Origin of the sequence: Roseomonas populi (assembly GCF_024594815.1) — a bacterium.
GTDB lineage: Bacteria > Pseudomonadota > Alphaproteobacteria > Acetobacterales > Acetobacteraceae > Roseomonas > Roseomonas populi.
The window spans coordinates 55658-165271 of sequence record NZ_JANJOU010000013.1; the positions used below are offsets into that span (position 1 = coordinate 55658).

Annotated in this window: 95 protein-coding genes and 1 tRNA gene (1 of these 96 running past the window's edge); 46 read left to right on the forward strand and 50 right to left on the reverse strand. The window is 71.5% G+C overall.

Annotated features, from left to right (window positions below; all coding sequences use genetic code 11):
• The 3 genes from NRP21_RS15785 to NRP21_RS15795 form a co-directional block, all read left to right on the forward strand.
• Positions 1 to 15 carry the final stretch of a gamma-glutamyl-gamma-aminobutyrate hydrolase family protein gene (locus NRP21_RS15785; RefSeq protein WP_257717183.1) on the forward strand. The gene continues 792 nt to the left of window position 1, outside the view, so 15 of the gene's 807 nt are visible here — the last part of the coding sequence; its start codon lies beyond the left edge, outside the window; its stop codon occupies positions 13 to 15.
• A 460-nt stretch (positions 16 to 475) separates the two neighbouring features.
• The gene (locus tag NRP21_RS15790) at positions 476 to 1159 is read left to right on the forward strand and encodes a fumarylacetoacetate hydrolase family protein (RefSeq protein ID WP_257717184.1); all 684 of its coding nucleotides are present in this window, start codon (positions 476 to 478) and stop codon (positions 1157 to 1159) included.
• 7 nt (positions 1160 to 1166) lie between these two features.
• The gene (locus NRP21_RS15795) at positions 1167 to 1997 is read left to right on the forward strand and encodes an exodeoxyribonuclease III (protein ID WP_257717185.1); all 831 of its coding nucleotides are present in this window, start codon (positions 1167 to 1169) and stop codon (positions 1995 to 1997) included.
• A 49-nt stretch (positions 1998 to 2046) separates the two neighbouring features.
• Here the strand turns inward: NRP21_RS15795 and NRP21_RS15800 are convergent, their stop codons facing one another.
• Positions 2047 to 2529, reverse strand: coding sequence for a hypothetical protein (locus NRP21_RS15800; RefSeq protein WP_257717186.1), 483 nt, complete (start codon positions 2527 to 2529; stop codon positions 2047 to 2049).
• A 242-nt stretch (positions 2530 to 2771) separates the two neighbouring features.
• Here NRP21_RS15800 and tcuC point away from each other — a divergent pair, with 242 nt between their 5' ends.
• Positions 2772 to 4082 carry an MFS transporter gene (tcuC, locus tag NRP21_RS15805; RefSeq protein ID WP_308219903.1) on the forward strand — a complete coding sequence of 437 codons (1311 nt, stop codon included), beginning with the start codon at positions 2772 to 2774 and terminating at the stop codon, positions 4080 to 4082.
• Positions 4083 to 4140: 58 nt separating this feature from the next.
• Here tcuC and ppdK read toward each other — a convergent pair whose 3' ends face one another.
• From ppdK to NRP21_RS15820, 3 genes are read right to left on the reverse strand one after another with little or no spacing between them, the layout of a single operon-like run.
• Positions 4141 to 6819, reverse strand: a complete 2679-nt coding sequence (gene ppdK / locus NRP21_RS15810; RefSeq protein WP_257717187.1) for a pyruvate, phosphate dikinase — start codon at positions 6817 to 6819, stop codon at positions 4141 to 4143.
• A 10-nt stretch (positions 6820 to 6829) separates the two neighbouring features.
• A complete protein-coding gene (glyS, locus tag NRP21_RS15815) occupies positions 6830 to 9067 on the reverse strand; it encodes a glycine--tRNA ligase subunit beta (RefSeq protein ID WP_257717188.1) in 2238 nt (745 codons plus the stop codon).
• A complete protein-coding gene (locus NRP21_RS15820) occupies positions 9067 to 9930 on the reverse strand; it encodes a glycine--tRNA ligase subunit alpha (protein ID WP_257717189.1) in 864 nt (287 codons plus the stop codon). The genes glyS and NRP21_RS15820 overlap by 1 nt, the downstream gene beginning before the upstream one ends.
• A 150-nt stretch (positions 9931 to 10080) precedes the next feature.
• Between NRP21_RS15820 and ubiM the strand changes: the two genes are divergently transcribed.
• Positions 10081 to 11274 carry a 5-demethoxyubiquinol-8 5-hydroxylase UbiM gene (gene ubiM / locus NRP21_RS15825; RefSeq protein ID WP_257717190.1) on the forward strand — a complete coding sequence of 398 codons (1194 nt, stop codon included), beginning with the start codon at positions 10081 to 10083 and terminating at the stop codon, positions 11272 to 11274.
• Here the strand turns inward: ubiM and panC are convergent.
• Positions 11216 to 12142, reverse strand: a complete 927-nt coding sequence (gene panC / locus NRP21_RS15830; protein ID WP_257717191.1) for a pantoate--beta-alanine ligase — start codon at positions 12140 to 12142, stop codon at positions 11216 to 11218. The genes ubiM and panC overlap by 59 nt on opposite strands.
• A 116-nt stretch (positions 12143 to 12258) precedes the next feature.
• Between panC and NRP21_RS15835 the strand changes: the two genes are divergently transcribed.
• Both NRP21_RS15835 and NRP21_RS15840 read left to right on the forward strand, forming a co-directional pair.
• Positions 12259 to 12642 carry a hypothetical protein gene (locus tag NRP21_RS15835; protein ID WP_257717192.1) on the forward strand — a complete coding sequence of 128 codons (384 nt, stop codon included), beginning with the start codon at positions 12259 to 12261 and terminating at the stop codon, positions 12640 to 12642.
• 59 nt (positions 12643 to 12701) lie between these two features.
• On the forward strand, positions 12702 to 12965 hold the full coding sequence (locus NRP21_RS15840; protein WP_257717193.1) for a DUF167 domain-containing protein: 264 nt from the start codon (positions 12702 to 12704) through the stop codon (positions 12963 to 12965).
• 103 nt (positions 12966 to 13068) lie between these two features.
• Here NRP21_RS15840 and NRP21_RS15845 read toward each other — a convergent pair whose 3' ends face one another.
• Positions 13069 to 13572: a YciE/YciF ferroxidase family protein gene (locus NRP21_RS15845; RefSeq protein ID WP_257717194.1), complete on the reverse strand. Its 504-nt coding sequence runs from the start codon at positions 13570 to 13572 to the stop codon at positions 13069 to 13071.
• A 209-nt stretch (positions 13573 to 13781) separates the two neighbouring features.
• On the opposite strand from NRP21_RS15845, the gene NRP21_RS15850 reads away from it, so the two are divergent.
• A complete protein-coding gene (locus tag NRP21_RS15850; RefSeq protein WP_257717195.1) occupies positions 13782 to 14012 on the forward strand; it encodes a hypothetical protein in 231 nt (76 codons plus the stop codon).
• Between the two features lie 13 nt (positions 14013 to 14025).
• Here NRP21_RS15850 and NRP21_RS15855 read toward each other — a convergent pair whose 3' ends face one another.
• The 3 genes from NRP21_RS15855 to NRP21_RS15865 form a co-directional block, all read right to left on the reverse strand.
• On the reverse strand, positions 14026 to 14400 hold the full coding sequence (locus NRP21_RS15855; protein ID WP_257717196.1) for a hypothetical protein: 375 nt from the start codon (positions 14398 to 14400) through the stop codon (positions 14026 to 14028).
• Positions 14401 to 14468: 68 nt separating this feature from the next.
• A complete protein-coding gene (locus NRP21_RS15860) occupies positions 14469 to 16097 on the reverse strand; it encodes a glycoside hydrolase family 17 protein (protein ID WP_257717197.1) in 1629 nt (542 codons plus the stop codon).
• 124 nt (positions 16098 to 16221) lie between these two features.
• Positions 16222 to 16863, reverse strand: coding sequence for a calcium-binding protein (locus tag NRP21_RS15865; RefSeq protein WP_257717198.1), 642 nt, complete (start codon positions 16861 to 16863; stop codon positions 16222 to 16224).
• A gap of 188 nt (positions 16864 to 17051) precedes the next feature.
• On the opposite strand from NRP21_RS15865, the gene NRP21_RS15870 reads away from it, so the two are divergent.
• The 5 genes from NRP21_RS15870 to NRP21_RS15890 all read left to right on the forward strand — a co-directional run bounded on the left by NRP21_RS15870 (position 17052) and on the right by NRP21_RS15890 (position 21415).
• Positions 17052 to 17498, forward strand: coding sequence for a CoA-binding protein (locus tag NRP21_RS15870; RefSeq protein ID WP_257717199.1), 447 nt, complete (start codon positions 17052 to 17054; stop codon positions 17496 to 17498).
• 94 nt (positions 17499 to 17592) lie between these two features.
• Positions 17593 to 18414, forward strand: a complete 822-nt coding sequence (locus NRP21_RS15875; RefSeq protein WP_257717200.1) for a DUF2076 domain-containing protein — start codon at positions 17593 to 17595, stop codon at positions 18412 to 18414.
• A 100-nt stretch (positions 18415 to 18514) separates the two neighbouring features.
• Complete coding sequence (locus tag NRP21_RS15880) at positions 18515 to 19381, forward strand: LysR family transcriptional regulator (RefSeq protein ID WP_257717201.1); 867 nt, start codon at positions 18515 to 18517, stop codon at positions 19379 to 19381.
• Positions 19382 to 19458: 77 nt separating this feature from the next.
• Positions 19459 to 20709, forward strand: coding sequence for an MFS transporter (locus NRP21_RS15885; protein ID WP_257717202.1), 1251 nt, complete (start codon positions 19459 to 19461; stop codon positions 20707 to 20709).
• 7 nt (positions 20710 to 20716) lie between these two features.
• Complete coding sequence (locus NRP21_RS15890) at positions 20717 to 21415, forward strand: trimeric intracellular cation channel family protein (protein ID WP_257717203.1); 699 nt, start codon at positions 20717 to 20719, stop codon at positions 21413 to 21415.
• Positions 21416 to 21497: 82 nt separating this feature from the next.
• Here the strand turns inward: NRP21_RS15890 and dctA are convergent, their stop codons facing one another.
• A complete protein-coding gene (gene dctA, locus NRP21_RS15895) occupies positions 21498 to 22823 on the reverse strand; it encodes a C4-dicarboxylate transporter DctA (protein WP_257717204.1) in 1326 nt (441 codons plus the stop codon).
• Between the two features lie 337 nt (positions 22824 to 23160).
• On the opposite strand from dctA, the gene NRP21_RS15900 reads away from it, so the two are divergent.
• Entirely contained in the window at positions 23161 to 23976 is an 816-nt protein-coding gene (locus tag NRP21_RS15900) for an N-acetylmuramidase domain-containing protein (RefSeq protein WP_257717205.1), read from the forward strand.
• A 90-nt stretch (positions 23977 to 24066) separates the two neighbouring features.
• On the opposite strand, the gene NRP21_RS15905 is transcribed toward NRP21_RS15900, so the two are convergent.
• A complete protein-coding gene (locus NRP21_RS15905) occupies positions 24067 to 25200 on the reverse strand; it encodes a threonine synthase (RefSeq protein WP_257717206.1) in 1134 nt (377 codons plus the stop codon).
• Between the two features lie 68 nt (positions 25201 to 25268).
• Between NRP21_RS15905 and NRP21_RS15910 the strand changes: the two genes are divergently transcribed.
• On the forward strand, positions 25269 to 26384 hold the full coding sequence (locus NRP21_RS15910; protein WP_257717207.1) for a M20 family metallopeptidase: 1116 nt from the start codon (positions 25269 to 25271) through the stop codon (positions 26382 to 26384).
• Positions 26385 to 26744: 360 nt separating this feature from the next.
• Entirely contained in the window at positions 26745 to 27251 is a 507-nt protein-coding gene (locus NRP21_RS15915; protein WP_257717208.1) for a DUF4142 domain-containing protein, read from the forward strand.
• Between the two features lies 1 nt (position 27252).
• Here the strand turns inward: NRP21_RS15915 and NRP21_RS15920 are convergent, their stop codons facing one another.
• Genes NRP21_RS15920 through NRP21_RS15940 form a run of 5 tightly spaced genes read right to left on the reverse strand, consistent with a single transcriptional unit; the run spans position 27253 to position 34219 of the window.
• Complete coding sequence (locus NRP21_RS15920) at positions 27253 to 27846, reverse strand: cob(I)yrinic acid a,c-diamide adenosyltransferase (RefSeq protein WP_257717209.1); 594 nt, start codon at positions 27844 to 27846, stop codon at positions 27253 to 27255.
• An 8-nt stretch (positions 27847 to 27854) separates the two neighbouring features.
• Positions 27855 to 28859 (reverse strand): energy transducer TonB, encoded by a 1005-nt coding sequence (locus NRP21_RS15925; RefSeq protein ID WP_257717210.1) that lies wholly within the window; start codon positions 28857 to 28859, stop codon positions 27855 to 27857.
• A gap of 4 nt (positions 28860 to 28863) precedes the next feature.
• Complete coding sequence (locus NRP21_RS15930) at positions 28864 to 29751, reverse strand: cation diffusion facilitator family transporter (protein WP_257717211.1); 888 nt, start codon at positions 29749 to 29751, stop codon at positions 28864 to 28866.
• A 24-nt stretch (positions 29752 to 29775) separates the two neighbouring features.
• Positions 29776 to 33276, reverse strand: a complete 3501-nt coding sequence (gene metH / locus NRP21_RS15935) for a methionine synthase (protein ID WP_257717212.1) — start codon at positions 33274 to 33276, stop codon at positions 29776 to 29778.
• Positions 33277 to 33286: 10 nt separating this feature from the next.
• Entirely contained in the window at positions 33287 to 34219 is a 933-nt protein-coding gene (locus NRP21_RS15940) for an ArsR/SmtB family transcription factor (protein WP_257717213.1), read from the reverse strand.
• Positions 34220 to 34276: 57 nt separating this feature from the next.
• Between NRP21_RS15940 and NRP21_RS15945 the strand changes: the two genes are divergently transcribed.
• Entirely contained in the window at positions 34277 to 34645 is a 369-nt protein-coding gene (locus tag NRP21_RS15945; RefSeq protein ID WP_257717214.1) for a hypothetical protein, read from the forward strand.
• A gap of 9 nt (positions 34646 to 34654) precedes the next feature.
• Here NRP21_RS15945 and NRP21_RS15950 read toward each other — a convergent pair whose 3' ends face one another.
• The 6 genes from NRP21_RS15950 to NRP21_RS15975 form a co-directional block, all read right to left on the reverse strand.
• Positions 34655 to 35173, reverse strand: a complete 519-nt coding sequence (locus NRP21_RS15950; protein ID WP_257717215.1) for a GNAT family N-acetyltransferase — start codon at positions 35171 to 35173, stop codon at positions 34655 to 34657.
• Positions 35174 to 35237: 64 nt separating this feature from the next.
• The gene (locus NRP21_RS15955) at positions 35238 to 36428 is read right to left on the reverse strand and encodes an amidase (RefSeq protein WP_257717216.1); all 1191 of its coding nucleotides are present in this window, start codon (positions 36426 to 36428) and stop codon (positions 35238 to 35240) included.
• A gap of 94 nt (positions 36429 to 36522) precedes the next feature.
• Positions 36523 to 37890 (reverse strand): esterase-like activity of phytase family protein, encoded by a 1368-nt coding sequence (locus NRP21_RS15960; protein WP_257717217.1) that lies wholly within the window; start codon positions 37888 to 37890, stop codon positions 36523 to 36525.
• A 103-nt stretch (positions 37891 to 37993) separates the two neighbouring features.
• A complete protein-coding gene (locus NRP21_RS15965) occupies positions 37994 to 38434 on the reverse strand; it encodes a DUF3429 domain-containing protein (RefSeq protein WP_257717218.1) in 441 nt (146 codons plus the stop codon).
• A 50-nt stretch (positions 38435 to 38484) separates the two neighbouring features.
• A complete protein-coding gene (locus tag NRP21_RS15970; RefSeq protein ID WP_257717219.1) occupies positions 38485 to 38847 on the reverse strand; it encodes a hypothetical protein in 363 nt (120 codons plus the stop codon).
• 86 nt (positions 38848 to 38933) lie between these two features.
• Complete coding sequence (locus NRP21_RS15975) at positions 38934 to 39644, reverse strand: GNAT family N-acetyltransferase (protein ID WP_257717220.1); 711 nt, start codon at positions 39642 to 39644, stop codon at positions 38934 to 38936.
• 154 nt (positions 39645 to 39798) lie between these two features.
• Between NRP21_RS15975 and NRP21_RS15980 the strand changes: the two genes are divergently transcribed.
• The 8 genes from NRP21_RS15980 to NRP21_RS16015 all read left to right on the forward strand — a co-directional run bounded on the left by NRP21_RS15980 (position 39799) and on the right by NRP21_RS16015 (position 49107).
• Positions 39799 to 40572 (forward strand): ferredoxin--NADP reductase, encoded by a 774-nt coding sequence (locus NRP21_RS15980; RefSeq protein WP_257717277.1) that lies wholly within the window; start codon positions 39799 to 39801, stop codon positions 40570 to 40572.
• Positions 40573 to 40710: 138 nt separating this feature from the next.
• On the forward strand, positions 40711 to 41847 hold the full coding sequence (locus tag NRP21_RS15985) for a TRAP transporter substrate-binding protein (protein ID WP_257717221.1): 1137 nt from the start codon (positions 40711 to 40713) through the stop codon (positions 41845 to 41847).
• Positions 41848 to 41870: 23 nt separating this feature from the next.
• Positions 41871 to 42539 carry a TRAP transporter small permease subunit gene (locus NRP21_RS15990; RefSeq protein WP_257717222.1) on the forward strand — a complete coding sequence of 223 codons (669 nt, stop codon included), beginning with the start codon at positions 41871 to 41873 and terminating at the stop codon, positions 42537 to 42539.
• A gap of 28 nt (positions 42540 to 42567) precedes the next feature.
• Positions 42568 to 43968: a TRAP transporter large permease gene (locus NRP21_RS15995; RefSeq protein WP_257717223.1), complete on the forward strand. Its 1401-nt coding sequence runs from the start codon at positions 42568 to 42570 to the stop codon at positions 43966 to 43968.
• On the forward strand, positions 43965 to 44615 hold the full coding sequence (locus NRP21_RS16000; protein ID WP_257717224.1) for a hypothetical protein: 651 nt from the start codon (positions 43965 to 43967) through the stop codon (positions 44613 to 44615). The genes NRP21_RS15995 and NRP21_RS16000 overlap by 4 nt, the downstream gene beginning before the upstream one ends.
• A 206-nt stretch (positions 44616 to 44821) precedes the next feature.
• Positions 44822 to 46531 (forward strand): MFS transporter, encoded by a 1710-nt coding sequence (locus NRP21_RS16005; protein WP_257717225.1) that lies wholly within the window; start codon positions 44822 to 44824, stop codon positions 46529 to 46531.
• Positions 46532 to 46651: 120 nt separating this feature from the next.
• Positions 46652 to 47467, forward strand: coding sequence for an enoyl-CoA hydratase (locus NRP21_RS16010; protein WP_257717226.1), 816 nt, complete (start codon positions 46652 to 46654; stop codon positions 47465 to 47467).
• Positions 47467 to 49107, forward strand: coding sequence for an AMP-binding protein (locus tag NRP21_RS16015; protein WP_257717227.1), 1641 nt, complete (start codon positions 47467 to 47469; stop codon positions 49105 to 49107). Before NRP21_RS16010 ends, NRP21_RS16015 begins: the two co-directional genes overlap by 1 nt.
• Positions 49108 to 49117: 10 nt before the next feature.
• On the opposite strand, the gene NRP21_RS16020 is transcribed toward NRP21_RS16015, so the two are convergent.
• A complete protein-coding gene (locus NRP21_RS16020; protein ID WP_257717228.1) occupies positions 49118 to 49381 on the reverse strand; it encodes a Nif11-like leader peptide family natural product precursor in 264 nt (87 codons plus the stop codon).
• A gap of 107 nt (positions 49382 to 49488) precedes the next feature.
• Between NRP21_RS16020 and NRP21_RS16025 the strand changes: the two genes are divergently transcribed.
• From NRP21_RS16025 to bla, 3 genes are all read left to right on the forward strand, one after another.
• Positions 49489 to 50019 (forward strand): GNAT family N-acetyltransferase, encoded by a 531-nt coding sequence (locus NRP21_RS16025; protein ID WP_257717229.1) that lies wholly within the window; start codon positions 49489 to 49491, stop codon positions 50017 to 50019.
• A 74-nt stretch (positions 50020 to 50093) separates the two neighbouring features.
• Positions 50094 to 51152: an ROK family protein gene (locus tag NRP21_RS16030; protein WP_257717230.1), complete on the forward strand. Its 1059-nt coding sequence runs from the start codon at positions 50094 to 50096 to the stop codon at positions 51150 to 51152.
• A gap of 32 nt (positions 51153 to 51184) precedes the next feature.
• Positions 51185 to 52072: a class A beta-lactamase gene (gene bla / locus NRP21_RS16035; RefSeq protein WP_257717231.1), complete on the forward strand. Its 888-nt coding sequence runs from the start codon at positions 51185 to 51187 to the stop codon at positions 52070 to 52072.
• Positions 52073 to 52075: 3 nt separating this feature from the next.
• Here the strand turns inward: bla and NRP21_RS16040 are convergent, their stop codons facing one another.
• The 5 genes from NRP21_RS16040 to NRP21_RS27910 all read right to left on the reverse strand — a co-directional run bounded on the left by NRP21_RS16040 (position 52076) and on the right by NRP21_RS27910 (position 58996).
• Positions 52076 to 53047 (reverse strand): Bug family tripartite tricarboxylate transporter substrate binding protein, encoded by a 972-nt coding sequence (locus NRP21_RS16040; protein WP_257717232.1) that lies wholly within the window; start codon positions 53045 to 53047, stop codon positions 52076 to 52078.
• An 85-nt stretch (positions 53048 to 53132) separates the two neighbouring features.
• Entirely contained in the window at positions 53133 to 53711 is a 579-nt protein-coding gene (locus NRP21_RS16045) for a DUF1643 domain-containing protein (protein WP_257717233.1), read from the reverse strand.
• 1 nt (position 53712) lies between these two features.
• On the reverse strand, positions 53713 to 54843 hold the full coding sequence (prfB, locus tag NRP21_RS16050) for a peptide chain release factor 2 (protein WP_257717234.1): 1131 nt from the start codon (positions 54841 to 54843) through the stop codon (positions 53713 to 53715).
• A 112-nt stretch (positions 54844 to 54955) separates the two neighbouring features.
• The gene (locus NRP21_RS16055; RefSeq protein WP_257717235.1) at positions 54956 to 57508 is read right to left on the reverse strand and encodes a penicillin-binding protein 1A; all 2553 of its coding nucleotides are present in this window, start codon (positions 57506 to 57508) and stop codon (positions 54956 to 54958) included.
• A 366-nt stretch (positions 57509 to 57874) separates the two neighbouring features.
• Positions 57875 to 58996, reverse strand: coding sequence for an N-acetylmuramoyl-L-alanine amidase family protein (locus NRP21_RS27910; RefSeq protein ID WP_308219904.1), 1122 nt, complete (start codon positions 58994 to 58996; stop codon positions 57875 to 57877).
• A 651-nt stretch (positions 58997 to 59647) separates the two neighbouring features.
• On the opposite strand from NRP21_RS27910, the gene NRP21_RS16065 reads away from it, so the two are divergent.
• The 4 genes from NRP21_RS16065 (at position 59648) to NRP21_RS16085 (ending at position 64955) form a co-directional block, all read left to right on the forward strand.
• Positions 59648 to 62638 (forward strand): ribonuclease E/G, encoded by a 2991-nt coding sequence (locus tag NRP21_RS16065; RefSeq protein WP_257717236.1) that lies wholly within the window; start codon positions 59648 to 59650, stop codon positions 62636 to 62638.
• A gap of 32 nt (positions 62639 to 62670) precedes the next feature.
• Positions 62671 to 63678 (forward strand): bifunctional GNAT family N-acetyltransferase/(deoxy)nucleoside triphosphate pyrophosphohydrolase, encoded by a 1008-nt coding sequence (locus NRP21_RS27915; protein WP_308219905.1) that lies wholly within the window; start codon positions 62671 to 62673, stop codon positions 63676 to 63678.
• Positions 63679 to 63714: 36 nt separating this feature from the next.
• The gene (locus NRP21_RS16080) at positions 63715 to 64119 is read left to right on the forward strand and encodes a hypothetical protein (protein WP_257717237.1); all 405 of its coding nucleotides are present in this window, start codon (positions 63715 to 63717) and stop codon (positions 64117 to 64119) included.
• A gap of 65 nt (positions 64120 to 64184) precedes the next feature.
• On the forward strand, positions 64185 to 64955 hold the full coding sequence (locus NRP21_RS16085) for a competence/damage-inducible protein A (RefSeq protein ID WP_257717238.1): 771 nt from the start codon (positions 64185 to 64187) through the stop codon (positions 64953 to 64955).
• 10 nt (positions 64956 to 64965) lie between these two features.
• Here NRP21_RS16085 and NRP21_RS16090 read toward each other — a convergent pair whose 3' ends face one another.
• The gene (locus tag NRP21_RS16090; RefSeq protein ID WP_257717239.1) at positions 64966 to 66534 is read right to left on the reverse strand and encodes a hypothetical protein; all 1569 of its coding nucleotides are present in this window, start codon (positions 66532 to 66534) and stop codon (positions 64966 to 64968) included.
• A 70-nt stretch (positions 66535 to 66604) separates the two neighbouring features.
• Positions 66605 to 67546, reverse strand: a complete 942-nt coding sequence (locus NRP21_RS16095) for a M14 family metallopeptidase (protein ID WP_257717240.1) — start codon at positions 67544 to 67546, stop codon at positions 66605 to 66607.
• 133 nt (positions 67547 to 67679) lie between these two features.
• Between NRP21_RS16095 and NRP21_RS16100 the strand changes: the two genes are divergently transcribed.
• Positions 67680 to 68843 carry an aminotransferase class V-fold PLP-dependent enzyme gene (locus NRP21_RS16100; protein WP_257717241.1) on the forward strand — a complete coding sequence of 388 codons (1164 nt, stop codon included), beginning with the start codon at positions 67680 to 67682 and terminating at the stop codon, positions 68841 to 68843.
• A 330-nt stretch (positions 68844 to 69173) separates the two neighbouring features.
• Here NRP21_RS16100 and NRP21_RS16105 read toward each other — a convergent pair whose 3' ends face one another.
• Positions 69174 to 69716, reverse strand: a complete 543-nt coding sequence (locus NRP21_RS16105; RefSeq protein WP_257717242.1) for a DUF421 domain-containing protein — start codon at positions 69714 to 69716, stop codon at positions 69174 to 69176.
• Between the two features lie 426 nt (positions 69717 to 70142).
• Here NRP21_RS16105 and NRP21_RS16110 point away from each other — a divergent pair, with 426 nt between their 5' ends.
• The gene (locus NRP21_RS16110; protein WP_257717243.1) at positions 70143 to 70982 is read left to right on the forward strand and encodes a class I SAM-dependent DNA methyltransferase; all 840 of its coding nucleotides are present in this window, start codon (positions 70143 to 70145) and stop codon (positions 70980 to 70982) included.
• Positions 70983 to 71149: 167 nt separating this feature from the next.
• Here the strand turns inward: NRP21_RS16110 and kynA are convergent, their stop codons facing one another.
• Together kynA and NRP21_RS16120 are read right to left on the reverse strand one after the other, a co-directional pair.
• Entirely contained in the window at positions 71150 to 72064 is a 915-nt protein-coding gene (gene kynA / locus NRP21_RS16115; protein ID WP_257717244.1) for a tryptophan 2,3-dioxygenase, read from the reverse strand.
• Complete coding sequence (locus NRP21_RS16120; RefSeq protein WP_257717245.1) at positions 72057 to 72866, reverse strand: DsbA family protein; 810 nt, start codon at positions 72864 to 72866, stop codon at positions 72057 to 72059. The genes kynA and NRP21_RS16120 overlap by 8 nt, the downstream gene beginning before the upstream one ends.
• Before the next feature lie 168 nt (positions 72867 to 73034).
• On the opposite strand from NRP21_RS16120, the gene NRP21_RS16125 reads away from it, so the two are divergent.
• The 4 genes from NRP21_RS16125 (at position 73035) to NRP21_RS16140 (ending at position 78720) form a co-directional block, all read left to right on the forward strand.
• Positions 73035 to 74450: a gamma-glutamyltransferase family protein gene (locus NRP21_RS16125; protein WP_257717246.1), complete on the forward strand. Its 1416-nt coding sequence runs from the start codon at positions 73035 to 73037 to the stop codon at positions 74448 to 74450.
• Between the two features lie 52 nt (positions 74451 to 74502).
• Positions 74503 to 75621, forward strand: a complete 1119-nt coding sequence (locus NRP21_RS16130; RefSeq protein WP_257717279.1) for a pyridoxal phosphate-dependent aminotransferase — start codon at positions 74503 to 74505, stop codon at positions 75619 to 75621.
• 177 nt (positions 75622 to 75798) lie between these two features.
• Entirely contained in the window at positions 75799 to 77652 is a 1854-nt protein-coding gene (locus NRP21_RS16135) for a hypothetical protein (RefSeq protein WP_257717247.1), read from the forward strand.
• Between the two features lie 108 nt (positions 77653 to 77760).
• Positions 77761 to 78720 carry a Bug family tripartite tricarboxylate transporter substrate binding protein gene (locus tag NRP21_RS16140; RefSeq protein WP_257717248.1) on the forward strand — a complete coding sequence of 320 codons (960 nt, stop codon included), beginning with the start codon at positions 77761 to 77763 and terminating at the stop codon, positions 78718 to 78720.
• Between the two features lie 27 nt (positions 78721 to 78747).
• Here the strand turns inward: NRP21_RS16140 and NRP21_RS16145 are convergent, their stop codons facing one another.
• The 8 genes from NRP21_RS16145 to NRP21_RS16180 all read right to left on the reverse strand — a co-directional run bounded on the left by NRP21_RS16145 (position 78748) and on the right by NRP21_RS16180 (position 88041).
• Positions 78748 to 79743, reverse strand: coding sequence for a Bug family tripartite tricarboxylate transporter substrate binding protein (locus NRP21_RS16145; RefSeq protein WP_257717249.1), 996 nt, complete (start codon positions 79741 to 79743; stop codon positions 78748 to 78750).
• A gap of 93 nt (positions 79744 to 79836) precedes the next feature.
• Positions 79837 to 80691, reverse strand: a complete 855-nt coding sequence (locus NRP21_RS16150; protein ID WP_257717250.1) for a shikimate dehydrogenase — start codon at positions 80689 to 80691, stop codon at positions 79837 to 79839.
• A gap of 169 nt (positions 80692 to 80860) precedes the next feature.
• Positions 80861 to 82459, reverse strand: a complete 1599-nt coding sequence (locus NRP21_RS16155; protein ID WP_257717251.1) for an alpha-amylase family glycosyl hydrolase — start codon at positions 82457 to 82459, stop codon at positions 80861 to 80863.
• Between the two features lie 116 nt (positions 82460 to 82575).
• The gene (locus tag NRP21_RS16160; protein ID WP_257717252.1) at positions 82576 to 84183 is read right to left on the reverse strand and encodes an alpha-amylase family glycosyl hydrolase; all 1608 of its coding nucleotides are present in this window, start codon (positions 84181 to 84183) and stop codon (positions 82576 to 82578) included.
• 211 nt (positions 84184 to 84394) lie between these two features.
• Positions 84395 to 84922, reverse strand: a complete 528-nt coding sequence (locus NRP21_RS16165; protein WP_257717253.1) for a chromate transporter — start codon at positions 84920 to 84922, stop codon at positions 84395 to 84397.
• Positions 84923 to 85513 (reverse strand): chromate transporter, encoded by a 591-nt coding sequence (locus NRP21_RS16170; RefSeq protein ID WP_257717254.1) that lies wholly within the window; start codon positions 85511 to 85513, stop codon positions 84923 to 84925.
• Positions 85514 to 85583: 70 nt separating this feature from the next.
• Complete coding sequence (locus NRP21_RS16175; RefSeq protein ID WP_257717255.1) at positions 85584 to 86423, reverse strand: creatininase family protein; 840 nt, start codon at positions 86421 to 86423, stop codon at positions 85584 to 85586.
• 28 nt (positions 86424 to 86451) lie between these two features.
• Positions 86452 to 88041 carry an ABC transporter substrate-binding protein gene (locus NRP21_RS16180; protein WP_257717256.1) on the reverse strand — a complete coding sequence of 530 codons (1590 nt, stop codon included), beginning with the start codon at positions 88039 to 88041 and terminating at the stop codon, positions 86452 to 86454.
• A gap of 231 nt (positions 88042 to 88272) precedes the next feature.
• On the opposite strand from NRP21_RS16180, the gene NRP21_RS16185 reads away from it, so the two are divergent.
• From NRP21_RS16185 to NRP21_RS16215, 7 genes are all read left to right on the forward strand, one after another.
• Positions 88273 to 88743 carry a (2Fe-2S)-binding protein gene (locus tag NRP21_RS16185; RefSeq protein WP_257717257.1) on the forward strand — a complete coding sequence of 157 codons (471 nt, stop codon included), beginning with the start codon at positions 88273 to 88275 and terminating at the stop codon, positions 88741 to 88743.
• 1 nt (position 88744) lies between these two features.
• Positions 88745 to 89773 carry an FAD binding domain-containing protein gene (locus NRP21_RS16190; RefSeq protein ID WP_257717258.1) on the forward strand — a complete coding sequence of 343 codons (1029 nt, stop codon included), beginning with the start codon at positions 88745 to 88747 and terminating at the stop codon, positions 89771 to 89773.
• Positions 89774 to 89777: 4 nt separating this feature from the next.
• Complete coding sequence (locus tag NRP21_RS16195) at positions 89778 to 92039, forward strand: xanthine dehydrogenase family protein molybdopterin-binding subunit (protein WP_257717259.1); 2262 nt, start codon at positions 89778 to 89780, stop codon at positions 92037 to 92039.
• Between the two features lie 246 nt (positions 92040 to 92285).
• Positions 92286 to 94121 carry a molecular chaperone HtpG gene (htpG, locus tag NRP21_RS16200; RefSeq protein WP_257717260.1) on the forward strand — a complete coding sequence of 612 codons (1836 nt, stop codon included), beginning with the start codon at positions 92286 to 92288 and terminating at the stop codon, positions 94119 to 94121.
• A gap of 170 nt (positions 94122 to 94291) precedes the next feature.
• Positions 94292 to 95140 (forward strand): endonuclease/exonuclease/phosphatase family protein, encoded by an 849-nt coding sequence (locus tag NRP21_RS16205; RefSeq protein WP_257717261.1) that lies wholly within the window; start codon positions 94292 to 94294, stop codon positions 95138 to 95140.
• Positions 95141 to 95190: 50 nt separating this feature from the next.
• A complete protein-coding gene (locus tag NRP21_RS16210; protein WP_257717262.1) occupies positions 95191 to 96594 on the forward strand; it encodes a phospholipase D family protein in 1404 nt (467 codons plus the stop codon).
• 73 nt (positions 96595 to 96667) lie between these two features.
• Positions 96668 to 99013, forward strand: a complete 2346-nt coding sequence (locus NRP21_RS16215; RefSeq protein WP_257717263.1) for a type IA DNA topoisomerase — start codon at positions 96668 to 96670, stop codon at positions 99011 to 99013.
• A gap of 24 nt (positions 99014 to 99037) precedes the next feature.
• On the opposite strand, the gene NRP21_RS16220 is transcribed toward NRP21_RS16215, so the two are convergent.
• The 7 genes from NRP21_RS16220 to NRP21_RS16250 all read right to left on the reverse strand — a co-directional run bounded on the left by NRP21_RS16220 (position 99038) and on the right by NRP21_RS16250 (position 106241).
• Entirely contained in the window at positions 99038 to 99418 is a 381-nt protein-coding gene (locus tag NRP21_RS16220) for a hypothetical protein (RefSeq protein WP_257717264.1), read from the reverse strand.
• A gap of 184 nt (positions 99419 to 99602) precedes the next feature.
• Entirely contained in the window at positions 99603 to 100595 is a 993-nt protein-coding gene (locus NRP21_RS16225; protein ID WP_257717265.1) for a substrate-binding domain-containing protein, read from the reverse strand.
• Between the two features lie 5 nt (positions 100596 to 100600).
• The gene (locus NRP21_RS16230; RefSeq protein WP_257717266.1) at positions 100601 to 102745 is read right to left on the reverse strand and encodes a molybdopterin cofactor-binding domain-containing protein; all 2145 of its coding nucleotides are present in this window, start codon (positions 102743 to 102745) and stop codon (positions 100601 to 100603) included.
• The gene (locus NRP21_RS16235; protein WP_257717267.1) at positions 102742 to 103209 is read right to left on the reverse strand and encodes a (2Fe-2S)-binding protein; all 468 of its coding nucleotides are present in this window, start codon (positions 103207 to 103209) and stop codon (positions 102742 to 102744) included. The genes NRP21_RS16230 and NRP21_RS16235 overlap by 4 nt, the downstream gene beginning before the upstream one ends.
• Positions 103209 to 104186, reverse strand: coding sequence for a tripartite tricarboxylate transporter substrate binding protein (locus NRP21_RS16240; RefSeq protein ID WP_257717268.1), 978 nt, complete (start codon positions 104184 to 104186; stop codon positions 103209 to 103211). The genes NRP21_RS16235 and NRP21_RS16240 overlap by 1 nt, the downstream gene beginning before the upstream one ends.
• A gap of 24 nt (positions 104187 to 104210) precedes the next feature.
• A complete protein-coding gene (locus NRP21_RS16245) occupies positions 104211 to 105209 on the reverse strand; it encodes a tripartite tricarboxylate transporter substrate binding protein (RefSeq protein WP_257717269.1) in 999 nt (332 codons plus the stop codon).
• Between the two features lie 117 nt (positions 105210 to 105326).
• On the reverse strand, positions 105327 to 106241 hold the full coding sequence (locus NRP21_RS16250; protein WP_257717270.1) for a fumarylacetoacetate hydrolase family protein: 915 nt from the start codon (positions 106239 to 106241) through the stop codon (positions 105327 to 105329).
• A gap of 93 nt (positions 106242 to 106334) precedes the next feature.
• Here NRP21_RS16250 and NRP21_RS16255 point away from each other — a divergent pair, with 93 nt between their 5' ends.
• Positions 106335 to 107009 carry a FadR/GntR family transcriptional regulator gene (locus NRP21_RS16255; RefSeq protein ID WP_257717271.1) on the forward strand — a complete coding sequence of 225 codons (675 nt, stop codon included), beginning with the start codon at positions 106335 to 106337 and terminating at the stop codon, positions 107007 to 107009.
• A gap of 120 nt (positions 107010 to 107129) precedes the next feature.
• On the opposite strand, the gene rpoD is transcribed toward NRP21_RS16255, so the two are convergent.
• Positions 107130 to 109043, reverse strand: coding sequence for an RNA polymerase sigma factor RpoD (rpoD, locus tag NRP21_RS16260; protein WP_257717272.1), 1914 nt, complete (start codon positions 109041 to 109043; stop codon positions 107130 to 107132).
• A 446-nt stretch (positions 109044 to 109489) separates the two neighbouring features.
• A tRNA-Met gene (locus NRP21_RS16265) sits at positions 109490 to 109566 on the reverse strand.
• Positions 109567 to 109614 lie beyond the last annotated feature (48 nt).

Below are 109614 nucleotides of genomic sequence, written 5' to 3' on the forward strand. Positions count from 1 at the left end.
GTGGCGGCGGAGTAAGGGGCCGACGGAAACGCCTCTTTACAGCCCAGGAATTCCAGCCTTCCTCACGGTTCTGTGATCACGGAAATGCTTCCGCGCTTTGCATTCCCCCTGTGGATATGAGTAATGTTCCTTCGCCGGCTTAAAGCCGGTGGTGCTCCGGTATCCCCTGCCGGCTCACCCGACCAAAGAGAACTCCGATCGGAAGTAGCGTATCCGGCGCCCGGTGACCCCCCTCACCGGGCGCCACTTCTTTTTGCGGATCCTTTACGCCCGCCACCCCCGCCCTGGTGAGGCTCCGCCGCGATCGTAAAATCTGCGGTCATGGGAAACTAACCGGGAGCCACCAGCAGCGGTTGCATTCCCACTCAGCCTTCCCTGGGAACCGTTGCCGCCGGGGCACAGGCACCGGGGTATCCGCGCCGCGCACAGCCCCTTATACCCTTGCGCCGTTCCAGGAACCGGATCGGATCGTCCAATGGCCGACTACGTCATCGCCCCGCCCGCGGTCGCCGCACTGCCCGTGCGCGGCGGCGGCCTCTTCCCCGTGCGCCGGATCTTCTGCGTGGGCCGCAACTACGCCGAGCACGCGCGCGAGATGGGCAGCGATCCCGACCGTGAGCCGCCCTTCTACTTCACCAAGCCGGCCGACGCGGTGGTGATCAACGGCGCCGACATGCCCTACCCCACCATGACGAAGGACCTACACCACGAGATGGAGCTGGTGGTCGCGATCGGCGTGGGCGGCAGCGACATCGCCGAGGCGGACGCGATGAATCACGTGTGGGGCTACTGCGCCGGCCTGGATATGACGCGCCGCGACCTGCAGGCCGAGGCCAAGAAGGGCGGCCGCCCCTGGGACATGGGCAAGGGCTTCGATCAGTCCGCCCCGATGGGCGAGCTGGTGCCGGCCGCCGGGATTGACGTGAGCAAGGGCAAGATCGAGCTGAAGGTGAATGGCCAGGTTCGCCAGACCTCTGATCTCTCGAAGCTGATCTGGTCCGTGCCGGAGGTGATCGCGAACCTCTCCCGCCTCGTGAAGCTCGCCCCCGGCGACCTGATCATGACGGGCACGCCTGAGAACGTGGCCGCCGTGCAGAAGGGCGACCTGCTGGAGGGCGTGGTCGAGGGCGTCGGCACCGTCACCACCCGGATCGCCTGATCCGCCCGTGACCGCACCGGCCGCGGTGGCCACGCCCCTGCGCGTGGCCACCTGGAACATCAACTCCGTCCGCCTGCGCGCGCCCCTGCTGCGGCAGGTGATGGACGAGCTCAACCCGGATGTCCTGTGCCTGCAGGAGACGAAAACCCCGGACGAGCACTTCCCGCACGAGGCGGCGGAAGCGCTGGGCTTCACCCATCGAATCATCACGGGGATGAAGGGCTACAACGGCGTCGCCGTCCTCTCCCGCCTGCCGCTCACGCGCATGCCGGATTGGCAGGACTGGTGCGGCAAGGGCGATTGCCGGCACCTCGGCGTGTCCGTCGATCTGCCGGGCGGGCCGATGGAGGTGCACAACTTCTACGTTCCCGCCGGCGGCGACGTGCCGGACCGGGGGGCGAACCCGAAATTCGCCCACAAGCTGGACTTCCTGGCGGAAGTGACGGCCTGGACCGCCGCGCGCGGCCCGGCGCGCCGTTCCGTTCTGGTCGGGGACCTGAACATCGCGCCGATGGAGCACGATGTCTGGAGCCACAAGCAGATGCTCGGCGTCGTTTCCCACACCCCGGTGGAGGTGGAGGCGATGGGCCGCTGGATCGCGGCCGGGGGTTGGTACGACGCCCTTCGCCATTTCGTGCCGGCGGACCAGAAGCTCTACACATGGTGGTCCTACCGCGCGAAGGACTGGCGCGCGGCGGATCGCGGCCGGCGCCTGGACCATGTCTGGGTCAGCCAGGATCTGGCGGGCGGGCTGCGGCGGCACGCGGTGCTGAAGGACGCGCGCGACTGGCCGCAGACGAGCGATCACGTGCCGGTGCTGATGGAGATCGTCGTCTAGGGCGGATCGCCCGGAGGAGGCTTGCACCTCCGGGCCCGAGAGCGGGCGTTCAGCCGCGGGGGGAGCCGGACGCGCCCGCCGCGGCCACCTTCGCCTGCAACGCCTCGATCGCCGAGATGATTTCTTCTGCCGGCTTGTTCAGATCGGCGGGCTCGTGCTGCCCCTGGACGCGCTGGGTGATGGTGCGGACCCTGCGCTCCGTCTCCTCGAACTCCGGCTGGTTGCGGTAGTCGGCGGGCGCGGCGCGGACGACACCCACCGCCTCCTGCATGGTGCGTAGCAGGTCCAGCCGGCCCGCCCGCTCCGAGTGCCCGCCCTCGGTGGCGGATTTCGTATCCGGGCGCTCGGCGGCGCTGCGAAGCTTCTCCACGACGGCCTGCAACTGTCTTCCATAGGTGGGCAGGTCCGGCGCCGGGGTGGAGTCGCCGGCCGGTGTGCCGCTGACCGGGCCGGCCTGCCCCACTGTCTGCGCCGGAAGCGCGGCCGGAACGCCCGCAAGGGCCAGGGCCACCATCACCGCCAAGCCGCGCATCGCCGCCACTCCTCAATCCCCAGGCGCGTGGGGAACGAGCGGCCTCTGGGCGGGGTTGCGAGGTCACGGCCGCCGTCGCCATCAGCGGCGCGCCGCGAAGGGCAACCGGCGATAGGTGTGCGTCATGCCCGGCTCAGGGCGCATCCCTGCTCTGCGGCGCGCCTATCCAAGACTTTCGGCTGCGGCAGTACCAAGCGGGCATCAGCCGGCCGGAAGGCCGCTTCCGGAGCGGAGATCCTCGGGTGGACACCAGCGAAATGACGCGCGGGGAGAAGGTGAAGGCCGTCTTCCGCGTCGCCTCGGGGAACTTCCTCGAGATGTATGATTTCATCGTCTACGGCTACTATGCGGCTGCGATCGGTGCGGCCTTCTTCCCCAGCCACAGCGAGTTCGCCACCCTGATGGCCTCCTTCGCCACCTTCGGCGTGGGCTTCCTGATGCGCCCGCTCGGCGGGCTGATCCTCGGCGCCTATATCGACCGCCACGGCCGCCGGGCCGGGCTGCTGATGACGCTGCTGCTGATGGGCCTGGGCACCCTCACCCTCGCCATCACCCCGGGCTACGCCACGATCGGCGTGCTGGCGCCGGTGATCGTGCTGCTCGGGCGCCTGCTGCAGGGCTTCTCGGCCGGCGCCGAGCTCGGCGGCGTCTCCGTCTACCTCGCGGAGATGGCCACGCCCGGGCACAAGGGCTTCTACGTCTCCTGGCAGTCCGGCAGCCAGCAGGTGGCGGTGATCTTCACCGCGCTGCTGGGCGTCGTGCTCGGCAGCCTCATCACCCCGGCGCAGATGGCGGACTGGGGCTGGCGCATCCCGCTGCTGATCGGGTGCTTCATCGTGCCGCTGCTGTTCTGGGTGCGCCGCTCCCTCGGCGAGACGGAGGAGTTCGCCCAGCGCGCCGCGCGGCAGGCGCGCCCGACGGCGGGGGCCATCTTCCGCTCCCTCGCGCAGAACTGGGGGCTGGTGGTGCTGGGAATGATGCTGGTCACGATGACCACCGTCTCCTTCTACCTCATCACCGCCTATACCCCGACCTACGGCAAGCAGGTGCTGCACCTGGCCGGCAACGACGCGCTGGTCGTCACCCTCCTCGTCGGCGTCTCCAACCTGTTCTGGCTGCCGGTGGGCGGGGCGATCTCGGACCGGTTCGGGCGCTTTCCCGTGCTGGTCGGGTGCTGCGTGCTGGCGCTGCTGACCGCCTACCCCGCCATCTCCTGGCTGGTCGGCGCGCCTTCCTTCACCCGGCTGCTGGTCTCGCTGCTGTGGCTGTCCTTCATCTACGGCCTCTACAACGGCGCCATGGTCGTCTACCTGACGGAAATCATGCCCGTGGAGGTCCGCACGGCCGGCTTCTCCCTGGCCTACAGCCTGGCCACTGCCATCTTCGGCGGCTTCACCCCGTTGATCTGCACCTGGCTGATCCATGTCACGGAGAACCGCGCCGTTCCCGGGCTGTGGCTGTCCTTCGCCGCGCTGCTGGGGCTGATCGCCACGCTCGCCGTGCGCCGCCGCGCGAGCGCGGCGGAACGGGCCGAGGGCGTGGTCGTCACCTGATGCCGGCGGGCGCGGGCGGCCTCCCCTTCGCGGGGGAGGCCGCCCCGTCGCTACGTCCTCAGGCCGTGCGGTCGGCCATGCTGGGCGCGGCGTTGGCGAGGGCGGCCTGGGCCGCGGCCAGCCGCGCCACCGGCACGCGGTAGGGCGAGCAGGAGACGTAATCGAGCCCGATCCCCTCGCAGAAGTTGATCGAGGCCGGGTCGCCGCCGTGCTCGCCGCAGATGCCGAGCTTCAGGCCGGGCTTGGTGGCCCGCCCCTTCTGCGCCGCGATCTCCACCAGAGCGCCCACCCCGTCCACGTCGATGGAGACGAAGGGGTCCTTCGGCAGGATGCCCTTCTCCACGTAGTGCGGCAGGAACTTGCCGGCGTCGTCGCGGGAGAGGCCGAAGGTGGTCTGGGTCAGGTCGTTCGTGCCGAAGGAGAAGAAGTCCGCCGTCTCGGCGATCTTGTCCGCCGTCAGCGCCGCGCGCGGCAGCTCGATCATGGTGCCGACGAAGTAGTCGATGGTCATGCCGGCCTCGGTGAAGACCTCGCGCGCCACCTTGTCGATCTGCGCGTGGCTGATCTCCAGCTCCTTCTTGGTCGCCACGAGCGGGACCATGATCTCCGGCACGGGAGCCTCGGCCTCCTTGGCCACGATGACCGCCGCCTCGAAGATGGCGCGGGCCTGCATCTCCGCGATCTCCGGGTAGGTCATCGCCAGGCGGCAGCCGCGATGGCCGAGCATGGGGTTGGCCTCGGACAGGTCGGCCGCGCGGCGCTTCATGGTGGCGAGGTCGGCGCCCAGGCTCTCCGCCACCTCGGCCAGCTCCTCCTCCTTGTGGGGCAGGAACTCGTGCAGCGGCGGGTCCAGCAGGCGGATGGTCACCGGCAGCCCCGCCATGATGCGGAACAGCTCCACGAAGTCGTCGCGCTGGAAGGGCAGCAGCTTGGCCAGCGCGTCGCGGCGGCCCGCCTCCGTCTCGCTCATGATCATCTGCCGCACGGCGGAGATGCGCTGCGGGTCGAAGAACATGTGCTCGGTGCGGCAGAGGCCGATGCCCTCCGCGCCGAACTTGCGCGCGGTTTCCGCGTCCAGCGGCGTCTCGGCGTTGGCGCGCACCTTCAGGCGGCGCACCTCGTCCGCCCAGCTCATCAGCGTCTCGAAGTCGCCCGAGAGCTTGGGCTCCACCATGGCGACGGTGCCGGCGAAGACCTCGCCCGTGCCGCCATCCAGCGTGATCGTCTCGCCGGCCTGCACCACCACGCCGCCAGCCGAGAGCGCCTGGGCGGCGTAGTCCACCACCACGCCGCCGGCGCCGGCCACGCAGGGCCGGCCCATGCCGCGCGCCACCACCGCCGCGTGGCTGGTCATGCCGCCGCGGGTGGTGAGGATGCCGCGGGCGGCGTGCATGCCGTGGATGTCCTCGGGGCTCGTCTCGACGCGGACGAGAATGACGGATTCACCCTTCTGCGCGCGCGCCTCCGCCTCATCCGCGCTGAACACCACCACGCCGCTCGCGGCACCCGGGGAGGCGGGCAGGCCGCGCGTCAGCATGTTGCGCTTGGCGTTCGGATCCAGCGTGGGGTGCAGCAGCTGGTCCAGCGAGCCGGGGTTCACGCGGCGCACGGCCTCGGCATGGTCGATGAGGCCCTCATTCGCCATGTCCACGGCGATCTTGAGGGAGGCCGCCGCCGTGCGCTTCCCGTTGCGGGTCTGCAGCATGTAGAGCTTGTTGCGCTGGACCGTGAACTCGATGTCCTGCATGTCCGCGTAGTGCTTCTCGAGGGTCGCGCGCACCGCCACCAGCTCGGCATAGGCGGCGGGCATGGCCGCCTCCATGCTGCGCTCGCCGGGCTTGGCGCGGGCCTCGGACATGGGCTGGGGCGTGCGGATGCCCGCCACCACGTCCTCGCCCTGCGCGTTGATCAGGTACTCGCCGTAGAAGATGTTCTCGCCGGTGCTCGGGTCGCGCGTGAAGCACACGCCCGTCGCGCAGTCGTCGCCCATGTTGCCGAAGACCATGGCCTGGACGTTCACCGCCGTGCCCCAGTCCGCGGGGATGTCGTGCAGGCGGCGGTAGGTGATGGCGCGGGCATTCATCCAGCTGCCGAACACGGCGCCGATCGCGCCCCAGAGCTGCGCCCAGGGGTCGAGCGGGAAGTCCGCGCCCGTCACCTCGCGCACCATCTCCTTGTAGCCGGCGGCCACCTGCTGCCAGTCCGCGGCGGTGAGCTGCGTGTCCTCGTGGACGCCCTTGGCGAGCTTGGCGTCCTCGATGATCTCCTCGAAGCGGTGATGGTCCACGCCGAGCACGACGGAGCCGTACATCTGGATGAAGCGGCGGTAGCTGTCCCAGGCGAAGCGGGCATCGCCGGAAGCCGCCTCCAGGCCCTTCACCGTCTCGTCGTTCAGGCCGAGGTTCAGGACCGTGTCCATCATCCCCGGCATGGAGACGCGGGCCCCCGACCGCACGGAGACGAGAAGCGGGTTCGCCGCGTCGCCGAACCTTGCCCCGACAGCTTCCTCCACCCGCGCGAGCGCCGCCTTCACCTGCCCGTCCAGGTCGGCCGGATAGGCGCCCTTGTTCCCGGTGAAGTAGGTGCAGACCTCGGTGGTGATGGTGAAGCCCGGCGGCACGGGCAGGCCGATGGAGGCCATCTCCGCCAGATTCGCGCCCTTGCCGCCCAGCAGGTTCCGCATCTCCGCCCGCCCGTCGTTGCGACCGGCGCCGAAGCCATACACCCAGCTCGTCATGACCTGTTCCTCAGCCTTCGATGCGGGCGATATCCGCCACTTCGTCCATCGCCGCACGGAGTAGCGCCAGCAAGCCTAGCCGGTTCCCGCGCAGCGAGCGATCCGGGTCGTTCACCGTCACCCGGTCGAAGAAGGCATCCACCGGGGCGCGGAGCGGTGCCAGCGCCGCCATGGCGCCCGCGAAATCCTCCCGCGACAGGGCGGCGCCCACTTCCGGGCGCGCGGCCTCTAGCGCCGCGGCCAGGGCCTTCTCCTCCGCCGCGCCGAGCAGGCCGGGGTCGATGGCGGGGGCATAGGCCCGGCCATCCTTCTTCTCCTCGATCCGCAGGATGTTGGCGGCGCGGCGATAGGCGGCCAGCAGGTCCGTCCCCGCCTCGGAGGACAGGAAGTCGCGCAGCGCGTCGGCGCGCGCCAGCAGCCGGTTCAGGTCGTCGTCGCCGGAGGTGCCGAAGGCCGCGGCCACGAGGTCATGGCGCAGACCCTCCGCCCGCATCTGCACCCGCAGGCGCTCCGCGAGGAACTCGATCACGCCCTGGGCGAAGGCGGCGACCATCGGCGGGTGGGCCGAAGCGGCGGGCGGCGTCCAGCCGGCATTCATCCGCTCCGCCGCGACCGTCATGCCGAATTCCGGCGTGGCGGTGCTGCCCTGGGCCATGGGATAGCCGAAGAAGGCCTCGGCCAACGCGTCGGCCAGCGGCAGGCGCAGCCCGTTCTCGCGGATGATGCGGATCACGCCCAGCGCCGCGCGGCGCAGCGCGTAGGGATCGCCGGAACCGGTCGGGCGCTCATCCGCCGCGAAGAAGCCGGCCAACTGGTCCAGCTTGTCCGCCAGCGCCACGGCGACGGCGGTGGGCTCCGCGGGCACGGCATCTCCCGGGCCGAGCGGGCGGTAATGCGCGCCGACCGCCTCCGCCACGCGCGGGTCCTCGCCGGCGTGAAGCGCGTAGTAGCGGCCCATCACGCCCTGCAGCTCCGGGAACTCGCCCACCATGCCGGAGGCGAGGTCCGCCTTCGCCAGCCTCGCACCGCGGGCGGCCAGATCGGGATCGGCGCCCACCATCGGCGCGATGTGGCGGGCCAGGCGCTCCAGCCGACGCACGCGGTCGCCCTGCGTGCCGAGCTTGGCGTGGAACACCACCGAATCGAGCTTGGGAAGGAACGATTCCAGGCTCTGCTTGCGGTCCAGGTCCCAGAAGAAGCGGGCGTCGGAAAGGCGGGCGCGCAGCACGCGCTCGTTCCCGCCCACGATGGCCGCGCCGCCATCCCTGGAGTCGATGTTCGCCACCAGCGCGAAGCGGGCAGCAGCCTCCCCGTTCGGGCGGCGCAGCGCGAAGTAGCGCTGGTTCACCCGCATGGTGGTCCGCATCAGCTCCGGCGGCAGGTCCATGAAGGCATCGTCGATCCGGCCCAGCAGGGGCACGGGCCATTCCACCAGCCCCGCCACCTCGGCCAGAAGGCCGCGGTCGGGCACCACCTCCAGCCCTTCGGCGGCGGCAAGGGCAGCGATGCCCTCCTCGATCATCCGCTCGCGCTCGGCGGCATCGGGGATCACGGAGCGCTCGCGCAGCCCGGCTTCGTACTCGGCGGCGGAGGCCACGGCGAAGGCGCCGGGCGACTGGATGCGGTGCCCTTCCGTGATGTCGGCGGAGTGCAGGCCGTGCGCGTCGTCCGTACCATCGGCGAGCCGGAACGGCACCACCTCGCCGTCCAGCAGGCAGAGGATGCGCTGCATCGGCCGCACCCAGATCAGGTCCGAGGTGCCCCAGCGCATGGACTTCGGCCAGGGGAAGCGACGGATCAGGGCGGGGATGGCATCCGCCAGCACGTCGGCGCTGGAACGCGCGGGGTTGGCGAGGCGCAGCAGGAAGGAGGCGCCGGACTTCTCGGCGCGGGCGAGGATCGTCAGCCCCTCTCCCTCATAGACCGGGGTGTCGGAGGCGCCCGTGGCCGCCTTCATCGCCGCCACCGCCGCGTCCGGCAGGGAGAACTTGCGGGCGAAGCCGCCCAGCGCCTGCTCCGGCGCGCCCAGGCGGGGGCCCTTCTCCTCGCGCTCGGTGGCCGGCGTTGCGGCCGGCATCTCCGCGATCAGGGCGATGCGGCGCGGGCCGTAGAGGGTGCGGGCGCCTTGCAGCGCCAGCCCGGCGGGCTTCAGCGCCTCGGCCATCAGCCGCGCCAGGTCCTCCGCGGCACGGGCCTGCATGCGGGCGGGGATTTCCTCGGAGAGGATCTCGAGAAGGAGCTCGGCCATCACACCGTCTCCCCGGCCAGCCAGCCCTCGCAACACCGCTTCGCCAGGGCGCGGACGCGGCCGATATAGGAGGCGCGCTCCGTCACGCTGATCGCGCCGCGGGCATCCAGCAGATTGAAGGTGTGGCTGGCCTTGATGCACTGGTCATAGGCAGGCAGCGGCAGCTCCGCGTCGCAGAGCGCGTTGCACTCCTCCTCCGCCTCCGCGAAGTGGCGGAACAGCACGGGCACGTTCGCGTGCTCGAAGGAATAGGCGGAGAATTCCCGCTCGTTCCGCAGGAACACGTCGCCATAGGTCAGGCCGGCCGCGTTGAACTTCAGGTCGTACACGTTCTCCACGCCCTGGATGTACATGGCCAGGCGCTCCAGCCCGTAGGTCAGCTCGCAGGAGGGGACGGCGCAGGGAATGCCGCCGACCTGCTGGAAGTAGGTGAACTGCGTCACCTCCATCCCGTCGCACCACACCTCCCAGCCCAGGCCCCAGGCGCCGAGCGTCGGGCTCTCCCAGTCATCCTCCACGAAGCGGATGTCGTGCAGCATCGGGTCGATGCCGATGGCGCGGTAGCTCTCGATCAGCAGGGATTGCGGGTCGGGCGGGCTCGGCTTCAGGATCACCTGATACTGGTAGTAGGCGCCCAGCCGGTTCGGGTTGTTGCCGTAGCGGCCATCCGTCGGGCGGCGGCTGGGCTGGACATAGGCCGCCCGCCAGGGCTTCGGCCCCAGGGCCCGCAGGGTCGTGGCGGGATGGAAGGTGCCCGCGCCCATCTCCAGGTCATAGGGCTGCAGGATGGCGCAGCCCTGCTTCGACCAGAAGGCGTGGAGCGCCAGGATCATGTCCTGGAACGGTAGGGGCGTGGTGCTCATGGCGCGGCCGGTATAGGGCCCGCCCCGGAAGGGCCGCAAGGAAGCCCCCCGGGCCGGGCCCCACGAGGCAGGCGGATTGCCCCCTGGCGGCTCCACCCCAAATTGCGGGACCAGCCCCGGTGGCGGGCAGGCGTGAAGGAGCGGCCCTCGTTGCACGACGTGGTGATCATCGGTGCGGGACCGGTCGGGCTGGCCCTGGCGGTCCTTCTCGCGCGGGAGGGGCTCTCCCCCGTGCTGGTGGAGCGCCAGCCCGAGGCGGCACTGGCCGATCCCGCCTTCGACGGGCGCGAGATCGCGCTCACCCACCACTCCCGCGCCCTGCTGGAGCGGATCGGCGCCTGGGACCTGATCCCCGCCGAAGCCATTTCGCCGCTGCGCCAGGCGCGGGTCCTGAACGGCGCCGACCCCTTCGCGCTGACCTTCGACACAGGCGGCGCCGGCCGCGGCACGGAGGCGCTGGGCTTCCTCGTCGCCAACCACCTGATCCGGCGCGCCCTGTACGGCGTGGCCCGGTCCGTACCCGCCATCGACCTGCGCGCCGGCACCGCGGTGGAGCGCGTGGCGACGGGTCCGGCCGCCGCCGAGCTGCACCTGGCCGGGGGAGAGGTCCTGCAGGCGCCGCTGACCGTGGCGGCGGACACCCGCTTCTCCCAGGCGCGAAAGCAGATGGGCATCGCCGCTTCCGTGCGGGATTTCAGGCGCTCCATGCTCGTCTGCCGGGTGGAGCACACGGCGCCGCACGGGCATGTTGCGACGGAGTGGTTCGACTACGGCCAGACGGTCGCGCTGCTGCCGCTGAACGGGGGCGCCTCCTCGCTGGTGCTCACCCGCGCCCCGGGGGAGATCGCGCGGCTGATGGAACTGCCGCCTCTGGCATTCGAGGCGGAGATGACGCGCGCCCTGCGCCGGCGCGGCCTTGGCCCGGTCCGGCTGGCCAGCACGCGGCACAGCTATCCTCTGGCCGCCACCTATGCCCGGCATTTCGCCTCGCCCCGCTTCGCCCTGGCGGGGGACGCCGCGGTGGGGATGCTCCCCATCACCGCGCACGGCTTCAACCTCGGCCTGCGAGGGGCGGAGACGCTGGCGGACGCGGTGGCGGAGGCGCGGCGGCGGGGCGGCGACATCGGCGCTCCCGCCGTGCTCCGGCGCTTCGAGGCGGCGCACCGGCTGGCCACCGGGCCGCTCTACGCCGCGACCAACGCCATCGCGGCCCTCTACTCGCGGGAGGACCTGCCGGCGCGGCTGGCGCGCCACGCGGTGCTGCGAGTGGGCGGCGCGCTCTCTCCTATCCGGCAGGCGGTCTCGGCGATGCTGATGGACCGGGGGGCGACGCCAGGGCGCTAGATTCCGGCGCTGAGGTCCGGCCCTCAGGCAGGCGGGCCGGCATGTTGTCCAGCAGGCGCACGTCGCCCAGCCGCGCGGCCGCGAGCAGCCGGGCCTCGCCCGGAGCGCCCTCCCGCCAAGAGCGCATGGTTTCCGGCTCCACCAGCGCCAGGTAGTCCGGCACGAAGCCAACCCCGCGCAGCCGGGCCCGCGCCGCGTCCAGCGCGGGTTCCGGCGCCGCGCCGCCTTCCATCGCGGAGATCGCCTCCCGCATCTCCCGCGCGAGGAGCGGCGCCAGCGCCCGCTCCTCAGGGGAGAGGCGGGCGTTGCGGGAGGAGAAGGCGAGGCCGTCCTCCTCCCGGATCGTGGGATGGCCGACGATGCGGATCGGCATGTCCAGGTCTGCCACCAGGCGCCGCACCACCTGCAGCTGCTGCCAGTCCTTCTCCCCGAACACCGCCGCATCGGCGCCGGTCTGCTGGAACAGCTTGGTGCAGACGGTCGCCACGCCGCGGAAATGGCCGGGACGGGCGGCGCCCTCGAAGCCCTCCGAGGGGCCGCCCACCTCGATCACGGTCGCGGCGCCCGGCGGGTACATCACCTCCACGGTCGGCATCCAGACCAGGTCGCAGCCGGCGCCGCGCAGCTTCTCCAGGTCGCCGGCCTCGTCGCGCGGGTAGCGCGCCAGGTCCTCGTTCGGGCCGAACTGCAGCGGGTTGACGAAGATGGAGGTGGCAACCGCGCCCGCGTGCCGCCGCGCCTCCGCCACCAGGGAGAGGTGGCCCCGGTGCAGCGCGCCCATGGTGGGAACCAGGGCCAGGCGGTGCCCATTGGCCCGTAGCCCGGCGGTGGCGGCCCGCAGCGCGGCCAGATCGCGGATGACCTGCAAGGTCCCTTCCCCCTTCAATGGCCGCGCAGCCATGGGCTGGGGATGGAACCCCGGTCAAGCCGCCTGCCACGATGTTGCCGCTTGCACGCCGGGTCCGATCGCGCGATTCCCGGGGCATGCGCGTCACGAAGCACGACCTGATCGCCGTCCTCGCCGTGGCCGCGGCCATCGGGCTGATGGTGCTATACCGGCATCTTCAGGTGGAGCCGCGCCAGATGGGTGCGCTCTGCCTGGATCTCTCCACCGCGCCCTTCGCCTGCAAGCCGCGCGCGGTGCTGCTCTGGCTGCAGCACTGGCAGCTCTGGGGCGCGGGGGCCATGGCGCTGGGGGTCTGGGCCTTCATCGGCGCGCCCTTCGCGGTGCGCGCGGCCGCCGTGGCGCTGGGCGTCATCGCCGTGCTGAACTTCAACGCCACCTGGGGAATGGTCGGCGCCGCGCTGGGCGGCTGGGCCTGGGTGGAGGCCGCGGCCCGCGGCCCGGTGGCGCCCCGCCGCGCCTGATGCCCCCTGCCCCGCGCGGTTCCGCGTGGTGCGCCGTCGAGGGCGGGCTGGAGTTGCGCGTGAAGGCGCATCCCCGCGCCCGCCGGCCGGGGCTGCAAGGCTTGGTGGAGAGCGCGGACGGCCCGCGCATCAAGGTAGCCGTGAACGAAGCCCCGGAGGATGGCCGCGCGAACCGGGCCGTCTGCGCGCTGCTGGCCGAAGCCCTCGGCATCCCGAACTCCCGCGTCACCGTGGCGCAGGGCACCACATCCCGGGAGAAGACGGTGCTGGCGGAAGGAGAGGCGGAAGCCCTGGCGGCACGGATCGCGGCCGCGCTGGACTGACCACCCGGGACGGACGCGGAAGCGCCGGCCCGCATCCCGAATCGGGATGGCGTTCCGGCGCCCCTTGCCCCTGGTGGATCGGTAGAGGCCTGAGCTTAACGACTCACGCCGCCATCCGGTTCACCTTGCTCTCGGCGAGTTGGGTGAGCTTCTTGTCCGTCGCCTTCTCCTCGGCGAGGTTCTCCTCCAGCACGGAGGCGCAGTCGTTCCGGCCGAGCTGGCGGGCGAAAGCGATCAGCGTGCCGTAGCGGGTGATCTCGTAATGCTCCACGGCCTGGGCGGCGGAGAGCATGGCGGCGTCCAGCACCTCCTTGTCGCCCACCTCGCCCATGATCTCCTCGGCCTCGGCGAGGATGCCGTCCATGGCGGCGCAGGTGACGCCCTTCACCGGTTCCCCGTGCATCTGGAATACCTTCTCCAGGCGGGTGATCTGGTTCTTCGTCTCCTGCAGGTGCAGTTCGAAGCCCTGCTTCAGCTGCGGGTCCGTTGCCTTGTCGATCATCTTCGGCAGCGCCTTCGTGATCCGGTTCTCGGCGTAGTAGATGTCCTGCAGCGTGTGGACGAAGAGGTCGTTCAGCGTGTTGATCGGCTTCGAGAAAAGGCCCATGGCGGTTCGCCTTCCTGCTGTGTGTCGCGTGTCGGGGATCGGCCGGCCGATTTGCCGCCGCCCCTGAAACGCCCCGGCCCGGAAGGATGTTGCACGCGGCACGGCGGGCGTAACCTGTGGCAAGGCCGCATCACGCTTCCCGGCGGCGCCCCGGATTGCGCTGGCGGGGTACCATGGATTGCAGTGTCATTCCGGTGGAGGAGCCGGACATGAACGCGATCACCGAACCGTTGGTTCTCGATCTCGTAGAATGGGTGGCGCGGGCGCCGCGCACCTATACGGAGTGCATGGACGCCTGGCGCACTTCCTGCCCCCGGCTCGGCGTGTGGGAGGAGGCCGTGGATCGTGGCCTGGTGCGGCGAGGCGAGGCGGTCCGGGCAACGCCGCTCGGGCTTCGCCTTCTTTCGGAGCACGGCCGGGCGGTGGCGCCGCCCGGCTGAGCGGAGGCCGGTTCTACTCCGTCACGGCACGCGTGGTGCCGGCCTGCCGGTTCCAGAACAGGGTAATCTTCGAGACGCTGCAAAGGTTCACCTTGGACCACTCGGTCTCGTCGCCGTCCGTGTAGACGACCTTGATGTCCCACTGGCAGCCGCGGGCGCCCGGGTTGAACCGGACGTCGGTATGGTTGCCGTTGACCAGCGTGTCCTGCCCCAGGATGTCCGAGCCCCAGTTGGAAGAGGCGGAGGAGGACACATAGACCTCGTTGATCTCGTAGCCGGTGCGGTTCACCAGCGTGAAGTCCAGGCGGCTCTGCGCCGCTGCCGGTGCGGGGAGCGATGCGAGGGCGAGCGGCGCCAGCAGGGCGGTCAGGATGAGGCGGCGGTTCATGTTGGCTTTCCCAGGCCGGCGAAGGCCGACCACTGCGCCAATATCTCCTCGCGCCGGATACGAAACGCTTAACGCGCCCGGGCGAAGGGCCCCACCCGCAGCAGAGGCGCGAGGGAGAGGCCGATCGCGCAGGCGCTCCATCCCAGGGCCTGAATGTTGTGCACCCCCTCGTTGATCGCGCTTGCGATGGCGCAGAGGAGCAGCACCCCACCCGCCAGCCATTCCGCCCAGCCGCCGCCCCGGCGCGGCAGGTCGCCCAGCAGGGCGCGCGCGACCACCGCAACCAGCGGCACCGCGAAGGTGGCAAGGGGGAAGTCGCGGTAGCGCGGGTCGAAGAGCAGCATCATCTGCAGGACGGCGGCCGTGAAGACAAAGAGGAAGAGCAGGTCCTCAAAGGCGAAGCCGCGCCAGTCCCGCCAGCGGAACCGGCCACGGAAGATGGAGCGGATGTTGGCGCTGGCCTGGGCACCGTTGCGGGCGGGCTCCACGAAATCGCCCGAGAGGCGCTGGCCGGCGCGGCGCAGCAGCAGCGCCGCCAGCAGCGCCTGCCCGGCGAAGTTCACGGCGAAGGCCAGCTTCAGGTGCTCGTCGAAGGCGTAGGGCCAGCCACCGCAGAAGGCATAGGCCAGCGCGTTGCCCAGCGCGGCGGAGAGAAGCGCCAGCTTCCACCCCGCGGCGCGCGGCCAGGCACGCCCGGCCAGCAGGAACATGATGCCGCCGGAGATCAGGGCCGCGCCCGCGTACCAGAACCACCAGGGGTTCTCCCGCACGGGGCCGGAGAGCTCGAACTTCGGCGTCCGGTCGGCCGTCCACAACCCCCATTCGGCGCCCACCGTGCCCTCGTTCCGGTACTTCCAGACCTGGTCGAAAGCCTCGATGAAGTTGTAGTCGAAGCCCTCTTCCTTCGAGAGCTGGATGAAGCGGCGCATGAACACCGCCTGCTCCACGCGGGAGGGAATGGCGCCTTCCCGCCAGCGGCCGGCACTGGGCCAGCCGATCTCGCCGATGGCGATGGGCTTGCCGGGGAACATCGCCTTGATCTTCCGCACCACCTCCCGCGCGTGCTCCATGGAGCGGTCCACGCCGAGCGGCTCGTCCTCCCAGTAGGGCAGGATGTGGATGGTGATGATGTCCACGTGGTTCGCCAGTTCGGGGAACTGCGCCCAGAACTCCCAGACATCGGCATAGGTCACGGGCTGGCGCACAGCGGCCTTCACCCGGTCGATCTGGCGGGCCAGCTCCTCCACCGGCAGGTCGCGGCGCAGCAGCACCTCGTTGCCCACCACCACGCGCTCCACCGTGTCCGGGTAGGTGTTGGCGGCGTGGATGAGGGCGGCGATCTCGCGGTCGTTCTGGCGGAGGTCGCGGCCCAGCCAGGCGCCCTTCCACATCTTCACCCCGTGGCGCTGGGCGATGGCGGCCGTCTCGTACTGCCCCTCGATGCTGGCGTAGCTGCGGATGGCGCGCACGCGCGGCGCGATGAGGGCGATGTCCTCCTCCACCTCCGCCGCGGTGGGGAAAATGTCGCGCAGCGGGCTCTGCCCCTCTCGGAAAGGGGCGAAGGAGACGGAGTTGAAGCGGTCCGCCAGCATCGGGACGTCCGCCGCCTGCTCCCGATTCGGGACCCACCAGATCAGGATCGTCACGAGCGCGGCGAGGAGCAGCGCGGGGGCGGTCAGGGAACGGGTGGGGGCCATGGGCTGCCGGTGTAGCCGTGCCTTACGGCTCACGAAAGGCGGCGCGGTCCCGGAATGGCCGCAATCACGGCCGCGATCTGTGCCCCACTGGCACCGCGCGAGAGTGCCCGTGGGGCGGGTCGGGTCAGACCAGCTGGATCTTCTCGATCTCGGAGAAGCGCAGGGTCTCGCCGCCGATGGTGATGGAACCCTGGACGGTGGCCGGGATGCCGGCCGCGTCGGTGAAGGTCACCGTCGGCCCCTGGGGGCCGCTGGCCACGTGCATCTGCAGGTTCGTGTTGCCCTCCAGCGCCAGCGAGGACTGCAGCTGGTGCAGGCTCACATTGTCCAGCTGCAGCGTGTCGGTGCCCGCGCCGCCCTGGAACTGGTCGTTGCCGTCGCCGGGCGCCCAGATGAAGCTGTCGTTGCCCGCGCCGCCGAAGGCCAGGTCCGCTGCACCGTCGCCCACGCCGCCGTCCAGGCTGTCATTGCCTTCGCCGCCCTGGAGCTGGTCCTGGCCGGCGCCGCCGTTCAGCGTGTCATGGCCCTCGCCGCCGAAGAGCAGGTCGGTACCGGCGCCGCCACTGAGGACATCGTTCCCTGCCTCGCCGTAAAGCTGGTCGTTGCCGGCACCGCCGCTGGCGGTGTCGTTGCCGGCACCGGTGAAGATGACGTCAGCGTCGCCGGTGCCGCTCACGACGTCATTGCCGCCGCCGGTCTGCTGAAAGGCGCCTCCCACGACCTTGTCGAGTTCGCTGACATTCAGGGGCTTCTTGGCGATGGACATATGGGCTTTCCGTAAAATTATTTGACACCCGAAACCTAGCAGCACCCCACGAGTCTGGTTAGGCGTTTGTGTAACTCGCCGCGATAGGCCGCAACGATGATGCCGGCCGCCCCTTCCGGCATCTGCCGGCCATTGGCGCAGGAGCACAGGCCTCCCCATGTGCGAGGCCTTCGAGCGAGGGACACGCCATGCCGCTGGACGGCCTGACCGACGACGAGGTCCGCACCATCCTTCTGAATACCCGCCGAATCGCGGTGGTCGGGGCCTCGGACAAGCCGAGCCGCCCCTCCTACGGTGTTTTCGGCTTCCTGCTGGGCCGCGGCTACAGCGCCATACCCGTGAACCCGGCGCTGGACGGGCGGGCGGTGCACGGGATGGCCGCCGTCCCTTCGCTGGAGGAGGCGGGGCCGCTGGACATGGTGGACGTGTTCCGCCGGAGCGAGGACACTGGCCCGGTGGTGGACGAAGCCATCCGCCTGGGCGCCAAGTCCATCTGGCTCCAGCTCGGCATCTGGAACGAGGAGGCGGCCGGGCGGGCCCGGGAAGCCGGCATCCCGATCGTGATGGACCGCTGCCCGGTGATCGAGTGGGGCCGCCTGCGCCTGCCCTCGCGGATCCCCGCGGGAGTAGCCTAAGACATCCTCACATTAAAATCTTGAAAGATTCCACCCGCCGGGCCATCTCGGGCCCGTCGCGGGCATCCGCCCGCAACATGGAGCTTTGAGGGACATGACTGAGGAAGAACGCCGCATCATCACCGGCTACGTGGAGCGCGTCGCAGGCGCCGCCCAGCAGCCGGTGGCGACGTCATCCGGCCCCTGGGGCGGCCGCAGCGTGCCCAGCACGCAGCCCGCGCCCAACCTGCCGCCCGTGGACCCGGAGGCCGACCGGCTGATCTCCGACCTGTTCTCCCGTTACCCGGAGGCGCGGTACCGCATCACCCAGACCGCCTTCGTGCAGGAAGCGGCGCTGGTGCAGGCGCAGAACCGCATCCAGGAACTGGAGTGGCAGCTGGAGAACACGCAGCGGCAGGCGCAGGCCAACGCGCAGCCGCAGGGCGGTGGCGGGCTGTTCGGCGGCCTCTTCGGCGGCGGCAACCGCCAGCAGCAGCAGGTGCCCTTCACCCCGCGCCCGCAGCCCATCCAGCCGCCGCCGGGTGCGATGAACCCGGCGATGATGCAGCAGCAGGGCGGCCGCGGCTCGGGCTTTCTCGGCACCGCGCTGACCACGGCGGCGGGCGTCGCCGGTGGCATGGTGCTGGGCAATGCGCTGATGGGGATGTTCTCCGGCGGCGCGGCGCACGCGGCGACCGGCGCGGCCACCGCGGCGTCCGATGCCGCCTCCGGTGCCACCGGTGCCTTCGGCGAGCAGGCGGTAAACACCCCGACCTCCTCTCCCTGGACCGATCCGGCCGGTACGGGCAATGACGCGACGCCCGTCTCGGACCAGGGCGGCTGGGGCGGCAACGACGCCGCGGGCTACAACGATGCCCGGGGCTATGACGACGCGGCCGGCTATGACGACGCCGGCGGCTACGACGAGGACATCTGAGCCATCAGCACGGCTCATTGATCCCCGGGCTGACCGCCCGGATTGTCATTGACCGATCGGGGGTCGGGGGCCAGGGTTGTTTCCTGGAACCGGGCCCCCGATGCGCATTCCCGACCTCGATCTCGACCTGCTCCGCTGCTTCGTGCAGGTGGCCGAGCGTGGCGGCTTCACCGCGGCGGGCCCGGCGCTCGGCCTGACGCAGTCCGCCATATCCCTGAAGATTCGCCGCCTGGAGGAGCTGCTGGGCCAGCGCGTGCTGGAGCGCACCAGCCGCACCGTGGCGCTGACCCCGCAGGGGGAGACGCTGCTCGCCTATGCGCGCCGCATGCTGGCGCTGAACGAGGAAGCGGTGCTCCGCCTCGTCGCCCCGCCCGTGACCGGCCGGCTGCGGCTCGGGGTCGCGGACCACTTCGTGCCGCGCAACCTCGCGCCCCTCCTCGCCCGCTTCGCCCGCACCCATCCCGGCGTGCGACTGGAGGTGGAGGTCGGCCGATCCCACGAGCTGCGCCGCGCCATGGAGGCCGGATCGCTCGACCTCGTCCTCGGCAAGCGGCGGGACGGCGAGAGCGAGGGCACCCTGCTCTGGACCGAGCCGGTGATCTGGGCCGCCTGCCCGGGCTGGGCGCCGCCGCCGGATCGCCCCCTGCCCCTGGCCATGCTGCCCGCCGGCTGCATGTTCCGGGACCGGGCGCTGGCCGCCCTGGCCCGCGCCGGGCTGGACTTCGAGATCACCTATACCTCCGCCAGCCTGCTCGGCGTGGCGGCGGCGGCGCAGGCCGGGCTGGGCGCCACCGTGATCGGCGCCTCCGGCCTGCCGGACGGGCTGGCCCCCCTTTCCGGCCTGCCGCCGCTGGGCGCGGCGGAGATGGCGGTCTTCGGCGACCTGGCGGGGCTGGCACCCCTGGCCGCGCCGCTGGTGGAGGCCATCCGGGACACGGTGGGCTCCCCCGCGCCGCTGGCGGCCTGACGCCTCCGCTTTCCGTGTGCCCGCCCTGCGAAGGGCGCGATTGACCGGCGCGCGGGCCGGGGCGCAGTTTCCGGCCCATGCAGAACGAGAACGTCCCGGCGGCCGTGGCCGCGAAGCCCCAGCCGGACCGGGACTGGCGGATCATCGGCCTGATCGGGACGGGCCACTTCCTCTCCCACTTCTACATGCTCTGCCTCGCCCCGCTCTTTCCGCTGTGGAAGGAGGAGTTCGGCGTCTCCTACGCCGTGCTCGGCCTCTCGGTCGCGCTGATGAGCGCGGTGACGGCGCTGCTGCAAACCCCGGTTGGCTTCCTGGTGGACCGCCATGGTGCGCGGCCCTTCCTGGTCGGGGGCACGCTGCTGATGGCGCTCTCGATCTCCGCCATGGCGCTGGCGCCGAACTACTGGGTGATCCTCGGCCTCGCCATCCTCTCGGGTATCGGCAACTCGGTCATCCACCCGGCGGACTACGCCATCCTCGGCAGCAGCATCGGGGAGAAGCGGATGGGCCGCGCCTTCGCCATGCACACCTTCACCGGCAATCTCGGCTTCGCCGCGGCGCCGCTGGCGCTGGGGCTGATGACCCAGACCCTCGGCCTGGGCTGGCGCCCAACCTTGCTGGCGCTGGGGCTGCTCGGGGTGCCGGTGGTGCTGGCCATCCTGCTCCAGTCCCGCATCCTGCAGGACCAGGCGCGGCCGAAAAAGGGCAAGGCGCCGGTGGGGCGGGAGGTGCTGCTCTCCCGCACCATGCTGATGTTCTTCGCCTTCTTCCTGCTCTCCTCCATGGCCGGGGCCGGCATCCAGTCCTTCCTGATCGCCACGCTGGACCAGCTCTGGGGCACGCCGCTCACCGTCGCCTCCCTCGCCCTCACGGGCTACGTGACGGGGGCGACCAGCGGCGTGCTGCTCGGCGGCTGGTACGCGGACCGGCACACCCGGCACTTCACCTTCGTCACGGGGCTGACGGCGCTCTCCGTGGCGCTGTTCCTGGCGATGGGGCTGGTGCCGCTGCCGGAGGCGGTCCTGCCTTTCGTGGCCTTCATCGCGGGCGGGGCGCTCGGGGCCTCCCGCACGCCGCGGGATGTCATGGTGAAGAACGCCGCTCCTCCGGGGCAGATGGGCAAGGTGTTCGGCTTCATCTCCTCCGGCCTGCCCTTGGGCAGCGCCATCACGCCCGTGCCCTTCGGGATGATGCTGGACCGCGGCATGGCCTGGATGGTGCTGCCCACCGTGGCGGCGCTGCTCGTCGCCTCCCTCTTCTGCGCGGGCACCGCGCGGGGCGAGGCGCTGCGCGCGGCCCGGCCCCCTGCCCCCCTGCCGGCCGAATAGCCGGGGGATGGCGGCGCCCTTCGACCTGGCGCTGGAGGCGCTGGGCTGGATCGGTACCGCCGCCTTCGCCACGGCCGGCGCGCTGACGGCCGCGCGCAAGCGAATGGATCCCGTGGGCTTCCTGCTGGTGGCGGGGGTCACGGCCTTCGGGGGCGGCGCGCTGCGCGACCTGTTGCTGGGCCTGCCCGTGGCCTGGCTGTCCCGCCCCGACCTCGCCCTGCTCGCGGCCATCTGCGCCCTGGCCGTGTTCTTCGCCGCACCGAGGGTGGAGCGCCGCGTGGCGCTGCTGCTCTGGGCCGATGCGGCGGGGATGGCGGTCTTCGCAGTGCTGGGGGCGGAGGCGGCCGCCCGTGCCGGCGCCGCGACCTGGGTCTGCGTGCTGATGGGGGTGATGACCGCCAGCTTCGGCGGGCTGATCCGGGACGTGATCTGCGGCGAGATCCCGCTGATCCTGCGGCGGGAGATCTACGCCACCGCCGCCGCGGCCGGGGCGGGGCTGTTCCTGGCATTGCACGCGATGGGCGCGGACCGGACGATCGCGGTCGGGGCCGGCGGGCTGGCTGCCTTCCTGATCCGGGCCGCGGCATTGGGCGGGGGCTGGTCCCTGCCAGCCTATGGCGGCAAGGCGGCGAGCGGCGCGGCCGATCCGGTCCCGGGAAGTACGGAGAGGACGGAAGCCGCGCGCCGCGCCTCATCAGCACCCTGAGCCTTGCGCCAGGGCGGCCATGCGGGGGCTGCCCCCCTAAGCGAAACGCCCCGGCCTTGCGGCCGGGGCGTCCCCGTGAACCTCAGTTGCCCGCGCGCGGCTCGGGCAGTGGCACCACCGGCCCGGGCTGCGGCCCGGCCCCGGCGATGGGGGGAGTGCCGGAGAGCGCCTGGCGCAGCTGGGCCGGGTTCAGCTCGCCTTCCCAGCGGGAGATGGCGATGCAGGCCACGCCGTTGCCGATGAGGTTTGTCAGGGCACGGCACTCGCTCATGAACTTGTCGATGCCGATCAGCACGGCGAGCGAGGCGAGCGGGATATCCGGGATCACCGAGAGGGTGGCGGCGAGGGTGATGAAGCCCGCGCCCGTGACGCCGGAGGCGCCCTTGGAGGTGAGCATGGCCACCAGCAGGATCGTCAGCTCCTGCCCCCAGGTGATGTGGGTGTTCGTGGCATAGGCCAGGAACATGGTGGACAGCGTCATGTAGATGTTCGTGCCGTCCAGGTTGAAGGAGTAGCCGAGCGGCACGGTGATGCCGACCACCTTCGGGGAGGCGCCGAGGCCCTCCATCTTGCGCATGATCTGCGCCAGCACCGATTCGGAGGAGGAGGTGCCTAGGACGATCAGCAGCTCCTCCCGGATGTAGTTGACGAAGCGGAAGATGGAGAAGCCGCAGAAGCGCGCAATGGCGCCGAGAACCACCACCACGAAGAAGATCGCGGTCAGGTAGAAGGTGGCCACCAGCTCCGCCAGCCGCGCGAGCGAGCCGAAGCCGTAGGCGCCGATGGTGAAGGCCATGGCGCCGAAGGCGCCGACGGGCGCGGCCTTCACGACGATGGAGACGATGCCGAAGAACACCGCGCCGGCGGCATCGATGGCGTGGGAGATGGGCTCGCGCAGCTTGTCCGGCAGGGCGTTGATGGCGAAGCCCGTCAGCACGGCCAGCAGCAGCACCTGCAGCAGGTCGCCGCCCGCGAAGGCGCTGACGAAGGTATCGGGGATGATGCCCAGAAGGTGGGCCGTCACGCTGTCATTCGCCGCCTTCTGCGCGAAGCCCTGGATGGCGTTCGCGTTCATCTGGCTGGCATCGATGTTGAAGCCCTCTCCCGTGCGGAAGATCTTCGCGACGCCAAGGCCGATGATGAGGGCGAAGGTGGAGACCACCTCGAAATAGACCAGCGCCTTGATGCCGACGCGGCCGACGCTCTTCGCATCCCGCACGGAGGCGATGCCGTGGACGATGGTGAAGAACACCACCGGGGCGATCACCATTCGGATGAGCTTTACGAAGCCATCGCCGAGCGGGCGCATCGCCGCCCCGGTCTCAGGCCAGATCACGCCCACGGCGACACCGAGGACGATAGCGATGAGGACCTGCACGTAGAGCAGGGAAAGGGCGCGTCTGATCATGAATATTCCGTGCCGTGGGCGGCCGGAACGCGTGGCCCTGCCCTGTTCAGGGCATGGCTTATGACAGACGACTTATAGAGGACAACAGGAACGCGCCGTGGATTGCTCCGCGTTCACGTCATGGCTCCCGAATACATCCCCCCTACATTAAACGGTCGTCATGTATCTGCCGGGATACTTTCCTCCTTCCTTGCCGCCGGGCCGAAGCGTTGTCGTGACGTCGGTCGCCCGGCTGTCGCACCCGCCAAGCACGGAGCCGGCCCAAAGCGGGCGAACCTTCTATGTTGCGATAAAGGAACGTTGCCGGCACGCTGCACGGGCCATGGCGTGGGAGGGGATGGTGGAAAATCTGCGCGGGCGTGGGCGTCCGTTCACGGGCCTCGGCCTTCAGGCGGCCGTGACCGCCATGGGGCTGGATCCGGCCAGCGACCTTCCCCGCCTATGGGCCGTCCTGACCGTGGAGAGCCGCGGCTTCGGCTTCCAGCCGGACCGCCGGCCCAAGCTGCTCTTCGAGCGCCACGTCTTTTCGCGCGAAACGGACCGGCGCTTCGACAAACGGGCGCCCGACCTGTCGAACAGCGAGGCGGGCGGCTATATCGGCGGCGCCGCGGAGTATGAGCGGCTCGACCGGGCCGTCGCCCTGCTCGCCGATGCCGGGCAGGCGCCGGAAGCCGCCCTCCGCAGCGCCTCCTGGGGACTAGGCCAGGTGATGGGCTTCAACCACGAGACCGCCGGATTCCCCTCGGCCGCCGCCATGGTTGCGGCGATCCTCGACGAGGAGGACGAGCACCTGATGGCAATGGCGGGCTTCGTGAGGGCTCACAAGCTGGGTCCGAAGCTGAAGGCCGGCGATTGGGAAGCGGTCGCCAAGACCTACAACGGCAAGAACTTCGCGGAGCACGGCTACCACATCAAGCTCCGGCAGGCCTTCGAGAAGTTCAGTTCCGGGGTCTCGCGGGACTTGCCGATCCGGCGGGCCCAGGCCGCTCTCCTCTACCTGGGCTTCGGGAAGACCATGGGCGATGTGGACGGCGTGCTGGGAGACAACACGCGCCGCGCCATCCGGGCCTGGCGCCTCCATGCGGGGCTGCCGGACAGCGACCGGCTGGATGGCGGTGACTTCGACCTCCTGATGGCCGCAGCGGGGCTATGAGCCGCCCCGGACGGGCGGGCCGAACTCTCCCGGGGCCAGGCGCGTCCGATCCCTTCCCGCCGCACGCCCGGCCGCCCTGGCCGGGGCAAGCTATGCGCCCGCGAGCCCCAGCATCTCCGCGTAGCGCGGCGTCGCCTTCAGCCCCGTGCCGGTGAGGACCACCACCACCCGCTCCCCGGGCCGGATCTGGCCATCCGCCGCCAACCGGCCGAGCGCCGCGGCGGCCTGGGCGCAGGTCGGTTCCACGTAGAGGCCCTGGCGGGCGAGGCCGAGGGCGGCGGCAGCGATCTCCTCCTCCTCCAGCAGCACCGCGCCGCCGGCGCTGCGGCGGAGCGCGCCCAGCACCTCGGCGGGGCGGATCGGCTGGGCAATGGCGGTGCCCTCGGCGATGGTCGGGCGGGGCGGTTCCGGCGGCAGGCCGAGGAACTCGCGGGCCATGGGGCCGCAATTAGCGGGCTGGGCGGCGTAGAGGCGTGGCAGGCGCGATATGGCGCCGGCACGCAGAAGCTCCCCGAAGCCGATGTCGCAGCCCAGCACGTTCGAGCCCGCGCCGCAGGGGATCACCACCGCGTCCGGCGCCTCGAAGCCCAGGTCCTCCCACAGCTCGTAGGCCAGGGTCTTGGTGCCCTGGAGGAAGAAGGGATGCCAGTTGTGGCTGGCGTAGAAGAAGCCGGAGGACGGGTCGTTCCCCTGCCGCAGCGCCTCGTCCGCGCAGTCCTGCCGGGTGCCGGGGGTGAGCTGGATCTCGGCACCCACGGCGCGGGACTGCACGGTCTTCGCCGGCGAGGTGCTGTCCGGCACCAGGATGCGCGCCCCCATCCCGCCGGCGGCGGCGTAGGTGGCGATCGCCGCGCCGCCATTGCCGGAGGAGTCCTCCAGCACCGCCGTGATTCCCTGGTCCCGCAACAGGGAGAGCATCACGGCGGCGCCACGGTCCTTGAAGGAGCCGGTGGGCATCAGCCACTCGCACTTGAACAGCGCTTCGAACCCTTTCCAGGCGCGGGGGACGAGCGGGGTGCGGCCCTCCCCCATCGTGATCGGCGCGCGGGGGCGGAAGGGCAGCGCGGCGGCGTAGCGCCACAGGCCCGCGGCTGCGGGGTTGATCGCGTCCCGCCCGATTCCCGGCAGGTCCGTCAGCAACAGCGGCTGCCCGTCCTCCCCGCGCCAGCGCGGGACCTCCAGCGGCCAGGTCTGTCCGGTGCGCGGGTCGAGATAGGCGGTCATGGGCGCTCCTTCCGGCAAGGCGGCGCACCCTGTCTTGCGGCGGCGGGGCCCGCAAGGGATACACCGGCATGACCGACTACACCGATGCCGAGGCCGTTCGCGCCCTGGCCGCCGACCTCGTCCGGATCGACAGCCGCTCCTTCGTCTCCAACCTTCCTGTCGCGGAGCGGGTGGAAGCGGAGTTGAAGGGGTTCGAGGTTGAGCGCCTGGACTACGAGGACGCGAACGGCGTTCCCAAGCGCGCCATCGTCGCCCATCGCGGCGGGCCGGGCGGGCTGGCGCTTTCCGGCCACCTGGACACGGTGCCCGACACGGGCTGGCAGGAGGACCCCTTCTCCGCCCGCGTGGACGAGGCAGGGCTGATGCACGGGCTGGGCACCGCCGACATGAAGGGGCCGGTGGCCGCCTGCATCGTGGCCGCGCAGGGCCTGCCCGCGGACGTCCCGGTGACACTGCTGATCACCACGGACGAGGAGACGACGAAGGCCGGCGCCCAGATCGTCGCGGAGCGATCGGAGCTGGCGCGCCGCGCGGCGCTGCGCGGCATCATCGTGGCGGAGCCGACGCGGCTGGCGCCCATCCGCGGCCATCGCGGCACGGTCAATTTCGAGGCGGTGGCGAGCGGCAGCCAGGCCCACTCCTCCACCGGGATCGGGGTGAACGCCAACCTCGCGCTGATTCCCTTCCTGGCCGAGATGAAGGCCCTGCACGACCGGCTGCGAACCGAGCCGGCCTGGCGCGTGGCGGATTACGAGCCGCCCTTCCCCGACTTCAACATCGTGCTCGACAACCACGGCACCGCGATCAACGTGACCGTGGCGCGCGCCACGGCACGGATGAAGTTCCGCTACTCCCGCGCGCTGGACCCCGCCCCGGTGATCGAGGCGGTTCGGGAAGCGGCCGGGCGCCACGGATTGGGCCTGAACTTCGTGGTGGACGGCTCCCCGCCCGAGCTGCCGGCGGGGCACTCCCTGGTACAGCTGGCGGAAGCGGCGACGGGTCAGGCGGCGCGCACCGTGCCCTTCGGCACGGACGCGACGCGGCTGAACGCGCTGGCGCCTTGCGTGGTGCTAGGCCCCGGCGACATCGGCGTTGCCCACTCCCCTGGAGAGTACGTGCCCGTGGCGGAGCTGGCGGCGGCCGTTCCGCTGTTCCGCGGCCTGCTGCATACGGCGGCGCAGTAATCAAATAAGCCGATTAACTCAGGATATAAAACATAGGTTAGTATCTACACCCGATCCGTAGTATATTTCCGACTATTCGCGTCAACTAATGCGCGCCAGCCCGCGTTCATCCGTCCGGTACCGCAAGTACTGAGGCAGAGGATCGGGGAGGCGCGCCGAGATGGCCGGACCGCATGACGATACGGCAGGTCGGCTGGAGCGCACCTATCCGGACATGGCTCAGGCAGGCCGGGAGGCAGGGCGGCAGGCCCGGCTTTCTCCGGCGCGAGACGGCGCGCTCCCGGGTTCACGGGGCGTGACGGCAGGGCGCAGAGCGCCCGGAAACCAGCCCTCCCCCATGCTCCATGGAGTTCCAGTCCGATGATCGAACGTCGCTCCCTCGCCCTCGTCATGGCCGGCGCCACTCTGGCCGGCTGCGCTGCCACTGCCCAGCCCGGGATGACCGGCGGCGCCCCCTCCGCCATGCGGATGCGCGCGGCCCAGGGCGGCGTGTTCCTGATGCAGACCGCCCAGCTCGGCACCCAGAAGGCCGCACGGCCGGAGCTGCGCCGCTTCGCGCCCTTCGAAGTGAGCGAGCAGCAGGGGCTGATGGACGCCATGGCCCAGGTGCACGGCGCCATGGCGATGCCGCCCATGCCGGACGACAAGGCGGCGATGCTGCGCCAGCTCCAGTCCGCCAGCGGGCCGGAGTTCGACCGGCTCTTCGTGACGGCACAGGTCCAGGGCCACCAGGAGGCGCTGCAGCTCTACACCACCATGTCGCAGGACGCGTCCACCCCCGCGCCGGACCGCGCCATCGCCCTGCTGGCCGCCGATCGGATCCGCGAGCACCTGGCCTTCCTGCAGGCCGTCGCGCCGCGCGCCTAGTTCAGCGAGTCGCCCCGGGTTCCCAGAGCAGGTCCTGGCCCATGTTCAGCGTGCGGGCCAGGACGAAGAGATGATCCGAGAGGCGGTTCAGATAGCGGACCGCCTCTGGATTCACCGCTTCCGCCGCGCCGAGCGCCACCACGGCGCGCTCGGCGCGGCGGGCCAGGGTGCGGGCTAGGTGGGCGTGCGCCGCTGCCGGGGTGCCACCGGGCAGGATGAAAGAGCGGAGCGGCGGCAGCTCCGCGTTCATGCCGGCCAGCTCCCGTTCCAGCCGCAGGCACTGCGCATCGGTCACGCGCAGCCTCTCCTTCCCGCCATCCCCTTCTCCCGGCCCATCCCCTGCCCCCGGCCCATCCCCTGCCCCCGGCACGGACAGGTCGGCGCCGAGGTCGAAAAGATCGTTCTGGATGCGGGCGAGCATCGCGTCCTCCTCCTGCGCGGTGTGCAGGCGCAGCAGGCCGATGGCGGCGTTGGCCTCGTCCACCGCGCCCAGCGCCTCCACGCGGGGCGCGTGCTTCGGCAGGCGGGTGCCGTCGCCGAGCGAGGTCTGGCCGCCGTCGCCGCCGCGGGTGGTGATGACGTCGAGCTTGACCATGCGGCCCCTCAGTTCAGCTGGAAGACGACACGGTAGTCCCGGCTGCCCCAGACGGGCACCCCATCCCGCAGCGCCGGAATGAAGCGGCAACGGCGGATGCCGCGCTGCGCCGCCTCGTCCAGCCCCGCATAGCCGCTGGATTCGGCGATCCGCGCCTCCACCACCCGGCCATCGTCCGAGACGCGCAGGCGCAGGCCCACCGCGCCGGTGACCCCGCGCTGCCGCTCGGAGGCGGGGTAGCCGATCACGTCCTGGCAGCCCGGCTGGGGGGCGCCGACCGCGCGGCTCTCGCCCGGGGAACCGGCCGTGCCCGCGCCCAGCCGCACCGCGCCGGGGGCCACTGGCACCTCGACCGTCCGCATCGGCGCGCCGGCGGCCGGCGGTGCGGCCTGGACGGTTGGCGCGGATGGCGCCGGGGCGGGCGCCGGAGGTGTGGGCCGGGCGGGTGCCGGGGGTGCGGGCGGCGGCGGCAGGGGCAGCGGGGCGGCCTCCGCCGCCCGGGGCGGGGTTGGCTGGGGCGCGGGGGATGGCGGGGCCGCGGCGGGCGGAGCGTTCGGCGCGGGGGACGGCGCCGGGGGTGGCGCAACCGCCGCCGGTGGGGGCGGCAGGGGCGGCGCGGGACTGGGTTCGGGCATGGCCGCCGCCTCGGACGGCGCGGGCTGCTGCGGCACGGGCGGGCTCGGCTCGGGTGGCGGCGGCGTCTCCACCGGCGGCGCGGGCGGCGGCGGTGCGGCGGATGGCGGGGCAGGCGCGGGTGGCGGGGCGGGAAGGCTGGGGGAGAGCTCCGGCGCCCCCTCCCCTGCCCCGATCGGGCCTTCCCAGACCAGCGGCGTCCCTTCCACGACCTTCGGTTCCGCCATCTCGCGCGGGCCCAGGTCCATCAGGATCGCGGCCAGCACCGCCGCGTGCAGGGCGGCGGCGGCCCAAAGGGTCCAGCGGACCGGCCGTTCCCAGGGCGCGCGCGGGCGCCAGGCCGGCGCGGCGGTGGGCGCGAGGATCAGGGCGCCGCTCAAGACCTCAGAGCACCAGCACTCCGCTGTGCTTCGCCTTGCCCTCGGGCTCCACGTGGATGGTGATCACGGCGTTGCCGAGCCGGTCCTTCAGGGCTGTCTCGACACGGTCGCAGATGTCGTGCGCCTCGGAAACCGGCATGGCGCCGGGGACGACGAGGTGGAATTCCACGAAGGTGATCCGCCCGGCATGGCGGGTCCGCAGGTCGTGCGCCTCGATCGCGCCTTCCGCCGCGGAGGAAACGATGTTCCGGATGGCGGCCAGGTCCTCCGCCCCCACCGCCTCGTCCATCAGCCCGCCCACGCTCTCCCGCAGCAGCCGCGCGCCGGAGACGAGGATCATCACGGCGGTGACGCCCGCCATGAGGGGGTCCAGCCAGAGGAGGCCGGTTGCGGCAACGAGGCCTACGCCGGCGATCACCCCGGCGGAGGTGATCACGTCCGACATCAGGTACTTGGAATCCGCCACCAGCGCGGGCGAGCCCAGGCGCCGGCCCCGCCGCCTCAGGATGGTGGCCCAGCTGCCGTTGATGATGGTGGCCACCGCCGAGAGCGCGATGCCGACCAGCGGCTGGTCCGGGGCGCGGGGGTTGAAGATGGCCCCGTACACCTCCTGCAGGATCATGGAGGCGGCGACGAGGATCAGCGTCCCCTCCAGCACCGCGGAGAAGTACTCCACCTTGGCGTGGCCATAGGGGTGGTTCTCGTCCGCCGGCATGGCGGAGTAGCGCACGGCGGCCAGGGCCGCGGAGGCGGCGGCGACGTTCACCACCGTCTCCAGCATGTCCGCGAAAAGGGCCGTGCTGCCCGTCAGCCACCACGCGGCCCCTTTGAGGGAGAGCACGAGGAGGCCGACGCCGAGGCTGGTCCAGGCAGTGCGTTCGGTCGGGGACATGGGCGGGAGATACCCCGCCGCCCCCTAGACCGAGAAGTACTTAGCGCGCGGGTGGTGCAGCACGATCGCGGAGGTGGATTGCTCGGGATGCAGTTGCCATTCGTCGGAGATCGTGACCCCGATCCGGTCCGCCTTCAGCAGGCGCAGCAGCGGCTCCTGGTCCTCCAGCTTCGGGCAGGCGGGGTAGCCGAAGGAGTAGCGGCCGCCCCGGTAGCCCTGGGACAGCATCTTCTCCATGTCCCGCTCATCCTCGCCGGCATAGCCCCACTCCGCCCGGATGCGCTTATGAACGTACTCCGCCATGCCCTCCGCCATCTCCACCGAGAGGCCGTGGAGGTAGAGGTAGTCCTGGTAGCGGTTGCCCTCGAACCATTCCCGCGCCAGGTCGCTCGCCTTCTGGCCGACGGTGACGACCTGCAGGCCGATCACGTCGCGGTTCTCCGGCCCGTCATCCACGTCGCGCACGAAGTCGGCGATGCAGTCGCCATCGTCCTTCGGCTGGCGCGGCAGGTTGAAGCGGGTGGCTTCCGTCACCCCGTCCTCCTCGAAGAGGATGAGGTCGTTCCCCTGCCCCGCGCACTTCCAGTAGCCGTAGATGGCCTGGGGCTTGAGGATCTCCTGCTCCTCCGTGATCTGGAGCATCCGGCGCAGCACCGGGCGCAGCTCCTGCTTCGCCCAGCCCAGGAAGTCGTCCAGGCTGCGGCCCTGCTTCCGGAAGCCCCACTGGAACTGGTACAGGCTGCGCTCATTGATGAAGGGCACGATCGCCCTGGGCGGGGCCTCCACCACGCGGGCGCCCCAGAAGGGCGGGGCGGGCACTTGCTCCCCGGCCGTCACGCGCTGGCGCCGCGCCTTGGCGTAGGCCACGTCCACCGGCGCGAAGCCGCGCGCATCGGCCGTGCCGAGGGTGCGCCGCTCGTTCCGGCTCTTGCCCACGCGCTTGGCCTGCAGGGCGGCCAGATAGTCGTCGAAGCCGTTGCCCATCACCTTGTCCATCAGGTGCAGGCCGTCGAAGGCATCCCGTGCATAGGCCACGCGTCCGCAGGCATAGGACTTGACGCAGTCCTCCTCCACGTAGTTCCGCGTCAGCGCGGCGCCGCCCAGCAGCACGGGCACTTCCACGCCCTGGCGCGACATCTCCTCGAGGTTCTCGCGCATCACCACGGTGGACTTCACCAGCAGGCCGGACATGCCGATGGCGTGCGCCTTGTGCTCCTTCGCGGCGTTGACGATGTCCTGCAGCGGCACCTTAATCCCGAGGTTCACCACCTTGTAGCCGTTGTTGGTGAGGATGATGTCGACAAGGTTCTTGCCGATGTCATGCACGTCGCCCTTCACCGTGCCGAGGACGATGGTGCCCTTCTCCTGCCCCTCGATCCGCTCCATGTGCGGCTCCAGATAGGCGACGGCGGACTTCATCGTCTCCGCGGATTGCAGCACGAAGGGGAGCTGCATCTTGCCCGCGCCGAAGAGCTCGCCCACCACCTTCATCCCGTCCAGCAGGATGTCGTTGATGATGGAGAGCGGCGTGATGCCCTTGGCCAGCGCGTCGGCCAGCTCGTCGTCGAGCCCCTTGCGGTCGCCGTCCACGATGCGGTCCTTCAGGCGGCCCTCCACCGTCTCCGCCTTCGCGCGCTTGGCGGAATCGGCGGCCTTCCGGCCGGCGAAGATCTCCAGCAGCTTCTGAAGGGGGTCGTAGCCCTCCTCACGCCGGTCGAAGATCAGGTCCTCGCAGACCTTGACCTCCTCGGGCGGGATCAGGTGCAGCGGCTTGATCTTGGAGACGTGGACGATCGCCCCCGTCATGCCCGCGCGCACCGCGTGGTCCAGGAACACCGAGTTCAGCGCGTGGCGCGCCGCCGGGTTCAGCCCGAAGGAGATGTTGGAGAGGCCGAGCATGATCTGGATGTCCGGGAAGGCCTCCCGGATCATGCGGATGCCGTCCAGCGTCCAGAGGCCGAGCTTGCGGTCGTCCTCGTTGCCCGTCGCGATGGTGAAGGTCAGCGGGTCGATCATCAGGTCGGACTGGGGCAGCCCGTACCGGTCGCAGGCGAACTCCACCAGGCGGCGCGCGATCCGCAGCTTGTCCTCGGCCGTCTTCGCCATGCCCACCTCGTCGATGGTGAGCGCGATCACGGCGGCGCCGAACTTCTTGGCCAGCTTCATGCGGTCGTGGGCGTGGCCCTCGCCGTCCTCGAAGTTGATGGAGTTGATGATGGGCTTGCCGCCGTGCAGCTTCAGCGCCGCTTCGATCACTGGCGTCTCGGTGGAATCGATCACCAGCGGGGCGTTCACGCTGCTGGTGAAGCGCGTGATCACCTCGTTCATCTCGGCCATCTCGTCGCGGCCGACGAAGGCGGTGCAGATGTCCAGGGAGTTGGACCCCTCCCCCACCTGCTCGCGGCCCATGGCGACGCAGCCGTCCCAGTCATGCGCGGCCTGCCGCTCGCGCCAGGCCTTGGAGCCGTTGGCGTTGCAGCGCTCGCCGATGGAGAAGTAGGCGTTCTCCTGCCGCAGCGCCGTGGCGCCGTAGAGGGAGGCGACGGAGGGCACCCAGACCGGCTTGCGCGCGACCGGCGCGGGGCGGTGCCCGCTGCCGGCCAGCTTCCGCAGCATCGCGTCCTGCGCCTGGATATGCGGGATGGAGGTGCCGCAGCAGCCGCCGATGAGGTTCAGCCCGTCCTCGGTGACGAAGCGCTCCATCCAGCTCGCCATCTCCTCGGCGCCCAGCGGATAGTGCGTCTTCCCGTCCACCAGTTCCGGCAGGCCGGCATTGGGCTGCACGGAGATCAGCCCGCGCCAGTTCTGGGACAGGTAGCGGACGTGCTCCGCCATCTCCTGCGGGCCGGTGGCGCAGTTCAGGCCGATCAGCGGCACGTCCAGCGCGTCGATCACCGTCGCAGCCGCCGCGATGTCCGGGCCCACCAGCAGCGTGCCGGTGGTCTCCACCGTCACCTGCACAAAGATGGGGATGTTGCTTCCGGCATCGGCGATGGCGCGCTTGGCGGCGTTCACCGCCGCCTTGATGAAGAGCGTGTCCTGGTTCGTCTCGGTCAGCAGCGCGTCGGCGCCGCCCGCGATCAGGCCGCGGCACTGCTCGTGCAGCGCGGCCTCCAGCCGATCGTACTCGATGTGGCCGAGGCTCGGCAGCTTCGTGCCCGGGCCGATGTCGCCGATCACCCAGCGGTGGCGGCCGTCCGCGAAGGTTTCGGCGGCTTCCCGCGCCAGCTCCACGGAGAGCTTGTTGATCTCGAAGGCGCGGTCGCCCAGCTCGAACTCGTCCAGCGTGATCGGGGAACCGCCGAAGCTGTTGGTCAACACCGCGTCCGACCCGACCTCGTAGTAGCCGCGATGGATCTCGCGCACGAGGTCGGGGCGGGAGAGGTTCAGGACCTCCGTGCAGTTCTCCTTGTTCCAGTAGTCCTTCTCGACATCCAGGGTCAGGGCCTGCACGCGGCTGCCCATGCCGCCGTCGCAGAGCAGCACGCGGTCGCGCAGGGCGTCGAGCAGATGCGGTCGGGACATGATGGTTCTCTCAGGCAGGCTGCACGGCGGTGGCGCGATGCGCGCACCACAGGCGGACTTGGAGCGGGCCGGGGATCTCCACCGGCGGAAGAAGGGCGCAGCCGGCATCGCCGAGCCAGCCGGCCAGTTGCGCGTCGTCGAAGCCCGGCCAGCGATGGGCTTGGCGCTCGATGAGGTCGGCGCGGTCATGGGCGGCAAGGTCCACCACCAGCAGCACGCCGTCCGGCGCCAGCACGCGCGCGGCCTCGGCCAGGGCCGCCGCCGGGTCCTCGGCGTAGTGCAGCACCATCTGCAGCGTCACCGCGTCGAAGGAATCATCCGGGAAGGGCAGCCGGTACATGTCGGCCTGCCGCACGGCGCAGCGCGGGGCGAGGCCGCGCTCCGCCAGGCGGCCGCGAGCCAGGGCCAGCATGTCGCGGCTTGCATCCACGCCCAGCGCCGCATCGCAGCGATCCGCCACCAGCTCCAGCAGCTGGCCGGTGCCGGCGCCGATATCCAGCAGGCGGCCGACATGCCCCGGCAGGGCGGCGAGCAGGGCGCGCTCGATCTCGGCGGCGGGCAGGCCAAGGGCACGCATCTCGTCCCAGTCGGCGCCGGCGCTGCGGAAGGCCTCGCTCGCGGCGCGTACCCGCTCCGCGCCCAGCCGGGCGGCGAGGCGACGGTCGGCGGCCAGGAGCGGGTCGTCCTCCGGCAGGCGGGCCAGGATCGCGCGGGCCAGGTCCGCGCGCGGCGCCAGGGAGAAGTAGACGTTGGAGCCCTCCGGCATCCGCTCCAGCAACCCCGCCTCCACCAGCAATTTCAGGTGGCGGGAAAGGCGCGGCTGGGATTGGCCGAGGGCGGCGCAGAGGTCGGTGACGCAGAGCGCCCCGCGGGCGCAGAGCGCGAGCAGCCGCAGCCGCGTGGGCTCGGCGGCGGCGCGGAGCTGGGCCAGGGTCTCTTCCATGGGCTTGCATATGACATAACGATATCTTTATGTCTATCGGAAAGGAGGCCCCGCCCCATGCCCGTCTTTGCCGATGGCCGGATCCCCGTCTCGATCGTGGCGGATGAGGCCGCGCTGGCCACCAGCCTCGCGGGTGGAGGGAAGGCCGCCCTGCTGGCCGAGGGACCGCCCGCGAGCCTGCCGCCCGGCATCGTCGCCAGCGCCGGTTTCGAGCCGGCCGGCACCCATCCCGCGGCGTGCACCTGCTGCGCCGGGCGCGTGCCAATGGCCCAGGCGCTGGACGCGCTGTTCCTGGACCGGGTCAAAGGCCGGGCGCCCTGGTTCGACCGCGTGGTCGCCCTGCTCCCCTCCCCGGACCGGCGGGCGGAACTGGACGTGATCCTTCACATGGACGGCGTGGTCTCGGCCCGCTACCGGCCGGCCTAGATGAGAATGCTAGGCGGGGGTGCTGCGGTCGCCCTCGCCCAGCGCCTTCTGCATGTAGACCACGTCCACCCAGTTCCCGAACTTCAGCCCCACCGCCTTGAGGACCCCGGCCTGCCGGAAGCCGAGGGAGAGGTGCAGGCCGATCGAGCCCACATTCTCTGAATCACCGATCACGGCGACCATCTGACGGAACCCCTCCGCCTCCGCGCGCTTCAGAAGCTCCGCCACCAGGGCCTTGCCCACGCCCTGGCCGCGCACGTCGTCCCGCACGTAGATCGAGTCCTCCGCCGTGTGCCTGTAGGCGGAGCGGGCATGGAAATTGGCATAGTAGCCGTAGCCGAGGACGCGGCCTTCCTCCTCCACCACAAGCCAGGCATGGCCGGCGCCCTGCACCCTGGCGATGCGGGCGCCCAGCTCCTCGGCCGGCGGGGGCGATTCCTCGAAGGTGCCGGTGCCGTGCAGCACGTGGTGGGCGTAGATCTCCGCGATGGCGGGGGCGTCGTCGGGGGTCGCGTCGCGGATCGGCATGACCGATGCCTAGAGCAGAACGCGGCCCTGGGGGAACACCCTCTTACGTTAAAATCATACTCCGTCAGACCGGCAGGCCGAGCCGTTCCGCCACACGCTCCGCCAACGCCAGCAGCGCCCGGTCCCGCCCCGGCGCTGCCACGAGGGAGAAGCCGACCGGCGCGCCCTCCACCTTGCCCGCGGGGATGGAGACCTCGGGCAAGCCGCCCAGCCCGGCAATGGCGGTGACGCCGATCGTCACCTCCCGCGCCCAGAGCTGCTCCTCGGCCGAGGCGCCGAGCTTCGGCGCCGGTATGGGCGAGGTGGGATAGACCAGCACCGCCCCGCCCCCCAGCAACCCGAGCAGGCGCTGGCGGAAGGCCCGGCGGTAGGCGCGGCCGGCGGCCGCCTTCTCCGGCGCCATGGCGCGCGCGATGGCGAAGCGCTCGCCCACGCCGGGGCCGAAGGCCGGCTCCGCCGCGGCCACCCAGTCGCCGAGCGTCGCCCAGGCCTCCTCGGCCTGCATGCAGCGGAAGTGCTCGTAGACCACCGCCAGCGTCTCCGTGAACAGGGAGACCTGCAGGCACCCGTCCATCACGGAGCCGACCGCCTCCATCGCGGGCGTCAGGGCGTTGGCCACGGCGGGCTGCGCGTTCATCCAGGCCTCCTGCACGCGCAGGAGGGGCCCCAGCGGCCCTTCCCCACCCAGGGGCAGCAGGACCTCTCCCGTACGGCGCAGGACGGAGGCGCGGCCGGCGAACCAGCCCGCCGTGTCGAAGGAAGGCGCGAGGCCCCGCGTGCCGGTCAGCGGCACCGCGCCCCAGCTGGGCCGGATGCCATAGACACCGCAATAGGAGGCGGGAATGCGGACCGATCCGCCCGTGTCGGAGCCGAGGGCGATATCCGCCTCGCCGGAGGCAACGACGGAGGCGCTGCCGCAGGAGGAGCCGCCGGGGAAGCGGTCCGGCGCGGCAGGGTTCAGGGGCGTGCCGTACCAGACATTCTCGCCCGTCAGCCCGTAGGCGAGCTCCATGGTCTTCGTCTTTCCGACGAAGCGCGCCCCTGCCTCGGCCAGCATCAGCACGGCGGGGGCGGTGGAGGGGGGCACGGGCTGGGTGCGGGCCCAGTCGGGGTTGCCGTAGGTGGTGGGGGAGCCGGCGACGTCGTAGAGATCCTTGGCCGCGAAGGTCAGGCCGGCGAGCGGACCGTCTGGTGCGTGCACCAGCGGCGCCCGCTCCCCCGGCATGAAGCCGCTGCCATCGATCCCATCAGGCATATCGTTTCGAATCCCCTGGTATACAGGTCCGGATGCTGCGGCAGGGTCACGGACCTGTCCATCCGTGCCGCGCCGCAACATTGCACCCGCCGTATCAGCGCGCGCGGAGCAGTTCCGCCACGCGCAGCAGGATCAGCTCGTTGTCGTCGGCGCGGGTCAGGTGGCGGCCCGCGCTGAAGGGCAGGTTGTTGTCGTTGCCGACGATGATGTGGTCCTCATCCACCCGCGCCACGTTCTCGATGGTGAAGAAGGGGAAGGAAAAACGGTCGCGCGGGACGTCCGCGTCCAGGTCGCCGCGCTGGCGCGCCACGCCCTCGGGGTCCCGGATCGCCATCAGGTCGATGTAGCCGATCTTCTTCACGTAGCCCTGCGCGTCGGTCTCGCCGAGGTCGATCAGGGACACGCGCTTCACCTTCGCCGGCGCGTGGAAGCAGGCGGGCGGGGTCTGCCCTGCGGCGCAGGCGCGGGAGGGATCGCCCTCGCCGTCGTCGCGCTCAATCACCAGGGCACGGCGGTCGTCGATCATGTTGAAGTCACCGATGGAGGTCGCGCCCTCCGCGAAGCGGAAGCGCATCGTGCGGCCCGTCCAGTTCCCGTTCGCCGTGTCCAGCTCCAGGATGCGGAGGGTGTTGTCCTCCGGCTTGCCGTCCGCGCCGAACAGGGGCTTCTCCAGCAGGGCGTAGAGGCGGGTGCCGTCCGGGCTCAGCGCCATGCCCTCATAGCCGCCGCTGCGCTGCGACTGCACGGCGACCGTCGCGGCGGGGGTGGCGGGGGAGACGAGGTCCGGGTGGTCCGGGCTGCGGATCGCGCGGGAGTCCAGCGCCGTTTCCACCACGCGGCGCACGCGCCCCTGGGCGTCGATCTGGATCAGGAAGGGGCCGAACTCCTCGCCGATCCAGAAGCCGTCGGCGACGGGCTGCAGGCTCTCCGGGTCGAAGTCCGCGCCGGTCAGGTAGCGGCGCTCCGTGCCCTCGTTCACGATGCGGAAGGGCACGCGGCGCTCGGGGTCGGAGAGGAAGATCGTCTGCAGCACCTGAACCTGGCCGGTGCGGAAGTCAGGGCGGATCTTGTGGAACATCAGCAGCGCGTCGGCGGAGTTGCGCTTGTTGCCGAAGCCGTTGTCCGTCAGCACCCAGTAGGCGCCGGGCTCGCCCACCACGGGCTTGATGCCGGAAAAGCCCTGCACGGCCTGGCCGTTGAACGGCAGGGAAAGCCCGGTGGGGCGGCCGTTCGGCGCGGGGCCCGTCGTGCCGGGCAGGCTGCCGTCCATGCGGCGGTTGTTGGGGCCGGTGTACTTGCCGGCCTGCCGCGCATCCGCCGGTGCGTCCGACGGCGCGGGGATGATCGTGTTCGCCGGCAGGACCGCATGGCCCTCGAGCACGGCCTCGAATCGTCGTTCCTGGGCATTGACGGCAACAGAGAGGGTCAGGAGGGCGGCTGTGGCCAGGAGAAGGGCACGCATGGAATCGGCTGGTCCCGGATAGGTCGGAGCCGGGAGTTAGGCAGGCCGGATTTCGGCCGTTTGACAGCCAGATGACGAAACCATGTCGGTCCCCTCGGCGTGGTCAGGCGGCGGCGCCGAGCAGCAAACAGGCGGCGGCGCCGAGGCTCAGTCCCCAGCGCAGCCGAAGATAGGGCGCGGGGACCAGGCCGCGCCGGGCAGCCAGGGTTTCGACGAGGGCGGTTGCGACCAGGATGACAGCAAGCGTGATCAGGCCGGGCCGGAAGCCGGGCATCAGAAGCGCGATCCAGGCGGCCAGGGCGGGCAGGACGCCCAGGCCCATCCGGCCCCAGGCTGCCCCCTCCTCCCCCGGCGCGGGATGCAGCGCGAGGCCCCAATGGACCGCGCCGAGGAAGGAGGCGATGGCTGCCCCGTAGGCGATCAGCCCGCGCAGCGCGTCCGGGCGCCATTCCGGCGAGGCCAACGCCAGCAGGGCCATCCCGGCGAAGGGGATCAGCCCGGCCGGGCCGAGGATACGGGCAGGGGTGGGGAGAGCTTCGCGCATGGGTCGCATCTCGGGGCGGGAGGCGGTAGCGCAAGCCTCGCCGCGGCACCTCAGAGCGTAGGGGCCGATCCCCGTCCCGCCAGGGCGCGGCTCGGCGCCGCCAGCGCCCACCGCACCCAGCGGAACAGCAGGAACCCGATCGCGAGCATAAGCGCGCCCATCAGCACGAAGCCGCCCGGTGCGGCGCGAGTGGGGAAGACGGCGTCGGTCAGCACCGCTGCCAGGATCACGGCCCCCATGAAGCCCGCCACCTGCACCACGAAGTGGACCGCGTAGCGCCGCACGAAACGGTCCCGTTCCTCCCGCGAGACCGGGATGGGCGGCCCCTTCGCGTTCTCACGGTAGATGTAGCCATGGCCCGAGGGCTTGAACTGGGCGGCCATGCCGAGGCCAAGCAGTTCGCTGAGGCTCATTCCGCCCTCCGTGGCTCCCGTGCCGAGCAGCGCGCGAGGAGTATAGGCGCGCGCTGCGGCCGATCCATACGCCGCGCGCCGCCCCCTCAGGCCGCCACCCAAGGCAGGGGCGGGTGGTCTGCCCGGGCCATCGGGGCCTTCGGGCGGCCTTCCGCGTCCCAGTTGGAAGCGTCCAGCCAGGCCGCGATGGCATCCCGCCGCGCCGGCCACTCATCCGCCAGGATGGAGAACTGCGCCGTGTCCCGAAGCCGCCCCTTGACCACCTTGATGGCCCGCAGCGTGCCCTCGTACCGGAAGCCCAGGCGGGCGGCGGCGTTGCGGGAAGGCCCGTTCAGGGCATGGCACTTCCAGACCAGGCGGCGGTAGCCGAGGTCGTCCATGGCGTGCCGCATCAGCAGGAACATGGCCTCCGTCGCTGCCCGCGTGCGCTGCAGGCGGGGGGAGAACCAGATGTGCCCGATCTCGATCGCGGAATCGGCGGGGAAGATCTCCATCAGGGTCAGCCAGCCATCGGCGGTGCCGGTGCGGTGGGGCCGCACGGCCCAGGCAATGGGATCGTGCTGGGCCGCGAAGGCGGCCACGTGGCGGCGCATGGCCGCCTCGTCCGCGAAGGGGCCGTAGCCGAGATAGGCCCAGCCGGGTTCCGCCCCGGGCGCCTGGGCCGCTGCCCAAAGCTCCGGGGCGTGCCGGGTGTGCAGCGGCTCCAGCTCCACGCTGGCGCCCCGATGGAGGGTGCGGGCCGGCAGGGGCCGGGGAGTGGGATCGACTTCGGGACCTAGGGGCGGGGATTCGGACATGGAGGGGATGCTGCGCCGGGCCAGTCCGCCCCTCAAGCCACCCCTGTTCCGTGACTGCCGCATTGCACAAGCGGCGGGGCCATCCCATACCGTGCCCGCCATGCTGAACGACGCCTCCCCCTCCAAGACCGGCCCGGACCCCAAGCGGCCGGCCATGTCCGCCTTCCACGAGGCCGAGGTGCTGGAGGTCCGCCACTGGACCGACCGGCTCTTCTCCTTCCGCTGCACGCGGGAACCGGGCTTCCGCTTTCTGGCCGGGCAGTTCGCCATGATTGGGCTGATCGTGGACGGCAAGCCGCTGATGCGGGCCTATTCCGTCGCCTCCCCGCCTTGGGAGGAGACGCTGGAGTTCCTCTCCATCAAGGTGCAGGACGGCCCCCTCACCTCCCGCCTGCAGAACATCAAGCCCGGCGACACGGTGCTGATCAACCGCAAGCCCGTGGGCACGCTGCTGCTGGACAACCTGCTGCCCGGGAAGAACCTGTGGTTCCTCTCCACCGGCACCGGCCTGGCCCCCTTCATGTCCCTGATCCGGGAACCCGAGGCCTATGACCGGTTCGAGAAGGTGATCGTGACGCACACCGTGCGCGACGTGGAGGAGCTGGCCTACCGCGAGTACATCACCCAGGACCTGATGCAGCACGAGTTCCTGGGCGAGATGGTCCGGGAAAAGCTCGTCTATTATCCCAGCGTGACGCGCCAGGACTTCCCGACGCGCGGGCGCATCACGGAGCTGATGGACAGCGGCCGCATCTACGCCGATCTCGGCCTGCCGCCTCTCTCGCCGGAGAATGACCGCGTCATGCTCTGCGGCTCGCCGGAGATGCTGGCGGACACCAAGGCGCGGCTGGAGGCGCTGGGCATGAAGGAAGGCAGCGCGCACGAGCCGGCCCACTTCGTGGTGGAGCGCGCGTTCGTCGACAAGTAGGGCGTCGACAAGTAGGGCGTCGACAGGCAAGGCGTCGCTAAATCGGGACAGATGAAGATTAAGTTGCGGCCCCGTTAGAATCGAGGCAGGCTTTCGCATGAGCGCGCCCGTCAGATGGTGCGCCACGAGGGAAGCTTCATGTCCGAGAAGAATGGGGCGGGCCGCCGCGGCCTGCTGCGGGCGGCTGCCGTCGGCGCGACCGGCGCCGCCGTCCTCGCCACGCCGAGCGTCAGCCGCGCGCAGACCGTCACGCTCCGTTTCCAATCCACCTGGCCGCAGCGCGACATCTTCCACGAATTCGCCCAGGACTACGTGGAACGGGTGAACCGCATGGCCGGCGGGCGGCTGCGGGTGGAGCTGCTGGCGGCCGGTGCCGTCGTCGGCGCCTTCCAGGTGCTGGATGCCGTCCATGCCGGCACGCTGGATGGCGGCCACGGGGTGGTCGCCTACTGGTACGGCAAGAACAAGGCCTTCAGCCTGTTCGGCACCGCCCCGCCCTGGTTCGGCGACGCCAACCAGATGCTCGGTTGGTTCTATCACGGCGGCGGGGAGGCGCTGTACCGGGAGCTCCTGCAGGACGTCCTGAAGGTCAACGTCGTCGGCTTCCTCTCCGGCCCCATGCCGACCCAGCCCTTCGGCTGGTTCAAACAGCCGATCGAACGGGTGGATCAGATCCGCGGGCTGAAATACCGCACCGTGGGCCTGGCCGCGGAGCTGATGGCGGAGATGGGCGCGGCCGTCGTCTCGTTGCCCGGCGGCGAGATCGTGCCGGCGCTGGAGCGCGGGGTGATCGACGGGGCGGAGTTCAACAACCCCTCCTCCGACCGCGTCCTCGGCTTTCCCGACGTGGCCAAGGCCTACATGATCCAGAGCTACCACCAGCGGGTGGAGAGCTTCGAGATGCTGTTCAACAAGACGAAGTACGAGAGCCTGCCGGTGGAGATCCAGGCCATCATCCGCCACGGCGCGGAGGCGGCATCGGCCGACATGTCCTGGAAGCTGCAGGACCGCTACTCCAAGGACCTGCTGGAGATGACCCAGCGCCAGGGCGTGCAGGCGCGCCCCCTTCCCCGCCCGGTCCTGGAGGCGCAGCTGGCCGCCTGGAACAAGGTGATCGAGCGGCTGGAGAACGACAACTCCAACCCGAACAACGGACCCTTCTTCAAGAAGGTCTGCGACAGCCAGAGGGAGTGGTGCCGGCGCGTGGGCAACTTCTTCCTGCGCTACGAGGCGAGCCAAGTGGCCGCCTACAACCACTTCTTCGCCGCGCGCTGAGGGGCACGGGACAGGGCGGCGCCATGCAGCGGGTCCTCCTCGGGATCGACCGGCTCTCGACCCTGGTCGGGCAGGCTTTCGCCTGGTGCATCGTCGGCCTCACCTTCGTCGTCACCTACGAGGTGGTGGCGCGATACGCCTTCCGCGCGCCGACCACCTGGGCCTACGACGCCACCTACATGCTCTACGGCGCGCTGTTCATGATGGCCGGCGCATACGCGCTCTCGCGCAACGGGCATGTGCGCGGCGACTTCCTGTACCGCATGATGCCGCCGCGCCGGCAGGCCACGCTCGACCTCGTGCTCTACATCCTGTTCTTCTTTCCCGCGATCTTCGCCTTCATGGTCGCCGGCTGGCACTTCTTCGAGGAGAGCTGGCGGCAGAACGAGCGGTCCATGTTCTCCCCGACCGGCCCGGTGATCTGGCCCTTCAAGTTCCTCATCCCGCTGGTGGGACTCCTGCTGCTTCTGCAGGGGATGGTTGAGGTGGTGCGTTGCATCCGCTGCATCCGGGAAGGCACCTGGCCGCCCCGCCTGTCGGACGTGGAGGAGATGGACCAGCTCATCCTCGCCCAGGCCGAGGAGCGCGGGGCGGAGGCGCTGGCCGCGGACGTCGCGCGCGGGGCGGAGATCACGCCTCCGGCGGAAGCGGCGCGGCGCGAGCGCGCCGCCGACCAGCAGGACGGCCGGTGACAGCACCCGAACAGGATCATGCGCCCCGATGAGCGACCCCGCCCTCGGCCTGACCATGCTCGGGCTGTTCCTGTTCTTCATCCTGCTGGGCTTCCCCATCGCCTTCACGCTGATGGCCATGGGGCTGTTCTTCGGCTACCTCGGCATGGGCGACCGCATCTTCGACCTGCTCGTGCAGCGCACCTACGCGGTGATGGCGAACGACGTGCTCATCTCCGTCCCGCTCTTCGTCTTCATGGGCTACGTGATCGAGCGGGCGAACATCCTGGACCGGCTGTTCCGATCCTTGCAGATGGCCTCCGGCAACATCCCCGGCAGCCTGGCGGTGGCCACCATGGCCACATGCGCGCTCTTCGCCACCGCCACGGGCATCGTGGGCGCGGTGGTCACGCTGATGGGGCTGCTCGCCTTCCCCGCCATGCTGAAGGCCGGCTACGACGTGCGGCTGGCAGCGGGCGTTACCTGCGCGGGCGGGTGCCTGGGCATCCTCATCCCGCCCTCCATCATGCTGATCCTCTACGGGGCCACGGCGGGGGTCTCGGTGGTGCAGCTCTACGCCGCGGCCTTCATCCCCGGCGTGACGCTGGCGGTCTGCTATATCCTCTACATCATCATTCTCGCCATGCTGAAGCCGCGTATGGCGCCGCCCTTGCCGCCGGAGGAGCGGAACATTCCCTTCGGCCGGGTGGTCTGGGCGCTGGTCAGTTCCTTCGTGCCGCTGGCCCTGCTGATCGCCTCCGTGCTCGGCGCCATCCTCATGGGGCTGGCGACGCCCAGCGAGGCGGCGGCCATGGGCAGCCTCGGCTCCATCGTGCTCGCGATCGCCTACCGCGCCTTCACCTGGGCGAAGCTGAGGGAGAGCGTGTTCCTGACGGCCCGCACCTCCGCCATGGTGTGCTGGCTTTTCGTCGGCTCCTACGTCTTCTCCTCCGTCTTCGGCTATCTCGGCGGGCAGTCCGTGGTGGAGGAGTTCGTCAAGTCGCTGCCGCTGAACAGCTTCACCTTCATGATCCTGGCGCAGGCCATCATCTTCGTGCTCGGCTGGCCGCTGGAATGGACGGAGATCATCGTGATCTTCGTGCCGATCTTCCTGCCGCTGCTGGACGACTTCGGCGTCTCGCCCCTCTTCTTCGGGGTGATGATCGCCCTCAACCTGCAGACCTCCTTCCTCTCCCCGCCGGTCGCGATGGCGACCTTCTACCTCAAGGGCGTGGCGCCGAAGCACGTGCGGCTGGAGGACATCTTCGCCGGCGTGATGCCCTTCATCTACATCGTCGTCGCGACCATGGTGGTGATGTACTTCGCGCCGGGGCTGGTGACCTGGCTGCCGGAGACTCTCTACGGCGGCGACGCGCCCGCCGATCCCGGCCTGTCCATGGAAGCCCCGCCGAGCGGCGGCTTCACCGAGGAGGAGGTGCTGCGCGAGTGACCCGTGCCGCCCGCGCCGCATCCTGGCTCGCCGAGGCCCTCTCCACCGGCCGGCCGCTCGCCGCCCTGCCGCCCGACGTGGCTCCGCGCGGCCGCGCGGAGGGCGAGCGGGTGGCCCTGGCCGTGCTGGACGCGCTGGGCATCGTGCCCTGCGGCCTGCGGATGCTGCACGGCACCATCGGCCCCATGATCGAAACCCGCCTGCTGCCGAGCGGCGCAACCGCCGCCCCGCTGCGGCACCCCGTCGCCACCGGCGCGCTCGTCGGCGTGCTGGCCGAGGTGTTGCGGCCCGATGAGGATTCGCGGCCGCGCCTGGCGGCGCTGCACGCCGCGATCGACATCTCGGACCACCGCTTCACCCACGCGCCGGAAGCGCGTGGCGCGCGCGTGGCGGACCTCAACGGCCTCGGCTTCGTCGTCGCCGGCCCGCCGATGGACGACCCGCCGGAGCAGATCGCGCTTGAGGGACGCACGCTGCGCGTGCGCGACGTCCTCGCCCCCGTGGCGGCGGAGGCGCGGCGCCTCGGCGGGCTACCGGCCGGCGCCCTGCTGGTCGCCGCGGGCCTCACCGGCCCGCTCCCGGCCGATGACGGTGCGGTGGCGGCGGATTTTGGGCCGGCGGGCAGGATCTCAGCACGGATCGCCTGAGCGCCCGGCAGATCTTCCGCAGATCATTCGGCGCCGCGTTCACTTCCCCGAGAATTGGCTCTGGCGACACGACCCGGCATCGTTTTACGCTTCCCCCGATGGGTCTGCGCGACGGCCCATCCCCGTGGTGGCCGGAAGCGGCCGCCCGAGGCAACCGAGGTCCGGGCAGCGTCGCGCCCCGGGGGGATTCAGGACCAAGTCCAATCATGAGCACCGTGTATTCATCAACCGTCGCGGCGGAGCGGAACCGCCCGATGACGAAGGAGGAGAGGAAGGTCATCCTCGGCTCCTCCCTCGGCACCGTCTTCGAGTGGTACGACTTCTATCTCTACGGCAGCCTGGCCGGGCTGATCGGCACGCACTTCTTCAGCCAGTACCCCGAGGGCACGCGCAACATCTTCGCGCTGCTGACCTTCGCGGCGGGCTTCCTGGTGCGGCCCTTCGGCGCCATCGTCTTCGGGCGCATCGGCGACCTGGTGGGGCGGAAGTATACCTTCCTCGTCACCATCCTCATCATGGGCGCCTCCACCTTCATCGTCGGCCTCCTCCCCGGCTCGGACACCATCGGCATCCTCGCGCCGATCCTGCTCATCGTGCTGCGCTGCCTCCAGGGCCTCGCGCTCGGCGGAGAGTACGGCGGCGCCGCCACCTACGTGGCCGAGCACGCGCCGAACGGCCGGCGCGGCTTCTACACCTCCTTCATCCAGATCACGGCGACGGCGGGGCTGTTCCTCTCGCTGCTGGTCATCCTGGGCGTCCGCACCTGGATCGGCGAGGCGGCCTTCGCCGAGTGGGGCTGGCGCGTTCCCTTCCTGCTCTCCGTCGTGCTGCTGGGCATCTCCGTCTGGATCCGCTCCACGCTGAACGAGAGCCCGGCCTTCAAGAAGATGAAGGAGGAGGGCACCGGCTCCAAGGCGCCGCTGTCCGAGGCCTTCGGCCAGTGGAAGAACGCCAAGTGGGCGCTGCTCGCGCTGCTCGGCCTCACCATGGGCCAGGCGGTGGTCTGGTACACCGGGCAGTTCTACGCGCTGTTCTTCCTCGGCTCGATCCTGAAGGTGGACGGCCCGACGACGAACCTGCTCATCGCCTGGGCGCTGCTCCTGGGCTCCGGCGGCTTCGTCCTCTTCGGCTGGCTGTCGGACAAGATCGGCCGCAAGCCGATCATCCTCGGTGGCTGCCTGCTGGCCGCGCTGACCTACTTCCCGCTGTTCAAGCTGCTGACGGCGGAGGCCAACCCGGCGCTGCACCAGGCGCAGCAGACCATCCCCGTGCAGGTGCTGACCAATCCGGCGACCTGCTCCTTCCAGTTCAACCCCGTCGGCACAGCGCGCTTCACCCAGCCCTGCGACATCGCCAAGGCCGCCCTCTCGCGCGCCTCGGTGCAGTACTCGGTCGAGGCGCTGCCGGCGAACACGGCGGATGCGGAGACCGCGATCCGCATCAACAACGGCGCGCCCATCCGCGCCACGGACCCCACCTTCGCCCAGCAGCTCTCCGCGGGGCTGACGGCGGCGGGCTACCCGGCCGCGTCCAACCCGTCCGTCGTCAAGATGGCCGGCCCCTTCGACGTGTTCCGCGAGCAGACGGCCGTCATCATCGGCGTCCTCACCATCCTCGTGATCTACGTGACCATGGTGTACGGCCCGATCGCGGCGGCGCTGGTGGAGCTCTTCCCCACGCGCATCCGCTACACCTCCATGTCGCTGCCCTACCATATCGGCAACGGCTGGTTCGGCGGGCTGCTGCCGGCCACCTCGCTGGCGATGGTCGCGCAGACCGGCGACATCTACTACGGCCTCTGGTACCCGATCGTCATCGCGGTCGCGACCGTGATCATCGGTGCCATCTTCATCCCGGAAACCAAGGACCGCGATATCTTCGCGGCCGAGGAATCGGGGAACAACGCGCGGGCCTGAAGATCCGCGCATCAAACTGGGGCGCCGGGAGAGATCCCGGCGCCCTTTCCTTTTCCGGGCCTTGCACGCGCCCGCCACCCCACCCCAAGCTGAAGGCAACGAAGAGCGGGAGGAGGCGGCATGCCGGACGGCGCTTCAGGGAGTCCCTTCCCCGTCCTCCTGCGCGAGGACCGGGGCGCGGTGGCCACCCTTGCCCTGAACCGGCCGGCGGCGCGGAACGGCCTCTCCCTCTCTCTCCTGGATGCGCTGCACTCGGAGCTGGAGGGGATTGCGGCGGACAGCACGGTCCGCTGCGTGGTGATCCGGGCGGAAGGCCCCGTCTTCTGCGCGGGCCACGACCTGAAGGAGATCACCGCGCATTTCGGCGATCCCGATGGCGGCCACGCCTTCTTCTCCGATTCCATGGCGCGTTGCGCGCGGGTGATGCAGGCTATCCCCGCCCTGCCCCAGCCGGTCATCGCTACCGTGCAGGGCCTGGCCACCGCCGCCGGATGCCAGTTGGTGGCTGCCTGCGACCTCGTGATCGCCGCGGAGGAGGCGCGCTTCTGCACGCCGGGCGTGGAGATCGGCCTGTTCTGCTCCACCCCCGCCGTCCCCCTCTCCCGCGCCGTGCCGCGCAAGGCGGCGATGGAGATGCTGCTGACCGGCGAGCCGATCGGGGCGGAGGAGGCGCGGCGCATCGGGCTGGTGAACCGGATCGTGCCGCGCGACGTGCTGGACGAGGCGGCGGCGGAGCTGGCCGCGGGAATCGCCGGCCGTTCGGCCTTCGCGGTGCAGCTGGGCAAGCGGACCTTCCACCGCCAGGCCGGGCTGCCGCTGGAGGAGGCCTACGCGTTGGCCGCGGCCGCGATGGTGGAGAACCTGCTGGCCGAGGACGCGGCCGAAGGGATCGGCGCCCTGCTTGAGAAGCGCGCGCCGGAGTGGAGGCACCGCTGATGGACACAAACCCGCCGCCTTCCGCGAAGCAGGCTTATGACGCCCTGCCCCGCACCGGCGCCAACCACCGCGCCCTGACGCCCCTGCTGTTCGTGGAGCGCGCGGCGGCGACCTTCCCGGACCGCATCGCCGTCATCCACGGCGACCTGCGCCTGACATGGCGGCAGCACCGGGACCGCTGCGTGCGCCTCGCCTCCGCGCTGGCCGCGCGCGGCATCGGGCGTGGGGACACGGTGGCGGCGCTGCTGCCGAATATCCCCGCCATGATCGAGTGCCACAACGGCGTGCCGATGACCGGCGCGGTGCTGAACACCATCAACACGCGGCTGGATGCCGACACCATCGCCTACATCCTGGACCACGGCGAGGCGCGCGCCATCGTGGTGGACAGCGAGCTGGTGCCGCTGCTCGGCCGCGCGCTGGAGATGGTGGCGAACAAGCCCTTCGTGATCGAGGTGAAGGACCCCGTCGCGCCTTTCGACCACACGCTGGGCGGCGAGGATTATGATGCCTTCCTGGCGGGCGGCGACCCGGCCTTCGACTGGCAGCCGCCGGCGGACGAGTGGGACGCGATCGCGCTGAACTACACCTCCGGCACCACGGGGCGGCCGAAGGGCGTGGTGTACCACCATCGCGGCGCCTATCTCGGCGCCATCGGCGACATCCTGGCCTGCGGCATCCCGCCCGCGCCCGTCTATCTCTGGACGCTGCCGATGTTCCACTGCAACGGCTGGTGCTTCCCCTGGGCGGTGGCGGCCGCTTCCGGCACGCATGTCTGCCTGCGCGCCGTGCGCGGGCCGGCGATGTGGGACCTGATCCGCGCACATGGCGTGACGCATATGTGCGGCGCGCCCATCGTGCTGCAGACCCTGGTAAACGACCCCGACCGCGTTCCCGGCACGGGGCTGGTCTTCGGCACCGCCGGTGCATCACCGCCGGAGGCCGTGCTGGCCGCCGCCGACGCGGCGGGCGTGACGGTGCGCCACATCTACGGGCTGACGGAGTGCTACGGCCCTTCCGTGGTGAACGAGTGGCACCCCGAGCACGACGCCCTGCCCGCGCCGGAGCGCGCGGCGCTGATGGCGCGCCAGGGCGTGCGCTACGTGACGCTGGAGGCCTTCGACGTGCTGGACGCGAACGACAACCCCGTACCCGCCGATGCAAAGACGATGGGCGAGGTGGTGATGCGCGGCAACACGGTGATGAAGGGATACCTGAAGGACGCGGCGGCCACCGAGAAGGCCTTCGCGCGCGGCTGGTTCCGCACCGGCGACCTCGGCGTGAAGCACCCGGACGGGTACGTGCAGCTGAAGGACCGCGCGAAGGACATCATCATCTCCGGCGGGGAGAACATCTCCTCTATCGAGGTGGAGGACGCGCTCTACAAGCACCCCGCCGTGGCAGTGGCCGCCGTGGTGGCCGCGCCGGACGAGAAATGGGGCGAGGTGCCCTGGGCCTTCGTGGAGCTGAAGCCCGATGCCGAGGCCACCGAGGCCGCCCTCATCGCCCATGCGCGGGAGAGGCTGGCGAGCTTCAAGGTACCCAAGCGCGTGATCTTCCAGGAGGTGCCGAAGACCTCCACCGGCAAGCTGCAGAAGGTGCCGCTGCGCCAGGCCGTGCGGGCGTGCGAGGTCGGCTGAGGGCTGTCCGTCAGAGCGGCTCGTCGAAGGGGTTGGTGGGGTTCTTGAGCGTCATCCGCCCCCCGGCGACCTGGTCCAGGTCCGCATGGTTCAGCCGGCGTGGGCCCTGCGCGGACAGCGGCAGCTCGCCCGGCGCGATGCCGTATCCGGCGGCGCGCAACAGGGCAGAGGCCGCTTCCGGGTCGGCGGAAGCATCCAGCGCCGGCGCCAGGCGCGCCCGCAGCGCGGGATCGGCCTCCAGGTCCTGCTTCAGGCGCTGCATCTCGGTCGGCACGGGGACTCTCCTCTTTCCTGGTGCCCAGGATAGCCCGGGCGGCGGGATCGGACAGGTGCAACGGCTGTCGCCTTGCGGCCCCCCTGTCCCTGCAGCATGACTCCCACATGACAGAGATCCGCGACAGCCGGCCGGAGGACATCGCGGCGATCGCCCGCATCTATCGCCATTGGGTGGAGACCGGCCGCGCCTCCTTCGAGCTGACCGCGCCGACCGAGGCGGAGATGGCCGCGCGGCGGGATACCATCCTGGCCGGTGGCCACCCCCACCTTGTGGCGACTGACGAGGACGGCGCGGTGCTGGGCTATGCCTATGCCTCCGCCTATCGTCCCCGCCCGGCCTACCGCCACACGGTGGAGAACTCCGTTTACGTTGCGCCCGGCGGCACGAAGGCGGGCACGGGCCGGGCACTTCTCGCCGCCCTGATCGCGCGCTGCGAGGCGGCGGATTTCCGGCTGATGGTCGCCGTGATCGGGGATTCGGCAAATACCCCTTCCATAAGGCTGCATGAGGCGCTGGGCTTCCACCACGTCGGCGTGCTGCCCTCCATCGGGCACAAGCACGGGGTCTGGCTGGACACGGTGCTGATGGCCCGTGCCCTCGGCCCCGGGGATACGGCACCGCCCACCCGGCCCTGAACCGGAAATAACCTCTGTTGAACCGCGGCGGGGCGGGCGCGTTGTCCCCGGGCAATCCGGGAACAAAGAGGACCATGCCCGACACCTCCGCGCCGCCTGTTGCCGGCCACGGCGCCGCGCGGCTCACCAGCGTGGTGCTGGACGCCTACAACGCCGAGCTCCGCGACAAGGAAGGCTTCATCGGCGATCGCGCCAGCAAGCGCGCCTTCCGCGCCATGCTGGAGGAGTGGCGGGACCGCCTGCGCAAGCTGGGGCAGGAGGACCCGCTAGGCGACGAGCCGAGCGACGACATCTCCTGGCGCCGCCTGGAGCGGCTGCTGAAGGACGAGCGCCATGAGGCCGCCGCGCTGGTCCACACCGCGATGGAGGAATTCTCCCAGGAACTGGCCGCCGTCACCCGCCGCTTCCTGAAGCTGAAAGGCTGGAAGGATACGCAGCGCATCGTTGTGGGCGGGGGCATGAGCGGAAGCCGGATCGGCCATCTCTGCATCGGGCGCGCCTCCCTGCTGCTGAAGGCCGATGGCCAGGGGCTGGAACTGCGCCCCATCACCCACGATCCGGACGAGGCCGCCCTGATCGGCGCCGCCCACCTGGCGCCAAGCTGGATCTTCGCGGGGCATGATAGCCTCCTCGCCGTGGACATCGGCGGTACCAGCATCCGCGTCGGGCTGGTGGAGCTGAACCTGCGGAAGATGAAGGACCTCTCCGCCGCCCGGGTCGTCGGGCTGGAGGTCTGGCGCCACCGCGACGACAAGCCGACGCGGGAGGAGGCGGTGAAGCGCATCGCCGCCATGCTGAACGGGATGGTGGCGCTGGCGGAGGCGAAGAAGCGGGCGCTGGCCCCCTTCATCGGCATCGGCTGCCCGGGCATCATCGAGGAGGACGGCTCCATCGACCGCGGCGGCCAGAACCTGCCGGGCAATTGGGAGAGCAGCCGTTTCAACCTGCCGCAGGAGATCGCGGAGGCCATCCCGGAGATTGGCGGCCACGCCACCACTGTGCTGATGCACAATGACGCGGTGTGCCAAGGGCTGAGCGAGGTGCCGAACATGCAGGACGTGGAGCGCTGGGGCATCCTGACGATCGGCACGGGGCTGGGGAATGCCCGCTTCACCAACCGCCGCACGGATTGACACTTCGGACGGCCGATGATCCCTGCCCCGCCATGGCAGGGATCATCGGCATGGCTGGCAGGCGGGGCCTTCTCGGGTTGGTGCTCGGCGCGACCGCCGCGGTGCCCGCCCGGGCCGGGGAGACGTTCGGCGGGATCCCCTTCGCCGCCGCCATCCGGGCCGCCGAGGCCATGGGCGGCGGCCGGCTCGGGGTGAGCGTGCTCGACACTGGCAGCGGCCGCCGCTGCGCGTGGCGCGGCGGGCAGCGCTTCCCCGTCACCAGCACCTTCAAGATGCTCCTGGCCGCCGCGATCCTGGCGGAGGCGGATGCCGGGCGGGAGCGACTGGACCGCCACATCCGCATCACGCCCGCGGACATTCTGGAGTATGCGCCCGTCACCGGCCGGCATGTCAGCCAGGAGGGGATGAGCCTGGGCGAGCTCTGCGAGGCCGCCGTAGTCTGGAGTGACAACACGGCGGGGAACCTCCTCCTCTCCATCCTCGGCGGCCCGGCCGGCCTGACCGGCTTCGTCCGCAGGCTGGAGGACGAGGCATTCCGCCTGGACCGGACGGAGCCGACGCTGAACGAGGCCAGCCCCGGCGACCCGCGCGACACCACCACGCCCGACGCCATGCTCGGCACGATGCAGCGCCTGCTGCTCGGCCCCGCGCTCTCGCCCGAATCCCGCGCAAGGCTGACGGAATGGCTGCTCGGCTGCCGCACGGGCGACGAGAAGATCCGCGCCGGCCTGCCGGCGGGATGGCGCTGCGGCGACAAGACGGGCGGCGGCGGCCACGGCACGAACAACGACGTCGCCATCCTCTGGCCTCCGGGCCGCGCGCCGATCCTCGTCACGGCCTATCTGACGGAGAGCGCGGCGCCGCTGGCGGCCCGCAACGCCGCCCTGGCGGCGGTGGGGCGCGCCGTCGCTGCCGCGTAGCGCCTATTCCAGCCGGATCGCGGCTTCCTGCACCAGCCGCCCCAGGCGCTCGGCGTCCCGCCGCACGAGGCCGGCCGCGTCCGCGGCCGTACCGCCGCCGGGGATGTAGCCCGCCTCCACGAGGCGGCGATTGATGGTGGGGTCCGCAAGGCTGCGGCCATAGGCCGCCTCCAGTTTCCGCAGCACCTCCGGCGGCAGTCCGGCCGGGCCCAGCACCATGTACCAGACGGACATGTCGTAGCCGGCGAAGCCCTGCTCCTGCACCGTCGGGGTATCCGGCAGCGCTGTGGCGCGCTGAGGCAGGGTGGTGGCCAGCGCCCGCATCCGGCCCTCCCGGATATAGGGCAGGTAGGTGGCCAGCGTGTCGATGTTCACGTCCACGTCGCCCGCCAGCAGCGCGTTCACGGACTGGCCGGTGCCGCGGAACGGAATGTGGGTCATTTTCATGCCGGTGCGGCGGGCGATGAGCTCGCTGGCCAAGTGCTGCTGGCTGGCGACGCCGGAGGTGCCGTAGTTCAGCCCGTCCGGCCGCGTCCCGGCGTAGCGGATCAGCCCGGCGATGTCCCGCGCCGGGTTCTCGGCGCGCACCACCATCACCAGCGGCAGCGTGCCTACCAGCATGATCGGCGTGAAATCGCGAAGCTGGTCGTAGGGCGGCGGACGCATCAGCGGCGCGACGGTGCATTGCGTGCTGACCGTCCCGGTGAGCAGCGTGTAGCCGTCCGGCCTGGCCCGGGCAACGACGCCCGCCGCCAGGGTTCCGCTGGCGCCGGGGCGGTTTTCGACGGTGATCGGCTGGCCCAGCTCCTCCTGCAGGCGCGGGCCGAGCATGCGGGAGACGATGTCCGTGCCCCCGCCTGGCGCGAAGCCGACCATCATCGTGATCGGGCGGCTCGGATAAGTCTCCTGTGCTCCGGCGGCCGCCGGCAGCGCCGCCGCGCCCAGGCCCGCGAGAAGATCGCGCCTGCGGATCATGGATTCCTCCCGTTCTTATGGAGGAAGCCTGGACCAGCCCGCGGCGCCGCGTCCAGTCACGGCTCGGCGGTGCGGTTCCCGCCCGTCACGGCCAGGGCGCCGGCTCCGTGCTGCCGGCAATGTAGAGGGGATGGCCGGGCTGGCCGTCCGCCGTCACCTTCAGCGCGAGAGGTTTCGCCCCCGCCTTCGCCAGCAGCCCGGCCAGCTGCGCCGCCCGCCAGCGCAGCGGCTTGGGCGGCAACCCCCAGGCAACGATCAGCCTCTCCGCCCGCGCCGCCCAGTCCGCGATGGCCTCGTCGTTTCCCGGCCCCACCGGGTCCTCCGCCTCCAGCAGCATCGTCGGCTTCGTCGCGCGCAGGGCGAAGGCGTTCAGCACCACCATGGCGCCGTAACCCCAGCGCCGCGTGAAGTCCCGCGCCCGGCGCACGGTGGGGTCGTCCACCGTCTCGTCCGCTGTGCTGGGGTTCATCATGATCCAGGCGCAGACGCCGGGGCTGCCGAAGGGCAGCCCGTCCCAGCGCCGCTCCAGCACCGTGCGGTAGCGGCCATCGGCGGAGAACTCCGCGCGGCTGACCACCTCCGCCCCGATCTTCAGGCGCACCTTCCCGCCGGGATCGTGCAGGTCCTGCGGACGCCCGGCTTCGGGGAAGAGGTCGCCGCCCATCCTAGCGCGCGCTGGCGCTCGCCTCGGACCGCGTGGCGCCCACGCGGGTGGCCAGGGCCGCGGCCATGAACTCGTCCAGGTCGCCGTCCAGCACGGCGGCCGGGTTGCCCTTCTCCACCCCCGTCCGGAGGTCCTTCACCATCTGATAGGGCTGCAGGACATAGGACCGGATCTGGTGGCCCCAGCCGATATCGGTCTTCCCCGCCTCGGTGGCGGCGGAAACCGCCTCCCGCTTCTGCAGCTCCAGCTCGTAGAGGCGGGCGCGCAGCATATCCATGGCAATGGCGCGGTTGCGGTGCTGGGAGCGGTCCTGGGTGGAGGCCACCACGATCCCCGTGGGGATATGGGTGAAGCGCACGCCCGATTCCGTCTTGTTCACGTGCTGCCCGCCGGCACCCGACGCCCGGAACGTGTCGGTCCGCAAGTCGGCGGGGTTGATGTCCACCTGAATCTTGTCGTCGATCACCGGGTAGACATAGACGGAGGCGAAGCTCGTCTGCCGCTTGTCGTTGCCGCCGAAGGGCGAGATGCGGACGAGCCGGTGCACGCCCATCTCGGTCTTCAGCCAGCCATAGGCGTTGGGGCCGCTGACCTGGATCGTGGCGGACTTGATCCCGGCCTCGTCGCCCTCGCTCTGCTCGGTCAGCGAGACCTTGTAGCCGTGTGCCTCCGCCCAGCGCGTGTACATGCGGAGCATCATCTCCGCCCAGTCCTGCGCGTCCGTGCCGCCGGCGCCGGAGTTCACCTCCACATAGGCGTCGTTGGCGTCCGCCTCGCCGGAGAGGAGGCTCTCGATCTCCCGGCGCTTCGCCTCGGCCGCGAGGCGGTGCAGGTCGGCCACGGCGGCGTCGGCGGTGCCGGAATCATCCTCCGCCTCGGCCAGCTCGATCAGGTCCAGCGCGTCCTGCACGTCCTGCTCGAGCTTCTTCACCCCATCGATCTGGTCGGAGAGGCGGGTGCGCTCGCGCATCAGCTTCTGCGCCTCGGCGGCGTCGTTCCAGAGGGAGGGGTCCTCGGCGCGGGCGTTCAGCTCGTGCAGCCGCACGGTGGCCGCATCCCAGTTCAGGTGGCGGCGCAGCAGGGCGACGCTGTCGGCGATCTGGGCCTTCAGGCCCTCGGCATCGGCACGCATGGTTCGGCAGGTCCAGTCGGATCGCGTGAACCGCCGATCCGATCTCCTCGAAAGTGAAAGGGGCGCCCCACCGGAGATGGGACGCCCCCGAGATAGGGTATCCTGGCCCGACCTAGTAGAGCCCGCCCAGGCTGCTGTCCACGGCCGAGGCCGTGGCCCCGCCCGAACCGCCGCCGCCGCCATAGCCACCGCCGCCTTCCCCGCCACCGGAGCCGACATTGCCGCCCATCGGCGGGCGGGCCGCGTTCTCCGTGCCGGGCTTGAAGGGCTCCAGGATGGACTGGCCGTTGCTCGTCTGCACCCGCACCAGGGCCACGCCCGGGGGGGCGCGGAAGGGAACGGGCGGGCTGTCCTGCAGGGCCGCCGAGACCACCTCGTTGAAGATCGGGGCCGCGTTGCCGCCGCCCGTCTCGCCCTCGCCGAGGCTGTGCGGGTCGTCGAAGCCCACCCAGACCGCCACCACGATGTCCGGGGTGAAGCCGACGAACCAGTTGTCGAAGTAGTCGTTCGTCGTGCCGGTCTTGCCGGCCACGGGGCGGTTCAGCCCCTTGGCGGCGGCAATGCCGGTGCCGCGCGTGGTCACGCCCTGGAGGATGGAGACCATCTGATAGGCCGCGATGGGGTCCACCACCTGCTGGCGCTGGTCCTCCAGCACGGGCGGGCCGGCGGAGACGTCGCGGTTGCAGCCCACGCAGCGCCGGGCGTCGTTGCGCCACACCACGTGGCCGAAGCGGTCCTGCACGCTGTCGATCAGGCTCGGCTCCACCTTCTTGCCGCCATTGGCGAAGGAGGCGTAGCCGGCAGCCATCCGCATCACCGTCGTCTCGCCCGCGCCCAGCGCCATGGAGAGGACGCGCGGCATGTTCGGGATCACCCCGAAGCGCCGGGCGGTATCGGCCACCTTGTCGATGCCGACCTCCTGCGCCAGCCGGATGGTGACGAGGTTGAGGGACTTCTCCACGGCGGTGCGCATCGTCACCCAGCCGTTGGAGGTGCGGTCCCCGTAGTTGCCCGGCCGCCAGATGCCCTGGGGCGTCGCCAACTCGAAGGGCGCATCCAGGAGCTGCTGGTTCGGCGGGATGCCCTGCTCCAGCGCCGTGACATAGACGAAGGGCTTGAAGGAGGAGCCGGGCTGCCGCATCGCCTGGGTGGCGCGGTTGAACCAGGACTTGTCAAAGTTGAAGCCGCCGGACATGGCGAGCACCCGGCCCGTGGAGGGGTCGAGCGCGACCACCGCGCCCTCCACCTGCGGGATCTGGCGCAGCGCCAGCCGCTCCCGCGCCGGGGCGCGGGCATCGCCGCGGGCGGGGGCGGAAACCGTCTCCACCATCACCACGTCGCCGGGCGTCACGAGGTCGGCCATGCGGCGGGCGCCGACGGCGCGGCTGCCCTCGCGCTGCACGCGGCTCCAGGCCACGTCCTCCATGGCCAGCCGGCCCTCGCGCGGCTGGGCGGGCGTGCGGGGGCCGCCGGGGCGCTCGGCCCAGCCCAGCCGGGCCTCGCGCGCGCCCACCTCCAGTACCACGGCCAGCCGCCACTCCGGCAGCATGCCGGACACGCGCTGCACGCCCTCCAGCGCCGGCATCCAGTCGGCGGCGGCGGCGGAAACCTTCGTCACCGCGCCGCGCCAGGCGCCGCGCCGGCGGTCATAGGCCATCAAGTGGTCGCGCAGCGCCTTCTCCGTCGCCGCCTGCAGCTTCGGGTCCATGGAGGTGCGGACCACGAGGCCGCCCATGGTCGTCTGCTCCGGCCCGAAGCGGGCGTTCAGGTCGCGCCGCACCTCCTCCGTGAAGTACTGGCCCACGGCCACCATGTCCGGCCGGGCGCGGCCGCGGTACTGGATCGGCTCCTGCTTGGCGGCATCGGCCTCCTGCCGGGTGACGGCGCCGTCCTCCACCATGCGGTCCAGCACCCAGTCGCGCCGGGCCTTCGCGGCCTCGGGGAAGCGGGCGGGGTTGTAGTTGTTCGGGGCCTTGGGCAGCACCGCCAGGAAGGCGGTCTCGCCGAGCGTCAGCTCGTCCAGCCCCTTGTTGAAGTAGTTCTGCGCGGCGGCGGCAACGCCATAGGCCTGGGCGCCCAGGAAGATCTCGTTCAGGTAGATCTCGAGGATGCGCTCCTTGCTCATCGCCTGCTCCAGGCGGTTCGCCAGGATCGCCTCACGCACCTTGCGCATGATGGTGCGGTCCGCGCCCACCAGCATGTTCTTCGCCACCTGCTGCGTGATGGTCGAGGCGCCGACGCTGCGCCGCCCCGTGCCCATCTGCTCCAGGTTGGTGAAGACCGCGCGGGCGATGGCGAAGGGATCCACGCCGTGGTGAGACCAGAAGTTCTGGTCCTCGGCGGAGACGAAGGCCTGCTGCACGCGCCTGGGGATGGCCGCGATCGGCACGAAGACGCGCCGCTCCAGCGCCATCTCCGCCATCAGGCGGCTGTCGGCGGCATAGATGCGCGACATCTGCGGGGGCTGGTAGTCGGCCAGCCAGGCGTGGTCCGGCAGGTCCGCGGTGGCCGTGCGCCACACGCCATAGGCGGCGATGGAGCCGATGATCACGCCGATGAGGGCGACGGAGAACACGAATCCCACGGTCCGGCGCAGCCAGATCGCCCGCCGCGGGCGGGTGCGCTCCTTCTGTGGCCGCGGCGGCGGCACCGGCGGGATATCCATCTGGTCGTGCGGATCCCCATGGTGATCTGCGGGAGCGGAGCCGTCCCGGGGGCGGCGCTCACCCACCAGGGGCCGTTCGGCGCGGAGATCTCTGGAAGCCATTCCGTTCCTCATGGCCGCCATTGGTCCGGGCGGCCTCACAATCATTTAGCAACTGGCGTGGCGCGGGGGCGAATGACAGGCCCGTGCCCCTCTGCACAGAATTCTTACCACTAAGAGCCGGATCGGCGCCCCTGCCGGTGCGTCGTCCCACCCCCGCGCGGGGGTCGGGGCCTTAACCGGCCCCCGGCCCCCGGGTTGTGGCCGCGCCGCGGTTCCCCCGGCCCTGTGGCCCCGGCGCCATGGTGCGGCGCCCTGTCCCCCCGCTCATCCCACGGATGTCACGCCCAGGCCCGGGCGCTCCAGGTAGTCCTCCACCGCCCCGGCCAGGGCGGTGGCCACGACCGCCCGGTGCTCGGGCCGCTTGAGCTGCGCCTCGTCCCGCCGGTCCGAGAGGAAGCCGATCTCGACGAGCATCGAGGGCACGTCGGGCGACTTCAGCACGGCGAAGGCGGCCTGCCGGTGCGTGTTCGGCAGCAGGGGCACGCGCGGGCGCAGCGCGGAGACGGCCATGCCCGCCAGCCGGGCCGATCCCTGCCGCGTCTCCTGCCGCACGAGGCTGAGGAGGATGCGCTGCACGTCCGCCGGCACGGGGGGCAGGTTCAGCCCGCCCGCCGAATCCGCCGCGTTCTCTCGCCGGGCGAGCGCGGCCGAGAGGGCGTCCGAGGCCGTCTCGGACAGGGTATAGACGCTGGCCCCCCGCGCGCCGGGCGCGGAATCCGCGTGGATGGAGACGAAGAGGACGGCGCGGTTGCGGCGGGCGAAATCCACCCGGCCAGCCAGCGGCACGAAGGTGTCGCGGCTGCGGGTGAGGAGCACGCGGCACCGCCCGCCCGCCTCCAGCCGCCGCTTCATCTCCTGGGCGGCGGCCAGGACGATCCGCTTCTCATAGGTGCCGGTGGCGCCGATGGTGCCAGGGTCCTTGCCCCCATGGCCGGGGTCCAGCACCACCACCGGCCGCGGCGCCGCCTGCCCCTGGGCGATCGGGCGGCCCGGCCCGGCCATGCGGGCGAAGCCGACGGCGGGCCCGGGACGGATGGAGAGGACGAGCGCGCCGCCCTCTTTCGAGACGTCCGGCATCGCTACGGGGCCGGAGAGGTCGATCACCAGCCGCCGGGCGCGAGCGTCCCAGCGGGCCGCGCGCACGGGGCCGGACCCGGCCAGGGCGCGCGGCCCGTCCCAGTCGTGGCGCGGCAGGCTGAGGATCAGGCGCGCCGGCCGGGCATCGGCGGTCAGGCGCCAGGCCTGGCCGGCCGCGCCGGGCAGCACCAGCCGCGCCGCCCCGCCATCCGCCCCCAGGCTCGCCGATTCGGCCCTGGCCAGGCCCGGTGCCGCCAGCGCGGCGAGCGCGGCCGCCAGCAGGCCGCGGCGCGGAAGAGTCGGTCCCATCCCCCTCAAGCCCCCCATGATGATCCCCAGCGCATCCCCCGATGCGCCATATCCGGCCACATCGTAGCACCGGGATTGCGGTTGAAGCGTGACGGAGGGAAACGGGCCGCTTCGGCGGCCGGTGTGTCCTGCCGCACACAGCGCCTTGCCCCCCGCCCACCCCCTGCGTATGGTGCCTTGCCCCGGCGGCACGCCGCCGGTGGAGGGTTCCGGGCGCGGCCGATACAGGGCCGCCGGTCCATTCCGATGGGACGCCCGCCCCCTTATCGCCCCGGAAGGGGCCGCCGCCAGAGCCGGTTCCCGGCCCCCGCGTCGGCCCACGGGGGCGCGGGGAGAACCACCCTCTCCGGCGCGCGCCATGCGGCGCGGCAGGGCCGAGCGCCACCGACGGATATCCCGAGCGCGGGAAATCCAGGTGGCCATGGACCGCAACGCGCCAGTCGCCGGCCCGCCCGCGCGCCTTATGGGCTGCGCCTAAGGGGTCGCGCACGGCACGCCGAAACCATTGGGGCATCCCCGGATGCCCGACACGGGAGAAAGGACGGATGACGGCGATGCTTCGCACAGCCCCGCGCCCCGCCTCTCCCGCTCCGCCAACCCTCACCGCCGCCGGCAGCCCAGGGCCCCGCGCGGCGCGGAGTGACGCCTTCCATGACCAAGCGCATGCTGATCGATGCATCCCACCCCGAAGAGACGCGGGTGGTGGTGCTGGACGGCAACCGTCTTGAGGACTTCGACCTCGAGACCCAGAACCGCCGCCCGCTGAAGGGCAACATCTACCTCGCCAAAATCGTCCGCGTGGAGCCGAGCCTCCAGGCCGCCTTCGTGGAGTACGGCGGCAACCGCCACGGCTTCCTCGCCTTCGGCGAGATCCACCCGGACTACTACCAGATCCCCGTCGCCGACCGTCAGCGCCTGCTGGAGATGCAGGCCCAGGAAGATGAGGACGAGGATCCCGAGGACGAGATCGAAACCGCCGCCGAGCGGCTGGCACCGGCCGACGACGCCGACCTGATCGGCCGCGAGGAGGCCGCCGCCGAGGCTCCGGCCGAGACCACGGCCTCCGGGGAGCCTCGGTCCGGCGCCACCGGTGCCGAGCCCCCGGCCGGGAGCGAGACGCTGGATGAGACCGGCGCCACCGCCGCCACGCTCGAGGACGCGTCCGCGCCCGAGGCTGCGGGTGAAGCCGCCAACGAAGCTGTCCCTGGGGCCTCCACGGCCGAGACGGCGGGCGAGGACGGCGCGCCGCTCGACCCCTCCCCCACGCTCCGCGCGCAGCCCATGACGATGCATGTGGACCGCGTGAGCGAGGGCGACCCCGTCGCCGAGCCCACCGCTACGGAAGCTTCCTCCGACGAGGAGGATGACGAGGTGGAGACGGTGGCCGAGGACGCCACCCCGCCAGAGACGGTGGGCGGCGGTTCCCGCGAGACGGATGAGGGCGGGGACGAGGAGCGCCGCGAGCGCCGCATCCCCTCCCGCTTCCTACGCCACTACAAGATCCAGGAGGTGATCCGCCGCCGGCAGATCATCCTCGTCCAGGTCGTGAAGGAGGAGCGCGGCAACAAGGGCGCGGCGCTGACCACCTACATCTCCCTGCCCGGCCGCTTCTCGGTCCTGATGCCGAACTCGCCCAAGGGCGGCGGCGTCTCCCGCAAGATCTCCTCCGCCTCCGACCGCAAGCGCCTGCGCGAGGTGATCGACGAGGTGGGGCTGCCCAAGGGCATGGGCATTATCGTCCGCACCGCCGGCGCCCAGCGCCCGAAGCCGGAGATCCGGCGCGACTGCGAGTACCTGCTGGGCCTGTGGGACAGCATCCGCGAGCGCACGCTGAAGTCCATGGCGCCCGCGCTGGTCTATGAGGAGGCCGACCTCCTCAAGCGCTCGCTGCGCGACAACTTCTCGAAGGACATCGAGGAGATCCAGATCGAGGGCGAGGACGCGTTCCGCCAGGCGCGCGAGTTCACCCGCGCGCTGATGCCGCAGAACGAGCGGAAGATTAAGCTGTACCGCGAGCCGGGCATGCCGCTGTTTGCCCGCACGGGCGTGGAGCAGCAGCTCGACGCGATGATGCAGCCGACCGTGCAGCTCCGCTCCGGCGGCTACATCGTGATCAACCAGACCGAGGCGCTGGTCTCCATCGACGTGAACTCCGGCCGCGCCACGCGCGACCGGCACATCGAGGACACGGCGCTGCGCACGAACCTGGAGGCCGCGGACGAGATCGCGCGCCAGCTTCGCCTGCGCGACCTGGCCGGCCTCATCGTGATCGACTTCATCGACATGGAGAGCAGCCGCCACGACGCGATGGTGGAGCGGCGCATCAAGGAGGCGCTGCAGCAGGACCGCGCGCGCATCCAGGTCGGCCGCATCAGCCACTTCGGCCTGCTGGAGATGTCCCGCCAGCGGCTGCGGCCGAGCCTGACGGAGCACTCCTTCGTCACCTGCCCGCACTGCCAGGGCCTGGGTATCGTCCGCTCGGATGAGAGCTCCGCCCTGCACGTGCTGCGCGCCATCGAGGAGGAGGGCGCCAAGCGCCGCGCCGCCGAGATCGTGGTGCACTGCTCCCCGGCGGTGGCGATGCACATCCTCAACCGCAAGCGCGAGCGCCTGGCCGCCACCGAGGCGCGCTACGCCATGTGCGTGGTGTTCGAGCCCGACGCGGAGATGGCCGCGGCCGCCCACCGGATCGACCGCACCCGCCCGCAGACGCAGCAGCCGCCCACCAGCGCCGCCATGCCCGCGCTGCGGATGGACTACGCGCCGGAGCCGGTCTTCCTCCCCAGCGTCGAGGATGAGGAGGACGAGGTCGGCACCGCGAACGACGTCGCCGAGGGAACGACCGAGGCCTCCGAGGGCAATGGTGGTGAGGGCAACGGGGAGCGCGGCCGCCGCCGCCGCCGCCGCCGCCGGGGTGGCCGCCGCGAGGAGGGCGCGCCCTCCGACGGCACTGGGTCCGAGGACGAGTCCGAATCCAGCCCCGTCTCCGACGAGGGCGCCGAGGACGTTGTCGAGGCTGTGGGCGAGGCCGCTCCTGCCGAGGCCGATGCGGGAGCAGCGCCCGCGCAGGCTCCCTCGGAGGATCGGCCGGAGGGGGATGCCCGCCGTCGCCGCGGCCGGCGCGGCGGCAGCCGCTTCCGCAAGGAGGGTGAGGCGGCTCGCTATGCTGGCCCCACCCCCGCCGATCCCTTCGCCGGGATCGACGACGCGCTGATGGACGCGATGGACGCGGTCGAGGAGGCCTCCGCCGCCGAGCCGGCACCGCGCAGCGTGCGGGAGATCCCGATCGTCGAGGCCCCCCTGCCCGCCGAGGCGCCGGCCGACGCCGGTGCTGAGGAAGCCGCCATCCAGGGAGTTGCCCTCGATCAGCCGGTCGCCGACGAGGCTACCCGCGACGAAGTCCCGGCCGAGGTCACGCCGCCCGTGGCCGAGATCGCGCCCGAGGTGACGCCCGGGGCCGCACCGGCGGCCGATGAGCCCGCCCCGGTGGCCGAAACTGCGCCCGCGGCGCAGCCGGCGGAGGCCGTGCCGGCCGATGCCGCACCGGCCGAGCCCGTGGTGGGTGCCGCCGTGCAGCCCGTCCTGCTCGGCGCCGAGGACGCCCCGGCTGCCCCGGCGAAGAAGGGGTGGTGGCGCCGCTGATCCCGGCGGCGCGCCCAGGGGAAAGGCTTGACGTGCCCGACGCGATCTTCGCGCCGCTCCAGGCCGGGCAGCTCGTTCTCCGCGCCCTGCGCGCGGGGGACGCGCCCCAGCTTCATCGCCTGGTGAACGACTGGGAGGTGGCGCGCATGCTGGCGCGCGTCCCCTTCCCTTACCCGCGCGAGCTGGCGGATGAGTGGATCGCATCCACCCGCGCCCAGATCGAGGCGGGGACGGCCTGGCACCTGGCGGTGGAGCGGGACGGCGCGCTGGTGGGCTGCGTCGGCCTGACCACCACTCGGGACGCGCCACGCCACGCGGAGATCGGCTACTGGGTCGGCCGCCGCCACTGGGGCCAGGGCATCGGGCCGGAAGCCGCCGGGCGGCTGGCCCGCTGGGCGCTGGCGAATCTCGACCTCGACGTGATCCACGCCTCGGTGCTGGAGGAGAACAAGCGCTCCGCCGCCGTTCTGGCGCGGATCGGCTTCCTTGAGGACGGGATGGCGGAGCAGGACTTCACCGCCCGCAACGCCCGCCTTCCCGTGCGCCGCTTCCGCGCCGGCCGGGCGGAGCTCTCCGCCGCCCCGGAGACGCCGCCGCAGCCCGAGGCGCCCGCCGACGCGGCGCCGGCCGCCGCGCCGGGGGCCAAGCTGCTGCTGGTGGCCGCCTGCGCGCTGATCGATTCGGACGGCCGCGTGCTGCTGGCCCGCCGGCCGGAGGGCAAGCCGATGGCCGGGCTCTGGGAGTTCCCCGGCGGGAAGCTCGCCCCCGGCGAGACGCCGGAGGACGCGCTGATCCGGGAGCTGCACGAGGAGCTGGGGATCGACGTCTCCGCCGCCTGCCTCGCCCCCTTCGCCTTCGCCTCCCATCCGCTGGACGGGAAGCACCTGCTGATGCCGCTCTACCTCTGCCGCCGCTGGAACGGCACGGTGGAGGGGCGCGAGGGCCAGGCGCTCGCCTGGGTGCGGCCGAACAAGCTGGCCGATTATGCCATGCCGCCGGCGGACAAGCCGCTGGTGGCGCTGCTGCGGGATTTTCTTTGAAGCGGATGGCGGCCCCGACGGCAGGGCCGCCATGGAGTGACCATCACGACCTACCTCGACGCTTGGTTCGGAACGCCTGAAGACGCAGGCCTTTCCGACGCGCTCGCACCCCATGAGATCCCCTGGGATGGCACGCACCCTCCAGGTGGCATTCCCCGCATGCTGCCGGAGGAGAGGCTTCTCTTTGATTGGGTGCGGCGCCGGATCGCGCAGGGCGACATCCGCTGGCGCCATGTCGATGAGTTGCGCTGCGCCGTCCTGCTGACCCATTCGGAGATCATGGCCCTCACCGAGGAGCTGTACGGAGAGCCGGGACGCTATGAGGCTCAGTTTGATGGCCAGGCCCTGTCCCACCTCGCCGACCGGATGCGCGCCTTCCGCACCTTCCTGGGCGGCCTGCCCCGGGACCGGCTCTTCGCTCTGAACGCCAGCGAGTTCTGACACCTCCCTGGGCTTGACGCCGCGCCGCAACGCGCGACCTTCGCTCCGCCCTCAGAGGAATGTCCATGACCCAGCCCAATGCCGCCCTGATCATCATCGGCAACGAGGTGCTCTCCGGGCGCACCCAGGACGCGAACCTGAAGTACATCGCAACAAGGCTGGGGGAGTTGGGCATCCCGCTCCGCGAGGTGCGGGTGATCCCGGACGTGCCGGAGACGATCATCAACACGGTGAACGAGATCCGCGCCGCCTTCACCTATGTCTTCACCACTGGCGGCATCGGCCCGACGCATGACGACATCACCAGCGAGTGCGTGGCCCGCGCCTTCGGCGTGCCCTGGGAGGTGCACGAGCCCTCCCGCGCGATCATGGAGGCCGACTACGCGCGCCGCGACCCGCCCGTGAGCATGAACGCGGCGCGACTGCGTATGGCGACCCTGCCGCGGGGGGCGGAGCCCATCCTGTGTTCCGAGACTTCGGCACCGGGCTTCCGGATGGAGAACGTCCACGTCATGGCCGGCGTGCCGCGCATCATGCGCAGCATGTTCGAGGTGATCGCGCCCACGCTCCAGGGCGGCACGCCCGTTCGCTCCCGCGCCGTGCACGCGAACGGTCTGCTGGAGGGGCAGATTGCCGAGGGGCTGACGGCGATCCAGAACCGCTTCCCGGCCCTCGATATCGGCTCCTACCCCTATTATCGCGCGGGCGGGAACGGCGTGGCCCTGGTGGCCAAGGGCACGGACGAGGCGGCGCTGGAGGCCGCGGCGGCCGAGATCGCGGCCCTGATCCGCGCCGACGGGAAAGAGCCGGTGGAGGGCGAGCCGCCGACGGCCTGATCTCCGCGGGTCAGGGGCCACCGCCCGTCCAGCAGGGCGGGGCCTCGCTCGTGCGGTCCACGGGGCGCGGAGGTGGAGCCTTCATCCAGGGCGAGATCTGGGGCTCGGGCCAGGGCGCGAGATAGTGCGCCCATTCCGTCGTGTGGGCGTAGACGGATTGCCGCGCCGCCTCCAGCAGGTCGCAGCTCTCGCTGGCCTTCCAGGCCGGCTTGAGGAGAAGGCTCGCCTCCATCGCCGCGCCAAACAGCGCCAGGGCGCCGCAGGCCAGCAGCGCGCGGCGCGCGATCCGCCCCGTCCGCTCCGCCGCCGGCGCCAGCAGGGCGGCGGCCACCATGACGGCTATCACGGCCAGCGGTGCCATGCCCCCGCGCGCCGTCATCTCGTTGCCCGGCCCGAAGACATAGAGGGGCAGCAGGCAGAGCAGGACGACGGAGACGGCGAAGGCCCAGCCGCGAACCAGCAGCGCGGCCGGGACCGCCCAGCAGAGCACCTCGACCACCAGGAAGAGCAGCCAGACAAGGAAGCCCTTCAGCGGCGGATGCATCAGGAAGAGCGGCCCGTGCGGCACCGCCGCCGAGCCGACCACGAGGTAGATGCAGATCGGCAGGGCGAAGATCACGGCCAGGATGTTCGCGGGCGTCACCGCGCGCCGGATGCCGCCCAGTCCCTCCCGCAGCAGCACGGCGACCGCGAGCAGGACGGCGCCGGCGCTCGCCAGCGGGCTCCAGAAGGCGCCGGCCGCGAAGGGCATGGCGAGGCCGCGGGCGAAGTCCGGGTGGCGCCCGTACCGCAGCAACAGGAGCGCCAGCAGCCAGGCCGGCATGGCGTGGTTCGGCGCCCAGAGGATCGCCGTGACATGGCCGGAATACTGGAAGAGCCGCGGCCACCACTCGCCACCACGCCCCCAGCTGGCCAGTGGCCCGGTGCCGAAGTTCCAGTCCAGCCAGATGTTCGGCAGGATATCGAGGCCGTGGAACAGGACGAAGACGCCCGCCATGACGGCGAAGGCGCGCCCCGGCCGGGTGGGCGCCACGGCGCGCCCCAGCAGCGCGAGCAGCATCAGCACGAGCGCGAAGCCCAGCCCCGTCCAGGCCCAGAGCAGCGCCTGCGCGGCCGGGAAGCCCAGGAAGCGGCCCAGCAGCCCCGGCACCATGTAGAAGCCCAGCGGCGCGCGGAGCAGCCAGTCCACGCCGCGATCCGCATCGGGGTAGGCCACCGGCCAGGCCTCGGCAGTCAGGTCGTGCAGGACCGCGTCCCGGATCTGCCAATCGGCGGAGCTGTAGACGAGGTGATGGGATCCGGTAGCACCCGCCCAGAGCAGGCCCAGCAGCAGGCAGGCCAGCGTCATCCCCGGCGAGAGGGGCCAGGCACGGCGCCATCCGGGCGCGAGCAGGAGTGCGCCCAGCCCCGCCAACCCGGCCACCGCCGCGGCCCAGGGCTGGGCCCAGCCGGCGAGGAAGATCAGCCCGGGTAGGGTAAGGTAGCCCAGCAGCAGCACCGCCAGCCGGTCCGGGGGTGCGCTGCCGAGAAGGCGGTCGAGGTCGAGAGGCGGAGACCGGCCCTCTGTGGAGGGCATCATCCCGGAAGCAGTGGCGATGCTGTCATACGGCCCGCTACCACGGGCGGCCCGTGCGGGACAGCAACCGACGTTATCCCCGCGCCCCCACCCGCCGCCCCAGCCGCACCGCCACGTGCCCGCGCATCACGCGGGGGCTGGGCATCACCAGCATGCAGTCGTCGTGCGGGGTGCGGATCTCCGCCTCCCCGTCCCGCGCGATCAGCGTGCCCGCGCGGGGGATCACCACGCCGCCGCGGAAGGGCTGGGTGAAGGCGAAATGGCGGGAAGCGGCGGTGACGCAGCGCGACACGGCCCAAACCTCTGGCTGCACATCCGGCGCGCCGGCGGCGGGATGCAGCATCCCCAGGGCCCGCAGCAGCCCGGCGGCGCAGGCCTCGGACACGGCCTCGGTTTCCGGCTCCCAGTGCGGCCCCGCCTCGGCCAGAAAGGTCAGGCGCGGCGGGCCGGACCCGGCGGAACCGGCGTGGTCGATCAGGCGGGGCCCCTCGGGCCTCTCACCATCCAGCACGACCACGGGAGGGGCGCCGACGCGGCGGGCCAGATCCAGCGCGTCCGGGGCGCGGCCCACGAGCATCAGCGGGTCCGAGGGCCAGAGCATCGAGTGCAGGTCCAGCAGGACCTCCGCCGCCTCCAGCGCGGGGCGCAGGGCGCGGGCGCGGCGCAGCTCCAGGCTGTCCCGCCCACCATCCAGCAGCGCGGGGCACCAGACGCGGTTCAGGTCCTCGTCCACGTAGCGCGACAGGGTGGGGTCTGCCGGATCGAAGCGCGCGAAAGCGTCCAGGTTAGCGAAGACGAGGGTGAGGCTGCCGCGTGCCGGGCGCAGCCCCGCCCGCAGCCAGCGCGCCAGCACCGCCGCCCCCTGGAACTCGTTGCCGTGGACGAGGGAAACGATCGCGGCGCGCGGGCCGGGCAGCCCGGAATCCAGGCTCCATACGCCGGGGATGCCGGTATTGCCCGCCGTCAGGTCCCGCAGGTCCGGCACGGGCACGCGGACGGGGAAGCTGTCATCCATGCCGGGGGGCCACCCTTCCGGCGCCGGCCGGGGCGGTTCGGTCGGCGCCCACTGGCACAAGGCCCATCGCCATTCCCGGTCTCCCGCCGCCACTCTATACGCCTGCCCCACGGCGACAATCCGGAGTCCTCCCTTGGACCTGCGCGCGCACTTCTCCCGTTTCCTCTCCGCCCAGCCGGGGCGGCTGCACTTCGCCGCGCACAGCCACCATCCATGGCCCGACGTGACGCGTGAAGCGCAGATCCGCGCCTGGGACGAGGCGGCGCGCCTGCAGGACGACAAGTGGGAGGCGGTGCTGGGGCCGCTGATGGCGGCCTGCCGCGCCCATGTGGCGGGGCATCTGAACCTGCCCGATCCCGGCACGCTGGCCTTCGCGCCCAATACGCACGACTTCGTCCGCCGCATCCTCTCCTGCATGCCTGCTGGCCGAGCCACGCGGGTCCTGACCACGGATGGCGAGTTCCACTCCTTCGCCCGCCAGGCGGCGCGGCTGGAGGAGGAGGGGCTGATCGCCGTCACGCGCGTTGCCTCGGAACCGGGCGGGGATTGCGTGGCGCGGCTGGTGGAAGCGGCGCGCCGGGGTTCTGATGGGCGCGGCTTCGACCTGATCTGGGTCAGCGAGGTGTTCTTCCACTCCGGCTACGCGCTGACGGGGCTCGAGGCGCTTGCGGAGGCCGCTGGCGAGGCCGTGCTGGTGATCGACGGCTACCACGCCTTCATGGCGCGGCCGGTGGACCTCTCGCGCATCGCGCACCGCGCCTTCTACACGGCGGGCGGCTACAAATACGCCATGGCCGGCGAGGGCTGCTGCTTCCTGCACTGCCCGCCGGACCTGCTGCCACGCCCGCGCGACACGGGCTGGTACGCGGCCTTCGGGGCGCTTGCCGCGAGCGACGGAGGGGTTGGCTACGCCGAGGGCGGCAACCGGTTCCTCGGCGCGACCTTCGACCCCTCCGGCCTCTACCGGCTGGACGCGGTGATGCGCTGGTTCGCGGAGCAGGGGCTCACGGCGGCGGCAGTCCACGACCACGCGGTGGCCCTGCAGGAACGCTTCTGCGCGGGGCTTGTGGGCACGGGACTGGATCCCGCGCGGCTGGCCATGCCGCTCTCCGAGCCGAACCGCGGCAACTTCCTCGCCTTCGACCTGGACGACGCGGAAGCCTGGCAGGCCCGACTGCACGCGGCCGGGATCGTGACCGACCGGCGGGGGCGGCGGCTGCGCTTCGGCTTCGGCCCCTACCAGACCGGGGAGGAGGTGGACGCGGCGCTGGACCGCATCCGCCGCCTCTCCAGTTGATGCGCCGGTCCTGAAAGGTGGCTACGGGACCGACGAAAGCTTGTGGGCGCTTTGGGAATCTTTCGCTGCTGCGGGCAGGAGAGCGAACCTAGCCAAGGCCCGATTCCTGGTTCCACTTCTTCCCCGGACACGGCGGCGTTGAGCGTGCGCCGCGGATCGAGGGCGGACACGGCTGGGCAGGATGCCAGCTTGCCGCGGCAACACTTGCAGATCGAAAGCCATCCGTGAATACGCGCCCATTTCGGTCGTAGGCTTCGTCGGAGCGCTACACAGCACCTGCGCGGAACTTGGCACCATGACCGGGTGCCTCGCATGAGGCGAGACGCTCGTTCAAGGCCGTGGATCAACCCTCGCCTGCCCTGCAACAACAGACTGCACGAGGCCGCCCATCTCCCGGCGCGCGTTGGCGCGGCGTATGATGGAGAGCTGACCGCGCGCCTCAAGGATTGCGAACCGAACCTCACTGAGGTCCTCGACGCCCTGCCGGCGCAGAAGGGCATAGAGATCGGCGCGCGTCAGCCCGCATCGAGCGAGGTCGCGCTCAAGCACCGTGGCGTCCACGACGAGGAGCCTGGGTGCGGGATCGAGGAGATGCCCGACGGATGGGGAGGCGTGCAGCCGGGTAACGCACCAATGGCCGGCGAGCACGGCCCCGAGTGTCGCGATGCCCGTGAGATAGCTTGCATCATGTGCATTCGGGATGCGGCCGACAATCGCGCCGACCGCGACGGCGGCCACGAAGTCGAAGGGCGACAGATCGGCAAGAGTGCGGCGCGAGCCGAAACGCAGCCCTATGACAGCGGTGAGATAGAGCAGCAGCGCCTTGAGGCCGATCCAGCCCACCTCGCCCGCCCCACCCAGCAGGTGTTCCATCGCAGTCCTCCGTGATACCTGCCGGCACTCGGCTGAAGCCTGGAGCAGCGCTGGCGACTTGACCATCCTATCGTGGCCTCAGTCCGCGTTCGAAGGAGCCAGGGATCCCGCTGCACGTCGCCCTGACGCTTCCCGGGAGACACCGCCCGATCCACCTTCCCATTCACGATCCCACGCGATGGGAACGAGGGCGCCGCCGCCGCACACCGTCCGAATGCCTCATCAACGGGCATCACCGCTCCAGCAAGATGCCGATCACGCATGGGATCAAGGGCCGGCTGAGCGATGCCAGTCAGCTCGGTGTCACTCCAAGGGTGTTGGCCCGATCACTCACAGCCCCGCTGCTCCGTCCAGTGCGAGAGAACATTCCAGGAGGAGCTCTCGATAGGATTTGAACGTGCTCTGCTTTGATGACACGAGGCGGATATGCAGATACCGCCGCACTATTGTTTCGCTGAGCCCGCATCCGACATGGAGCCGGGCTCTCGCAGGGGAACCGCAGCGCCCGACGCCCACCCTGATCGAGGCCTACCGTCGCTGTACGACTATGCCGAACTGTACGACGCCATCGTGCAGCCAGGACCTTGCGAGGCATTCTACCGCGAAGAGGCGCGGCATCAGGGCGGGCCAGTGCTGGAAATGGCGTGTGGAACCGGACGCCTGACCCTGCCGATCGCGGCGGATGGGCACGAGGTAACCGGGCTCGACGCATCCCGTGCCATGCTGGCCGCCGCTGCGCGCAAGGCAGCGGAGCGACGGCTCCCGGCGCGCTTTGTCCTCGGCGACATTCGTGACTTCGACCTCGCCCAGCGCTTCGGGATGGTGATCATCTCCTGCAATTCGCTTGCCCACCTGACGGAGCCGGAGGACCTGCGCGCCTGCCTGGCGGCGGTTCGGCGACACTTGGCTCCTGCAGGCCTGCTCGCCTTCGACGTCGTCAGCCCGGACCTCGGCATGCTTAGCCCGCCCGGGCGCGAAGCCCGGCGGCTGGATCTTGGCCCGAACCCGTCGTCAGCGGTCGAAGCGGAGGAGATCGCGAGCTACGATCCGATCACGCAGCTGCGGACAGCGCAGTGGCGCATCCGGCGAGCCGAGGGCGAAATGCAGCCCATGGCTCCCCTGGTCCTCCGCCAGTTCTTTCCCCAGGAGGTGCCCTGGCTGCTTGAAGCCTGCGGCTTCACGCTCGTCGACCGCTACGGTGACTTCTCGCGCAACCCGCTGGAGCCGGGGAGCCTGAACCAGGTCTGTCTGGCCCGCGCGGCCTGACGTTCGCGATCCTCCGACCGGTGAACGGAAGTGCAAGTCAGGAATGGCCTTCCGTTCGCGAGGCATGGTCTCACGATGGGGGTTGGTGGAAGGCGAGAGCGAGTCCAGTTCGGGGGGATCCGGCGTTCAGCCGGACCGAATCTGCCGCTTGGCGGGATGCGCCGCCTCTACAGCCGCCCTCGCACCGTCCACAGCTCCGGGAAGAAGCGCCGCTCCAGCGCCCGGCGCAGATAGGCCACGCCGGCCGATCCGCCCGTGCCCATGCGCATCCCGATCACCCGCTCCACCGTGGTGACGTGGCGGAAGCGCCACTGCTGGAAGGCGTCCTCCAGGTCCACCAGCTCCTCCGCCAGCTCGTAGAGGTCGAAGTGCTGCGCGCTGTTGCGGTAGATGATCTCCCAGGCCCGCACCACGCCCTCATCCTCGGCGTGCGGCGTGGCGGGATCGCGGTTCAGCACCGCATCCGGCACGGGGATGCCGCGCCGGGCCAGCAGGCGAAGGGCTTCCTGGTAGAGAGAGGGGGAATCGAAAGCCTGGCGCAGCCGGGCCGTCAGCGCGGCATCGTGCGCGTGCGGCTTCAGCATGAACTCGTCCCGCGCGCCCAGCAGGATCTCCATCAGCCGGTACTGCCAGGACTGGAAGCCCGAGGACTGGCCGAGCACGTCCCGGAAGGAGAGGTAATCCGCCGGCGTCATGGTGGAGAGCACGTCCCAGGCCTCCACCAGCTGCCGCTGAATGCGCGAGACGCGCGCCATGCCCTTGAAGGCCGGGCGCAGGTCGTCCGCGCGCACGCAGGCCGTCGCCACCTCCAGCTCCCGGATGATGAGCTTCATCCAGAGTTCCTGGACGTGGTGGATGACGATGAAGAGCAGCTCGTCGTGCTTGTCCGAGAGCGGGTTCTGCGCGGAGAGAAGGGTGTCCAGCTGCAGGTAGCCGCCGTAGGACATGGTGCGGGAGAAGTCGGTCGCGAGGCCGCGCCCCTCCTCCCGCGCGTGGTCCGGCGCGTCCGCGCCGGATCCCCCTCCCCCGAGGACCGTGGTCTCTGCCGCGCCGCCAGAGGCCCCCTCCGGCACGTCAGCCACGGCGGCGCGCCTCGGCCACCAGCCGCTCCAGCTCGGAGAGCTCCACGGCGCCGGGGACGAGGGTGTCGCCGATCACCAGGGCGGGGGTGCCCTCCAGTTGCAGCCGCTGGGCCAGCGCCATGTTGGCCTGGATGCGCTGCATGATCGCCGGGTCGTCCATGTCCCGCCGCAGCCGGGCCCAGTCCAGGCCCGCGCGCTGCGCCTCGGCCTGGATTACCTGCTCGGTCGGCTCCGTCCGCAGCTTCAGCAGCGCGTCGTAGAGCGGCTCGTACTTGCCCTGCTTTTGGGCGGCCAGCAGGGCGCGGCTGGCAACGACGCTGTTCGGCCCGAGGATGGGCAGGTCCTTCATCACCACGCGGACGTTGCGGTCCCGCTGCAGCAGGGCCTGCATGTTCGGGTGCAGCGCCTTGCAGTAGCCGCAGCGCGGGTCGAAGAATTCCACGATCGTCACGTCGCCGCGCGGGTTGCCCTTGATGGGGTCGCGCGCGTCGTTGAACAGCGCGTCGCGGCTGGCGGCCAGGGCGGCGCGCTGGGCGTCCGCCTGCTCCCGCCGCTGTGCATCCTGCATGGCGCCGACGGCGTCCCGCAGGATGGAGGGGTCGGTTCTCAGCGCCTCGCGCAGGATGGAGACGATCTCCTCCCGCTGCTGCGGCGAGAAGGACGGGGAGGCGGAGGCTGGCGCCGGGGCCTCGCCCGGCGGCACCGGGGCTTGGGGCGCAGAACTCTGGGGCGCGAGCCCCTGCGCCAGGGCCATGCCGCCGCCCAGCGCCAGCGCGGCGCCCGCCATCAGGATCTTCTTCATCGGTTTCTGTTCCTCTGCCCGGGGGAAACCCGCCCCGGGCACGGGCCTCGAGACAGCAGCCTATCATGGACCGCACCGCCCCGCATTCCAGCCCCGCGCCGGGCAAAGGCAGGCTTCGCGGCCCGCCCCCCTTGCGCCCCGGCGCTCCCCAATGCCAGGAACGCGGCCATGACGACCACGGCGGGGATGGCCCAGGACAGCATGGCGAACCGTGAGAGCCTCATCGCGCCCCGCCCTCCCGCTCACCGAGGAGCCGCGCGCCGGGCGAAGATCCTGGCCCTGCCTCTCGCCCTGGCGGCGCTCGCGGGCTGCTCCACCATCGACCGGGTGAGCAACGCCATCACGGGCGGCCCCTCCCTCCAGCCGGGCCAGGCCGGCTACGTGCAGGGCTTCCTCGGCAACGTGGCGGCGGAGGAGCCGCGGGCCGCGCTGGTGGCGCGGGACGTCCTCTCGGCCGGCGGCTCGGCGGCGGATGCGGCCGCGGCGGCGGGCTTCGCGCTCACGGTCACCCTGCCCTCCCGCGCCGGGCTCGGCGGCGGCGGCGCCTGCCTCGGCTACGATCCCCGGCGCAACGAGATCGAGGCCTTCCTGTTCCAGCCCGGGGCGCGCGAGGGTGTGCCGCGCGGGGCGGACCGCCCCGCCGCCATCCCAATGATGGCGCGCGGCCTCTTCGCGCTGCACGCCCGCCAGGGCCGCCTGCCCTTCGAGCGCACCATTGCCCCCGCGGAGGGGATGGCCCGCTTCGGCACCCCCGTGTCCCGCGCGCTGTCCACGGACCTGGCGGCGGTGGCCGGGCCGCTCCTGGCCGATCCCGTCAGCCGCGCCGTCTTCGCCCCCGGCGGCAACCCGGTCGCCGAGGGCGCGGCGCTGACCCAGACGGAGCTGGCCACCACCCTCTCCGGCATCCGCACGGCGGGCGTGGGCGACTTCCACCAGGGCGGCCTGGCCCGCCGGGTGGAGGAGGGCAGCGCGGCGGCCGGCGGCTTCCTGACCGTGGCCGAGATGCGGAGCGCCGTGCCCCAGGCCGTGCCGGCGGCGCAGGAGAGGGTCGGGTCGGACGTGCTGGGCACCCTGCCCGCCTCCGTGGATGGCGGCGCGACGCTCGCGGCCTTCCGCGCGGCGGCCTCGGGCGGCTCTCCTTCCGTCGTGGCCGGGAACTTCGGCGCCAGCACTTCCGTGGTGGTGCAGGACCGGGAGGGCGGGGCGGTGGCCTGCGCCTTCACCATGAACAACCTCTTCGGCACGGGGCGGATGGTGCCGGGCATGGGCTTCCTGCTGGCGCCCGCGCCGGGGATGGGGGGCGTGCAGGCGCCCCCGCTGGGCGCGGTCCTGCTGGCCAACCTCAACGTGAAGACCATGCGCTACGTCGGCGCCGGATCGGGCCAGGGCGCGGCGCCGGCCGCCGCCGGGGGCCCCGCGGGGCTGCATCTCGGCCGGCGGGTGCCGCTGGGCCAGGCCATCGCCTCCGGCGCGCCGGAGCCCGGGCGGGGCGTCGCCGTTTCCTGCCAGGGCAGCGTCCGCGCCTCCAACTGTGGCGCCGTGGCGGATGCGCGGGGCTTCGGCGTTTCGACCGGGAACGACTGAGTTGGGCGGGCTCAAGGTCGGGCGGGGCGCCAGCGCGCCGCCCTTCCTCGTCATGGACGTGATCGCGGCCGCCAATGCGCGGGCGGCCGCCATCCCGCCCGGGCAGCCGGGCATCCTGCGGATGGAGGTGGGGCAGCCCGGCACCGGCGCCCCGCGCGGCGCCGCCGAGGCCGCCGCCCGCGCCCTGCGGGACGGGCACCCCATGGGCTACACGGAGGCCTTCGGCCTTCCCTCGCTCCGCGCCCGCATCGCGGAACGCTACGCCGGGCACTACGGCGCCGCCGTGCCGATGGAGCGGATCGCAGTGACGGTAGGAGCATCGGGCGCCTTCCCCCTCGCCTTCCTCGCGGCCTTCGACGCGGGGGACCGGGTGGCAATGGCCGCGCCCTACTATCCGCCCTATGCCAACATCCTCACGGCGCTCGGCATGGTGCCGCAGCTCCTACCCTGCGACGCCTCAACCCGCTTCCAGCCGACGGTGGCGATGCTGGAGGCGCTGGACCCGCGCCCGGCCGGGCTGATCGTCGCCAGCCCCTGCAACCCCGCCGGCACGATGCTGACGCCGGAGGAGTTGGGCGGCATCGCCCGCTGGTGCCACGCCAACGGGGTGCGGCTGATCTCGGACGAGATCTACCACGGCCTGTCCTACGGGATGGAGGAGGCCACGGCCGCCGCCCTCTCGCCCAGCGCGATCGTGGTGAACAGCTTCTCCAAATATTTCAGCATGACCGGCTGGCGGGTGGGCTGGACCGTCCTGCCGGAGGATCTGGTGCGGCCGGTGGAGCGCCTGGCGCAGAACATGTTCATCTCCGCCCCGCACGTCGCCCAGGTGGCGGCGGAGGCGGCCTTCGATTGCACGGAGGAGCTGGAGGCGAACCGGGCCGCTTACCGCCGCTCCCGCGACCTTCTCCTGGCCGGACTGCCCGGGGCGGGGTTCGACCGGATCGCGGCGGCGGACGGCGCCTTCTACATCTGGGCGGATGTCGGCCAGCTGACGAATGACAGCCCGGAGTTCTGCCGGCGCATGCTGGAGGAGGCGGGAATCGCCGCCACGCCTGGGGTGGATTTCGACCCGGATCGCGGAGCCCGCTTTCTGCGCTTCAGCTATTGCGGGCCGGAAGCCGACATGGCCGAGGCGCCGGCGCGGCTGCAGCGCTGGCTTCGGGGCTGAAGGGCGGTTCGCCCGGCGGTGACCCGGCGCAGAACGCGACAATGCGAAAACGAGGCATTCGCGGGTCTCAAAATGTAAAAAGATGTCTAGAACCCCTCGCGTCGTGAGACGATTCGAGAGGACGGGCCGCTGTTCGCGTACAAGGCTGACGAGCGCCCGACGCTCTCCCTCCCCGCCGTGGCGGCTGCCGCGCCGGGGGCGTCCTGGCGCGGCTGGCCCGGCAAGGCCCTGCCCGATGCGGCGCTGCTCCTCCTCGCGCTGCTCCAGCTCTGGCCCTTCCTCTCGGCCTTTCACCAGTCCGCGGACGACAATTTCTGGCACTTCGCCGTGCTCAGCACGCTCGACCGGCCCTCCGTCCTGTTCGACGAGGTTCGCAAGCTGGCGGAGGCGCAGGGGCGGGTGGGCATCTTCCCGGCCATGCCGCTCGTCATGGCCGGCGCCGCGATGGCGGAGTACGCCTGGGGGCGGCTGCTGGCCGTCGGCATCTTCGGCGCGCTGCTCCTCGCCTTCTGCCACCTGGCGGCCCGGCGCTTCCGCCTTCCGCTGACACGGCCGGCGCTGCTCCTCACGCTCTGCCTCACGCCGATGGTGGGGCACCACATGCCGCCCAACGCCTTCCCGCTGCTCATCACCCTGCCCCTGCTCGGGCTCTTCGGGCTGCACCTCTCCCTGGCTGGGCCGGCGGGGCTGCGGCCCGCGGGCTGGGTGGCCGCCGTGCTGGCCCTGGCGGCCGCGATGCTCGTACTGGAATACGCCCTGGTTGCGGGCTTCGCCCTCGCGATCCTGGCCGTGGTCACGGCGCGGCCGGCGGAGCGGTTCCGGGCGGCGCGGCTGCACGGCACCGCCCTCGCCCTCTCGGCGGGCCTCTACCTGGGCTACCGGCTCGCCTTCCCCAGCCACTATGCCGGCAACGAGCTAGGCCATCCCTCGCTGCTCGACGTGGTCCGGCTGCAGGCACAGCACGTCGCCAACGGCACGGTGCTGCCCTACCTGCCGCGCCTCTCCCTCGGCCGGGTGGACCTCGCGGCGGCGGCGTTGGCCGGGCTTCTCGGCGCCGCTCTGGGCGCGCGGCTGCTGCCGGGCCTGGCCCTCGCGCTGCGGCCTCGCCCGGCGCTCGGCATCCTCGCCTGCTGCGCGGGCTGGGCCTTCGTCAACACGCTGCCTCACGCGCTGACGCCGAAGTACCAGGCCTGGTGCCGCGCGGGGGACTGCGCCTACGTGGATTCCCGCGTGGCGGCGCTGGCCGCCGGGCTCGCGGCGGCGGTGGCGCTGGCGGCCCTGATCCATCTGGCCGCGCGGCAGGTCTTGGCGGCGCGGGCCTGCACCCTGGCCGTGGCCGGGCTGGTTGGCGTCTCCGCGGCCCTCGCCCTGCTCCACAACAGGGCCTCAGCCCGAGACATGGCGGAGCGGGAGCGCGCCTTCGCCGTGCTGCGCGAGGCCGCCTGCGAGCCCGACACCTCCTGGGTCACGAACCCTGCCGTGCTGCAGAGCCTGGGGCAGACCATCCGCTGGCACCTGCCACCGGCCGAGGTGCCGCCGGCGCAGGCCTATCTGCGGACCTATGCGGAAGGGCTGGGCCGGCTGGGCCTGGCCTGCCGGCCCCTGCCCTTCGCGCCGCGCCCCTGGCCGCTGGAGTTCCCGGGCTGGTCGCCGCCGGAGAGGATCGGCCGCTGGTCGCTCGGCGGGGCCGCGGTCCTGCGCCTGGCCGGGGGGGCGGGAGCGGCGGGCATGGTGCTGTCCCTGGCCGCCTATGTGCCGCCTGGACGGGAGGCGCAGCGGGTGGTGGCGCGGACGGGCCCAGGCCCGGGCTGCACCTTTGAGCTGAGCAAGGCGCCGCGGGAGGTCTTCGTGCCCCTTCGCGCGACCGGCACGACGACGCTGGTGTTGGAGACGCCGGAGGCGGTGAGCCCCAGCGCCGCCGGGGACAGCGAGGACCCGCGGAGGCTCGGCGTGTTCTTCGCGGCCGCGCGGACTCCCTACGCGGGGGAGGCCCCGGGCGGCGCGATCGACCTCCGCCGCTGCAGGGGCTGAGGCGCCAATGCCCGCCCCGAGGCCTGCTTCTTGCGTTCCTACCCTCGCGGGCCGTAGGGCGACACGGCCGAAGCGGCCGCGACCTGACCTTTCTCCCTGGATATGCCGATGAACCGCCGTTCCCTTCTCGCCCTGCCGGCGCTGGCAGCGATGGCGCGCCCCGCCATCGCCCAGCAGCGCCCGACGCGGCTGATCGTGCCCTTCCCCGCTGGCGGGGCCACCGATGCTGTTTCCCGCCTCTACGCGCCGCTCCTCGGGCAGCGGCTGGGCACCACGGTGGTGATTGAGAACCGCCCCGGCGCAGGCGGCGTTCCGGCGGCGGAACTGGTGGTGCGGGCGCCGGCCGACGGGCTGACGCTGCTGCTCGCCACATCCTCCATCCACTCCACCGCGCCCGCCACCGGCGCGAACCTGCCCTACGACGTGGAGAAGGACTTCACGCCGCTGGCCCTGATCGGCGCGGCGCCCTCCCTCGTGCTGGTGTCGAGGACCGTGCCGGTGAACGACCTGCGCGGCTTCATCGCCTGGGCGAAGGCGCGGCGTGGGCAGGTGAACTACGGCTCTTCCGGTGTCGCCACCACGCCGCACCTGAACGGGGCACTGCTGGACAGCCTGGCCGATCTCGGCATGGTCCACGTGCCCTATCGCGGCACGGGCGCGGTCTATGCCGAGCTGCTGCGGGGCGACGTGCACGTGCTGCTGGACGTGCCGGCGACGGCCGCCACCCACATCCAGGCCGGCACGGTAAAGGCGCTTGCCGTCACCTCGGCGCAGGAGACGCCGCTGGCGCCGGGCATCCCCACGGGCGAGGCGGCGGGGCTGCCCGGCCTCGTCTCCGAGACCTGGTTCGGCATCTTCGGGCCGGCGAACATGCCGCCCGCCCTGGCCGCGCGCCTGACCGAGGCCTCGCAGGCCGCGATGGCGGATGCCGACCTTCGCACCCGGCTGCTGGGGCTGGGCGTCGATCCCCGCGCGGGCGACGGCGCGGCGCTGGCGGGCGCGGCGCGGGTGGAGCGGGAGCGCTGGACCGAGCTGGTGCGCCGGCTGAACATCCGCGCGACCGACTAGGCCCCTCCCCCGCTCGCCGGGGAAGGATCAGTCCGGCTTGATGTTCCGCGCCCGGATGATGCCGCCCCACTTCTCCATCTCGCGCTTCTGGTAGGCCGGGAAGTCCTCGGGCTTCCCGCCGACGGGGCGGATGGCCATGGTCGCCAGCTTCTCCCGCACCTCGGCACTGTCCAGCGCCTTGGCGAAGGCCTGCTGGATGCGGGATTGCAGCGCGGCCGGGACGCCGGGCGGAGCGAAGAGCGCGAAGTCGGTGGAGCACTCGAAGCCCGGGACGGTCGCGGCGATGGGCTTCACGTCCGGTGCCGCCGGATCAGCCTCCTTCGAGGAGACGGCAATGGCACGCACGGCGTTGGCGCGCATCGGCTGAAGCGCGGAAACGGCGTCCACGGCGGAGAGCTGCACCTCGTTCGCGATCAGCGCCTGCAGGGCGGGCGCGCCGCCGCGATAGGGCACGTGCAGCACGTCGATCCCGGCCTCCACCGCCAGCAGTTCCACGGCGAGGTGCGCGGAGGAGCCGGCGCCAGATGAGGAGTAGCTCAGCTTGCCCGGCTGGGCCTTCGCCAGGGCGATGAACTCCGCGATGTTGTTCGCGCGCAGCGAGGGGTGGACGCAGAAGAACTGCGCGTTGGTCGCCAGCAGCCCGATCGGGGAAAAGCCCTTGTCGTTGTCGTAGGGCAGGCTGTTCAGCAGGAAGGGCGCCATGGCGTAGGTGGAGTTGGTGCCCAGCAGCAGCGTGTAGCCGTCGGGCTGCGCGCGGGAGACGCTGGCGTGCCCGACCGTGCCGGAGGCGCCGGGCCGGTTGTCCACCACCACGGGCCGGCCGAGATCGGCCGAGACGCGCTGGGCCAGCACCCGCGCCAGCGTGTCCGTGGAGCCGCCGGGCGCCCAGGGAACGACGAGCGTGACCTGGCGCTGCGGCCATTCCGCGCCTGCTGCCTGGCCTTGGGCGCGCGCCCTTCCGGCCGCCATGGAGGCCGTCGCCGCGCCCAGGGCCGCCAGACCAAGATTCCGCCTGGTGATCATCGCTTCGTTTCCCATCCCCGCGCCGTGATCCTGGCGCCTGCCATGGCGATAGGCGTTTCCCCGCATCGCAGGCAAGCGGAACGGTGCGGAAGCTTACCGGGCGCTGACGTGGCGGTCGAAGGCGTCCCCGATCACGCCCGGCGGGGCAGTGCGCCCGGTGAAGAGGGCGAAGCCGTCCCCCGCCTGCCCCACCGACATGGCGCGGCCGGGCATGATGGCGCAGCCCAGCGCCGTCGCGGCCGCCAGCAGGGGCGTGACGGGCGGGTGGTACACCGCGTCCGCCACCCACATCCCCGCGCGCAGCAGCGCCGAGTCCACGGGGGAGGAAGTGTCCGGCAGCATCCCGGCGGGGGAGGCGTTCACTAGGCCTGCCGCGCCCTGCACCGCCTCGGCCACGCCGGGGGCCGGCAGGAAGCGCCCGCCGCCCCAGCCCGAGGCTTCCTCCGCCAGAGCGGCGGCGCGGGCGGGATCCTGGTCCACGACGCGCACCTCCGGCACGCCGCCCCTGGCGAGGGACCAGGCGATGGCGCGGCCGGCGCCACCCGCGCCGATCAGCACGGCGGGGCCGGCCTTCGCCGCATCCCCCACCGTGGCGCGCAGGCCGGAAAGGAAGCCGGTGGCATCCGTGTTGTGGCCGGTGAGCCTGCCGTCCCGCACGGTGACGAGGTTCACCGCACCCACCTGCGCGGCGCCGGGATCAAGGGCGTCCAGGAAGGGGATCACCGCCTGCTTGTAGGGGAAGGTGACGTTGATGCCGGCGAAGCCGATCAGCCGCACGCCGTCGAGGATGCGGCGGATCACGTCCGGCTCGGCACCCGCCACGTCGATCAGGTGGTAGCGGATGTCGAGCCCGACGGCGGCCCCCGCCGCCTCCATCATCGCCGGGGCAGCGGAATGGGAGATGGGGTGGCCGAGCAGGCCGAGGAGAACACGGTTGGAGGCTGCCACGGCGTCAGGCCCGGACGGCGCGGGCGCGCCCTGCCAGGGGAACGGTGCACGTCCTGCCACGATATCTCGGTCGCCTCGTCATGCGCGGTCCTCCCGGGGATGCAGCCTAGCAGGCCGGGGCAGCAGCGGCAGCCCCCGGGGCGGGCCCTTGCGCGTGGCGTTGCAGCGGTCAGCCGGGGCGAAGGGCCAGCACCACGCCTTCCTCGGGGCCGAGCTGCAGCTCGGCCGGCACGGGCGCGGCCTCCCGGCCGGGATGGGTGGAGAGGAGGAGTTCGGCACCCGGCGCGTCCTGCGGCAGCGGCAGGCGCGCGGGCGCCTGGCCGAAGTTGAGCGCGACGAGGAGCCGGGCGCCGGCCTGCCGCCGCTCGAAGGCCAGAACCTCTCCTTCCACCTCGACGCCGACGTAGTCGCCCGTGCTCAGCGCGGCGTGGTCCCGTCGCAGGGCGATCAGGCGGCGATAGAGATGCAGCAGGGAGGCCGGATCGGCGGACAGGGCGGCGACGTTCCGCGCGGCGTGGTCGTCGTTCAGCGGCAGCCAGGGCTCGCCGGTGGTGAAGCCGCCATTCCTCCCGGCATTCCAGGGCATCGGCGTGCGGGCCGGGTCCCGACCGAGGCCGAGGCCCGGCTCGTTCCGCTCCCACGGGTCCTGCGCGCGGTCGGGCGGGATGGTCACGTTCTCCAGCCCCAGCTCGTCGCCGTAGTAGAGGGTGGGCGTGCCGCGCAGTGTCAGCAGCAGCATCGCGGCCAGCCGGGCCCCGCCCGGGCCGACGCGGGACGCGATGCGCTTCTGGTCGTGGTTGCCCAGCACCCAATTCGGCCAGCCGCCCGGCGGCAGCGCGGCCTCGTACTCCGCGACGATGCGGGCGATCTGCACGGCGTTCCAGGCGGCGAAGATGAGCTGGAAGTTGAAGGGCAGGTGCGCGCCCTTCATGTCCCGGCCGTAATAGGCCATCAGCCGTTCCAGCGGCAGGTAGATCTCGCCGATCAGCACGCGGCCGTCATACTCGTCGAGGACGGCGCGCATCTCCTCCACAACTTCCAGCGTCTCCGGCCGGTCGGCGGAATAGACCTGCAGGAGCTGGTTGATGCTCGCGTGGTGCGGCTCCCAGGCGGGGTTGGGCGGGTTGTCCCGGAATTCCTCGTCCTTCACCAGCAGCCAGATGACATCCACGCGGAAGCCGTCCACGCCGCGGTCCAGCCAGAAGCGCAGCGCGTCGTACATGGCCTGGCGCACCGCGGGGTTGCGCCAGTTCAGGTCGGGCTGCTCCTTCAGGAAACTGTGGAAGTAGTACTGGCCGGTGGCCTCGTCGTACTCCCAGCCGCTGCCGCCGAAATTCGCCAGCCAGTTGTTCGGCGGGCCGCCGCCCGGTCCCGGATCACGCCAGATGTACCAGTCGCGGTAGGCGCTGTCGCGCGAGGCGCGGCTCTCGAGGAACCAGGGGTGCCGGTCCGAGGTGTGGTTCGGCACGAAGTCCAGGATCACCTTCAGGCCGCGCGCATGCGCCTCCGCCAGCAGGCGGTCGAAGTCGTCGATCGTGCCGAAGATCGGGTCCACGCCGCAGTAGTCGGCGATGTCGTAGCCGAAGTCGGCCATGGGGGACGGGAAAATGGGCGAGATCCACACCGCGTCCACGCCCAGCCAGACCAGGTGGTCCAGCCGCCGCCGGATTCCCTCGAGATCGCCGATGCCGTCCCCGTTGCTGTCCTGAAAGGAGCGCGGATAGATCTGGTAGACGATACCGTGCTGCCACCAGAGGGTGTCGGACATGCGGGACCTCCGATGGGCCACGCGGGTCCCCCCGGCGCCGCCCGCGTGACGAGGTGCCGGGGACTCCCCGGCCCGCGGAAGAACCCACGGGCGTTGAGGGGGTTTCGGGCGGCGGATCAGCCGAGCGCGAGCACCAGCCCTTCGTCGGGGCGGAGCTGAAGCGCGCCGGAGCACGCCTCGCCCGCGCGGTCCAGATGCGTCGAGAGCAGGACGCGGCCGCGATCTCCCAGAGAAAACGACGCGGCCTCCGCGCCGAGGTTCAGCGCGACGAGCACGCCCTGCCCGCCCGCACGGCGCCGGAAGGCCAGCACGTCGCCTTCGCTCCGCAGCGGCTCGCAGCCGTTCCCACGAAGGGCCGTGCGCTCCCGCCGCAGCGCGATCAGAGCGCGATAGAGCGCGAGGATGGAGCGGGGGTCGTCGCGCTGGGTGGCGACATTCACCGTCTCCACGTCCGGCCCGATGGGCAGCCAGGGCTCGCCGGTGGTGAAGCCGGCTTTCGGGCCGGAATCCCAGCGCATGGGCGTCCGCTCCGGGTCGCGGCTCAGGTCGTAGCCGGGCACGAGCTTCTCGAAGGGGTCCTGCCCCCGGTCCGCCGGGATCTCCACGTTCGGCATCCCGATCTCGTCGCCCGCATAGAAGATCGCCGTGCCGGGCAGGGTCATGTGCAGCATCGCCGCCACCCGGGCCTGGGCGGGGCCGACGCAGCCGGCGATCCGCCGCTTGTCGTGGCCGCCGAGGGCCCAGCAGGGCCAGCCATGGGGCGGGACGATGTTCAGGTACTCGTCGATCGCGGCCGCGAGGCTCCTCGCGTCCCAGGGCGTGTCCAGCAAGCGGAAGTTCAGCGGGAAGTGCAGCGCGGGGCGGTCGCGGCCGCCGTAGAAGCGCGTCGCGCGGTCGGTGGAGACGTCGGCCTCGCCCATCAGCAAGCGTTCCGGGAATTCATCCAGCGCCTCCCGCAGCCCGACGATGCAGTCGATCGCCTCGGGCCGGGAATCGGTGAAGACGCGCTTCTGCCGCTCCGGCGGCGGCGTGGAATCGCCGGCATCGGGCTTCGGCGGGTCGTCTCGCAGCAGCGCGTCCTCGATCAGGACGCCGGTGGCGTCCAGGCGGAAGCCGTCCGCGCCGCGGCGAAGCCAGAAGCGTAGCACCTCCGCCATCGCCTCCCGCACGGCGGGGTTGCGCCAGTTCAGGTCGGGCTGCGCCTCGTGGAAGGCGTGGTAGTAGTACTGGCCCGTGCCCTCATCGAGTTTCCAGGCGCTGCCGCCGAAGCGGCTGAGCCAATTGTTCGGCGGGCCGCCATCCCTCGCCGGATCGGCCCAGACGTACCAGTCGCGCCGAGGATTGCCGCGGGAGGCGCGGCTTTCAGCGAACCAGGGATGCCGGTCCGAGCTATGATTGGGCACGCAGTCGAGGATCAGCCGGATCCCTGCCTCGCGCATCGCGGAGAGCAGCCGGTCGAAGTCCTCCATCGTGCCGAAGCGGGGATCGATGCCCGTGTAGTCGGAGACGTCGTAGCCGCCATCGACCATCGGCGAGGGATAGACCGGCGAGAGCCAGACGGCCCCGACGCCGAGCCAGGAGAGATGGCCCAGGCGGGACAGGATCCCCGGCAGGTCGCCCATGCCGTCCCCGTCCGTATCCTGGTAGGACTGCGGGTAGACCTGGCAGATGACGGCGTGGCGCCACCACTCGGGCCCGCCCTCGTAGCGGTATCCGCTGCTCAACGCGCGCCCCCGGGATGCTGGAGCGCCGGATTTGCGGAGGCTCCGCCGGTGCGCCACCCCGGAAGCGGGATGGCTATGTTGCCGGGAAAGGTTCGGTCGTTCCCCACCATGTCCCCCAGTTCGCGCGCGACTCGGATTGCATCCGCGGCAGCCGCGCATGGGGGAGGCCGAAGCTTCCGGCAACAACATAGGGCACGCGGCAAGACCGCGTTCAGGACCAGAACAGCAGGAATACGGCCGCGCCGATGCCCAGCGGCAGGAAGGGGCTGACGCGGGTGAAGAGGAGCAGCGCGGTAGAGCCGGCGGCGACCGCCCAGGCGAGCCACTCGCCCTCCGCCGCGCGCAGCACTGTGGCGGAGGCGGCGAGGATCATGCCGGCCGCGACCGGCGCCAGCCCCGTCTCCACCACGCGTTGCCACGCCGCGCCGCGGTGCCGCGCCCATACCCGCGCGAGGCTGTAGACCAGCAGCGAGGAGGGCAGGAAAATTCCCACGGAGGCGAGCAGCGCCCCTGCCCATCCCGCCGCCTGCCAGCCGACGAGGGTGGCGAGCAACGAGCCCGGCCCGGGCGTGAGGCGTGACAGGGCGAAGAGGTCCAGGAACTGCGCGTCCGTCATCCAGCCCTGCACCGCCACGGCCTGGCGGTGCACGTCGGCGATGATGCTCTGCCCGCCGCCGATGGTGAGGAAGGAGAGCGGGACGAAGACCTTGAGGATCTGCCAGAGACGGTAGAGCAGCACCTAGCGCCCCCCTCCGCCCGCACCGCGCAGGCGATACCAGGTGGCCGCCAGGCTGACCGGCGCCATCACCAGCACCACCGCCAGCAGCGGCAGGCGCAGGAAGAACAGGGCACAGAAGGTGGCCAGCAGGATCAGCGCCGGCACGGGCGAGACGGCGGCCCGCCGCGCCGCGCGGACGCCCATCTGGAGCGAGAGCCCGACCGCCGCGGCCGCGATGCCGCTGAGGATGACGTGGGTGAGGTGGTAGTGCGCGACCTCCGCGAAGAGGGCGGCGGCCAGGATGGCGACGAACATGGCCGGCACCACCATGCCGAGCGCGCTGACCAGCGCGCCCGCGCTCCCGCCCAGGCGGTAGCCGATCCAGATGGAGAGGTTGACCACGTTCACGCCGGGAAAGGCCTGGGCCAGCGACAGGCCGGCAAGGAACTCGCCTTCCTCCACCCAACGGCGGCGCTGGACGAACTCCCGCATCATCCAGCCGCTGAGGCCGCCGCCGAAGCTCGTCAGGCCGATCTTGGTGAAGGCGAGGAAGAGCTGCATCAGGCCCGGGGAGGCCGGGGCGCCGGTCACGCCGGCGGATTCTTGGGCCATGTCCGCTCTGCCGCAGATGCCATGGCCCAAGCCTTAGGCCCTTGCCGGGCTTCCCACAATGCGGGCCGCCTCAGGCGGCCGCGCGGATGGTCCGCTCGATCGCCTCCGCCACCGAGGCGGCGTTCTGGCGCAGGAACTCGCGCCCCTTCTCCGCCGTGGCGGCCGCCGGATCGCCAAAATACCCCATGGGCGTGACCTTCAGCGCGTGCTTGCCGCCCTTCCGCCAGACCTTCAGGTCCTCCATCCCCAGGTTGGTGGGCTTGAGGCCCGGGATCAGCCCGCAGCGGCAGGCCTCCATGCACTCGTGCAGCAGGACTGAGGTCTCCGATTCCCCGGCATGGATGTCGAGGTTATCAGGGGTGCCGCTGGATGCCTTGCCGTAGGTGACGAGGCGCGGATCGGCCGGGTCCAGTTCCAGCCGGTCCCGCATCACGGGGGCGAGGACGAAGTGCCCCTCGATCGTCTCCGGGCCGCAGCCCGCCACGATGCCGTCGTAGATCGTGCGGTTGTGCTGCGCGTCGCCGTGGCCGGAGAGGCAGAAGATGCGGCGGAAGCCGTCGCCGCCCAGGGACGCGAAGACATCCTTCATCAGCTCGATCATCACGGGCGCGCGCACCTTGATGCTGCCGGGGAAGCTGCTGCTGACGGCGTTGATGCCCCAGTAGAAGGGCGGGGCGATGATGCTCTCGATCCCCCGCTCCGCCAGCAGCGCCTTCGCCTGCCGCAGCACGGCCATCGGCACGTAGACATCGGTGGCGAGCGGCAGGTGTGGGCCGTGCTGCTCGATCACGCCCAGCGCCCAGAGGACGACGGCGCCGCGCTCCGCCGCCTCCGCCACCTCCGGATAGGTCATATCGGCCATGGTGTCGGTGAAGACGGAGTAGCCCGCGCCGTTCCGATCCGCGCTCATGCGTTCCTGCACCCTTCGATCGCGGGGATCACGCCCGCTTCATGTTCCAGAAGAGCGGCATGCCCGGCACGCGCCCTTCCAGGTTCCGCTTCATCACCGTGTTGGAGCGGAAGGCGCCGAGGGGCACGAAGAGCACCTCCTCCAGCGCCACGGTCTGCATCCGCCCGGCCACCGCCTTTCGCGCCTCTTCGTCCGGCGCGCGGAACCACTCGTCGCGCAGGGCTTCCAGCTTCGCCGAAGTGGGCCACCCATTCGCGCCGGCCAGGCCGTTGCCGCGCAGCACGGCGTTGGCGCCGGGGTCGAACAGGTCCAGGCCGGGGAAGAAGGTGGCGTAGCTGGACCAGCCGCCCTTCTCCAGCGGCTCCCGGTTCGTGGTGCGCTGGAGGATGCTGCCCCAGTCCGTCGAAACAAAATCGAGGTTCAGGCCGATGCCCCGGAACAGCTCCCCCGCCACCTGGCCCAGCGCGGCCTGGGCACCGACATCCATGGCCACCAGCAGGCGCGCCGGCTCGTTGTTGTAGCCGCCCTCCTTCAGCAGGGCCTTGGCGCGATCGGTGCTGCGCGGCGCCAGGATCGGTTCCAGCCCCACCCGCGTGGCATAGGGCGAGCCGGGTGTGACGATGCCGGCATCGCTGACGTAGCGCTGCGGGTCGGGCCCGATCACCGCCGACATGAAGGAGGCCTGGTCCACCGCGGCCAGCAGCGCCTGTCGTACCTTCACGTTGTTGAAGGGTGGGTGCGGGTGGTTCAGCCGCAGGTAGGCCGGGCGCATGATCAGTTCCAGCGGCTCGATCCGCAGGGCGTTGCTGCGCGCCAGCATCCGTTCCAGGTCCGGCTCCGGCGCCTCCAGCCAGTCCTGTTCCCCGGACTGGATGGCGGCGGCGCCGGTGGATGCGTCGGGGATCACCGTCCACTCCACGCGGTCGAACCAGACCTGCTTCGGGCCGGCCACGAGGCTCGGCGTGCCGGTCGGCGTGGGCTTGTAGCCGGCAAAGCGCTCATAGGCGAAGAAGCTGCCGGGGTTCATCTCGTCCGCCTTGAAGCGGAAGGGGCCGGAGCCCACGACCTCGCGCACCTGCTGGAAGGCGTCCGTCCTCGCCAGGCGCTCCGGCATGATGAAGGGGATCGGCGCGCCGACATGCCCCAGCGCGTGGGGCAGCAGGGGAAAAGGCTCCTTCAGGCGGAAGCGGATGCGGCGGTCGTCCAGCGCGGAGAGCTCGTCCGTGAAGTCCATCAGCTTGCCGCCGATGGCGGCGCGCCGGGCCCAGCGCCGGATGCTCGCCACCGCGTCGGCCGCGCGCACCGGCTCGCCGTCGTGGAAGGTCAGCCCGGGGCGAAGAGTGATGGTGACGGTCCTCCCGCCATCCTCCAGTACGTGCCCCTCGGCCATCTGCGGCTGGGGCTTATAGTTCGCGTCCATGCCGTAGAGGGTGTCGAAGACCATGTAGCCGTGATTCCGCACCACGGCGGCGGGGGTCCAGATCGGGTCCACGCTGAACAGGTTGCTGTGGGGCACGAACTTCAGCGTGCGGGCGGCGGCCTGGGCGTGGACGGCGGGAGCGTAGGCCGTCGCGGCGCCCGCCAGGGCCAGCTTCAGGGCATCGCGTCGTCCGAGCATCGTGGAACCCCTCTCCGCACCAGCGCGGCGTCATTGTTCGTTCACGGAAGCGGGGCCGGTAGCCGAGAAGGCGAGAAGTGGCATCGAAAACTCTTATCGGGGTGGGCGCCTGCCCCTCACGGAAGGGTGACAGGGCGGCGGAAGCCGCTTCGCCGGACGGAACGCGTTAGGCCGGGAGCGAACAAGGCCAGGGGCCGCCCCCCTGCCCCAGCAAGAGGCACCGGAGCGGCCATGGACATTACCCTGAAGGTGAACGGCACCGAGCGGCGCTTGGCTGCCGATGTCCGGACCACACTGCTGGACGCCCTGCGCGAGCACCTGGACCTGACAGGCACGAAGAAGGGCTGCGACCTCGGCCAGTGCGGCGCCTGCACGGTGCTGATGGACGGGCGGCGCGTGCTGTCCTGCTTCACCCTGGCCGTGGCGGCGCAGGGGGCGGAGATCACGACGATCGAGGGGCTGGCGGAAGGGGACGGGCCGCTGCACCCCATGCAGCAGGCCTTTCTGGAGCAGGACGCCTACCAGTGCGGCTACTGCACCCCCGGCCAGATCCTCTCCGCCATCGCCTGCGTGGAAGAGGGGCATGCGAGGACGGATGACGAGATCCGGGAGTACATGAGCGGCAATCTCTGCCGCTGCGCCGCCTATCCGAAGATCGTCGAGGCCATTAAGCAGGCCCGGCCGCAGATGGAGCGCGCCTGAGATGCGGCCCTTCACCTATGAGCAGCCCGGCGCCACGCCGGAGGCACTGCACGCGGCCGCCGGGCACGCCGCCCCGCCCGGCGAGGGCCGCATCCGCGCCCCCGCGCAGTACCTGGCCGGCGGGACCAACCTGCTGGACCTGATGAAGATCGGGGTGGCCCACCCCGCTGCCCTGATCAACATCGGGGCGCTGCGGGCGGAGCACGGGCGCATCGAGGCGGATGCCGGGGGGCTGACGCTCGGCGCCCTCGCCCGCATGGCGGAGGCGCAGGAGCATCCCGCGATCCTGCGGGACTACCCGGTGATCGCGCAGACCTTGCAGCTGGCAGCCAACCAGCAGTTGCGGAACATGGCCAGCCTGGGCGGCAATGTCCTGCAGCGCACGCGCTGCAACTACTTCCGCGACCCGAGCTGGCGCGCCTGCAACAAGCGCGATCCCGGCACAGGCTGCGCGGCGCTGGAGGGCAACAACCGCCATCTGGCCGTGCTGGGCGTCAGCGAGCACTGCATCGCGCACTATCCCGGCGACTTCGCCAACGCCCTGGCGGCACTGGGCGCCGATGTGTCGATCCTGGCCGTGGACGGCACCGCGCGCCGCATCCCCTTCGAGGAACTGCACCGCCTGCCCGGCGACACGCCGCATATCGAGACGGTGCTGCAACCGGGCGAGCTGATCACCGCCTTCCACGTCCCCGCCGGCCCCTGGACCCGCCGGTCCCTCTACGTGAAGGTGCGGGACCGGGAGTCCTTCGCCTTCGCCATAGCCTCAGCCGCAGTCGCGCTGCACATCGAGGGCGGCGAGGTGCGGGAGGCGCGGATCGGCCTGGGCGGGCTGGCAGCCAAGCCCTGGCGCGCGCGGGAGGCCGAGGCCGCCCTGCGCGGACGCCCCCTGACCGAGAAGACGGCGGAGGAGGCGGCGGAGGCCGCCTTCCGCGGCGCCGTCACCCACAGCGAGAACGGCTTCAAGCCGGAGCTGGGCCGCCGCACCCTGGTGCGCGCCCTGCTGCAAGCCGCCGCGATGGAGGCCTGATCCCATGCCCGATGGCAGCACCCCACATATCGGCCCCGCCACCATCCGCATCGACGGCCGCGCCAAGGTCACGGGCGCGGCGCGCTACGCCTCCGACGAGGTGGTGGCGAACCCGTCCTGGGCCTTCCTCGTCACCAGCAGCATCGCCCGCGGCCGCATCCGCGGCTTCCGGCTGGAGGAGGCCCGCGCCGTGCCAGGGGTGCTGGACATCCTGACGCACGAGAATGTCGGCGGCGAGGCCGAGAAGCCGAAGCCCATGGCCGGCGGCGACACCACGGAGACGATGGAATCCGACCGGATCTGGCACGACGGCCAGATCATCGCCGTGGTGGTTGCCGAGACCTTCGAGGCGGCGCGCGAGGCCGCGCACAAGGTCCGCCCGGACTACGAGGAGGAGGCGCCCTCCGCCAGTTTCGGCAGCCCCGGCGCGGTGGAGGAGGTCCGCAAGGCCGGGGAGCATAAGGACTACCGCGTCGGCCACGCGGAGCGCGCCTTCCGGGATGCCGAGTTCCGGGTGGACCAGCGCTACGGCACACCCACCCAGCACCACAACCCGATCGAGCTCTTCACCACCACCTGCGAATGGCAGGACGGGAAGCTGACGGTCTATGAGCCCAGCCAGTTCGTCTACGGACTGCGCGGGAACCTGGCGAAGCAGCTCCGCATCCAGCCGGAGAGCATCCGCGTCGTCTCCCGCTTCGTCGGCGGAGCCTTCGGCAGCAAGGGCGGCATCACCGCGCGCACGGCCTGGATCGCGGTTGCGGCGCGCCGTGTTGGGCGGCCGGTAAAGCTCGTCTCCACGCGCGACCAGGGCTTCACCATCGTCACCTACCGCGCGGAGACGCGGCACCACATCCAGCTCGGCGCCGACCGCAACGGGAAGCTGACCGCCTTCCGGCACGAGGGCTGGGAGGTCACTTCCCGCCCCTCGCAGTACAACGTGTCCGGCACGGAGACGACGGCGCGGATCTATGCCTGCCCGAACATCCTGACGAAGGTGAACATCGTCCACGCGGACCGGAACACGCCGGGCTTCATGCGCGCCCCGCCCGAGGGGCCCTACATGTTCCCCCTGGAATGCGCGATGGACGAGCTGGCCTTCGCGCTGCGGATGGACCCGATCGAGTTGCGGCGGATCAACGACACCCAGACCGATCCCGCGACAGGGCTACCCTTCAGTTCCCGTTCCCTAATGGAGTGCTTCGACAAGGGCGCGGCGCGCTTCAACTGGTCCGCGCGCAACCCGGTGCCGGGCGCGGTGCGGGATGGGGATTGGCTGGTCGGGTATGGCTGCGCCACCGCCGCCTACGCAGCGAATATCGGCCCGGGCAGCGCGGAGGTCACGCTGCACCCGGATGGGCACGCGCGGGTGCGGATTGCGGCGCACGAGATCGGCAACGGGGCCTACACCGTCATCGCCATTACGGCGGCGGAGCAGCTCGGCCTGGAGGTGTCGGACGTGGCGGTGGAGCTGGGGGATACGAACCTCCCCGCCGCCGGCCTCGCCGCGGGGTCAAACCACACGGCGGCCATCAGCCATGCCGTCGCCAAGGCTTGCGATGAGGTCCGGGAGCGGCTGGCACGCGCCGCCACCCTGGCGAATGACAGCCCCTTCGCCGGGCAGGACCCCGCCGCCCTCTCCCTCTCCGGCCGCGCGCTGGTCGGCCCGGGCGGGGCGCAGGAGTCTCTGGCCCGCGCCCTCTCTCGCCTGGGCGAAGGTCCGCTCGCAGTGCAGGCGGAGAACATCCCCAAGGGCGTGCCGCCGGACGCCATGGAGAAGCTGCGGCAGGGCCAGATGGCCATGTCCCGCGGCCACAGCCGGGACGACGTGACGGCCTATGCCTTCGGCGCGCAGTTCGTGGAGGTGCGCGTTCATGCCCGCACGCGGGAGGTGCGCGTGCCCCGCGCCCTGGGCGCCTTCGCCTCGCCCCGGATCGTCAACCCCATGGCGGCGCACAGCCAGTACATGGGCGGCATGATCTGGGGCATCGGCGCAGCCCTGCACGAGAAGACCGAGATCGACCCGGTGGCCGCCCGCTACACCAACGACAACATCGCGGAGTACCTGATCCCCGTGAACGCCGACGTGCGGAGCGTGGAGGTGCTGATGGTGCCGGAGAAGGACGAGACGGTGAACCCGCTGGGGATCAAGGGGATCGGGGAGATCGGTATCGTCGGCATGAACGCGGCGGTGGCCAATGCCGTGTTCAACGCCACCGGCCGCCGCGTGCGCGACCTGCCCATCCGGATCGAGGACCTGCTCTGACCCCGCGCCCTCCACCGACTGGCTCGTCGGACAGTTCATCCGGGCGATCGACGAGAGCTGGCACATTCTCGCCACCAGCCACGCGGTGGACCATCGGCCGCGCCTCGGCCCGGTGCAGCAGGCCGGCGGCGCCGAAGGGACGACCGAGCGCTGAGGCGGCGGGCGGCGCCCCCGCCCCCCCCTTGAAGCTCGCTGGCCCCTCTTTCATATCGCTCCTCCGGTTGTTTCCCTTTCCGGAGGACACGCGTGAGCGAGACGGTGGAGCGCCACGAATTCGGCGCTGAGGTCGGGCGGCTGCTGGACCTGGTGGTCCATGCCCTCTACTCGGACCGCGAGATCTTCCTGCGGGAGCTGGTGGCGAATGCGGCCGATGCCGTGGACCGCCGCCGCTTCGAGGCCCTGACCGGCGGGGTGCCCGGCGTGCCGGAAGGCTCCGCGGTACGGGTCGTGCCGGACAAGGCCGCGCGCACCCTGACCGTTACCGACCCCGGCATCGGTATGAGCAAGGCCGACATGGCGGAGAACCTGGGCACCATCGCCCGCTCCGGCACCCGGGCCTTCACCCAGTCCCTGGCGGATGCGAAGCCGGGCGACCGGCCCAGCCTCATCGGCCAGTTCGGGGTGGGCTTCTACTCCGCCTTCATGGTGGCGGAGCGGGTGGAGGTCACCTCCCGCAAGGCCGGGTCCGACGAGACCTGGACCTGGTCCTCCGAGGGCCGCGGCGACTACACCCTCGCCCGCGCGGAGCGCGCCGAGCCCGGCACGGACATCGTGCTGCACGTTAAGGCCGACGCTGAGGAGTTCCTGGAGCCGATCCGCCTGCGGACCATCATCCGCAAGTGGGCTGACCACATCACGGTGCCCATTACCATCGCCGAGGACGGGAAGGACGAGCCGGCGAACGAGGGCACGGCGCTGTGGCGCAAGCCGAAGTCCGAGATCAGCGCCGAGAGCTACACGGAGTTCTACCGCCACCTCGGCCACAACTTCGACGAGCCCTGGGCGACGCTGCACTGGCACGCCGAGGGCACGGTGGAGTTCACCGCGCTTCTTTTCATCCCGGGCATGAAGCCCTTCCAGGTCGTGGAGGGCGAGCGGGAGAGCCGCGTGCGCCTGCATGTCCGGCGCATGTTCATCACGGACGAGGCGGCGCTGCTGCCGCCCTGGCTGCGCTTCGTGCAGGGCGTAGTGGACACGGAGGACCTGCCCCTCAACGTCTCGCGCGAGATGCTGCAGGCCACGCCGGTGCTGGCGCGCATTCGCAAGGCGGTGACGAACCGCGTGCTGTCCGATCTGAAAACCCGCGCGAAGGAGGCTGAGGAGTACGCGAAGTTCTGGGAGAACTTCGGCCCGGTCCTGAAGGAGGGCATCTACGAGGACACGGAGCACCGGAAGGATCTTGCCGGGCTGCTGCGCTTCCGCTCCTCCGCCGTGGAGGGCTGGACCTCGCTGGCCGACTATGTCTCCCGCATGAAGGAAGGGCAGGAGGCGATCTACGTCCTCTCCGGCGATTCCGCCGAGGCGCTGGCGAAGTCGCCGCAGTTGGAGGGCTTCCGTGCCCGCGGCGTGGAGGTGCTTCTGCTCTCCGACAGCATCGATGCCTTCTGGCCGGAGCGGCTGGGAAGCTTCGAGGAAAAGCCGATCCGCAGTGTCACCCAGGGCTCGGCCGATCTCTCGAAGATCGCGGGCGGCGATGCGGCCCAGGGCGAGGCGGCGGACCTCTCGAAGCTCCTCCCGCTGCTGAAGGACGCGCTGAAGGAGGATGTCTCCGAGGTGCGGGCCACGGACCGGCTGGTGGACAGCGCCGTGGTCCTCGCCGCGCCGGAATTCGGGCCCGACCTGCACATGCAGCGCCTGCTGCAGCGCGCGGGGCGCGACTTCGGCTCGTTGAATCCGGTGCTGGAGATCAACCCCCGCCACCCGCTGGTGCGGAGCCTCGCCGCGAAGGCCGAGGCGGGCGATGTGGCCGAGGCCGCCGGGCTGCTGCTGGACCTCGCCCGCGTGCAGGACGGCGACACCCCGCGTGACCCCGCCGCCTTCGCCCGGCGCGTCGCGGAGGCGCTGGCGACCAGCCTGGGCTGACGCCGCGGCGCGAGCGGCCTGTCCCCGCGGCAGCGCCGCCCCGCAGTGGCCGCAACCAAGGGTAAGGGCACCCCCTTGCCCTGGCCCTCCACCTTGGATCAGGGTCCCTCCGGCCCTATCTGGGCCCTTCCCGGGGCGCCTCGCCGCGCTCTCTTCGTCGCTGAGGCAGGATGACCCTTTCCAACGTGCGGACGAACCCTGAGCCGAGGACGCTGCGACCCCGCGTCCTCTCCCTGCTCCGGGGGCGCCTCAGCGCGGCACCGGCCGAGCCGATCCCCCTTCGCCCGGGCGACCTCTCCATCGGCTCCTACAATGTTCACAAGTGCGTCGGCACGGATAACCGCTTCGATCCCGCCCGCGTGGGCGAGGTGATCGCGGAGCTGAACGTGGACATCCTGGCGCTGCAGGAGGTGGACCGCCGCTTCGGGCACCGCGTCGGCCTGCTGGACATGGCGGGGATCGAGCGGCGCACGGGGCTGCGCCACGTCCCCCTCTCCAACGTACCCAAGGGGCAGGGCTGGCACGGCAACGCGCTGATGCTCCGCGCGGGCGAGGTGACACGGCTGCACCGCCTGACCCTTCCTGGCGGCGAGCCGCGCGGCGCGGCCGTGGCCGACCTGCTCCTGCCGGCCGGGCCGCTGCGCGTGGTCTCCGCGCATTTCGGCCTGCTGCGGCGGCACCGGGCGCGGCAGGTGGCGGCCATCCTGGAGACGCTGGAGGCCGCGGACGACATGCCGACGGTGATCCTCGGCGACCTCAACGAGTGGCGGCCGGGTCGCCGGTCCTCCCTGATGGCGCTTGAGGGGCATTTCGAGGGCGTGCGGCCCGACCACGCCACCTTCCCCAGCCGCCTGCCCCTGCTGCCGCTGGACCGCATCCTCGGCCGCCCCTACGGGCTGGTGGAGATGGTGCGCGCCCATGACACGCCGCTGGCCCGCGTCGCCTCCGACCACCTGCCGCTGAAGGCCCGGCTGCGGCTGGCCGCCGTGCACGGCGCGACCCTGGCGAACGCGGCCTGACCGGGGGCGGCCCGGTGTCCAGCGCTACCAGGGTCGAGGAGGCCGCCATTGTGCCCGCCCCGCCCTGGCCGGCGGAGGGCAGCGGCGTCGCGGTGGTGCCGGACGGGCTGGTCGCCTTCGCGACCCGCTGCCGCGCGGCGCGCGAGGCGCAGGAGAGTCTGGATCTCCTCTACTACATCTGGCGCGACGACCTGACCGGCCGGCTGCTGGCGCGGGAGGTGCTGCGCGCCGCCGAGCGCGGCGTGCGCGTGCGCCTGCTGCTGGACGACATGTACGCGCTGGGGCGGGAACGCGTTCTCTCGATCCTGGACGCGCATCCGGGGATCGAGGTGCGGCTGTTCAACCCCACGCGCTGGCGCCGCTTCGGCCAGGTGGGGCTGGTGCTGGAAATGCTGTTCGGCGGGCGGCACCTGAACCGGCGGATGCACAACAAGGCCTGGATCGCCGATCGCCGGGTGGCCGTGGTGGGCGGCCGCAACGTCGGCGACGAGTATTACGACGCTTCCGGCGCCTTCAACTTCCGCGACCTGGACCTCGTCCTCGGGGGACAGGCGGTGCGCGACGTGCAGGCAGTGTTCGAGCGGTACTGGCGCCACCCGCTGGCCCGCACGGTGCGGCGCGCCAGTGGTCTGCGGCCGCGCCCCGGGCGGCTGGCCGCCCTCATCCGGCGCCTGGACATGACAGCGCAGGGCGAGGGCGCGCGGCCCTTCCTTGAGGGGCTGAGGGCCGATCCCGGCGTGGCCCGGATCATGGCCGGTGATTCCTCCGATCTCACCCCTCTCGCGCCCGAGGCCATCCGGGTGGTCGCGGACCCGCCGGACAAGGTGCTGTCTCGCGCCGAGATGAAGGAGTGCCTCGCGCCGGCGATCCTGGAGGCCCTGAACGAGGCCCGGCGGGAGGTGCTGCTGATCTCCCCCTATTTCGTGCCGGGCGAGGAAGGGGTGGCAATCCTGGAGCGCCTGGCGCGGAACGGGGTGCGGGTGGCAGTGGTCACCAACTCCCTCGCCGCGACGGACGTGGTGGCGGTGCATGGCGGCTACGCCGGGCATCGCGGCCACCTGCTGGACGCGGGGATCGAGCTTTACGAGTTGAAGCGGTCCGGCAAGGAATCGGCCGGCGTCTTCGGCTCGCGCGGCGCCAGCCTGCATACCAAGGCGCTGGTGGTGGATGGCGGGCACGCCTTCGTCGGTTCCTTCAACCTCGACCCCCGCTCGGCGACCCTGAACACGGAGATGGGGGTCTTCGTTCGCCACCCCGCGCTCGGGGATGCGGTGCAGGAGGAGTTCGCGCGTCTCTCCGACCCGGCGCGGAGTTGGCGGGTGACCCGGGACGGGCAAGGGGCGCTTCGCTGGGACAGTTCGGACGGGACCGTGGCGGCAGAGCCGGACGCCTCGCTCCGGCGACGCGCGCTGGCCTGGGTGGTCAGCAGGCTGCCGATTGAATCCCAGCTCTGAACAGCGATCCATCACGGGGAGAATGGCTGGCAGGGTGATCCAGGAACCTTTAGAGAACATCTAAAGGGCAGCCATGACCGACCAGATCGTCATCACCGAGAAGACCAGCCAGGCGAAGGATGTCCGGGCCGCGGTGGGCGGCCGCTACGGGGCGATCCTGCCCGCCGAGGGCCACCTCTTCGATCTGGTGGAGCCGGAGGATGTCGTCCCGGAGTGGAAGCGGTGGTCGCCCGTCCTGCTTCGGCCGGAGGGGCTCTACGGCACCAAGCCCGCCAAGGGCGGCAACAAGGCATCCAAGCTCCAGGCCATCCGCGCCGCGCTGAAGGGCGCCAAGTGCGTCTGGCTCGCCACCGACTGCGACCGCGAGGGACAACTGATCGGGCAGGAGATCCTGGAGCACCTGAAGTATCGCGGCCGGGTCATGCGGGTGATCTTCACCGCCCAGGACCCCCAGACCATCCGGAACGCCTTCGCGCAAGCCAGGCCGAACGCCGACTATGCCCGCCTCTATGCCGCCGCCGTGGCGCGGCGGCAGGCCGACCAGATCTACAATCTCTCCCTGACCCGCACGGCGACCGTGACCCTGGCCCGCGGCGCGCGCACCGTGATCGGCGTGGGCCGGGTGAAGACGCCGACGCTGGCCATCGTGTGCAAGCGGGAGCTGGAGATCCGCAACTTCGTCCCGCAGGCCTATTTCGAGGTGGTCGCCACCGCCGAGGCCGGGGCGGGCCCCCTGCGGATGCGACACGCGCCGAAGGAGCGAATCCTCAAGCGCGAGGACGCGGAGGCAATCGCCGCGCTGGCCGAGGACTTCGAAGGGCCGCTCTCCGTGAAGGTGGAGGATAAGCGCCAGTCCCCTCCCCGCCTGCACGACCTGCCCTCGCTCCAGAAGCTCTGTGGTTCCCGCTTCGGCTGGTCCGCGGCGCGCACGCTGGAGGTGGCGCAGGAGCTCTATGACGGCGATGGCAAGAAGGTCATCACCTATCCCCGCGCCGAGACGCGCTACCTGCCGGAGAACCTGATCCCGGACGTCCCGCGCATCGTCGCCGGGCTGCGCGTCGGCCGCGCCTTCGCCGAGGTGCCGGTGCCGGACCCGCCAGTGATCCGCCGGGGTGCCGGCGGCCCGTTCAACGACAAGGGGCTCGCCGGGGCCAGCCACCACGCCGTGATCCCGAACGTGAACACGGTGGAGACGCTGCGCGAGGTCTGGCCGCGTCTTTCGGCCGACGAGCGCAAGCTCTTCGACGTGATCGCCCGGTCCTATCTCGCGGCGATGATGCCGGATTTCCGCTACCGGCAGACCACTGCGACGATCGACGTGAAAGGCCATGTCTTCCGTGCGGTGGGCCGGCAGCCCATCGAGCTGGGCTGGCGCGCCGCCTTCCCGAACTGGCAGCCGGCTGATGAGAAGGGCGAGGACGCGCAGTTGCTTCCCGCGCTGCGCGACGGCGAGGCGGCCCGGCTGCACGACGCCATGGTGGAAGCCAAGGAGACCCGCCCCCCGCCCCGCTACAACGAGGGCACGCTGATCGAGGCCATGCAGAACGCCTGGCGCTTCGTGGAGGACGAGGCGCTGCAGGAGCGGCTGAAGGAAGCCAAGGGCATCGGCACGCCGGCGACCCGGGCTGAGGTGATCCGCGGCCTGAAGGCGCAGGAGTTCCTCGTCACCGAGGGCAAGAACATCGTCCCCACGCCGCGCGGCCTCTCCCTGTACGCCGTGCTGGAGAAGGCGGACCCGGCCCTCGTCGATCCTGGCGTGACGGCGCAAATGGAGCGCCTGCTGGACGAGGTGCTGGTCGGCCAGCAGGAGATGGCGGGCGCGATCGATGCGGTCTGCGCCCAGGCCAGCCGCATCATCGCCCGCCTGCAGGACGGGACAACGCCGATCGACCCGGCGCTGCTGCGCCCGCAGGCCCGGCGCGGCGGCGCGAAGGGGCGGGTGGCGAATGGCCCGCCCACGCCGGCGATGAAGCGCTTCGCCGAGGGGCTCGCCCGTCAGAAGGGCCTGGAGCTCCCCGACGGCTACGACGCGTCCGGGGCGGTCTGCCGCGCCTTCCTGGACCAGCATTCCGGGAAGGCCGGGACGGCGCCGACAAGTCCTCCGGCCGGGGGCGATGAGCCCGCACCGCCCCGTCGGCGCGCCACTGGGCGCCGCAAGAAGGCGGCACCGGCGCTGGACGAGTCCCGGACAGGCCCGGCCCCCAGGCGGCCCAGGCGGCGCGCCCAGCCAGCCCCTGCGGCAGGGCCAGATCGGCCGGCCTCGGAGGAGCCGATCTCGGATCGCGCGGAGACGCCACTCCGCATCCCCTTCGGGAACAAGGAAGCGGCGCTGCGGCTCGGGGCGCGGTATCGCGCGGGCGGCTGGTACGCACCGCCCGGCACCGACCTGGGAGGCTTCCGGGAGCGCGGCTGGCTCTGACGATGGCGGCGTGACGTGCTGGCGTCAGGCCAAGTCGTTCTGCTCGTCCGCTTCTGTGTCGAGAAGGGCTTCGTAGGCGTCCCGAAGCCCGACCGTGTCCTCCACGGTGGCGGTGAAGACGATCTCCTCCTCCGCGCCATCGAGGACCACCGCCAGCCGGAACTCGAAATGCCCGGGCTCGTCCTCGGGGGTGAGCGCGGCTGTCATGGTGCCCGGCGCGCCGTCCACCAGCACCATGAAGCTGCCTTTGACGGATGGTCGCCCCGGCCCCCCGCCGCCTTCGGCGATCAGGATGTCATGAGGCTCCGTCGTTACCTGGAGTGACCGGCCCCACTGGCTCTCGGCGGCCGACCTGGCGATGGCCGAGGCCATGCCGTTGAAAAGCTCCAGGGGCTCGGTGGTCATGGGCCGACCATGGGGTGAAATTGCAAGCGCGGCATGTCCTGGTTCCTCGTGGGCAGGGAAACGCCACGCCCTTGTGTTGGCTTCACGACACTTCGCGGGGCGTGAGGACGGGATCGTGACCGCGGCGCCCAGGCCCTGCCTCGGGCAATCCGGCCCCGTCCGTCCCGCCGCCGGGCGAACGGGGCTAGGCGATGGCGTCGAGCACGCTGGGGTGGAACAGCTCCTCCGGGGCGATCTCCTTCGCCGCCAGCCCGTCCGCCAGGGCGAAGCGGATCATGGCCGCGATCTCGTCCCGATTGCGGCGGAAGCCGTAGGGCCAGGGATCGCCGCCCATAAAGTCGATCTGCTTCTGCGCCTCGGCCGCGATCCAGGGCAGCGAGGCGCGCAGCACGTTCACCATCGTCAGGTCCGCCACCGCCATGGCGCGCGCCCCCGCGAAGGCGCGGAACAGTTCCAGCGGCAGCCAGGGATGCGCCGCCGCCAACTCCTTCCGCAGCGCCACGCAGTGCATGATCGGGAAGAAGCCGGTGGCGCGGTGGTACGCCTCCTCCTCCGTCCGGAAATCCGGGTAGAGGCGGTCCACCGGCGCCGAGCGGCCCAGGAAGCAGGAGGGCGGGCGCGGCCCGACCACGGCATCCAGATCACCCGAGGCCAGCAGGCCGTTCAGCGTTTCCATGGGGCCGATGGGCTTCACGTCCATCTCCGGCGGCAGCTTCAGCGCCACCCGCTCGCCCAGCCCCGTCTCCTCCATGCCGCCGGTGCGCCAGGCGATGCCGCGCGTGTCCACGCCGTAGTACTCGCGCAGCGCCCCGCGCACCCAGAGCGCCGCTGTCTGCTGGTACTCCGGCAGGCCGATGCGCTTGCCCGCCAGGTCCTTCGCCGTGCGGATGCCGCGATCCGTGCGGACATAGATCGCGGCGTGACGGAATGAACGGGAGGGGAAGACGGGGATGCCGATATAGGGCGCGTCGCCCCGGGCCGTGGTGACGATGTGGCTGCCCATGGAGAGCTCCGTCACATCGAAGGCGCGGTCCCGCAGGGCGCGGCGGAAGATGTCCTCCGGCTCGCCCGGCAGCACGGTAAGGGCAACGCCCGCCACCCCAACCCGCCCGTCGATGATGGGGCGCGTGCGGTCGGAGCTGGAGCAGGCCAGGGTGAGGCGGAGGTTCTCGGGCAAGCTGTCTATTCCATCGCGGCGGCAAGGTTGTCGGGCGTGAAGGGCATGGCGCGCGGGCGGATGCCTAGGGCGGCGTGGATGCCGCCCGCGATCGCCGCGATGGTGGGGCCAAGCGAGGGCTCGCCCGCGCCCAGCGGCTTGGCGTCCTGCGGGCCGATGAGGCGCAGCTCCACCGCCGGCACCTCGGAGAAGCGCAGGATCGGGTAGTCCTCCCAGCGCGTGCCCGTGACGTTCATCCGGTCGAAGCGCACCGCCTCCTTCAGTGCGATGGACACGGCCTGGAGGGCGCCGCCCTCCAGCTGGTTCACCGCGCCGTCCGGGTTGATCGCCTCGCCGACATCGGCGGCGATCCAGAGGCGGCGGCAGCGCACCACCTCGGCCGCCTCCACCTCAGCCGCCACGGCACACCAGGCGCCCGTGCCCTTGTAGCGGGCGACGGCGATGCCGGTGCCCACCCCTTCCCCGTCCGCCGCGCGCGGCCAGCCGCACATGGCGGCGGCCTCACGCAGCACGGCGGCGGCGCGCGGGTCCTCCTCCAGGTGGCGCAGGCGGAAGGCCACGGGATCCTGCCCGCTCGCCTCCGCCAATTCGTCCATGACGGACTCGATGGCCCAGACGTTCAGCAGGGCGCCCAGGCCGCGCAGGGCGGAGGAGCGCAGCGGCATTACCAGCAGCCGGTGCATCTCCACGTCCAGGGACGGCACGGCGTAGCCCGGAACGGCGTTGCGCTGCCCGCCGCCGCCCGCCGCGATCGGTGCGTCGATCGCCACCGGCCAGGGCTGCGGCGGATCGAGGTAGGGTGCCGCCAGCAGGGTTGGCTGCTTCGCGCGCCCGGGGCGGGAGGAATGGCCGTTGCCGCGCAGCACCATCCGCCAGCGGCAGAGCATGCCCTCGGCATCGACCGCGGCCTCGATCTCGGCGGTGGCAGCGGGCGAGAGCGGGCCCCAGCCCAGCTCCTCCTCCCGGCTCCACAGGGCGCGCACGGGGCGGCCGGGATGGGCACGGGCAGCGAGGGCGGCGTCCAGCGCCACGTCGTCCGCCCCGTTATGGCCGTAGCAGCCCGCGCCCTCCATGTGGCGCACGGTGATCGATTCAGGCGGCAGGCCGAGCACGAGCGCGAGGTCGGCGCGCAGGTTGTAGACGCCCTGGCTGTGCGTCCAGACCTCCAGCGCGCCCTCGGCCCAGCGCGCGACGGCGCAGCAGGTGCCGATGGAGGCATGGGCGATGAAGGGGCGTTGGAAGCGCGCGGAGACGGCCTGGGCGGCGGGCGGCGCCGGGTCGTCGCGCCGCGCGACCTCGCTCGCCTGGGCGGGGGTGGCCGCCAGCCACTCGGCCAGGGCGTTCTCCTCCGGCAGGCTCTCCCGCACCTCCCATTCGGCGCGGGCCGCCACGCGCGCGGCGGCGGCCTCCGCGGCCCATTCCTCCCCGGCAACCACGGCCAGGAAGGATCCGTCGCGCACCATCGTGGCGCCGCCGGGCAGCGGCCCCTCCCGCACGCCGGTCAGCGTCGCGGCCCGTGCTGGCGGCCGCACGACGCGGGCGTGCAGCATGCCCGGCAGCCGCATGTCCTGAAGGTAGCGCGGCACGCCGAAAACCTTGTCCGGCAGGTCCAGCCGCGGAAGGGACTGGCCGGCGATGCGGCGGTCTGTTGCGGGCTTCGGCGCCACGTCGCCGCGCGCCTCCACCTCCAGCAGCGCGTCCTCCGCTTGCGCCCAGTAGGAGCCGATCGCCGATCCGTCAGGCGCGAGGAAGGTGCCGTCCTCCACGCGGATCGCCTCCGCCGGCACGCCGCTGCGCCCGGCGGCGAGGCCGAGATGGATGGCCCGTGCCTCCGCGCTCGCCTGGCGGATGGCTGCCCCGCTCTCCTGGATGGAGAGGCTGCCGGAGGTCACGCCCTCATCGGGGCTGGCGCCCGTCACCGCCGGCACCACCCGCAGCCGGGCAGGCGCCACGTCCAGCTCCTCTGCCGCGATCTGGGCCAGGGCGGTCAGGATGCCCTGGCCGAGCTCCACCTTGCCTGGCGTGAGCGTCACCGTGCCGTCCGCGGAGAAGCGCAGCCAGCGCGAGAGGCGCGGCTCCGCCCGCAGGCTGCCCGGCAGGTCCGGCGCGTTACCGGCGGGGCCCATGGCGAAGGTGTAGGCGAGGTTCATGCCGGGGCGCCCACCCGCGCGGCCCGCAGCACGGCGCGGATGATCCGGTTCTGCGCGCCGCAGCGGCAGAGATGCGGCTCCAGCGCCTCCCGCACCGCCGCCTCGTCCGGGTCCGGGTTCCGCCGCAGCAATGCTGCCGCGCTCACCAGGATCCCGGAAAGGCACCAGCCGCACTGCCCGGCCTGCTCGGCCAGGAAGGCCGCCTGCAAGGGATGCGGCGCCTCCGGCGTGCCCAGCCCCTCCACCGTGCCTACGGCGCGCCCTGCCGCCGCTTCCAGCGGCAAGGTGCAGGAGGGGCGCGCCTCGCCGTCCAGCGTCACCATGCAACTCCCGCAGGCCTCCTGCCCGCAGCCGAAGCGCGGGCCGCTCAGCCCCAGCGGGCCGCGCAGCGCCTGCAGCAGCGTCATCCCTTCGGGCGCCTTCACCTCCACGGCGGCGCCGTTCAGGGTGAAGGCGACCGGCATCAGTTCACCTCGATCTTCGCCATCCGGATGTACTGGCGCTGCGTGTCCACGTCCTTCCGCAGGAAGGCGTCGAACTCCGCGACCGACATGGGCATGGGCTGCGCGCCCTGCTTCGCCATGGCCGCGCGCGTCGCGGGCTTGCCCAGCCAGTCGTTCACCGCGGCGTTCAGTTTCTCGACAATGGGCTTCGGCATCTGCGCCGGGGCCATCAGGCCGAGCCAGATGGAGGCCTCGTAGCCCGGCAGGCCAGCTTCGGCGACGGTGGGCAGGTTCGGCAGCAGCGGGTCACGCTGCGCGCCCGTGGTGGCCAGGGCCTTTGCCCGCCCGCCCGCAACATGCGGCTCCATGGTGGGGATGGCGTCGAACATCATCGGCACCTGGCCGGAGATGAGAGCCGTGCGCGCCTCGCCGGAGGAGCGGAAGGGGATGTGCTGGATCTCGATGCCCGCCATGGCGCGGAAGACCTCGCCCGCGATGTGGTAGGGCGTGCCGGGGCCGGAGGAGGCGTAGTCGATCGTGCCGGGACTGGCCTTCGCCTTCGCGATCAGCTCCGCCACGCTGTTCACGCCGAGCGAGGGATGCACCGCCAGCACGTGATGCGCCACGTTCACCGCCGCGGCCGCCGCGAGGTCCCGCATCAGCACGTAGGGGCGGTTGGGCAGGAGCGTCTCGTTCGCGGTGTGCGTGTTGGACATCATCAGGATGGTGTAGCCATCCGGCGCCGCCTTCGCGACGGCATCCGTGCCGATGGAGGCGCCCGCGCCCGGCCGGTTCTCCACCACGAAGGGCTGGCCCAGGCCCTGGCTCAGCGCCTCGGCCACGTTGCGCGCCGCGATGTCGGCGGAGCCGCCCGCCCCGAAGGGCACGACGATGCGCACCGCGCGGCTGGGCCACGCCGTCTCCTGCGCGATGGCGGGCGCGGCGAGCGCGCCGGCGGCGAGGGCGCCGAGCCCGCGCCGCGTGATGCGATGGTCCATCCTTCGTCTCCCCGCCGGCGGCCGTTAATCGACCTTGCCGATGCGCTGCACCGCGCGGACCAGCCGCGCGCTGTCCTCGTTGAAGAACCGCTCGAAGGCCGGGCCGTCGAGATAGGCGATGGGGCTGCCGGCAGTGTCCAGCGCGCGCTTCAGCGCCTCATCCCTCTCGCAGATCTGGCGCGATGCCTGGCGCAGCCGCTCCTGGATCTCGGGCGGTGTTGCCGCGGGCAGGAAGAGGCCTGCCCAGATGTAGAACTCGACATCCTGGTAGCCGAGCTCCTTGAAGGTCGGCACGTCCTCGAAGCCGGGGATGCGCTGGCTGCCCCAGTTCGCCAGGGCGCGCAGCCTGCCCTCCTTCACATGCACCGCGGCAGGGCCGGGGCCGGAGGCCAATGCGTCCAGCGTTCCGGAGAGAAGTGCGGTCAGCGCGGGCCCGCCGCCCTGGAAGGGGACATGCAGCAGGTCGAGGTTCGCGGCGCCCGTCAGCATCGCCATCGCGACATGCAGGGTGGAGTAGTTGCCGGCCGAGCCGTAGGTGATCACGCCGGGGCGCCGCTTCGCGTCCTCGACGAAGTCGGCCAGCGTCTTCCAGGGGGAGCTCGCCGGCACCACCAGCACGGTCGGGTCTGCGGTGAAGCGGGCGATGGGGGCGAACTGCTCCACCGTGTAGGCCGGGGTGCGGCCCTGGATGCGCTCGCTCTCCGGCAGCATGGCGTGGGAGGAGAGCGCCATCAGCGCGGTGTAGCCATCCGGTGCCGCGCGGGCGACGCTGGCCGTGCCGACGATGCCGCCCGCGCCCGGCCGGTTCACCACCGGCAGCGCCTGGTTGAACACGCGCTCCAGCGCGGCGGAGACGGGACGGGCCGTGACATCGGCCTGCCCGCCCGGCGGGAAGGGCACGACGACCTGGATGGCCCGGTTCGGCCAGGACGCCCCCTGGGATGATCCTTGGGCCAGCGAAATCCCCGCGGGCAGTGCGCCCGCCGCACCCAGGGCTGCCAAGAGTTCACGACGAAGGAGCACACACGCCTCCCGCGGGCGCCGGGCACCCGCCATTCCTGAACCACGGGGCGGGGCGGCTTTGTGCCGTCCCCCTCCCCTCACTTCCTCATGCCGCGCGCTGGCCGGCGCGCGGCCGCTTCAGGCGGCGCCGCGCAGCGCCGCCGGGTCCACCTTGCGCAGCGTGTTGCGGATGCTGCCGATGCCCTCGATCGCGCACTCCACGACATCGCCATCCCGCAGGAAGCGGGGCGGCTTGAAACCGATGCCCACGCCCTCCGGCGTGCCGGTGGCGATAATGTCGCCGGGCAGCAGCGCCATGCTGAGGGAGATGGTCTCGATCAGCGTTGGGATGTCGAAGATCAGGTCGGCGGTGGTGGCGTCCTGCCGCTTCTCACCATTCACCGTGCAGGTCACGCGCATGGCGGCGGCGTCCAGTTCGTCGGCCGTGACGAGGAAGGGGCCCATGGGGCAGAAGCCGTCGATCCCCTTCCCGAGCAGCCACTGCTTGTGCTTGCCCTGCAGGTCGCGCGCCGTGACGTCGTTGACCAAGGTGTAGCCGAAAACGTGCGACATGGCGTCGGATTTCGGGATGCAGCGGCCACCGCGGCCGATCACCACGGCCAGCTCCGCCTCGTAATCCAGTTCCGCGTCCAGGCCGGGCACCATCGGAATGTCGTCCCAGGGGCCGGAGATGGAGGTGAAGGGCTTGGTGAAGATGATGGGCGCCTTGGGGATGGCGTCCGCTGCGGAGGTGGAGGAGGAGTCGTAGCCGCTGCCGGCGAACTCCTTCGCATGAGCGTGGTAGTTCTTGCCGACGCAGAAGATGTTGCGCGGCGGTTGCGGCACGGGGGCTAGCAGCATCGCCGGGTCCAGCGCCTCGCCCTCGCCTGTTGGCTCCGGCAGCGTGGCGCCATCGGACAGGGCGGCGATCAGCGCCGTCATCTCGCCGGGTAGGTTCGCCGCCAGGGTCTCGATGGGCCAGAAGCGGCTGCTGGCCGCGTCCACCCGCACCAGCCTTGCACCGCTACCCGTCTTCAGCCTCGCCAGCTTCATGCCGCCACCCTATACCAATTATGCTTTTCACTAGACCAATGTAGCCCTATGGTTCTCTCATTGGTTGACCCGGTCAAGGCCTTTGTCGCGAGTATGGATCAAACCCCTTTAGAGTTCCTTGCCGGCGCGGAGGCCCTGCAGGCCGCGCTGGAGCGGGATCTGAGCGCGAACCGCTGGGCGCCTGGCGAGAAGCTGCCCACTGAGCGAGAGCTGGGCGCGCGCTACGGGATGGCGCGGAACACCGTGCGCCGGGCGCTGGATGCGCTTGAAACCCGGGGGCTGATTCACCGGCATGTGGGCCGGGGCACCTTCCGCGCTGCCCCGGCAGCGCCGGTAGTGGAGGAGGCGCCGCTCAGCCCCTCGGATGTCGTGGAATGCAGGCTGATCCTGGAGCCGGAGACCATCTCGCTGGCCATCGCGCGTGCCACGCCGGCCGATATCGCGCGCATGGAGGAATGCCTGCGCGGCACGGACGAGGCGGGGGAGCTGGCGGCGTTCGAGCACTGGGACGCGGCGCTGCACGATGCCTTCGCCCTCGGCACGCATAACGGCGCCGTTATCGCCATATCCCGCTCGCTGGCGCGGGTGCGGGAGCGGACGGATTGGGGGCAGCTGAAGGCGCGAGGACAGACGGTGGAGCGGCGCGCCGTGTTGCAGGACCAGCATCACGCCATGGTGGCGGCCGTGCGCGCGCGCGACCGTGCGGAGGCCCGCCGCGTAATGCGCGAGCACATCCTCTTCATACAGGGCTACATGTTCGGGGATTAGTGGGCTTCACCCGCCCTTCCGGCCAAAAATCTGGCCCCGGCCGATCGGCGCAGGGGCAGTCTCCTGCCCCTGCGCCCACAACGCTCGGGTCCCGGCGCGGCGCCGGGACCCTTTCTTGACTCAGGCGCCGTCCAGGAAGCTGCGGAGCTGCTTGGAGCGGGACGGGTGAAGCAGCTTCTTCAAGGCCTTCGCCTCGATCTGCCGGATGCGCTCGCGGGTCACGTTGAACTGCTGCCCGACCTCTTCCAGCGTGTGGTCGGAGTTCACGCCGATGCCGAAGCGCATCCGCAGCACGCGCTCCTCGCGCGGGCTGAGCTCGGACAGGGCGCGGGTCGCCGCGTCCCGCAGGCCCGCATGCACCGCGACGTCGAGCGGCATGACGGCGTTGTCGTCCCGGATGAAGTCGCCGAGGTGACTATCCTCCTCGTCGCCGATCGGCGTCTCGAGGGAGATCGGCTCCTTCGCGATCTTCTGCGCCTTGATCACCTTGTCCACCGGCAGGCCCAGCTTGGCGGCCAGCTCCGCCGGCGTCGGTTCCCTGCCCAGCTCGTGCATCATCTGGCGAGAGGTACGGTTGAGCTTGTTCACCGTCTCCGTCATGTGCACGGGCACGCGGATCGTCCGCGCCTGGTCGGCGATGGCGCGGGTGACGGACTGGCGAATCCACCAAGTGGCGTAGGTAGAGAACTTGAAGCCGCGGCGGTACTCGAACTTATCCACCGCCTTCATCAGCCCGATGTTGCCTTCCTGGACAAGATCGAGCAGCTGCAGGCCGCGGTTCGTGTACTTCTTGGCGATGGAGATCACGAGGCGCAGGTTCGCCTCCGTCATCTCCTTCTTGGCGCGGTTCATGTCGCGCTCACCACGCGCCACGACGGCCTGCACGCGGCGGAACTCGTCCACCGGCATCCCCGCCTCGGCGGCGAGCGACAGGATCGCGGAGCGGGCGCCCTCTGCCTCGTCGGCATAGCGGGTCGCCAGCGCCATCCAGCCCTTGCCCTTGCGGTTCGCAAGGCCGGCGATGAACTCGGGGGAGGAGCCGGCGGCGTGATAGGCGGCGAGGAAGTCGTCGCGCTTCACGCCGGCACTCTCCGCCACACGCAGCAGCTTCCCCTCGGAGGCGGTCAGCCGCTTGTTCATGTCCCGCATACGGTCCACGAGCTCGGTGATACGGTTCGCGTGCAGGTGCAGCTTGCCGACCAGCGCCACCAGCTCGCCCCGAAGGCGGGCGTAGTCGGTCTCGTCCTCGGGCGACAGGGCGGCGCCGTCGGCATAGGCCGCCATGCGGCGGGCCTGGAGGCCCTTCAGCCCCTCATAGGCCGCCTCGATACCGGCGAAGGCGGCCAGCGCCTCGGGCTTGACCTGCTGCTCCAGGACCGAGGGAGAGGTCGTCCCGGAATGGCCCTCACCCTCTTCCCGGTCGTCGTCCTCGCCACCCTCGCCGTCGTCCAACGGCCCCTCGCCAGCGCCGGCGGTCGCCTCCAGGTCGAGGACGTCGCGCAGGAGCATGCGCTCCTCGCGCACGGCCCGGGCCCAGCCCAGGATGGAGTCGAGAACCAGGGGCGCCTCGCAAAGCCCCTCGATCATCATGGCGCGGCCGGCCTCGATGCGCTTGGCGATCGCGATCTCACCTTCGCGGGTGAGCAGCATCTTCTCGCCCATATCGCGCAGGTACATGCGAACTGGATCGGCGTTGATGCCGGCATCCGCCTTGACGTTGCCGGTTGCCTCCTCGTCCTCGTCCACGGCCGCGCTCGGCCGGTTGGTCGTTCCGGCTTCCGTCTCGTCGGCATCGTCCTGGTCAGCTACCTCGACGCCGAGGTAGGTCAGCACGCGCAGAGCGTCCTCGATGCGGTCAGAGGAAATCTGGTCGCTGGGCAGCGCGGCCTCAATCTCGGCATGGGTGACATGGCCGCGGCTCCTCGCGATCTCCGCGAGCTGCCGTAGGGCCTGCCCCTCAGCCTCGGGCAGCGCGGCAAGCAAGGCTTCTTCGCGCTCTTCGAGAACCAATGCGCTCGTGTCCGTCACCGCCATGCCACGCCTCCCCTGAGAAACACCCGCGTCCCGTAGGTGCCCGCGAGCGCGCACCTACGGAGAGGCGCCCATCTGGGGTTTCCGCAGCCAAATGCCCAGACCTAATTGCAGCCTTCCACACTTTCTCGAGACATTGCCGACTTGCGGACTCTGCATTTGGATGCCTCGGCAGCGTTTCGGGCCGATCGTTTGCTTTGGGATGTGCTTTGCTGGCCCCTGGGCCAGGGCTCTTGCCAAGCAGCAACGCGCTTGCCGGCAGCGAAGCTCGGCACAGGTGGCGGCCATTCGACCTGCGTCACGGCTCTCGAGACAGCCGCGCTCGATCTGAGCGGGTCCGGTCGACGATAGCGATCCAATATCCGGAGCTGGCGTGAGGGTGTGGGGTTGTGCTGTGGGCACGAAAAACCCCTCGGCCTGGGGTGGCGAGGGGTTGAGTGGTGCGGATTTGGATGCGGGGACAGGATTTGAACCTGTGACCTTCAGGTTATGAGCCTGACGAGCTACCGGGCTGCTCCACCCCGCGTGGGTGATGGGGTTCATGTCGTCCGGTCGGGTGGCCTGGCGCTGACCG

What these genes read in the sequence shown, in the direction of transcription:
- NRP21_RS15790 (WP_257717184.1), top strand. Translation starts at nt 476, where the DNA reads ATGGCCGACTACGTCATCGCCCCGCCCGCGGTCGCCGCACTGCCCGTG.
- NRP21_RS15800 (WP_257717186.1), bottom strand. Translation starts at nt 2,529, where the DNA reads ATGCGCGGCTTGGCGGTGATGGTGGCCCTGGCCCTTGCGGGCGTTCCG.
- ppdK (WP_257717187.1), bottom strand. Translation starts at nt 6,819, where the DNA reads ATGACGAGCTGGGTGTATGGCTTCGGCGCCGGTCGCAACGACGGGCGG.
- glyS (WP_257717188.1), bottom strand. Translation starts at nt 9,067, where the DNA reads ATGGCCGAGCTCCTTCTCGAGATCCTCTCCGAGGAAATCCCCGCCCGC.
- NRP21_RS15820 (WP_257717189.1), bottom strand. Translation starts at nt 9,930, where the DNA reads ATGAGCACCACGCCCCTACCGTTCCAGGACATGATCCTGGCGCTCCAC.
- NRP21_RS15835 (WP_257717192.1), top strand. Translation starts at nt 12,259, where the DNA reads ATGCGCGTCACGAAGCACGACCTGATCGCCGTCCTCGCCGTGGCCGCG.
- NRP21_RS15845 (WP_257717194.1), bottom strand. Translation starts at nt 13,572, where the DNA reads ATGGGCCTTTTCTCGAAGCCGATCAACACGCTGAACGACCTCTTCGTC.
- NRP21_RS15850 (WP_257717195.1), top strand. Translation starts at nt 13,782, where the DNA reads ATGAACGCGATCACCGAACCGTTGGTTCTCGATCTCGTAGAATGGGTG.
- NRP21_RS15855 (WP_257717196.1), bottom strand. Translation starts at nt 14,400, where the DNA reads ATGAACCGCCGCCTCATCCTGACCGCCCTGCTGGCGCCGCTCGCCCTC.
- NRP21_RS15860 (WP_257717197.1), bottom strand. Translation starts at nt 16,097, where the DNA reads ATGGCCCCCACCCGTTCCCTGACCGCCCCCGCGCTGCTCCTCGCCGCG.
- NRP21_RS15865 (WP_257717198.1), bottom strand. Translation starts at nt 16,863, where the DNA reads ATGTCCATCGCCAAGAAGCCCCTGAATGTCAGCGAACTCGACAAGGTC.
- NRP21_RS15870 (WP_257717199.1), top strand. Translation starts at nt 17,052, where the DNA reads ATGCCGCTGGACGGCCTGACCGACGACGAGGTCCGCACCATCCTTCTG.
- NRP21_RS15875 (WP_257717200.1), top strand. Translation starts at nt 17,593, where the DNA reads ATGACTGAGGAAGAACGCCGCATCATCACCGGCTACGTGGAGCGCGTC.
- NRP21_RS15880 (WP_257717201.1), top strand. Translation starts at nt 18,515, where the DNA reads ATGCGCATTCCCGACCTCGATCTCGACCTGCTCCGCTGCTTCGTGCAG.
- NRP21_RS15885 (WP_257717202.1), top strand. Translation starts at nt 19,459, where the DNA reads ATGCAGAACGAGAACGTCCCGGCGGCCGTGGCCGCGAAGCCCCAGCCG.
- NRP21_RS15890 (WP_257717203.1), top strand. Translation starts at nt 20,717, where the DNA reads ATGGCGGCGCCCTTCGACCTGGCGCTGGAGGCGCTGGGCTGGATCGGT.
- dctA (WP_257717204.1), bottom strand. Translation starts at nt 22,823, where the DNA reads ATGATCAGACGCGCCCTTTCCCTGCTCTACGTGCAGGTCCTCATCGCT.
- NRP21_RS15900 (WP_257717205.1), top strand. Translation starts at nt 23,161, where the DNA reads ATGGTGGAAAATCTGCGCGGGCGTGGGCGTCCGTTCACGGGCCTCGGC.
- NRP21_RS15905 (WP_257717206.1), bottom strand. Translation starts at nt 25,200, where the DNA reads ATGACCGCCTATCTCGACCCGCGCACCGGACAGACCTGGCCGCTGGAG.
- NRP21_RS15910 (WP_257717207.1), top strand. Translation starts at nt 25,269, where the DNA reads ATGACCGACTACACCGATGCCGAGGCCGTTCGCGCCCTGGCCGCCGAC.
- NRP21_RS15915 (WP_257717208.1), top strand. Translation starts at nt 26,745, where the DNA reads ATGATCGAACGTCGCTCCCTCGCCCTCGTCATGGCCGGCGCCACTCTG.
- NRP21_RS15920 (WP_257717209.1), bottom strand. Translation starts at nt 27,846, where the DNA reads ATGGTCAAGCTCGACGTCATCACCACCCGCGGCGGCGACGGCGGCCAG.
- NRP21_RS15930 (WP_257717211.1), bottom strand. Translation starts at nt 29,751, where the DNA reads ATGTCCCCGACCGAACGCACTGCCTGGACCAGCCTCGGCGTCGGCCTC.
- metH (WP_257717212.1), bottom strand. Translation starts at nt 33,276, where the DNA reads ATGTCCCGACCGCATCTGCTCGACGCCCTGCGCGACCGCGTGCTGCTC.
- NRP21_RS15940 (WP_257717213.1), bottom strand. Translation starts at nt 34,219, where the DNA reads ATGGAAGAGACCCTGGCCCAGCTCCGCGCCGCCGCCGAGCCCACGCGG.
- NRP21_RS15945 (WP_257717214.1), top strand. Translation starts at nt 34,277, where the DNA reads ATGCCCGTCTTTGCCGATGGCCGGATCCCCGTCTCGATCGTGGCGGAT.
- NRP21_RS15950 (WP_257717215.1), bottom strand. Translation starts at nt 35,173, where the DNA reads ATGCCGATCCGCGACGCGACCCCCGACGACGCCCCCGCCATCGCGGAG.
- NRP21_RS15955 (WP_257717216.1), bottom strand. Translation starts at nt 36,428, where the DNA reads ATGCCTGATGGGATCGATGGCAGCGGCTTCATGCCGGGGGAGCGGGCG.
- NRP21_RS15960 (WP_257717217.1), bottom strand. Translation starts at nt 37,890, where the DNA reads ATGCGTGCCCTTCTCCTGGCCACAGCCGCCCTCCTGACCCTCTCTGTT.
- NRP21_RS15965 (WP_257717218.1), bottom strand. Translation starts at nt 38,434, where the DNA reads ATGCGCGAAGCTCTCCCCACCCCTGCCCGTATCCTCGGCCCGGCCGGG.
- NRP21_RS15970 (WP_257717219.1), bottom strand. Translation starts at nt 38,847, where the DNA reads ATGAGCCTCAGCGAACTGCTTGGCCTCGGCATGGCCGCCCAGTTCAAG.
- NRP21_RS15975 (WP_257717220.1), bottom strand. Translation starts at nt 39,644, where the DNA reads ATGTCCGAATCCCCGCCCCTAGGTCCCGAAGTCGATCCCACTCCCCGG.
- NRP21_RS15980 (WP_257717277.1), top strand. Translation starts at nt 39,799, where the DNA reads ATGTCCGCCTTCCACGAGGCCGAGGTGCTGGAGGTCCGCCACTGGACC.
- NRP21_RS15985 (WP_257717221.1), top strand. Translation starts at nt 40,711, where the DNA reads ATGTCCGAGAAGAATGGGGCGGGCCGCCGCGGCCTGCTGCGGGCGGCT.
- NRP21_RS15990 (WP_257717222.1), top strand. Translation starts at nt 41,871, where the DNA reads ATGCAGCGGGTCCTCCTCGGGATCGACCGGCTCTCGACCCTGGTCGGG.
- NRP21_RS15995 (WP_257717223.1), top strand. Translation starts at nt 42,568, where the DNA reads ATGAGCGACCCCGCCCTCGGCCTGACCATGCTCGGGCTGTTCCTGTTC.
- NRP21_RS16005 (WP_257717225.1), top strand. Translation starts at nt 44,822, where the DNA reads ATGAGCACCGTGTATTCATCAACCGTCGCGGCGGAGCGGAACCGCCCG.
- NRP21_RS16010 (WP_257717226.1), top strand. Translation starts at nt 46,652, where the DNA reads ATGCCGGACGGCGCTTCAGGGAGTCCCTTCCCCGTCCTCCTGCGCGAG.
- NRP21_RS16015 (WP_257717227.1), top strand. Translation starts at nt 47,467, where the DNA reads ATGGACACAAACCCGCCGCCTTCCGCGAAGCAGGCTTATGACGCCCTG.
- NRP21_RS16025 (WP_257717229.1), top strand. Translation starts at nt 49,489, where the DNA reads ATGACAGAGATCCGCGACAGCCGGCCGGAGGACATCGCGGCGATCGCC.
- NRP21_RS16030 (WP_257717230.1), top strand. Translation starts at nt 50,094, where the DNA reads ATGCCCGACACCTCCGCGCCGCCTGTTGCCGGCCACGGCGCCGCGCGG.
- bla (WP_257717231.1), top strand. Translation starts at nt 51,185, where the DNA reads ATGGCAGGGATCATCGGCATGGCTGGCAGGCGGGGCCTTCTCGGGTTG.
- NRP21_RS16040 (WP_257717232.1), bottom strand. Translation starts at nt 53,047, where the DNA reads ATGATCCGCAGGCGCGATCTTCTCGCGGGCCTGGGCGCGGCGGCGCTG.
- NRP21_RS16045 (WP_257717233.1), bottom strand. Translation starts at nt 53,711, where the DNA reads ATGGGCGGCGACCTCTTCCCCGAAGCCGGGCGTCCGCAGGACCTGCAC.
- prfB (WP_257717234.1), bottom strand. Translation starts at nt 54,843, where the DNA reads ATGCGTGCCGATGCCGAGGGCCTGAAGGCCCAGATCGCCGACAGCGTC.
- NRP21_RS16055 (WP_257717235.1), bottom strand. Translation starts at nt 57,508, where the DNA reads ATGGATATCCCGCCGGTGCCGCCGCCGCGGCCACAGAAGGAGCGCACC.
- NRP21_RS27910 (WP_308219904.1), bottom strand. Translation starts at nt 58,996, where the DNA reads ATGGGACCGACTCTTCCGCGCCGCGGCCTGCTGGCGGCCGCGCTCGCC.
- NRP21_RS16065 (WP_257717236.1), top strand. Translation starts at nt 59,648, where the DNA reads ATGACCAAGCGCATGCTGATCGATGCATCCCACCCCGAAGAGACGCGG.
- NRP21_RS16085 (WP_257717238.1), top strand. Translation starts at nt 64,185, where the DNA reads ATGACCCAGCCCAATGCCGCCCTGATCATCATCGGCAACGAGGTGCTC.
- NRP21_RS16090 (WP_257717239.1), bottom strand. Translation starts at nt 66,534, where the DNA reads ATGATGCCCTCCACAGAGGGCCGGTCTCCGCCTCTCGACCTCGACCGC.
- NRP21_RS16095 (WP_257717240.1), bottom strand. Translation starts at nt 67,546, where the DNA reads ATGGATGACAGCTTCCCCGTCCGCGTGCCCGTGCCGGACCTGCGGGAC.
- NRP21_RS16105 (WP_257717242.1), bottom strand. Translation starts at nt 69,716, where the DNA reads ATGGAACACCTGCTGGGTGGGGCGGGCGAGGTGGGCTGGATCGGCCTC.
- NRP21_RS16110 (WP_257717243.1), top strand. Translation starts at nt 70,143, where the DNA reads ATGCAGATACCGCCGCACTATTGTTTCGCTGAGCCCGCATCCGACATG.
- NRP21_RS16120 (WP_257717245.1), bottom strand. Translation starts at nt 72,866, where the DNA reads ATGAAGAAGATCCTGATGGCGGGCGCCGCGCTGGCGCTGGGCGGCGGC.
- NRP21_RS16125 (WP_257717246.1), top strand. Translation starts at nt 73,035, where the DNA reads ATGACGACCACGGCGGGGATGGCCCAGGACAGCATGGCGAACCGTGAG.
- NRP21_RS16130 (WP_257717279.1), top strand. Translation starts at nt 74,503, where the DNA reads ATGGACGTGATCGCGGCCGCCAATGCGCGGGCGGCCGCCATCCCGCCC.
- NRP21_RS16140 (WP_257717248.1), top strand. Translation starts at nt 77,761, where the DNA reads ATGAACCGCCGTTCCCTTCTCGCCCTGCCGGCGCTGGCAGCGATGGCG.
- NRP21_RS16145 (WP_257717249.1), bottom strand. Translation starts at nt 79,743, where the DNA reads ATGATCACCAGGCGGAATCTTGGTCTGGCGGCCCTGGGCGCGGCGACG.
- NRP21_RS16155 (WP_257717251.1), bottom strand. Translation starts at nt 82,459, where the DNA reads ATGTCCGACACCCTCTGGTGGCAGCACGGTATCGTCTACCAGATCTAT.
- NRP21_RS16170 (WP_257717254.1), bottom strand. Translation starts at nt 85,513, where the DNA reads ATGGCCCAAGAATCCGCCGGCGTGACCGGCGCCCCGGCCTCCCCGGGC.
- NRP21_RS16175 (WP_257717255.1), bottom strand. Translation starts at nt 86,423, where the DNA reads ATGAGCGCGGATCGGAACGGCGCGGGCTACTCCGTCTTCACCGACACC.
- NRP21_RS16180 (WP_257717256.1), bottom strand. Translation starts at nt 88,041, where the DNA reads ATGCTCGGACGACGCGATGCCCTGAAGCTGGCCCTGGCGGGCGCCGCG.
- NRP21_RS16185 (WP_257717257.1), top strand. Translation starts at nt 88,273, where the DNA reads ATGGACATTACCCTGAAGGTGAACGGCACCGAGCGGCGCTTGGCTGCC.
- NRP21_RS16190 (WP_257717258.1), top strand. Translation starts at nt 88,745, where the DNA reads ATGCGGCCCTTCACCTATGAGCAGCCCGGCGCCACGCCGGAGGCACTG.
- NRP21_RS16195 (WP_257717259.1), top strand. Translation starts at nt 89,778, where the DNA reads ATGCCCGATGGCAGCACCCCACATATCGGCCCCGCCACCATCCGCATC.
- NRP21_RS16205 (WP_257717261.1), top strand. Translation starts at nt 94,292, where the DNA reads ATGACCCTTTCCAACGTGCGGACGAACCCTGAGCCGAGGACGCTGCGA.
- NRP21_RS16215 (WP_257717263.1), top strand. Translation starts at nt 96,668, where the DNA reads ATGACCGACCAGATCGTCATCACCGAGAAGACCAGCCAGGCGAAGGAT.
- NRP21_RS16220 (WP_257717264.1), bottom strand. Translation starts at nt 99,418, where the DNA reads ATGACCACCGAGCCCCTGGAGCTTTTCAACGGCATGGCCTCGGCCATC.
- NRP21_RS16230 (WP_257717266.1), bottom strand. Translation starts at nt 102,745, where the DNA reads ATGAACCTCGCCTACACCTTCGCCATGGGCCCCGCCGGTAACGCGCCG.
- NRP21_RS16235 (WP_257717267.1), bottom strand. Translation starts at nt 103,209, where the DNA reads ATGCCGGTCGCCTTCACCCTGAACGGCGCCGCCGTGGAGGTGAAGGCG.
- NRP21_RS16240 (WP_257717268.1), bottom strand. Translation starts at nt 104,186, where the DNA reads ATGGACCATCGCATCACGCGGCGCGGGCTCGGCGCCCTCGCCGCCGGC.
- NRP21_RS16250 (WP_257717270.1), bottom strand. Translation starts at nt 106,241, where the DNA reads ATGAAGCTGGCGAGGCTGAAGACGGGTAGCGGTGCAAGGCTGGTGCGG.
- NRP21_RS16255 (WP_257717271.1), top strand. Translation starts at nt 106,335, where the DNA reads ATGGATCAAACCCCTTTAGAGTTCCTTGCCGGCGCGGAGGCCCTGCAG.
- rpoD (WP_257717272.1), bottom strand. Translation starts at nt 109,043, where the DNA reads ATGGCGGTGACGGACACGAGCGCATTGGTTCTCGAAGAGCGCGAAGAA.